At 63.8% G+C, this 115,343-nt stretch carries 90 protein-coding genes, 1 other RNA gene, 1 pseudogene and 1 riboswitch; of the genes and pseudogenes, 48 read left to right on the top strand and 44 right to left on the bottom strand.

Translation table 11 applies throughout. The features are described 5' to 3' along the window. Nucleotides 1-223: 223 nt before the first annotated feature. Nucleotides 224-2,881: a hybrid sensor histidine kinase/response regulator gene (locus tag ACREP4_RS11575; RefSeq protein ID WP_431596331.1), complete on the bottom strand. Its 2,658-nt coding sequence runs from the start codon at nucleotides 2,879-2,881 to the stop codon at nucleotides 224-226. 240 nt (nucleotides 2,882-3,121) lie between these two features. On the opposite strand from ACREP4_RS11575, the gene ACREP4_RS11570 reads away from it, so the two are divergent. Beyond that, a complete protein-coding gene (locus ACREP4_RS11570; protein WP_431596330.1) occupies nucleotides 3,122-4,474 on the top strand; it encodes a dicarboxylate/amino acid:cation symporter in 1,353 nt (450 codons plus the stop codon). A gap of 230 nt (nucleotides 4,475-4,704) precedes the next feature. Next, nucleotides 4,705-6,996 (top strand): NADP-dependent malic enzyme, encoded by a 2,292-nt coding sequence (locus ACREP4_RS11565; protein WP_431596329.1) that lies wholly within the window; start codon nucleotides 4,705-4,707, stop codon nucleotides 6,994-6,996. A gap of 322 nt (nucleotides 6,997-7,318) precedes the next feature. Here the strand turns inward: ACREP4_RS11565 and ACREP4_RS11560 are convergent, their stop codons facing one another. Continuing rightward, the gene (locus tag ACREP4_RS11560; protein WP_431596328.1) at nucleotides 7,319-7,681 is read right to left on the bottom strand and encodes a helix-turn-helix transcriptional regulator; all 363 of its coding nucleotides are present in this window, start codon (nucleotides 7,679-7,681) and stop codon (nucleotides 7,319-7,321) included. Nucleotides 7,682-7,966: 285 nt separating this feature from the next. Between ACREP4_RS11560 and ACREP4_RS11555 the strand changes: the two genes are divergently transcribed. The 6 genes from ACREP4_RS11555 to ACREP4_RS11530 all read left to right on the top strand — a co-directional run bounded on the left by ACREP4_RS11555 (nucleotide 7,967) and on the right by ACREP4_RS11530 (nucleotide 17,188). After that, nucleotides 7,967-9,217 carry an HlyD family secretion protein gene (locus tag ACREP4_RS11555; RefSeq protein WP_431596327.1) on the top strand — a complete coding sequence of 417 codons (1,251 nt, stop codon included), beginning with the start codon at nucleotides 7,967-7,969 and terminating at the stop codon, nucleotides 9,215-9,217. 299 nt (nucleotides 9,218-9,516) lie between these two features. Then, entirely contained in the window at nucleotides 9,517-12,270 is a 2,754-nt protein-coding gene (locus ACREP4_RS11550) for a M16 family metallopeptidase (RefSeq protein ID WP_431596326.1), read from the top strand. A gap of 36 nt (nucleotides 12,271-12,306) precedes the next feature. Then, complete coding sequence (locus ACREP4_RS11545; RefSeq protein ID WP_431596325.1) at nucleotides 12,307-14,382, top strand: peptidase domain-containing ABC transporter; 2,076 nt, start codon at nucleotides 12,307-12,309, stop codon at nucleotides 14,380-14,382. A 156-nt stretch (nucleotides 14,383-14,538) separates the two neighbouring features. Beyond that, nucleotides 14,539-14,736 (top strand): zinc-finger domain-containing protein, encoded by a 198-nt coding sequence (locus tag ACREP4_RS11540; RefSeq protein ID WP_431596324.1) that lies wholly within the window; start codon nucleotides 14,539-14,541, stop codon nucleotides 14,734-14,736. A 9-nt stretch (nucleotides 14,737-14,745) separates the two neighbouring features. Next, the gene (locus tag ACREP4_RS11535; protein WP_431596323.1) at nucleotides 14,746-15,861 is read left to right on the top strand and encodes a glycosyltransferase; all 1,116 of its coding nucleotides are present in this window, start codon (nucleotides 14,746-14,748) and stop codon (nucleotides 15,859-15,861) included. Next, nucleotides 15,842-17,188 carry an O-antigen ligase family protein gene (locus ACREP4_RS11530; protein WP_431596322.1) on the top strand — a complete coding sequence of 449 codons (1,347 nt, stop codon included), beginning with the start codon at nucleotides 15,842-15,844 and terminating at the stop codon, nucleotides 17,186-17,188. The genes ACREP4_RS11535 and ACREP4_RS11530 overlap by 20 nt, the downstream gene beginning before the upstream one ends. A gap of 132 nt (nucleotides 17,189-17,320) precedes the next feature. Here ACREP4_RS11530 and ACREP4_RS11525 read toward each other — a convergent pair whose 3' ends face one another. Beyond that, nucleotides 17,321-18,250, bottom strand: coding sequence for an LpxL/LpxP family Kdo(2)-lipid IV(A) lauroyl/palmitoleoyl acyltransferase (locus tag ACREP4_RS11525; RefSeq protein ID WP_431596321.1), 930 nt, complete (start codon nucleotides 18,248-18,250; stop codon nucleotides 17,321-17,323). A gap of 313 nt (nucleotides 18,251-18,563) precedes the next feature. Here ACREP4_RS11525 and waaA point away from each other — a divergent pair, with 313 nt between their 5' ends. Next, nucleotides 18,564-19,859: a lipid IV(A) 3-deoxy-D-manno-octulosonic acid transferase gene (waaA, locus tag ACREP4_RS11520; RefSeq protein ID WP_431596320.1), complete on the top strand. Its 1,296-nt coding sequence runs from the start codon at nucleotides 18,564-18,566 to the stop codon at nucleotides 19,857-19,859. A gap of 203 nt (nucleotides 19,860-20,062) precedes the next feature. On the opposite strand, the gene ACREP4_RS11515 is transcribed toward waaA, so the two are convergent. The 3 genes from ACREP4_RS11515 to ACREP4_RS11505 all read right to left on the bottom strand — a co-directional run bounded on the left by ACREP4_RS11515 (nucleotide 20,063) and on the right by ACREP4_RS11505 (nucleotide 22,898). Further along, on the bottom strand, nucleotides 20,063-21,421 hold the full coding sequence (locus tag ACREP4_RS11515) for a TolC family outer membrane protein (RefSeq protein WP_431596319.1): 1,359 nt from the start codon (nucleotides 21,419-21,421) through the stop codon (nucleotides 20,063-20,065). Nucleotides 21,422-21,440: 19 nt separating this feature from the next. Further along, complete coding sequence (locus ACREP4_RS11510) at nucleotides 21,441-22,088, bottom strand: protein-L-isoaspartate O-methyltransferase family protein (protein ID WP_431596318.1); 648 nt, start codon at nucleotides 22,086-22,088, stop codon at nucleotides 21,441-21,443. Between the two features lie 147 nt (nucleotides 22,089-22,235). Continuing rightward, entirely contained in the window at nucleotides 22,236-22,898 is a 663-nt protein-coding gene (locus tag ACREP4_RS11505) for a TetR/AcrR family transcriptional regulator (RefSeq protein ID WP_431596317.1), read from the bottom strand. Between the two features lie 108 nt (nucleotides 22,899-23,006). On the opposite strand from ACREP4_RS11505, the gene ACREP4_RS11500 reads away from it, so the two are divergent. The 3 genes from ACREP4_RS11500 (at nucleotide 23,007) to ACREP4_RS11490 (ending at nucleotide 30,346) form a co-directional block, all read left to right on the top strand. Next, entirely contained in the window at nucleotides 23,007-24,131 is a 1,125-nt protein-coding gene (locus ACREP4_RS11500) for an efflux RND transporter periplasmic adaptor subunit (protein ID WP_431596316.1), read from the top strand. Between the two features lie 3 nt (nucleotides 24,132-24,134). Beyond that, nucleotides 24,135-27,296 carry an efflux RND transporter permease subunit gene (locus ACREP4_RS11495; RefSeq protein ID WP_431596315.1) on the top strand — a complete coding sequence of 1,054 codons (3,162 nt, stop codon included), beginning with the start codon at nucleotides 24,135-24,137 and terminating at the stop codon, nucleotides 27,294-27,296. Between the two features lie 167 nt (nucleotides 27,297-27,463). Then, complete coding sequence (locus tag ACREP4_RS11490) at nucleotides 27,464-30,346, top strand: diguanylate cyclase (protein ID WP_431596471.1); 2,883 nt, start codon at nucleotides 27,464-27,466, stop codon at nucleotides 30,344-30,346. A gap of 63 nt (nucleotides 30,347-30,409) precedes the next feature. On the opposite strand, the gene gdhA is transcribed toward ACREP4_RS11490, so the two are convergent. The 9 genes from gdhA to ilvC all read right to left on the bottom strand — a co-directional run bounded on the left by gdhA (nucleotide 30,410) and on the right by ilvC (nucleotide 41,218). After that, complete coding sequence (gdhA, locus tag ACREP4_RS11485) at nucleotides 30,410-31,759, bottom strand: NADP-specific glutamate dehydrogenase (protein WP_431596314.1); 1,350 nt, start codon at nucleotides 31,757-31,759, stop codon at nucleotides 30,410-30,412. A 157-nt stretch (nucleotides 31,760-31,916) separates the two neighbouring features. Next, on the bottom strand, nucleotides 31,917-32,978 hold the full coding sequence (gene leuB / locus ACREP4_RS11480; RefSeq protein ID WP_431596313.1) for a 3-isopropylmalate dehydrogenase: 1,062 nt from the start codon (nucleotides 32,976-32,978) through the stop codon (nucleotides 31,917-31,919). Between the two features lie 238 nt (nucleotides 32,979-33,216). After that, nucleotides 33,217-33,795, bottom strand: a complete 579-nt coding sequence (gene leuD / locus ACREP4_RS11475) for a 3-isopropylmalate dehydratase small subunit (protein ID WP_431596312.1) — start codon at nucleotides 33,793-33,795, stop codon at nucleotides 33,217-33,219. Beyond that, a complete protein-coding gene (leuC, locus tag ACREP4_RS11470) occupies nucleotides 33,795-35,213 on the bottom strand; it encodes a 3-isopropylmalate dehydratase large subunit (protein WP_431596311.1) in 1,419 nt (472 codons plus the stop codon). The genes leuD and leuC overlap by 1 nt, the downstream gene beginning before the upstream one ends. A gap of 29 nt (nucleotides 35,214-35,242) precedes the next feature. After that, nucleotides 35,243-36,796, bottom strand: a complete 1,554-nt coding sequence (locus tag ACREP4_RS11465) for a 2-isopropylmalate synthase (protein WP_431596310.1) — start codon at nucleotides 36,794-36,796, stop codon at nucleotides 35,243-35,245. After that, nucleotides 36,793-37,890: a threonine dehydratase gene (locus ACREP4_RS11460; protein ID WP_431596470.1), complete on the bottom strand. Its 1,098-nt coding sequence runs from the start codon at nucleotides 37,888-37,890 to the stop codon at nucleotides 36,793-36,795. Before ACREP4_RS11460 ends, ACREP4_RS11465 begins: the two co-directional genes overlap by 4 nt. A gap of 255 nt (nucleotides 37,891-38,145) precedes the next feature. Continuing rightward, the gene (locus ACREP4_RS11455; protein ID WP_431596309.1) at nucleotides 38,146-38,400 is read right to left on the bottom strand and encodes an ACT domain-containing protein; all 255 of its coding nucleotides are present in this window, start codon (nucleotides 38,398-38,400) and stop codon (nucleotides 38,146-38,148) included. Then, nucleotides 38,384-40,111, bottom strand: a complete 1,728-nt coding sequence (gene ilvG / locus ACREP4_RS11450; RefSeq protein ID WP_431596308.1) for an acetolactate synthase 2 catalytic subunit — start codon at nucleotides 40,109-40,111, stop codon at nucleotides 38,384-38,386. The genes ACREP4_RS11455 and ilvG overlap by 17 nt, the downstream gene beginning before the upstream one ends. A 132-nt stretch (nucleotides 40,112-40,243) precedes the next feature. Then, nucleotides 40,244-41,218, bottom strand: coding sequence for a ketol-acid reductoisomerase (gene ilvC, locus ACREP4_RS11445; RefSeq protein WP_431596307.1), 975 nt, complete (start codon nucleotides 41,216-41,218; stop codon nucleotides 40,244-40,246). A gap of 634 nt (nucleotides 41,219-41,852) precedes the next feature. Here ilvC and ACREP4_RS11440 point away from each other — a divergent pair. Then, a complete protein-coding gene (locus ACREP4_RS11440; protein WP_431596306.1) occupies nucleotides 41,853-42,653 on the top strand; it encodes an AfsR/SARP family transcriptional regulator in 801 nt (266 codons plus the stop codon). Nucleotides 42,654-42,805: 152 nt separating this feature from the next. Continuing rightward, the gene (gene ggt / locus ACREP4_RS11435) at nucleotides 42,806-44,515 is read left to right on the top strand and encodes a gamma-glutamyltransferase (protein WP_431596305.1); all 1,710 of its coding nucleotides are present in this window, start codon (nucleotides 42,806-42,808) and stop codon (nucleotides 44,513-44,515) included. Nucleotides 44,516-44,764: 249 nt separating this feature from the next. On the opposite strand, the gene ACREP4_RS11430 is transcribed toward ggt, so the two are convergent. Next, nucleotides 44,765-46,345 (bottom strand): BCCT family transporter, encoded by a 1,581-nt coding sequence (locus tag ACREP4_RS11430; RefSeq protein ID WP_431596304.1) that lies wholly within the window; start codon nucleotides 46,343-46,345, stop codon nucleotides 44,765-44,767. 232 nt (nucleotides 46,346-46,577) lie between these two features. After that, nucleotides 46,578-46,679: riboswitch (TPP riboswitch) on the top strand. A 111-nt stretch (nucleotides 46,680-46,790) separates the two neighbouring features. Between ACREP4_RS11430 and thiC the strand changes: the two genes are divergently transcribed. From thiC to ACREP4_RS11400, 6 genes are all read left to right on the top strand, one after another. Further along, the gene (thiC, locus tag ACREP4_RS11425) at nucleotides 46,791-48,665 is read left to right on the top strand and encodes a phosphomethylpyrimidine synthase ThiC (protein WP_431596303.1); all 1,875 of its coding nucleotides are present in this window, start codon (nucleotides 46,791-46,793) and stop codon (nucleotides 48,663-48,665) included. A gap of 109 nt (nucleotides 48,666-48,774) precedes the next feature. After that, nucleotides 48,775-49,356 carry a DUF4136 domain-containing protein gene (locus ACREP4_RS11420; RefSeq protein ID WP_431596302.1) on the top strand — a complete coding sequence of 194 codons (582 nt, stop codon included), beginning with the start codon at nucleotides 48,775-48,777 and terminating at the stop codon, nucleotides 49,354-49,356. A 66-nt stretch (nucleotides 49,357-49,422) separates the two neighbouring features. Next, nucleotides 49,423-50,094, top strand: a complete 672-nt coding sequence (locus ACREP4_RS11415) for an ion channel (RefSeq protein ID WP_431596301.1) — start codon at nucleotides 49,423-49,425, stop codon at nucleotides 50,092-50,094. 247 nt (nucleotides 50,095-50,341) lie between these two features. After that, entirely contained in the window at nucleotides 50,342-52,648 is a 2,307-nt protein-coding gene (locus tag ACREP4_RS11410) for a winged helix-turn-helix domain-containing protein (RefSeq protein WP_431596300.1), read from the top strand. Between the two features lie 115 nt (nucleotides 52,649-52,763). Beyond that, nucleotides 52,764-53,657: a helix-turn-helix transcriptional regulator gene (locus ACREP4_RS11405; RefSeq protein ID WP_431596299.1), complete on the top strand. Its 894-nt coding sequence runs from the start codon at nucleotides 52,764-52,766 to the stop codon at nucleotides 53,655-53,657. 51 nt (nucleotides 53,658-53,708) lie between these two features. Further along, nucleotides 53,709-56,573, top strand: coding sequence for a TonB-dependent receptor plug domain-containing protein (locus ACREP4_RS11400; protein ID WP_431596298.1), 2,865 nt, complete (start codon nucleotides 53,709-53,711; stop codon nucleotides 56,571-56,573). Nucleotides 56,574-56,859: 286 nt separating this feature from the next. On the opposite strand, the gene ACREP4_RS11395 is transcribed toward ACREP4_RS11400, so the two are convergent. Together ACREP4_RS11395 and ppa are read right to left on the bottom strand one after the other, a co-directional pair. Further along, the gene (locus tag ACREP4_RS11395) at nucleotides 56,860-57,975 is read right to left on the bottom strand and encodes an HDOD domain-containing protein (RefSeq protein WP_431596297.1); all 1,116 of its coding nucleotides are present in this window, start codon (nucleotides 57,973-57,975) and stop codon (nucleotides 56,860-56,862) included. Nucleotides 57,976-58,136: 161 nt separating this feature from the next. Then, nucleotides 58,137-58,679 carry an inorganic diphosphatase gene (gene ppa / locus ACREP4_RS11390; RefSeq protein WP_431596296.1) on the bottom strand — a complete coding sequence of 181 codons (543 nt, stop codon included), beginning with the start codon at nucleotides 58,677-58,679 and terminating at the stop codon, nucleotides 58,137-58,139. A 478-nt stretch (nucleotides 58,680-59,157) separates the two neighbouring features. Here ppa and ACREP4_RS11385 point away from each other — a divergent pair, with 478 nt between their 5' ends. Then, nucleotides 59,158-60,378: a helix-turn-helix domain-containing protein gene (locus ACREP4_RS11385; protein WP_431596295.1), complete on the top strand. Its 1,221-nt coding sequence runs from the start codon at nucleotides 59,158-59,160 to the stop codon at nucleotides 60,376-60,378. 47 nt (nucleotides 60,379-60,425) lie between these two features. Then, a complete protein-coding gene (locus tag ACREP4_RS11380) occupies nucleotides 60,426-61,100 on the top strand; it encodes a Vgb family protein (protein ID WP_431596294.1) in 675 nt (224 codons plus the stop codon). Between the two features lie 456 nt (nucleotides 61,101-61,556). Here ACREP4_RS11380 and ACREP4_RS11375 read toward each other — a convergent pair whose 3' ends face one another. Further along, complete coding sequence (locus ACREP4_RS11375) at nucleotides 61,557-63,584, bottom strand: sodium-translocating pyrophosphatase (protein ID WP_431596293.1); 2,028 nt, start codon at nucleotides 63,582-63,584, stop codon at nucleotides 61,557-61,559. Nucleotides 63,585-63,828: 244 nt separating this feature from the next. On the opposite strand from ACREP4_RS11375, the gene ACREP4_RS11370 reads away from it, so the two are divergent. Beyond that, on the top strand, nucleotides 63,829-64,338 hold the full coding sequence (locus tag ACREP4_RS11370) for a hypothetical protein (RefSeq protein ID WP_431596292.1): 510 nt from the start codon (nucleotides 63,829-63,831) through the stop codon (nucleotides 64,336-64,338). 315 nt (nucleotides 64,339-64,653) lie between these two features. Here ACREP4_RS11370 and ACREP4_RS11365 read toward each other — a convergent pair whose 3' ends face one another. Beyond that, on the bottom strand, nucleotides 64,654-65,910 hold the full coding sequence (locus ACREP4_RS11365) for a 6-phosphofructokinase (protein WP_431596291.1): 1,257 nt from the start codon (nucleotides 65,908-65,910) through the stop codon (nucleotides 64,654-64,656). Nucleotides 65,911-66,052: 142 nt separating this feature from the next. Between ACREP4_RS11365 and ACREP4_RS11360 the strand changes: the two genes are divergently transcribed. Both ACREP4_RS11360 and mpl read left to right on the top strand, forming a co-directional pair. Then, nucleotides 66,053-66,616 (top strand): adenylate kinase, encoded by a 564-nt coding sequence (locus ACREP4_RS11360; protein WP_431596290.1) that lies wholly within the window; start codon nucleotides 66,053-66,055, stop codon nucleotides 66,614-66,616. 317 nt (nucleotides 66,617-66,933) lie between these two features. Further along, the gene (gene mpl / locus ACREP4_RS11355; protein WP_431596289.1) at nucleotides 66,934-68,319 is read left to right on the top strand and encodes a UDP-N-acetylmuramate:L-alanyl-gamma-D-glutamyl-meso-diaminopimelate ligase; all 1,386 of its coding nucleotides are present in this window, start codon (nucleotides 66,934-66,936) and stop codon (nucleotides 68,317-68,319) included. A gap of 137 nt (nucleotides 68,320-68,456) precedes the next feature. Here mpl and ACREP4_RS11350 read toward each other — a convergent pair whose 3' ends face one another. Next, complete coding sequence (locus ACREP4_RS11350; protein ID WP_431596288.1) at nucleotides 68,457-69,299, bottom strand: IclR family transcriptional regulator; 843 nt, start codon at nucleotides 69,297-69,299, stop codon at nucleotides 68,457-68,459. 62 nt (nucleotides 69,300-69,361) lie between these two features. Next, nucleotides 69,362-70,030, bottom strand: coding sequence for a hypothetical protein (locus ACREP4_RS11345; RefSeq protein WP_431596287.1), 669 nt, complete (start codon nucleotides 70,028-70,030; stop codon nucleotides 69,362-69,364). A 149-nt stretch (nucleotides 70,031-70,179) separates the two neighbouring features. Here ACREP4_RS11345 and ACREP4_RS11340 point away from each other — a divergent pair, with 149 nt between their 5' ends. The 8 genes and pseudogenes from ACREP4_RS11340 (at nucleotide 70,180) to ACREP4_RS11305 (ending at nucleotide 77,614) form a co-directional block, all read left to right on the top strand. Next, nucleotides 70,180-71,442 carry an MFS transporter gene (locus ACREP4_RS11340; protein ID WP_431596286.1) on the top strand — a complete coding sequence of 421 codons (1,263 nt, stop codon included), beginning with the start codon at nucleotides 70,180-70,182 and terminating at the stop codon, nucleotides 71,440-71,442. A gap of 19 nt (nucleotides 71,443-71,461) precedes the next feature. Then, nucleotides 71,462-71,665 (top strand): annotated as a pseudogene (locus tag ACREP4_RS11335) (tautomerase family protein); the annotation flags it as partial. Then, complete coding sequence (locus tag ACREP4_RS11330; protein ID WP_431596285.1) at nucleotides 71,662-72,459, top strand: fumarylacetoacetate hydrolase family protein; 798 nt, start codon at nucleotides 71,662-71,664, stop codon at nucleotides 72,457-72,459. The pseudogene ACREP4_RS11335 and the gene ACREP4_RS11330, both read left to right, overlap by 4 nt. 40 nt (nucleotides 72,460-72,499) lie before the next feature. Continuing rightward, nucleotides 72,500-73,438, top strand: coding sequence for an acetaldehyde dehydrogenase (acetylating) (locus ACREP4_RS11325; protein ID WP_431596284.1), 939 nt, complete (start codon nucleotides 72,500-72,502; stop codon nucleotides 73,436-73,438). Between the two features lie 10 nt (nucleotides 73,439-73,448). Next, complete coding sequence (gene dmpG, locus ACREP4_RS11320; protein ID WP_431596283.1) at nucleotides 73,449-74,489, top strand: 4-hydroxy-2-oxovalerate aldolase; 1,041 nt, start codon at nucleotides 73,449-73,451, stop codon at nucleotides 74,487-74,489. Further along, entirely contained in the window at nucleotides 74,486-75,274 is a 789-nt protein-coding gene (dmpH, locus tag ACREP4_RS11315; protein WP_431596282.1) for a 2-oxo-3-hexenedioate decarboxylase, read from the top strand. The genes dmpG and dmpH overlap by 4 nt, the downstream gene beginning before the upstream one ends. A 273-nt stretch (nucleotides 75,275-75,547) precedes the next feature. After that, complete coding sequence (locus ACREP4_RS11310) at nucleotides 75,548-76,915, top strand: DcaP family trimeric outer membrane transporter (RefSeq protein ID WP_431596281.1); 1,368 nt, start codon at nucleotides 75,548-75,550, stop codon at nucleotides 76,913-76,915. Nucleotides 76,916-77,005: 90 nt separating this feature from the next. After that, nucleotides 77,006-77,614, top strand: coding sequence for an LON peptidase substrate-binding domain-containing protein (locus tag ACREP4_RS11305; RefSeq protein ID WP_431596280.1), 609 nt, complete (start codon nucleotides 77,006-77,008; stop codon nucleotides 77,612-77,614). A 92-nt stretch (nucleotides 77,615-77,706) separates the two neighbouring features. On the opposite strand, the gene ACREP4_RS11300 is transcribed toward ACREP4_RS11305, so the two are convergent. Continuing rightward, complete coding sequence (locus tag ACREP4_RS11300; protein ID WP_431596279.1) at nucleotides 77,707-79,713, bottom strand: bifunctional DedA family/phosphatase PAP2 family protein; 2,007 nt, start codon at nucleotides 79,711-79,713, stop codon at nucleotides 77,707-77,709. Between the two features lie 136 nt (nucleotides 79,714-79,849). Here ACREP4_RS11300 and ACREP4_RS11295 point away from each other — a divergent pair, with 136 nt between their 5' ends. Continuing rightward, nucleotides 79,850-80,515 carry a serine/threonine protein kinase gene (locus tag ACREP4_RS11295; RefSeq protein ID WP_431596278.1) on the top strand — a complete coding sequence of 222 codons (666 nt, stop codon included), beginning with the start codon at nucleotides 79,850-79,852 and terminating at the stop codon, nucleotides 80,513-80,515. Between the two features lie 66 nt (nucleotides 80,516-80,581). On the opposite strand, the gene ACREP4_RS11290 is transcribed toward ACREP4_RS11295, so the two are convergent. Then, the gene (locus ACREP4_RS11290) at nucleotides 80,582-81,259 is read right to left on the bottom strand and encodes a hypothetical protein (RefSeq protein WP_431596277.1); all 678 of its coding nucleotides are present in this window, start codon (nucleotides 81,257-81,259) and stop codon (nucleotides 80,582-80,584) included. Nucleotides 81,260-81,399: 140 nt separating this feature from the next. Between ACREP4_RS11290 and ACREP4_RS11285 the strand changes: the two genes are divergently transcribed. After that, on the top strand, nucleotides 81,400-82,218 hold the full coding sequence (locus tag ACREP4_RS11285; protein WP_431596276.1) for an SDR family oxidoreductase: 819 nt from the start codon (nucleotides 81,400-81,402) through the stop codon (nucleotides 82,216-82,218). Between the two features lie 198 nt (nucleotides 82,219-82,416). On the opposite strand, the gene ACREP4_RS11280 is transcribed toward ACREP4_RS11285, so the two are convergent. Continuing rightward, nucleotides 82,417-83,280, bottom strand: coding sequence for an ion transporter (locus ACREP4_RS11280; RefSeq protein WP_431596275.1), 864 nt, complete (start codon nucleotides 83,278-83,280; stop codon nucleotides 82,417-82,419). Between the two features lie 71 nt (nucleotides 83,281-83,351). Here ACREP4_RS11280 and ACREP4_RS11275 point away from each other — a divergent pair, with 71 nt between their 5' ends. Continuing rightward, nucleotides 83,352-84,581: an acetylornithine transaminase gene (locus ACREP4_RS11275; protein WP_431596274.1), complete on the top strand. Its 1,230-nt coding sequence runs from the start codon at nucleotides 83,352-83,354 to the stop codon at nucleotides 84,579-84,581. Nucleotides 84,582-84,911: 330 nt separating this feature from the next. Here ACREP4_RS11275 and ACREP4_RS11270 read toward each other — a convergent pair whose 3' ends face one another. After that, a complete protein-coding gene (locus tag ACREP4_RS11270) occupies nucleotides 84,912-85,574 on the bottom strand; it encodes an HAD-IA family hydrolase (RefSeq protein WP_431596273.1) in 663 nt (220 codons plus the stop codon). A gap of 126 nt (nucleotides 85,575-85,700) precedes the next feature. Between ACREP4_RS11270 and azu the strand changes: the two genes are divergently transcribed. After that, nucleotides 85,701-86,093: an azurin gene (gene azu / locus ACREP4_RS11265; RefSeq protein ID WP_431596469.1), complete on the top strand. Its 393-nt coding sequence runs from the start codon at nucleotides 85,701-85,703 to the stop codon at nucleotides 86,091-86,093. Between the two features lie 224 nt (nucleotides 86,094-86,317). On the opposite strand, the gene hemL is transcribed toward azu, so the two are convergent. Then, nucleotides 86,318-87,610 carry a glutamate-1-semialdehyde 2,1-aminomutase gene (hemL, locus tag ACREP4_RS11260; protein WP_431596272.1) on the bottom strand — a complete coding sequence of 431 codons (1,293 nt, stop codon included), beginning with the start codon at nucleotides 87,608-87,610 and terminating at the stop codon, nucleotides 86,318-86,320. A 199-nt stretch (nucleotides 87,611-87,809) separates the two neighbouring features. Next, nucleotides 87,810-88,439, bottom strand: coding sequence for a thiamine phosphate synthase (gene thiE, locus ACREP4_RS11255; RefSeq protein ID WP_431596271.1), 630 nt, complete (start codon nucleotides 88,437-88,439; stop codon nucleotides 87,810-87,812). A gap of 69 nt (nucleotides 88,440-88,508) precedes the next feature. Here thiE and ACREP4_RS11250 point away from each other — a divergent pair, with 69 nt between their 5' ends. Continuing rightward, the gene (locus ACREP4_RS11250; protein ID WP_431596270.1) at nucleotides 88,509-88,700 is read left to right on the top strand and encodes a rubredoxin; all 192 of its coding nucleotides are present in this window, start codon (nucleotides 88,509-88,511) and stop codon (nucleotides 88,698-88,700) included. Between the two features lie 204 nt (nucleotides 88,701-88,904). Here ACREP4_RS11250 and ACREP4_RS11245 read toward each other — a convergent pair whose 3' ends face one another. From ACREP4_RS11245 to ACREP4_RS11210, 8 genes are all read right to left on the bottom strand, one after another. Then, on the bottom strand, nucleotides 88,905-89,753 hold the full coding sequence (locus tag ACREP4_RS11245) for a SirB1 family protein (RefSeq protein ID WP_431596269.1): 849 nt from the start codon (nucleotides 89,751-89,753) through the stop codon (nucleotides 88,905-88,907). A 66-nt stretch (nucleotides 89,754-89,819) separates the two neighbouring features. Beyond that, nucleotides 89,820-90,278 (bottom strand): DUF192 domain-containing protein, encoded by a 459-nt coding sequence (locus ACREP4_RS11240; RefSeq protein ID WP_431596268.1) that lies wholly within the window; start codon nucleotides 90,276-90,278, stop codon nucleotides 89,820-89,822. 135 nt (nucleotides 90,279-90,413) lie between these two features. Next, nucleotides 90,414-91,061 (bottom strand): ribose-5-phosphate isomerase RpiA, encoded by a 648-nt coding sequence (gene rpiA / locus ACREP4_RS11235; RefSeq protein WP_431596267.1) that lies wholly within the window; start codon nucleotides 91,059-91,061, stop codon nucleotides 90,414-90,416. Nucleotides 91,062-91,215: 154 nt separating this feature from the next. Beyond that, nucleotides 91,216-91,698 carry an EVE domain-containing protein gene (locus ACREP4_RS11230; RefSeq protein WP_431596266.1) on the bottom strand — a complete coding sequence of 161 codons (483 nt, stop codon included), beginning with the start codon at nucleotides 91,696-91,698 and terminating at the stop codon, nucleotides 91,216-91,218. Next, nucleotides 91,695-92,285 carry a 5-formyltetrahydrofolate cyclo-ligase gene (locus tag ACREP4_RS11225; protein ID WP_431596265.1) on the bottom strand — a complete coding sequence of 197 codons (591 nt, stop codon included), beginning with the start codon at nucleotides 92,283-92,285 and terminating at the stop codon, nucleotides 91,695-91,697. The genes ACREP4_RS11230 and ACREP4_RS11225 overlap by 4 nt, the downstream gene beginning before the upstream one ends. Before the next feature lie 202 nt (nucleotides 92,286-92,487). After that, nucleotides 92,488-92,672, bottom strand: a non-coding RNA gene (gene ssrS / locus ACREP4_RS11220) — 6S RNA. A gap of 84 nt (nucleotides 92,673-92,756) precedes the next feature. Further along, nucleotides 92,757-93,056 carry a cell division protein ZapA gene (locus tag ACREP4_RS11215; RefSeq protein WP_431596264.1) on the bottom strand — a complete coding sequence of 100 codons (300 nt, stop codon included), beginning with the start codon at nucleotides 93,054-93,056 and terminating at the stop codon, nucleotides 92,757-92,759. After that, nucleotides 93,053-93,274, bottom strand: a complete 222-nt coding sequence (locus ACREP4_RS11210; protein ID WP_431596263.1) for a TIGR02449 family protein — start codon at nucleotides 93,272-93,274, stop codon at nucleotides 93,053-93,055. The genes ACREP4_RS11215 and ACREP4_RS11210 overlap by 4 nt, the downstream gene beginning before the upstream one ends. Before the next feature lie 126 nt (nucleotides 93,275-93,400). Between ACREP4_RS11210 and ACREP4_RS11205 the strand changes: the two genes are divergently transcribed. Together ACREP4_RS11205 and pepP are read left to right on the top strand one after the other, a co-directional pair. Beyond that, the gene (locus tag ACREP4_RS11205; RefSeq protein ID WP_431596262.1) at nucleotides 93,401-93,946 is read left to right on the top strand and encodes a YecA family protein; all 546 of its coding nucleotides are present in this window, start codon (nucleotides 93,401-93,403) and stop codon (nucleotides 93,944-93,946) included. Between the two features lie 8 nt (nucleotides 93,947-93,954). Next, nucleotides 93,955-95,280, top strand: a complete 1,326-nt coding sequence (pepP, locus tag ACREP4_RS11200; protein WP_431596261.1) for a Xaa-Pro aminopeptidase — start codon at nucleotides 93,955-93,957, stop codon at nucleotides 95,278-95,280. A 1,070-nt stretch (nucleotides 95,281-96,350) separates the two neighbouring features. Here pepP and pepQ read toward each other — a convergent pair. From pepQ to rph, 7 genes are all read right to left on the bottom strand, one after another. Beyond that, complete coding sequence (pepQ, locus tag ACREP4_RS11195) at nucleotides 96,351-97,679, bottom strand: Xaa-Pro dipeptidase (protein ID WP_431596260.1); 1,329 nt, start codon at nucleotides 97,677-97,679, stop codon at nucleotides 96,351-96,353. A gap of 84 nt (nucleotides 97,680-97,763) precedes the next feature. Next, nucleotides 97,764-98,111 carry a PilZ domain-containing protein gene (locus ACREP4_RS11190; protein ID WP_431596259.1) on the bottom strand — a complete coding sequence of 116 codons (348 nt, stop codon included), beginning with the start codon at nucleotides 98,109-98,111 and terminating at the stop codon, nucleotides 97,764-97,766. Then, a complete protein-coding gene (locus ACREP4_RS11185) occupies nucleotides 98,108-100,615 on the bottom strand; it encodes a DUF1631 domain-containing protein (RefSeq protein ID WP_431596258.1) in 2,508 nt (835 codons plus the stop codon). The genes ACREP4_RS11190 and ACREP4_RS11185 overlap by 4 nt, the downstream gene beginning before the upstream one ends. Nucleotides 100,616-100,686: 71 nt before the next feature. Next, nucleotides 100,687-101,898 (bottom strand): radical SAM family heme chaperone HemW, encoded by a 1,212-nt coding sequence (gene hemW, locus ACREP4_RS11180; RefSeq protein WP_431596257.1) that lies wholly within the window; start codon nucleotides 101,896-101,898, stop codon nucleotides 100,687-100,689. A gap of 10 nt (nucleotides 101,899-101,908) precedes the next feature. After that, a complete protein-coding gene (gene rdgB / locus ACREP4_RS11175; protein ID WP_431596256.1) occupies nucleotides 101,909-102,508 on the bottom strand; it encodes an RdgB/HAM1 family non-canonical purine NTP pyrophosphatase in 600 nt (199 codons plus the stop codon). After that, nucleotides 102,505-102,894, bottom strand: a complete 390-nt coding sequence (locus tag ACREP4_RS11170; RefSeq protein ID WP_431596255.1) for a VOC family protein — start codon at nucleotides 102,892-102,894, stop codon at nucleotides 102,505-102,507. The genes rdgB and ACREP4_RS11170 overlap by 4 nt, the downstream gene beginning before the upstream one ends. Further along, nucleotides 102,891-103,619, bottom strand: a complete 729-nt coding sequence (gene rph, locus ACREP4_RS11165; RefSeq protein WP_431596254.1) for a ribonuclease PH — start codon at nucleotides 103,617-103,619, stop codon at nucleotides 102,891-102,893. Before rph ends, ACREP4_RS11170 begins: the two co-directional genes overlap by 4 nt. Before the next feature lie 109 nt (nucleotides 103,620-103,728). Between rph and ACREP4_RS11160 the strand changes: the two genes are divergently transcribed. The 5 genes from ACREP4_RS11160 to ACREP4_RS11140 all read left to right on the top strand — a co-directional run bounded on the left by ACREP4_RS11160 (nucleotide 103,729) and on the right by ACREP4_RS11140 (nucleotide 109,048). Next, nucleotides 103,729-104,589 carry a YicC/YloC family endoribonuclease gene (locus tag ACREP4_RS11160; protein WP_431596253.1) on the top strand — a complete coding sequence of 287 codons (861 nt, stop codon included), beginning with the start codon at nucleotides 103,729-103,731 and terminating at the stop codon, nucleotides 104,587-104,589. A gap of 403 nt (nucleotides 104,590-104,992) precedes the next feature. Continuing rightward, nucleotides 104,993-105,625: a guanylate kinase gene (gene gmk, locus ACREP4_RS11155; RefSeq protein WP_431596252.1), complete on the top strand. Its 633-nt coding sequence runs from the start codon at nucleotides 104,993-104,995 to the stop codon at nucleotides 105,623-105,625. A gap of 111 nt (nucleotides 105,626-105,736) precedes the next feature. Next, nucleotides 105,737-106,036: a DNA-directed RNA polymerase subunit omega gene (gene rpoZ / locus ACREP4_RS11150; RefSeq protein WP_269792051.1), complete on the top strand. Its 300-nt coding sequence runs from the start codon at nucleotides 105,737-105,739 to the stop codon at nucleotides 106,034-106,036. A gap of 107 nt (nucleotides 106,037-106,143) precedes the next feature. Next, nucleotides 106,144-108,306 carry a RelA/SpoT family protein gene (locus ACREP4_RS11145; RefSeq protein ID WP_431596251.1) on the top strand — a complete coding sequence of 721 codons (2,163 nt, stop codon included), beginning with the start codon at nucleotides 106,144-106,146 and terminating at the stop codon, nucleotides 108,304-108,306. Nucleotides 108,307-108,664: 358 nt separating this feature from the next. After that, complete coding sequence (locus tag ACREP4_RS11140; RefSeq protein WP_431596250.1) at nucleotides 108,665-109,048, top strand: RidA family protein; 384 nt, start codon at nucleotides 108,665-108,667, stop codon at nucleotides 109,046-109,048. 4 nt (nucleotides 109,049-109,052) lie between these two features. Here ACREP4_RS11140 and ACREP4_RS11135 read toward each other — a convergent pair whose 3' ends face one another. Beyond that, entirely contained in the window at nucleotides 109,053-110,093 is a 1,041-nt protein-coding gene (locus tag ACREP4_RS11135) for an AraC family transcriptional regulator (protein WP_431596249.1), read from the bottom strand. A gap of 121 nt (nucleotides 110,094-110,214) precedes the next feature. On the opposite strand from ACREP4_RS11135, the gene ACREP4_RS11130 reads away from it, so the two are divergent. The 3 genes from ACREP4_RS11130 to ACREP4_RS11120 are packed head-to-tail and all read left to right on the top strand — an operon-like array spanning nucleotide 110,215 to nucleotide 115,128. Then, nucleotides 110,215-111,447: a parallel beta-helix domain-containing protein gene (locus ACREP4_RS11130; RefSeq protein WP_431596248.1), complete on the top strand. Its 1,233-nt coding sequence runs from the start codon at nucleotides 110,215-110,217 to the stop codon at nucleotides 111,445-111,447. 9 nt (nucleotides 111,448-111,456) lie between these two features. Beyond that, a complete protein-coding gene (locus tag ACREP4_RS11125) occupies nucleotides 111,457-112,644 on the top strand; it encodes an SO2930 family diheme c-type cytochrome (protein WP_431596247.1) in 1,188 nt (395 codons plus the stop codon). 33 nt (nucleotides 112,645-112,677) lie between these two features. Then, the gene (locus tag ACREP4_RS11120; RefSeq protein ID WP_431596246.1) at nucleotides 112,678-115,128 is read left to right on the top strand and encodes a TonB-dependent receptor; all 2,451 of its coding nucleotides are present in this window, start codon (nucleotides 112,678-112,680) and stop codon (nucleotides 115,126-115,128) included. Nucleotides 115,129-115,343 lie beyond the last annotated feature (215 nt).

The following is a 115,343-nucleotide window of genomic DNA, read 5'->3' as shown; positions in this document are numbered from 1 at the left end:
CCGCCGGGCGGGAGAGGGGCTTCAAGCAGCAGCCCAAGCAGACCTGAACCCCTCCCGCTCGGCGGGAGAGGGCTTCAAGCAGCAGCCCAAGCAGACCTGAACCCCTCCCGCCCGGCGGGAGAGGGCTTCAAGCAGCAGCCCAAGCAGACCTGAGCCCCTCTCCCGCGCGGCGGGAGAGGGGTTGGGGTGAGGGCAGCTTTTAGCCAGAAAAAACGACCCGCAATCACCGTGATCGCTGATAAAGATGCGTCATCAATGAGCGCAATGCGGACGTACGCGCCTGCTTGGACAAAAAGCCCCAGCCGCGTTCGCGTGCCAGTGCACGCAGTGCTTCATCCTGCTCGGCAGTGAACAGAATCACCACCGGTTCCTGGCCCCAGCGCTGTGCCAACAGCGGAAACAACTCCGGCCCGGTAGTCGCGCCCAGACGCACATCCAACAGCAGCAGATCCGGCGCATTGCCGAGCGTTGCCGCCGCCAACGCCTGCTCCGCATCGTCGGCAATTTCCACGCGACAACCCCAGCGCTCCAGCAGCAAGTGCGTGGCCTGGCTGATGCGGGGATCATCGTCGATGCACCACACGCGGCAACCGGCCAACAGTGAATCGGCCTGCGGTTCTTCGGTTGCCGACTTAGGCTTGTCCGGGCTGTTAAGCACCAACGCGTTGCCACGCGGCACACGCACCGAGAACACGCTGCCGTGCTCCTGCCGCGAACGCAGGCCGATCTGGTGGCCAAGCAAACGCGCGATGCGTTCGACAATCGCCAAACCCAGCCCGGTGCCGCGCTCTTGGCCGCTGCCGCCATCCAGCCGGCGGAATTCCTCGAAGATTTCCTTCTGCCGTGCGCGTGGAATGCCCGGGCCGGTGTCGTGGATTTCAATGCGGATATGCGCGCCATCGCGGCGACAGCCCAGTACGATGCGGCCGCGTCGCGTGTAACGCACGGCGTTGGACAGGAAGTTCTGCAGAATTCGCCGCAACAGGGCTTCGTCGCTGTGTACTACGGCCGACGTTGCCACCCGCTCCAGTGACAACCCGCGTGAGGTGGCCAGAATGCCGAACTCACGCGCCAACGCTTCCAACAGCGGGTCGAGCGCGAAGTCACGAATGCGGGTTTCCAGCGCACCGGATTCCAGTCGTGAGATATCCAGCAGGCTGTTGAGAATGCTGTCCTGCGCGGCCAGCGCGCTGTCGATGTTGTCGGCGATATCGCGCGTCGCCGCATCGGTGTCCGGCAGCCGCCCGCGCAGTACCGACAGGAACATCCGCGCCGCATTCAACGGTTGCAACAGGTCGTGCACGGCGGCGGCGACAAAGCGTGTCTTGGAGCGGTTGGCGTCCTCGGCTTCACGCTTGGCGTCAGCCAGATCACGGGTGCGGTCGTCGATCCGATTGCTGAGTGTGTCGGCCAGCGAACGCAGATCGCGCGCGGCATTCTTGTAGGCGGTGATATCGGCATAGCTGGTCACGAAACCGCCGTCAGGCAGCGGATTGCCGCGTATTTCGATCACGCTGCCATCGCCGCGCTCGCGTTCGTGCATATGCGGCTTTCCCGAACGCAGATGCGTGAGCCGACGTTCGATGGCTTCCTCGATTGGCCCCGGGCCGAGCAGGCCGCGTTTGGCGTTGTACTGGAAGACATCGGCAATCGGCCGGCCCACCTGGATGAAGCCGGGCGGGAAGCGGAACAGTTCGACATAGCGGCGGTTCCAGGCCACCAGATTCAGCTGCGCATCCACCACGCAGACGCCCTGCGGCAGATGCTGCAGGCTGTGGCTTTCACCGTAATCGGCGGTATGCGCGGCGTGCACCAGGCCGTCCTGCGCGGTGCGCAACTCCTGCGCGTGGTGCTTGACCAGGCGCTCAAGTTCGACCCGGCTGCGCTCGCGCAACTGCGCCAATCGCCGGCGCTGGCGCAGCACGAATCCCAGCAGCGCAAGCACCAGCAGGCCGGCGGCGATGGCGCCGGCCTTGGTACGGGCGGCGACGATGCTGTCGCGGGTAGGGCGCAGCAGGTTCAGCGTCCAGCCTTCCGGCGACAACGGGCGCGACACCCAGATCACATCGCCCACGTCGGGCATGCGCACGCGTCGCACGCCGTCGCCAAGGTCTTCGATCAACCGGTACTTCAGCACCTGGCGCGGCACTTGCCCGTACTGACGCGTGGTGGTCAGGCGGCGGCGGGTGACATCGTCGAGCGCGTGCAGCACGTGGTAACGCCAGCCGGTCTGGCTGGATAGAAAGATCACGCCGTTGCCATCGCTGGCAAAGACATTGCCCGGCGCTTCGGCCCACAAGACTTCCTGCGGGCGCAGGACCACTTTCACCACCACCACGCCGATGGCATTGCCGGCGTCATCGCGCACTGCCTGCGACAGAAAGTAACCGGGCACCGCCGTGGTGACGCCTTCGGCGTAGAAAGTGGCGCTGCCATCGCGCATGGCACGCTGGAAATAGGGGCGGAAATTGTAGGAATTGCCCACATTGCTGGTGCTGACGGCCTGCCAGTTGCTGGCGGCCAGTGCCAATCCGTCGCGGTTGAGCAGGGTGAGCGTGGAGGTGGCAGCGGCGCCATTGACGCGCTCCAGCTTGCGGCTGATGCGTTCGGCATCGGCCGGGCGGATGTCGGCCTGCGCCAGCACCGCGCGTATTTCCGGGTCCAGCGCCAGTACTGCAGGCAGCACGCGATGGCGTTCGATCAGGGCTTGCAGTGCATCGCCATGCAGCCGCAGTTGCTCGCGTGCCTGTTCGGCATCATCGAGCAGGCTGCGCCGTTCCAGATGGCGCATCACCACCAGGCTCAGCAACGCGATGACCGTGGCTGCAATGCACAGCAGCATCAGGCCGGAGCGGCGGCGGGAGGTGGGGAGAAAGGGCATGGCGGCGATGGTCACGCAGATGCGGCGGATTCTCCACTGCGGGCCGTGACCGGCTGGGTCACGTCGCGTTGTGCGGGATTGCGCTGGCAGTCAATGGCGGCGCGGCTTGCCGGTTGCGGCACCCGGTCAAACTTCGGAAACGTCCTAATACCAATGGATTAGCTAGTACCAATGCGTTATCGGCGGCACGACGGCGGGCGCGTACAACACGGCCAAAGCGAACCGCCGTCGAGGTACTTCATGCACATTTCCACCGATGCCGTCGCGGCATCCCCCGTCCGCCTGCCGTTCTACCGGCAGCTGTACTTCCAGGTGTTGTTCGCCATCACCCTGGGTGTGCTGCTCGGTCATTTCGAGCCGGCCTTCGCCGAAACGCTCAAGCCACTGGGTGACGCTTTCATCAAACTGGTGAAGATGATCATCGCGCCGGTGATCTTCCTGACCATCGTCACCGGCATCGCCGGCATGACCCACCTGCGCACGGTGGGCCGCGTCTTCACCAAGGCGATGGTCTACTTCATGTTCTTCTCCACGCTGGCACTGGTGGTGGGCCTGGTGGTGGCGAACGTGGTGCAGCCGGGCGCCGGCATGAACATCGACCCGGCCGGTCTCGACCAGACCGCCGTCAACGGCTACGTGCAGAAGTCGCACGAGTTGACCCTGGTGGGTTTCGCGATGGACATCATTCCCAAGACGTTGGTGAGCCCGTTCGTGGGCGACAACATCCTGCAGGTGCTGTTCGTGGCGGTGCTGTTCGGCATCGCGCTGGCCTCGGTGGGCGAGAAGGGCAAGCCCATCCTCAACTTCCTTGAGTCCCTGACCACGCCGGTGTTCAAGCTGGTGCACATGCTGATGAAGGCGGCCCCGATCGGCGCCTTTGGTGCCATCGCCTTCACCATCGGCAAGTACGGGTTGGGTTCGCTGGTCAACCTGGCCTGGCTGGTCGGCTCGTTCTACCTGACCGCGCTGCTGTTCGTGGTGGTGATTCTGGGCGGCGTGGCGCGCCTGTGCGGCTTCTCGGTGCTCAAGCTGGCGCGTTACCTGAAAGCCGAGCTGCTGCTGGTGCTGGGCACCTCCTCGTCCGAGTCGGCGCTGCCGTCGTTGATGGAAAAGATGGAAAAGGCCGGCTGCAGCAAGTCGGTGGTCGGGCTGGTGGTGCCCACCGGCTACTCGTTCAACCTGGACGGCACCAACATCTACATGACCCTGGCGGCACTGTTCATCGCCCAGGCCACCAATACGGATCTTTCCCTGGGCCACCAGATCGCGCTGTTGTTGGTGGCGATGCTCAGCTCCAAGGGTGCTGCAGGCGTCACCGGCGCAGGCTTCATCACCTTGGCCGCCACGCTGGCGGTGGTGCCGGAAGTGCCGGTCGCCGGCATGGCGCTGATCCTCGGCGTGGACCGCTTCATGAGCGAATGCCGCTCACTGACCAACTTCATCGGCAACGCCGTAGCCACCGTGGTGGTGTCGCGCTGGGAAGGCGCACTGGACCACGAGCGCCTGACCCAGGTGTTGAATGGCCGCGATGCAGAGGCCCTCGACGTGCGTGAGCAGACCGTCGATTCGACGGTGGTGGTTGTCGAAAGCTGACCGAGTGTGTGTGTCCGCGGGGCCTGTCATCGTGATGGCGCGGCTCCGCGGATTTTTAGCAGCAAGGCACATGGTGGTCATATGCGTGCTGGATACTGCGCAAAGCCCCGCGACATACACCGCAGAATTGTGCGGTTGCAGCATCACTGCGATAGCGTAGCGACAGGTTCAAGCTGCCCATCGGCGTTATCATCCCAAGTCCTCTCGCCCATTCAGCCCTTTAAAAATCGATGTCCAACGAAGATTTCAAACAGGCCGCCCTCGATTACCACCGGATTTCGCCGCCGGGAAAGATCAAGGTCACCGCGACCAAGCCGATGTTGACCCAACGCGATCTGTCGTTGGCCTACTCGCCGGGCGTGGCGTATGCCTGTGAAGCCATCGTGGCCGACCCGGCCCAGGCCAGCGAGCTGACCGCACGCGGCAACCTGGTCGCCGTGATCACCAACGGCACCGCCGTGCTGGGCCTGGGCAATATCGGCCCGCTGGCCAGCAAGCCGGTGATGGAAGGCAAGGGCGTGCTGTTCCAGAAGTTCGCCGGTATCGATGTGTTCGACATCGAAATCAATGAGAACGACCCGGACAAGCTGGTCGACATCATCGCCTCGCTGGAGCCGACCTTCGGCGGCATCAACCTGGAAGACATCAAGGCACCGGAATGCTTCATCGTCGAGCGCAAGCTGCGCGAGCGGATGAACATCCCGGTGTTCCATGACGACCAGCACGGTACCGCGATCATCGTCGGTGCGGCCGTGCTCAACGCCATGGTCATCACCGGCAAGAAGATCGAAGAGGTCAAGCTGGCCACCACCGGCATGGGCGCGGCGGGTATTTCCTGCGTCAACATGCTGGTGCAGCTGGGCCTGAAGCCGGAAAACATCCTGGCCTACGACCGCGACGGCGTGATCCACAGCGGCCGCACCGATCTGGACCCGGAAAAGGCGCGTTACGCGCGCGATACCGACAAGCGCACGCTGGCGGAGATCGTTGACGGCGCTGATATCTTCCTGGGCCTGTCGGCCGGCGGCATTCTGAAGCCGGAGATGGTTGCCACCATGGCGCCGAACCCGGTGATCTTCGCACTGGCCAACCCGTACCCGGAAATCCTGCCGGAAGACGCCAAGTCGGTGCGCCCGGACGCGATTCTCGGCACCGGCCGTTCGGATTACCCGAACCAGGTCAACAACGCCCTGTGCTTCCCGTACCTGTTCCGTGGCGCGCTGGACGTGGGTGCCACCGGCATCAACGAAGCCATGAAGATCGCCTGCGTGCGCGCCATCGCCGCGCTGGCCCGCAAGGAAGCGTCCGATCTGGGCACCGCATACGGCGGCGAAACCCCGAGCTTCGGCCGTGATTATCTGATCCCGCGTCCGTTCGACCGTCGCCTGCTGGTCGAGCTGTCGGTCGCCGTGGCACAGGCGGCAATGGATTCGGGCGTGGCGACGCGCCCGATCGAAGACATGGCCGCCTACCGGGAGAAGCTGGCCCAGTTCGTCTATCGCACCAGCCTGTTCATGAAGCCGGTCTACGACCGTGCCCGTGCCGACAAGCAGCGCGTGGTGTACGCCGAAGGCGAAGAAGAAGTCGTGTTGCGTGCGGTGCAGAACGTGATCGATGAAGGCGTTGCCTTCCCGGTCCTGATCGGCCGCCCGGACGTCATCGAAGCCCGCATCGAACGCCTGAGCCTGCGTATGAAGGCCGGCGTGGACTTCGAGATCACCAACATCAATGACGATCCGCGCTTCAACGACTATTGGCAGTACTACCACGACATGACCGGCCGCAAGGGCGTCACCGTGTCCGCTGCCAAGAACCTGATGCGCTCGCGCCCGACGCTGATCGCGGCGGTGATGGTCGCCCGCGGCGAAGCCGATGCCATGTTGTCCGGCGTGGTCGGCCGCTTCCACAAGAAGCTCGGCTACGTGCGCAGCGTGATTCCGCTGGAGTCCAAGGTCAGCTCGACCTCGGCGATGACCGGCGTGATCAACAACCAGGGCGTGTTCTTCTTCGTCGATACGCACGTGCAGGAAGATCCCAGCGTCGAGCAGATCGTTGAATCCACGCTGCAGGCGGCTTACCGCATGAAGCTGTTCGGCATCGAGCCGAAGATCGCGTTGCTGTCGCATTCCAACTTCGGCAGCCACGATTCCAAGGACGCGCTGAAAATGCGCCAGGTGCGTGAGCAGCTGCTCAAGCGCAACCCGCGCTTGAACGTGGACGGCGAAATGCAGGGCGACACCGCATGGGACGAAGCACTGCGTGCCAAGCTGCTGCCCAACAGCACGCTCAAGGGCCGTGCCAACCTGTTCGTGCTGCCGAACCTGGAAGCGGCCAACATCGCCTACAACCTGGTGCGCGTGTTCACCGACGGCGTGGCGATTGGCCCGATCCTGATGGGCATGACCAAGCCGGTGCACATCCTCACCAGCAGCGCCAGCTCGCGCCGCGTGTTGAACATGACCGCCATCGCGGCCGTGGACGCACAGATCCGCAAGCAGATGGAAGCCGAACGCGCAGGTTGATCTGCTTTCCATGAGCTAGAAACAACAAAAGCCGGCGAATCGCCGGCTTTTGTTTTGTCGCTGCTAACGCAGAAGTCGCTGTTGTAGAAGGCAGCCATGCAGCGCTGAGGCTTTGCAATGCTCGGCACTTATCGCTTCTGTAGAGCACAGCCATGCAGCGCTGAGGCTTTCCCGATGAAATGCCTTCCGAGCGCGGCTCGGCACAACAGGCTGCCGCTGTTACAGCGCGGAGCGGTGCTCCGCGCTGCATCTGGCAGGCAGCGCCACTGCATTGCGAAAGATCAGGAATCAGCGCATTCCAACGAAGTTGGCCTTGTGCTTTTCAGACCTGTGCCAGTCGCTGACCTTCGACGATCTGCAACACCAGCTTGCGGGTAGCAGCGCGACAGGTGCGGTAGGCCAGCAGCAGGCGGCGTTCCTGCGGGTCGTCCACGATCTCAACGCCACTTTGCGGCGGCGCCGGAATGACCTCCAGGCTGTTGCGACCGGTGGCAAGCCACTCGAACGAAACGTCGGTGACCATCGGGATGGTAATCATGCGGGTAGTGCACGGCATGATCCCGGTCGGGCTCTCCCAATTGCCAACGGCGCTGCGGCTCACTTTGAGCTGGCTGGCCAGTTCGGCCTGTGTCATTCCCTTTTTACGACGGGCCCTGCGAATACGGTTGGCCAGATGATTGGGCATCGTGTCTCCTCCCTGAGGTATTGCGAAAAGTGGTTGAGCCGGTAGTCGTGAATTGTGCGTGAGTAACTGAGATTATTGGAGAGTATTTGGCCTGAATCGGGAGCTGTGTCACCGAAACTGACCTTTTTGGTCAGGATTACTGACGAAAAATGCATGGGCAGCGTTCTCGCTTGACTGACTGGCTGCATGCCATTGGATGTGTTCATCCCAAGCCATTGAGCCCTTGCCAGGCATCGGCCACATTCCCTGCACACGCTGATCCAGGGGGCAGAAGTGCCGCAGTCGTTGTTTCGAGAAGAGGTGCTGCACGCCAAGCGCAGCCACTGGTTGGGGCCGGTTTCGCTGTTGCAGCCGCTGCGCTGGCGGCTGCTTACCCTTGCCGCCATTGCGGCGGCCGGTATCGCGGTGCTGTTCATCAGCCTGACCAGTTACACGCGTCGTTCCACGGTCAGCGGGCAACTGGTGCCGGTACAAGGCTTGATCACGGTGCTGGCCCCGGCCACGGGATTGGTGTCCTGGCTGGACGCGCAGGAGGGTGAGCGGGTGACGGCCGGAGGGGATCTGGCATTGGTCAGCATGCCGCGGGCGACTTTGCGGGAAGGCAGCACGGGTGAGGCAATCGAGCGCCGCATTCAGCAGCGACAAGATGCGCTGCGTGCATCACGACACGCGGCCGAAGCGCAGTTGCAGGCGCAGTTCGAGGGGCTTGAGGGACAGCTGGCAATGGCCCGCCGCGAGCTGCGGCAGATTGAGTCAGAAGTGGCGACCCGGCAGCAGCAACGCCGTATCGCCGGTGAAACCCTGCAGCGTCTCCAGCGGGTGGAGCAGGGCCAGTACGTCAGTGTGTTGCAGATCAATCAGCAGGAAGCGTCGGTACTGGAACACACCGGGCAGATGCAGGCCTTGCAGCGCCAAGCCACGGCAACGCAGCGGCTTGTCACACAGTTGGAGCAAGCACAAAGGGAACTGCCAGGCCGGCGTCTGGCCGGTGATGCCAGTCATCAACAGGAACTGGCGCAACTTGAGCAGGAGCGGGTTCGCACCAAGGCCGATGACGCCTTGCTGGTCAAAGCGCCGGTCAGTGGTGTGGTGACGTCGCAAACGGTCAAACCCGGGCAGGCGGTGCAGCAGGGGCAGGCATTGCTGAGCCTGTTGCCGGGTGATGGTCGGTTGGAGGCCGAACTACTCGTGCCCAGCAGTGCCATCGGTTTCATTGCGCCAGGTGATCGGGTGCGGCTGCGCTACGAGGCGTTTCCGTATCAGAAGTTCGGCCATCAGGAAGGCCGTGTTTCGCGGATCAGCCGCAGCGCGTTAAGCGCGGCTGAGTTGGCGGGGAAAGGGCGGCAGGAAGGCGAAGCGTTGTACCGCATCAGCGTGGTATTGGCGCGGCAACACGTGACGGCCTACGGCAAGCCGGAGCCGTTGAAACCCGGAATGCTGCTGGTCGCCGATGTGATGGGTGAGCGTCGGCAATTGATCGAATGGATATTCGAGCCGCTGTACACGCTGAAGGGAAGGCTGGATGGCAGCGAGTGAGGTGGTCACGCGGTGCGGCGAATCGTCTGCCATGTGGAACGACGATTCTGCCGTGGCGCGTGGTTCAATCTGTCGCTGCATGGGAAGTATGCGTTCGCTGGATTTTTCGGTTTCCTGGGAATCTTTCAGGGGAAAGTGACCTGGCCGTCCGCGCAGTGCGACTGGGTTCATTCGGCGGCGAGCTGAAAGCGGGAAAGCTGGCGCTCTCGAAGAGTCTGCTGTGACGGGCTTGCCCGGAAGCGGACTTGCGGCTACATCCAATCATTCAATCATCACGTCAAGAAGCTGGAGGGATAGGGATGCTCAAGTTGTCGTACTGCGCGCTGGCAGTGGCGCTTTCGCTCGCGCTCGCCGTTGGTTCGCCAGTGAATGCCAAGGAGACGCGCGCCGCAGTGCCGAGCGCGATGGTGGCGGGCCCTTGTGTGGAAGGTATCTGCGAGTACCGGCTGCAGAATGGAATGCGGGTGTTGCTGTTCCCGGATGCCAGCAAGCCGACCGTCACGGTCAACCTGGTTTATGGCGTGGGTTCGATGCATGAGAACTACGGCGAAACCGGCATGGCGCATCTGCTCGAGCACTTGCTGTTCAAGGGCACCCCGACGTACCCGGATATCCCCGGCGAGCTGCAGAAGCGCGGTGTTAGCACGAACGCGACCACCTCGTTGGATCGCACCAACTATTTCGGCTCTTTCCCGGCCAATGACGAAACCCTGGATTGGTTGTTGGCGCTGGAAGCGGATCGCATGGTCAATTCGAAAATCGCCAAGACGGACCTGGCCAGTGAAATGACCGTTGTCCGCAACGAGATGGAGGCCGGTGACAACAATCCAGCCGGCGTGCTGATGAAACGGATGCGTTCGGTGGCGTTTGATTGGCACAACTACGCCAATATGCCGATTGGCGCGCGCTCTGACGTGGAGAACGTGCCGATCACCAATCTGCAGGCGTTCTACCGCACCTGGTATCAGCCTGACAATGCGGTGTTGATCGTTGCCGGCCGCATCGACAGCGCGTTCGCGCTGCAGCGTATCGCCACGCATTTTGGTCCGTTGAAGAAGCCTGCACGCACGCTGCCCGCCTTGCATACGGTGGAGCCGGCACAAGACGGCGAACGCGAGGTAACGGTGCGTCGCGGCAGCGACTTGGCGATGGTTGCCGCCAGCTATCACGTGCCCGCTTTGGCGCAGGCGGACAGTGCTGCATTGGCTGTGCTGGCCGATGTGCTCGGCGATAATCCGAACGGCCGCTTGTACAAGGCGCTGATGGAGCCCAAGTTGGCGGCGTTTTCGATGGCGGCCAGAGAGAGCCTGCGCGACCCCGGGTTGTTCACCGTGCTCGGCGTTCTACCCAAGGAGGGCGATGCAGGCAAGGCAGAAGCCGAGTTGCTCAAACAGGCCGAGTCCATCGCCGCGCGGCCGATCACCGATGCCGAAGTGGCTGCGGCCAAGCAGCGCATCGGCAATGGGCTGGAAAAGCTGAGCAGCGACGTCAACGCGGTCGCGATGGCGTTGTCCGAATACCAAGCGGCCGGCGACTGGCGCTTGCTGTTCGTGCAGCGTGATGCCATTGCCAAGGTGAGCGCTGCCGACGTCAATCGCGTTGCTGCGGCGTACCTGAAATCAAGCAATCGCACCTTGGGTCGCTTCGTTCCCACTGCTGCGCCGGATCGTGCGGTGATCCCGACGGCACCGTCGGTCGCCAGTCTGGTGGATGGTTATGTCGGCAGAGCGGTGGCTGATTCGGGCGAGGCGTTCGAGGCGACGTTGGAGAACATCGCCGCCCGCACCGAGACGTTCACCCTGGGCGATGGCCTGAAGGTCTCGCTGCTGCCGAAGAAGAATCGGGGACAGACGGTCAGGTTGTCGGCGACGTTCCGCTTCGGTGACGAGAAGTCGATCGTCGATCGCAGTACGGCGGCTGCATCGGTCGGGCCGATGCTGATGATGGGCAGCACGACATTGAGTCGCGCGCAGATCGCTGCCCGCTTTGACGCATTGGGAACGCAGGCGCTGGTCAGCGGTGGTCCGCAAAGTGCGGTCATCCAGCTGGATGGCAAGCGCAGTACTCTGGCCGACGCCTTGGCACTGGCCGCTGATGTTTTGCGCAATCCTGCTTTCCCGCAGGAGCAGTTCGAGCAATTGCGCCTGCAGGCGGTGACGGGCGTGGACTTCCAACGCAAGGAGCCGGGCGCGTTGGCATCGATGGCGTTGGCGCAGTACTTCGACCCGTGGCCGAAGGGGCATCCGCTGCATGTGGATTCGTTTGACGAATCGCTGGCGAAAATGCAGGCGTTGAGCATCGAGGATCTTCGTCGCTTCCACCATGATTTCTACGGAACCGCCGAAGGGGAGGTCGTGGTTGTCGGCGACTTCGATCCGGTTGCGCTCAAGCTGCAGCTGCAGACACTTTTTTTGGACTGGAGATCACCGGCCGCGTATGCGCCGATTGCCACGCAGTACCGCAGCCTTGCGGCGCACCGTGAAAGCATCGCCACGCCGGACAAGCCCAATGCCGTGCTGCTGGCTCGGCAGAACCTGTCGCTCAATCTGGCCGATGCCGATTTCCCGGCTCTGAGTATCGGGGTGGGTATCCTCGGCGGCGACCCGCTCAAAGCACGGCTGGCGAATCGCATTCGACAGAAGGAAGGCTTGAGCTACAACGTCGGCGCCGGCCTGCAGGCCGATGAAAGTCGCGTCGGGCGAGACGACAGCGGCAGCATCAGCATCCAGGCGATTGCCGCGCCGGAGAATGTGGGGAAAGTGGAGGCGGCGGTTCGCGAAGAACTGACGCGTTTGCTGGCAGACGGCGTGACCGAGCAGGAGCTGCGCGACACGGTTTCAGCACGGCTGGTTGCACGCGAGCAGTCGCGCGCCAATGACGGTGCGGTGTCGGGCCTGCTCAGCAATCAGTTGTATTACGGACGCAGCATGCAGTTCGAGGCGGCGCGTGACGCCGCTTATCGCGCATTGACGGTGGAGCAGGTCAACGCGGCCATCCGCAAGCATCTGAAGCCCGAGCAGTTGAGTGTGTTCGTGGCGGGTGATTTCAAGTAAGGGAGAAACAGGGGCAGCCAATGGCCGCCCCTTGTCATGAAGACGATCATTCAATCCGAGGCGGCCGAATGCGCCCTGGCTTCACTGGCGATGGTGGCCGATGCACATGGATTGCACATCGGTTTGCCGGAACTTCGGCGGCGCTTTCCGCTGTCGTTGAAAGGCGCAAAGCTCAATCATCTGATCGGCATTGCACAGCAACTGGGGTTTTCCACCCGGCCGTTGCGACTGGACATGGATGACGTTTCCAAGTTGGCGCTGCCCTGCATTCTGCATTGGGATCTGAACCACTTCGTTGTACTGAAGAAGGTGAGCAAGGCGAAGGTCGTGCTGCTGGATCCGGCCATCGGCGAGCGGAAGTTGTCGGTGGCCGAGGTGTCTGATCACTTCACTGGCGTGGCGCTGGAGCTGGCACCGACCGCGGATTTCACGCCGCGCAAAGCCAGCCCGTCGGTTAGCGTGCGGCAGCTGACCGGGCCGGTTGGCGGCTTGTGGCAAGCGCTGGGGCAGATTGTTGTGTTGTCGCTGGCGCTGCAGGTGTTTGTGGTGCTGGCGCCGTTCCTGATGCAGTGGGTGGTCGACCAGGTGTTGGTATCGGCGGACCGCGATCTGTTGACCGTGCTTGGTTTGGGGTTTGGCTTGGCATTGCTGTTACAGGTGGGGATCAGTCTGCTTCGTGGTGCGGCCGTGGTTCATCTGTCTTCGCGGCTTGGCCTGCAGTGGATGGGCAACGTGTTTGCGCACCTGCTCAGGCTGCCGCTGGATTTCTTCGAGAAGCGCAACCTCGGCGACATCACCTCGCGGCTGTCATCCGTCCAAGCCATTCAGCGGACTTTGACCACCAGTTTCGTCGAAGCCATGATCGATGGCTTGATGGCGGTGGTGACGTTGGCGCTGATGCTGGTTTACAGCTGGAAATTGGCATTGGTGACGGTGCTGGCCGTGCTGTTGTACGCCGGTATCCGGGCATTCGCGTGGCGCCCATTGCGCGATGGCACTGAGCAACACTTGGTAACGGCGGCAAAGCAGCAGACGCATCTGCTGGAATCGTTGCGCGGCATGCAGAGTTTGAAGGTGGCCGGTGAAGAATCACGTCGGCGCAGTACCTACGACAACTTGATGGTGGACACGGTCAATCGCGAGGTGCGGCTGGCGCATCTGGGTTTGGGTTTCAATGGCGCCAGCCAATTGTTGTTCGGCGTGGAGCGCGTTGCAGTGATCTGGATTGGTGCGACGTTGGCGCTGGACAATGTGTTCTCGGTGGGCATGTTGATCGCCTATCTCGCGTACAAGGACCAGTTCGCCGGGCGCACGAGTGCATTGATCGACAAGTGGCTGGAATTCCGCATGCTGCGCCTGCACGGCGAGCGCCTGGCCGACATCGTGCTGACCGCACCGGAGGATGACGCTGGCAGCATCGAAGGCTTGCCGCCCGACGATGCACGTATCGAGGTCGAGAACCTGTGCTTCCGGTATGGCGATGGCGAGCCGTGGGTGCTGCAGGATTGCAGCTTCACCATCACGCCGGGTGAGTCGGTGGCGGTGATTGGCGCGTCGGGTTGCGGCAAGACGACGCTGGTCAAACTGCTGCTCGGTCTGCTGCGGCCGACCACTGGCAGCATTCGCATTGGCGGACAGGAACTGCGCCGATTGGGTGCACGCAATGTGCGCGCGATCGTCGGTGCGGTGATGCAGGACGACCAGCTGTTTGCGGGCAGCATCGCCGACAATATCGGCTTCTTCGATCCGGAGTTTGATCTGGCCCGGGTTGAGGTCGCCGCGCGCTTGTCGGCGGTGCATGAGGACATCATGGCGATGCCGATGGGTTATCACGGTTTGATCGGCGACATGGGCAGCTCGCTGTCCGGCGGGCAGAAGCAGCGGATCATTCTGGCCCGCGCGCTGTATCGGCAACCCAAGCTGTTGTTCCTGGATGAGGCAACCAGCCACTTGGATGTGATGAGCGAGCGCTTGGTCAATGACGCTGTGCGCAGCCTGCGGCTGACCCGGGTGATCATCGCCCATCGCCCCGAGACCATCGCCAGCGCGGATCGGGTGCTGGTGATGGAGCAGGGACGGATCGTGCAGGAGCGTCGCCCGCAGGCCGGATAGGTCGATGCGCCGGCCGAGCCTGAACCAGGAGGCGCACCGCTGCCGGCACAAAAGCCGGCGGAGTTGGACCAAGGCCCGGCGCTCGTATCGCCAAACGGCCAGCACCGGCCCGCCGCTGCTAGAATTGCGCGTCCTGGTTTTTCCGTGAATGACGCCATGAGCCATACCGCCACCGCACCGGCCAACGCCGAGAAGCGCTACAACGTCCACCGCGCCGACCTGCCGCTGAGCTGCCCGACGCCGGAAATGGCGCTGTGGAACTCGCATCCGCGCGTTTACCTGCCCATCGAGAACGAGCCCAATGGCGAGGCTGCGTGCCCGTATTGCGGTTCCGTGTTCGTGCTGATCGACTGACGCCGACCGATGCGCCGTCTGACGGTGGTGCAGTTGCTGCCGGCGCTGCACGCCGGCGGTGTCGAACGCTCGACCCTGGAGATCGCCCGTGCGCTGGTGGCCGCAGGCCACCGCGCCATCGTGGTGTCGGCGGGCGGGCGGCTGGTGCAGCCGCTGCTGGACAGTGGCGCCGAGCACCTCACCCTTGATATTGGCCACAAGTCGCTGCTGACGTTGCGGCACGTCGCGTCGCTGCGCCGTTTATTCACCGAGACCGGCGCGGACATCGTGCATGCGCGCTCGCGTCTGCCGGCGTGGCTGGGGTGGTACGCACTCAAGGGCATGCCTGCGGCCAGCCGGCCGCGTTGGGTGACCACCATGCACGGGCTCAATTCGCCGGGCCGCTACAGCGGCATCATGACCAGTGGCGAACGGGTGATCTGCGTGTCGCAGACCGTGCGTGACTACCTGCTCGCCAACTACCCGAACACCGATCCCGACACGCTGCGGGTGATCCCGCGCGGGGTGGATGTCACTCAGTTTCCGCGCGTTGCACGCACCGACCGTCGCCCGCGTCTGGAAGTCGCCCGCCAGCATCCGCAGTTGGCCGGCGACGGCCCGCTATTGCTGCTGCCCGGGCGCGGCACCCGTTTGAAAGGACATGCGCACGCCATTCAACTGCTCGCTTCACTGCAGCAACACGGTGAGCGCAACGCAGTGCTGTGGATGCCCGGCGCACGCGAGCCGGGGCGTGAAGCGTACATCCGCGAACTCGAACAGCTGGCGCAGCGCCTGGGCGTCGCTGAACGCGTGGCGTTGACCGAAGCGACCAGTCGCATCGCGCAGGCGTATGCCGCCAGTGACCTGGTGCTGCAGGTTTCCGACAAACCGGAAGCGTTTGGGCGCACCGTGGTCGAGGCGTTGTCGGTGGGCCGGCCCGTGCTGGGCTGGAATCATGGCGGTGTCGGCGAATTGCTGACGCAGCTGCAGCCGAGCGGCGCGGTTGCGTTGGGCGATGCCGCCGGGTTGGTTGAAACCGCCTTGATCTTGCTGCGGCATCCGCCAGCGTTGCCGTCACGCATCCCCTTCACTTTGCAGGCAATGCAACGCGCCACACTGGACGTCTATGGCGAACTCATCGGTTGATCTGACAGCACCAGCGGTGCAACGTCTCCCGGGACGTTGGGCGCCGGCGTGGGTAATTGCGTTCGTCGCGTTGTGGCCGGCACCCGGCATTGCCGAAGCCGTGCTGGGATTGGGCGCGCTGTTCACCGTGGTGCGTCTGCTGCAGCTGCACTTCAACGGCGGCATCCGGCCGTTGCTGAGCATCCCGGCCTGGGCGTTGACCGGCGTGTTGTTCATGGCCTACTGGTTGCCACAGGCGCTGTCTGCTGTGGATGCGGTCGACCCGGGCAAGAGTTGGACAAAAGTAGCCGCTGCGCTGCGCTATCTGCCCTTCATGTGGCTGGTGGCCATTGCGGTTGCGACCTCTCAGCGGCGGCGCACGACCTTCACCGGATTGGCGGTGATCGCCGGTGTTTGGACGCTGGACGCATTGGCACAAGCGCTGATCGGTACCAGCCCACTGTTCTGGTCGATGGACCAGCTCAAGTGGCTGATCAACGGCCACGGTTTGTGCAGCGCTGAAGAGGTTGCTGCGGCGGATCGGCTGTCTGCGGTGTTCGGGCCCTGCAACCTCAAGTTCGGCCAGGTGCTGGCGACGATGTCGCCGTTTCTGTTGTTCTTCGTCGGCACCCGTTGGGGGCGTTGGAGCTGGCTGTTGGTGGCGATGCTGATCGGTGTGGTGCTGGTGTTGGCCGGCTCGCGTGCGTCGTGGATCACCTATGCGTTGATCGTGCTGTTCTCCGGCTGGCGACTGCTGGGCGCGAAGTGGATGGCGCTGGTGTTGTTGGCGGGCGTGGTCGGCTTGGCAGCGCTGGGCATGGGCGCGTCGCAGGTGCGCGAGCGCTTCTCGCGAACGGCGATGGCGCTCAGTGGTGATGCCAGCGGCGTCAACGAAGCCTTGTCCGGGCGCAGCCAGATATGGGGCGCGGCGCTGTGCATGGTGCGCGAGCATCCGATCAATGGCGTAGGCGTGCGTGACTTCCGTCTGGCGTATTCCGGCTGCGATCCGATGCCGGAACGCACTGCGGTATGGGGCGCCAGTCCAGCCTTGCATGCACACCAGATCGTGTTGGAAATCCTTGCCGAAACCGGGGTCCTCGGCTTGCTGCTGTGGCTGGCCGGTGCAGCGATGGCGATCCGTGCGTGGATGTATGCGGGCAAGCCGGCGCGCGAACGTGCGCGGCCTGCGGCCTTGGCGTTGGCGGCTACCGTATTCCCGTTGAACACCCATCTGGCGTTCTATTCCACGTTCTGGGGCGGAGTGACGGTGTTGCTGGCGGCACTGTTTGCCGGCGCGCTGTTGGCGGAAGAGCAAGACGTCAGCAAGCCAGGCGTGAGTAGCAAGTAAGCCGCCTGCGGAAGCGGAGGCTCGATCACTGCAGGATCGGCCTTCTTCCTTGCGTGCAATGCAGGGGAGGATTGAGGAGGGCTGCCTTCGTGCGTGTCCCGCAGTTCGCTCAATTCGTGCCGACGTACCCGCTCACTTCTGCTTGGAGTAGAAGTTGCTGAGCCCTTCGGGCTGACGTTTGAAGCGGCGGTGGATCCACAGATACTGCGCGGGGGCTTCGCGCACCATCGCTTCGATGGCGGCATTCACCCGCGCGGTATCGGCCACGACATCGTCCGAAGGAAAGTCGGGAAGCGGCGGCGCAATCTTGAGCACGTACTGGCTGCCGACACGGCGATGGAAGAACGGCACCACCGCACAGCCGGTCATGCGTGCGAACTGGTGGGTGGCGGTGATGGTCGAGGCAGGCATGCCGAAGAACGGTACGAACACCGAATCCTTGCCGCGCATGTCCTGGTCCGGCGCGTACCAGAGCAGGCCGCCTTTTTTCAGGTGACGCACCGTCGCGCGGATGTCTTCATTGGCATACATCGCGCTGGCATAGCGCAGGCGGCCGCTCTTCACCGCCCACTCCATCACTGGGTTGCGGTACTTGCGGTACATGCCGGCAAGCGGCACGTGGTCGCACAACAGGCGGCCGCACATTTCCAGGGTCATGAAATGGCCGGAGATCAACAACACACCACGGCCTTCAGCCTGCAGCGCTTTGAGTTGTTCCAGCCCTTCAATCTGCACCTGCGGACGGATGGCGTCGATGCTGCCCCACCAGGCGCGTGCGAACTCGAAAATACCGATGCCCAAGGCATCGAAGCTGTCACGCAGCAGGCGCTGGCGCCAAGCCTCGTCCTGCTCGGGGAAACACAGCCTGAGGTTCACTTCGGTTGCATGACGTCGGCTGCTCGCCAGATGCAGGGCCAACCAGCCGACGCCACGGCCCAATGCGCGCTGCAGCGTCCACGGCAAGCGTGCGGCCAGCATGGCAACGCCCAGCAAGGCAAAGGTCGGCCAGTGCCGGGGCTTCAAGAAGGAAGGGCGAGTGGCGGTGGAGGGCGAATCGGACATGCGTCGATTCTAAGCCACGGGGCCGAGGGCGGGAGTGAGCAGGAGCAGGGGGCGATGCGAGAGCGGGAGCGAAAGCCGAAGCCGAAGCCGAAGCCGAAGCACCCCTCCTCAATCCTCCCCTGCGCTGTGCGCAAGGGAGGAGGCGGGTTCTGCAGTGATCAGGCTTTCTCAGTCGTTGGAGCTCGCCTTCGCGATTGTTCCGGCGATTATCGCTACGCATTCCCCGCGTCCGGTCATGCTCTACGGGTGATCGGCCTTGCCCGTGGCGTGCGGCTCTTCACTCACTCTTGCGGTTCTCCCGTATCCTTCGCCGATGCGTAAGGATCCCGTCGAACTATTGCTGCGCGGCCTGTATTCGGTCTTGCTCTATCTGTTGTTGCCGATCACCGTTTATCACCTGGTGTGGCGTGGTTTCCGTGTGCGCGAATACTTCAAGCGCTGGGACGAACGCTACGCGTCCTATCCGGCGAGCGGTGGCCAGCCGCGGGTGTGGTTGCATGCGGTGTCGGTGGGCGAGGTCAATGCCGCTGCACCGGTAGTCAATGCCTTGCGTGAGCTGCGACCGGATATCCGCTGGATCATCACCACCATCACGCCGACCGGCTCGCAGCGCGTGCGTGCGCTGTGGGGCGAGGCGGTGGATCACGTCTACCTGCCGTACGACGTGCCGGGGAGCGTCAATCGTTTTCTTGGCCATTTCCGGCCGAGTCTCGCGCTGATTCTGGAAACCGAGTTGTGGCCGAACATGCTGTTCGGCTGCCGTGATCGGGATATCCCGGTCTACATCCTCAACGCGCGTCTGTCAGCGCGTTCGTTGAAGGGTTATCGCCTGCTGAAAGCGCTTGTCGGTCGCGCGCTGCGCACGGTCACCTGCGTGGCGGCGCAGTCGCAGGACGATGCGCTGCGCTTCGTCGAGTTGGGTGCGCGTCCGGAACAGGTGCAGGCACTGGGCAACCTGAAATTTGATATCCGCCCCCCGGATCCGACCGCCGTGCTGGAGGCCTTTCGCCAGCATGTGCCGGCCACGCGGCCGGTATGGATCGCGGCCAGTACGCATGAAGGTGAAGAACAGGCCGTGGTGGATATCCACGCCCGACTGCTGAAGCAGCATCCAGATGCATTGCTGCTGTGGGCGCCGCGTCATCCCGAGCGCTTCGGCCGGGCCGAGACGTTGGCGCGCGACAAAGGCTGGCGGGTTGCCACCCGCCGCGCCCAGCAGTGGCCCGAAGCCGCCAGCCAGGTATTTGTGGTGGACACGCTGGGCGAGTTGATGGCGTTCTTTGCGTGCGCGCAGGTGGCCTTTGTCGGCGGCAGTCTGCAGGCCATCGGCGGCCACAATCTGCTGGAGCCGGCAGCCATGGGTACCGCAACCGTGACCGGCCCGCATCTGCATAACTTTGCTGAGATTTCGCGGCGAATGGACGAGGCTGGCGCACTGCGCATTTGCGCCGATGCGGCGGCCGTTGGTGCGGCAGTGGAAGCATTGCTTGACGACGTCAACGAGCGCGAGCGCATGGTGCAGGCCGGGCGCGCGTTGGTAGCCAACGGACGTGGCGCCTTGCAGCGCACGCTGGAATTGATCGCGCCGCAGTTGCCGCCGGCCCTGTAGTGCACAGCCACGCTGCGTTGAGGCCATGCCGGTGAAACACTGCCGAGCATGGCTCGGGACTACGCGTTCTACGCCGCTCCATGGTGTGCAGCCGCGTTGTGTTGGAGTTGGCAGTGCGGCCCATTGCCGCTTGTCCCCCGGGTTTGAAAACAAAAAAAAGAGCGGGCCGAAGCCCGCTCTTTTCTGCTTTCTAGTGCAGTTGCTTACTGTGCGCTGGACGACTGCAGCTTGGCGCTGGCGTCCTGGGTCAGCAGGCGGTTGATGTCCTGCACCTCGGAAATTTCCAAGTCACCCACGGCCTGGCTCAACTGCAGCCGGGCCAGCAGGAAGTTGTAACGCGACTGGGCGTAATCCAGCTGCGCCTGGAACAGCGTGCGCTGGTTCTGCACCACGTCCAGCACGGTGCGGGTGCCGACTTCCAGACCAACCTGCGAAGCGTCATACGCGCTCTGTGCCGAAACCACGGCCAGACGACGGGCTTCCACCTCGCTGATGCCGGCGACCAGGTTCTGGTAGGCATTGCGGGTGTTGCGGTCCAGTGCGCGCTTCTGCTGCTCGAAGGTGTCCTGCGCGATATCACGCTGGGCCAGTGCCTGACGAACCTGCGACTGCGTGGCGCCACCGGCGAAGATCGGCACGTTCAAGGTCAGGCCGATCGCGTTGGTGGTGCTGTCCGGCGTACTGCCGGTGCCGCCGACGCTGTCGCCCCAGCGGGCGCTCTTGCCCCAGCTGCCGCCCAGCGACAGGGTGGGGTAATGGCCGCCACGTGCTGCGGAAACGCTCGATTCGGCGGCGCTGACCTGCAACTCCTGGGCCTTCAGGTCCGGGTTGCCGGAAATCGCGGCGGTAACCAGCTGGTCGACGTTGGCACGGTTGGTCGGCAGCGCCGGGCGGAAGTCTTCCGGCAGGCCGCGCACGTCACGTACCGGCTGCCCGGTCAGTTCGGTCAGGGCCTGGTAGGCATCTTCCAGCGCGTTCTGGGCAAGGATGGTGTTGGCGCGCGCCTGGTCGTACTGAGCGCGGGCTTCATGCACGTCGGTGATCGGTGCCAGGCCTACTTCCAGGCGCTTGTCGGCATAGTCGAACTGCTTCTTGGCCGCCGCTTCGTTGGTCTGCGCGGCGGTCAGCGATTCGATGGCCACCAGCACGTTGAAATAGGTGGTCGAGGTGCGGACGATCAGGTTGTCGTTGGCCGAATCCAGCGTGAAGTCAGCGGCCTTGCTGATGTCGCGCTGCGCACGCAGGTTGGCGAACTGGCTCCAGTTGAACAGGGTCTGGCCGCCGGTCACGCGATAGGTGCGGTCCTTACTGGTCGCGGTGCCGCTGATACCGTCGTACTCCACGCGCGAACGGTTCAGTGATGCCTCACCGTTGACTTGCGGCAGCAGCGCGGCGCGCGCCTGCACCTGGCCTTCCTTGGTGTAGAGCCGGTTGGACTCGGCGGCGGAGAGCTGCGGGTCACCATTGCGGGCCATTTCGTAGACCTGCAGCAGGTCGGCGGCGTGAGTCGTCAGCGGGGCCAGTGCGATTGCCAGCGCAAGGGTGAGGGATCGGCGGATCATTGCGGCTTCCTTGGACTTTTTAGAGTTGGAATTGCGGTGCGGGGGCGGCGCCCTGCAGGTAGTCGATATCGGTTTCAAACAGCGACTTGATGCTGCCGTCGGCATTGACCAGGATGGCTTCCATCACCGGCGAAGTGCCCTGGATGACGAACAGACGGCCACCCGGGCGCAGCATCTTGAGGAACTGGCTTGGGACGATTTCTACCGCACCGGTGATGCAGATGGCGTCGAAGTGACGCTGGGTCTGCCAGTTCAGGGCATCGGCCACTTCAATGCGAACATTGCTGCCGAGCTTGGCGGCATCCAGGTTCTGGCGCGCGCGCTCGGCAAGTTCCGGCTGGATTTCGAGGCTGAGCACTTCGCGGGCGAGCTGGCCCATGCAGGCGCTGAGGAAACCGCTGCCGGTACCGATTTCCAGCACTTCGTCACCCGGCTGCAGATCCAGTGCCTGCAGCGTGCGGCCTTCAATGACCGGCTTCATCATCTTCTGACCATGCCCCAGCGGCAGCTCGACATCGGTGTAAGCCAGCGCACGATGCGACTCGGCGACAAAGGCTTCACGCGGCAGGCGGGCCAACACGTCCAGCACACGGATGTCCAGCACGTCCCAGGGACGAATCTGCTGTTCAACCATCATTTCGCGGACGTGGGAGTAATTGATCGTCATGGGAAGCTCGTCATTCCAGCGCAGTGGGCTGGCCATTTTAGCGGTTAGTACGCGGCAGGTGCGGGCAAGCATCGCCGTGCGGTGTTGAGGCCCGCAGTGCCGGAAGTCATCCGGACCACCGGTTCATTCAGCTTGGTGGGCCGGGCCTCAGCGGGGTTCATAGGCCCGCAGGAAGAAATCGACGCTGGCGGTGATATGGACGGCTGCATCCAGGTGTCCCGGAGCAGCACACAGCCCGCACATCATGTGGGTGTGCACTTCGCCCTTGATAAGGCAGAAGAACTGGCGCGCTGCCAGGTGCGGGTCGTCGATGGCCAGCTCACCGCGCGCGACGCGGGTGCCGAGGAAGTCGGACAGCGCGGTTTCGGTACGGGCTGGGCCGGCCTGCCAGAACATCTGGCGGATCCGGTCGTCGGTGTCCGGGGTCATCATCATGCGCTGGGTGGCGATGGCGGCATCGCTGCTGATCAGCGTGAAGAACGCATGGCCAATGCCCAGCAGCTGGTCACGCAGCGGGCCTTCGCTGTCGGTGACAAACAGCTCGTCGGGCATCATCTCCACGCATTTGGCCTGGATTGCCTCGGTAAACAATGCTTCCTTGTCACCAAAGTGGCTGTAAACGGTCAGTTTTGATACGCCGGCACGGGCGGCAATACCATCCATGCTCACGCCGTTGAAACCCTGTTCGACGAACATCTCCTTGGCGGCGTTCAAAATAGCCGCGCGCTTGCTCAGGTCTTTCGGGCGGCCCGGGCCAGAATTGCGTGCGGCCGGCTTGGCGGCGTCAGGGGAGAGTGGTTTCGCAGACATTGTTCAATACTAGACCAGCTGGTTCGATATTTATACTATACCGCGTCGTTCAGTAATGGCACCCAAAGCCTGGTTGCCTCCTTCCCCTTGCGTTCGCGACCCTAACTCATGAACAACCTCCGATGGATTGGCAGCGGCTTGTTGTTGGCCTTGCTTGCCGCTTGTGGCAAACCCGAAACCGCGCCGGTGCCGGCGCTCCCTGTGTTTGTGGTTCACCCCGATGGCAGTGAGGGCATGGCGCTGGCGGCGTATCCGGGCGAGGTGCGTGCGCGTGAAGAGACGGTGCTGTCATTCCGGGTTGGCGGCAATCTGCTGCGCCGTGAGGTGGACGTCGGCCAACGCGTGAGCAAGGGCCAGTTGCTGGCCGAGCTGGACGTGGCCGATTACGCGCTGCAGGCACGTGCGTCGCAGGCGCAGTACGCCGCAGCCGAGGCTGACTTGGTGCGTGCGCGCGACGAGCACAAACGGTATGCCGCGCTGGCCGAGCAGCAACTGGTCAGCCGCTCGGCACTGGATGCGCAGACGGCGGCATTGAAGGCCGCGCAGGGTCAGGCCGATGCGGCCCGCGCCAATCTCGATGTCAGTCGCAACCAGGCCGGTTACGCGCAGTTGCGTGCGCCGGAGGCCGGCATGATCGCCAGCCGTGAGGCCGAAGCCGGGCAGGTGGTTGCCGCTGGTCAGACCATCTATACCTTGGCCGCCGATGGCGCACGCGAAGTCGCCATTGCCCTGCCGGAAAGCGCGATCCGCGATTTCAGTGTCGGCCAGACGGTTCAAGTCGAACTGTGGAACCAGCCCGGTATGTACCTGCCGGGCAGCATTCGCGAGATTGCCGCCGCCGCCGATGCGCAGACCCGCACTTACGCGGCGCGCGTGAGCTTGGCGCCGGAGGCATTGAAAGAAGTGGAGCTGGGCCAGAGCGCGCGAGTCTTCATCAACCACGGCAAGGGCGGCGCGTTGAGCGTGCCATTGGCGGCAGTGCAGCCGGGCAAGCAGCCGCAGCAGGCCAGTGTCTGGGTGGTGAACCCGAGCAACGGCACGCTGCAGTCCCGCGCGGTGACACTGGGCACGTATGGCCCCGAACAGGTGCCGGTGCTGCAGGGTTTGAAGGGTGATGAGTGGGTGGTTGCGGCCGGTGGCCATCTGCTGCGCGAAGGCCAGCAGGTGACGGCAGTGGATCGCAACAACCGTCCGGTACTGACGACGGCTCCGGCCGCCAAAAAAGGGGAGTGAGGCGTGCGCCGCTTCAATCTTTCCGAATGGGCGTTGAGCAATCGCCCGCTGGTGCTGTTCATGATGATCGCCATGGCGGTCATCGGTGCCTGGTCGTACAAGCATCTGGGGCAGTCTGAAGATCCACCGTTCACCTTCAAGGCAATGGTGGTGCAGACGATGTGGCCCGGCGCGACCGCCGAACAGGTGTCCAAGCAGGTCACCGAGCCGATTGAAAAAGCGCTGATGAACACCGGCGAGTTCGAGTTCATCCAGTCGTACTCGCGACCGGGCGAATCGCAGGTGATCTTCATGGCGCGCGATTCGATGCGCTCCAAGGATGTGCCGGAGCTGTTCTACCAGGTGCGCAAAAAGGTGGGTGACATCCACTCGCAGCTGCCGGCTGAAGTGATCGGCCCGTTCTTCAATGACGAATTCGGCGACACGTTTGGCAACATTTACGCGCTGACCGGCAAAGGTTTTGACTATGCCTTGATGCGCGACTACGCCGACCGTATCCAGCTGCAGCTGCAGCGGGTGGACGACGTCGGCAAGGTCGATCTGCTTGGCCTGCAGGACGAGAAGGTGTGGATTGAGTTGTCCAACACCAAACTGGCCACGCTGGGTGTGTCGATGCAGCAGGTGCAGCAGGCCTTGTCGCAGCAGAACGCAATCGCCCCGGCCAGCTGGTTTGAAACGCCGACTGACCGCGTGCAGCTGCGCATCACCGGGCAGTTCACCTCGGTGCAGGACATCGCTGATTTCCCGATCCGTGCAGGCGACCGCACCGTGCGCCTGGGCGACATTGCGCAGGTCAAGCGCGGCTTCGCCGATCCGGCGTCCGCGAAGATGCGTTTCATGGGCGAAGACGCCATCGGCATCGCGGTGGCGATGAAGAGCGGCGGTGACATTCTCAAACTGGGCAAGACCCTGGATGCGCAGTTCGCGCAGCTGCAGAAGACGCTGCCGACCGGCATGGAACTGCGCAAGGTGTCCGACCAGCCGCATGCGGTGAAGGACTCGGTGGGCGAGTTCATCAAGGTGCTGACCGAGGCGGTGGTGATCGTGCTGCTGGTGAGCTTCTTCTCGCTGGGCTGGCGCACCGGTCTGGTGGTCGCGGTGTCGATCCCGTTGGTGCTGGCGATGACGTTCTTCGTCATGTACCTGTTCGACATCGGCCTGCACAAGATTTCCCTCGGCGCGTTGGTGTTGGCGCTGGGCCTGATGGTGGACGACGCGATCATCGCGGTGGAGATGATGGCCACCAAGATGGAGCAGGGTTACGACCGCTTGCGCGCGGCCAGTTTTGCCTGGACATCCACCGCCTTCCCGATGTTGACCGGCACGCTGATCACCGCCGCCGGCTTTCTGCCGATTGCCACCGCCGCATCGAGCACGGGCGAGTACACGCGCTCGCTGTTCCAGGTGGTGACGATTGCGCTGGTGGTGTCGTGGATTGCGGCGGTGCTGTTCATTCCGTACCTCGGCGACAAGATGCTGCCGGACCTGCACAACCCGCAGCCGCCGAAGCCGGGCAGTCTTGCCGCGCGCTGGCGTGCGTTGCGCCTGCGTTGGGCCGACCGCAATCCGGCGCTGGATAATCTGGTCCGGCCCAAGGAGCTGTCGCACGATCATGACCCGTACAAGAGCGCGTTCTACCAGCGCTTCCGGGTGTTCCTGGATGCGTGTCTGCGGCGCCGGTGGTTGGTGATTTTCGCCACCATTGGGTTGTTCGTGTTCTCGCTGGTGATGTTCCGTTTCGTACCGCAGCAGTTCTTCCCGGATTCGACCCGACCGGAATTGATGGTCGATATCGAACTGGCCGAAGGTGCCTCGCTGACCGCGACCCAGGCGCAGGCGAACAAGTTCGAGGCGCTGCTGAAGCAGCGCAAGGGCATCGCCAATTACGTGGGTTATGTGGGCAATGGTTCGCCGCGTTTCTATCTGCCGCTGGATCAACAACTGCCGGCCACCAACTTTGCCCAGTACGTGGTGCTGGCCGATGACATCCATGCGCGCGAAGAAGTGCGTGAGTGGTTGTTGAAGGAAGTGGTGCCGAAGTTCAGCGATGTGCAGCTGCGCGTGACCCGTCTGGAGAACGGCCCGCCAGTGGGCTACCCGGTGCAGTTCCGCGTATCCGGTGAGCATGCCGAACGCGTGCAGGCCATCGCCCGGCAGGTGGCGGACAAGGTGCGCGGCAATCCGCACACCACCAACGTCAACCTCAACTGGAGCGAGCCAAGCAAGGTAGTGCGGCTGGTCGTGGACCAGGACCGTGCGCGCGTGCTGGGCGTGAGCAGCGCGCAGTTGGCGCAGTTCCTGAGCAGCTCGCTGACCGGTACCAGCGTCAGCACTTATCGCGAAGGCAATCGCCAGATCGGCATGTTGCTGCGCGGCCCGGCTGATGAACGTGCGCGCCTGGACATGTTGGGCAGCCTGGCCATTCCAACCGAAAGCGGCAAGGCGGTGTCGTTGTCGCAGGTCGCGCGGCTGGAGCATGTGTTCGAGGACGGCATCATCTGGCACCGCGACCGTTTGCCGACGGTCACCGTGCGTGCCGATATCGGCGACGGCATGTTGCCGGTGGGCGTGGTCGAGCAGATCCTGCCGACGCTGGAGGACATCCGCGCGCAGTTGCCAAGTGGCTACCTGCTGGAAACCGGCGGCACGGTTGAGGATTCGGCGCGCGGCCAGGACTCGATCAAGGCGGGCTTGCCGTTGTTCCTGATTGTGGTGGCGACGCTGTTGATGTTGCAGCTGCGCAGCTTCTCGCGGGCGGCGATGGTGTTTGTCACCGCGCCGCTGGGCATCATCGGCGCGACCTTGTTCCTGCTGATCTTCCGCGTGCCGTTCGGCTTCGTGGCGATGCTGGGCACCATCGCGCTGGCGGGCATGATCATGCGCAACTCGGTGATCCTGATCGACCAGATCCAACAGGACATCGATGCCGGCCACGACCGCTGGCACGCGATCATCGATGCGACCGTGCGCCGCTTCCGGCCGATCGTGTTGACCGCGCTGGCGGCGGTGCTGGCGATGATCCCGCTGTCGCGCAGTGCGTTCTACGGCTCGATGGCGATTTCGATCATGGGTGGCCTGATCGTGGGCACCGTGTTGACCCTGGTATTCCTGCCGGCGCTGTACGCGGCCTGGTTCCGGGTGCGCCCGGACGAGGCTTCCCACTGAGGGCGGCGAAGGCCTGATTCACCCCGGCGAAGGGGTGAATCTCACGGCTGGATGCTAAATTGTACCGGCCGGCCGGTTGGGGCCGGCATGGCCTTGGGGAGGTCGGCTTGTCGCAGCGCCCGTCTGACAATCACGCTCGTCGTCCCCATGCCGGTTGGTTGGCGTGGATGCTGGGGTGTTGTCTGCTGCTGCTCGCTGGCGCTTGGCCGGCAGCGGCGGCCAGCCGCCACACCGTGGCCGGCTGGGGCATGGAACAGGGCTTGCCGCACAACCTGGTGCAGTCGGTTGCGCAGGGCAGTGATGGCTTCATCTGGCTGGGTACCTGGGAAGGCGCGGTGCGCTTCAACGGCCGCAGCTTCACCGTGTTCGACCGCCAGAACACGCCCGACGTCGAGCTGTCCGGGGTGCAGAGCATCCTGGCCGAGGCCGATGGCGCCATGTTGTTCGGCACCATGTCCGACGGCATTTACCGTTACCACCGTGGCCGCTGGGAAGCGGTGGGCGGGGAGGCAACCCGCCACCTGCCGGTCAGCGCGATGCTGCGCGATCCATCCGGGGCGCTGTGGATTGCTTCGGGCGAGCGCCTGCTGCGGCTGATGACGTCGGGGCAATTGATTGATGCCGGCGCCGAGCTGGGGCTGGCACGGGTGCCGATCACCATGCTGCGCAGCGACCGCGACGGCGCGCTGCTGGTGGCGACCGAGCACGGCGTGCAGCGCTTGTGGAAAGGCCAGCTGGCGCCGTGGAAGGCGACGGCCGGTTGGGTAGTTCGCGATCTGGTGGATGACACGCGCGGAGGCTGGATCGTCGCGGCCGACGACGGCATCCATTGGCTGCACGGCGATGGCCGGCAGGAACATTTGATGGTGGGCGAGCGGGTGGACGCGGTGCGGCGTGATGCCAATGGCGCGCTGTGGATGAGTTTGTCCGCCGGGCGCCTGGAGCGGTACGCCGATGGCCGCAGCGAACGCATTGCCATCGCCGGGCAGGTCAGTCCGGCGCTGATGATCGACCGCGAGGGGCTGGTCTGGGCCGGCAGTACCGATGGCCTGTTCCGGGTGGACGAAGGCGCGGCGCGCGGCCTGACCAGTGCCGACGGGCTGGGCTCGGATTACGTGCGTGCGGTGATCCAGTCCGACAACGGCGTGGTCTGGGTTGGGCATTCGGAGGGACTGGATCGCCTGCAGGGCGAGCGGGCGGTGCGGGTGCGACTGGTGCCGGGCAGCGGCCGTGATGCCTCGGTGCTGGCGCTGGCGACGCGTGGTGACGAGGTGTGGGCCGGCACCTACAACCGCGGCGTCTACCGTTTGGACGGCAACGGCCGGGTGCGCCAGCAGATCAATCTACCCGGCATGCTGCAGCCCTTGGTGCGCGCGCTGCGGGTGGATGACGATGGCACCGTGTGGATCGGCAGCAGCGATGGCCTGTATCGCTACCGCGACGGCGGGCTGCGTCATTACGGCGAAGAGGAAGGCTTGCCGGGCTTGTCGGTGCTGTCGCTGTATCGCGACCCCGCCGGCGTGTTGTGGATAGGCAGCAACGGCGGTATGGCGGCGATGGCGGCCGACGGCAGCTTGCAGGCGTGGTCGGCGGACGGTGATTTCCCGGCGCGTTATGTCTTCGACTTTCTCGGTGATGCCAATGGCGATCTGTGGGTAGCTACCGATCACGGCCTGCTGCGCAAACGTGGTTTGGATTTAGCGGTGTTCGACCACCGCAATGGTCTGCCACGCGACAAATTGTTCCGCATCATCGACGACGGCAATGGCCACTTGTGGGTGTCCAGCAACCAAGGCGTGTTCCGGCTGGAGCGTAGTGATCTGGTCGCCGTGGCCGCCGCCGCACGCAGCCACCTTGCGGTGCATGTGGTCGACCACAACGACGGCATGCCCAGCAGCCAGGGCAATGGCGCCTCGTCGCCGGCCGGCTGGATGACCCATCAAGGCCAGTTGCTGTTCCCCACCGCCGGCGGTCTGGCACTGATCGACCCGGCGCGGGCCGATGGCTATGTGCGCCAGCGCAAGGCACCCACGGCGATTGAGAGTGTCGAGGTGGATGGCAGCCCGCAGCCGGTGCGGGTGGCCTATGACCTGCCGGCGGAGGTGGAGCGTATTTCCGTGGCGTATGCGGGCCTGGGATTCCGCGCGCCGGACAAGATGCGTTACCGCTACCGGATGGAAGGCTTCGATGCCGACTGGGTGGATGCCGGCAGTCGTACCGAGGCGGTGTATACCAACCTGCCGCCGGGAAAGTACCGCTTGCGCGTTCAGTCCATCGCATTGCCGCTGGACTGGGACAACCGCGAACGTGTCGGCGAAACCAGCATCACCTTCGACATCGCCGCGCCCTATTGGCAGCGGCCCTGGGTGCTGGTGTTGGCGGCTGCGTCCTTGGTGGGCTTGCTGCTGTTGCTGATCAGTTGGCGCACCGCCAGTTATCGCCGCCGACAGCGCCTGCTCAATACCGAGATCGGTGCCCGCACGCAGGAGCTGCGTGAGAAGAACCAGGCGCTGGAAAACGCGGGCATGGAGCGCGACAGCCTGATGCAGCGGCTCGAATACATGGCCATGCACGACGCGCTGACCGGTTTGCCCAACCGGCGCGCAGGCGATGCGTATCTGCAGCAGGCGCTGAGTAATGCCGTGCAGCGTGGTGCGCCGTTGAATGTGGCGCTGTTGGATATCGACCATTTCAAACACGTCAATGATCGCTTCGGCCACGAGGCTGGCGACCGCGTGTTGCGTGAAGTGGCTGGCCTGCTGCAGTTGCAGGTCGGTGCCGGGCAGTACGTCTCGCGCCACGGCGGTGAAGAATTCCTGATCGTGCTGCGCGACATGTCGCTGGACGAGGCAATGAAGCTGCTGCAGGAACTGCGCATGCGCCTGACGCGTCTGCGCATTGAAGAAGTGGATCCGGACATCGCGATCTCCGCCAGTATCGGCGTGGCCGCGTTGAGCCCGGGCCAGGACACGATGCGCACGCTGTTGGCTGCGGCCGACCGGCATCTGTATCGCGCCAAGCGCGAAGGGCGTAACCGGGTGCTGTCGTAACCGCGCGCGTGGCGTGATGAAAACGCGGGCCGGGATGCTTCTCGACCCGCGCAGACGTATTGCTTAGTACAGCCCCTGCGCCAGCATGGCGTCGGCCACTTTGACGAAGCCGGCGATGTTGGCGCCGTCCACGTAGTTGACGCTGCCATCGGCGCGAATGCCGTGGCGCACGCAGTTGGCGTGGATCTCTTTCATGATCACGTGCAGGCGCTCGTCCACATCGGCGTGACGCCAGGAAAGGCGCAGCGCGTTCTGGCTCATTTCCAAGCCCGATGTCGCCACGCCACCGGCGTTACTGGCCTTGCCCGGCGCGTACAGCGTGCCGGCTTGCAGGAACACATCCACTGCTTCCAATGTCGACGGCATGTTGGCGCCCTCGGCCACGCACAACACGCCATTGCTGACCAGCGTGCGGGCGTCGGTTTCGTCCAGCTCATTCTGCGTGGCGCAGGGCAGGGCGATGTCGGCGGGGATATGCCACGGGCGACGATCTGCGAGGTATTCAAAGCGCGCGTCGTTGCCTAGTTCGGCCAAGCGGCCGCGGCGTTCGTTCTTCAGCGTCATCACGTCGTTGATGCCCTGCTCATCGAAACCATTGCGCGCGTACAGCGTGCCGCCGGAGTCGGAGAAGGTGAGCACGCTCGCACCGAGTTCGGCGGCCTTGATCGCGGCGAACTGGGCGACGTTGCCGGAGCCGGACACCAGCACCTTGGCGCCGTTGGTTTCGCGACGTGCGTGGTGCAGCATCTGCTCGACGAAATAGACCGTGCCATAGCCGGTCGCTTCCGGCCGCATCAGGCTGCCGCCGAATGCCAGACCCTTGCCGGTGAACACGCATGCGGCATCGTTGCTGAGTTTTTTCATCATGCCGGCCATGAAGCCGACTTCGCGCGCGCCCACGCCGATATCGCCAGCCGGCACATCGGTATTCGGGCCAAGGTGGCGGTACAACTCCAGCATCAGCGCCTGGCAGAAGCGCATCACTTCGCCGTCACTCTTGCCCTTGGGATCGAAGTCCGAGCCGCCCTTGCCGCCCCCCATCGGCAGCGTGGTCAGTGCGTTTTTGAAAGTCTGCTCGAAGGCCAGAAATTTCAGGATCGACAGATTCACCGACGGATGGAAACGCATGCCGCCCTTGAACGGGCCGATGGCGGAACTGTGCTGCACGCGCCAGGCACGGTTGATATGGGTTTGGCCCTTGTCGTCCGCCCACGCCACGCGGAACTGGATCACCCGTTCCGGCTCGACCAAGCGCTCCAGCAACCCGTGCTGCGTGTACTTGGGATTTTTCTGCAGGAATGGCCACAGACTGATCGTTACCTCTTTCACCGCCTGCAGGAACTCAGGCTGGTTGGGATCGCGCTTGGCCACGTGGGCCAGAAAGTCGTCGGGGCTACGGTAGTTCAAGGGCATTCCTCTCAGGAGGGGGATCTGAAGCAACAGATCCAAAATTGAAGAGCAAAACGGTTTGTCCACACGGCGGAAACGTGCCGCCAATCAATGGCGCGCGGTGCAATCAAGCTGTGCCGGCACAAACAAAGACGCGGCCAATGGCCGCGTCCGGTTACCACTAGGTGAGCTGCGCAAGGACGGCTTGTGCGGCTTGTTGGGTGGAAAGCGCCTGTCCCTGCGCGGCAAGGTCCGCAGTGAACTTGCCGGCGTCGAGCGCGGCGCTGACCGCCGCTTCGATGGCGGCCGCTTCGGCTTCCAATCCCAACGAGTGGCGCAGCAGCATCGCCGCGCTGAGGATGGTGGCATAAGGATTGGCGATGCCCTGGCCAGCAATATCCGGTGCCGAGCCGTGGATGGGCTCGAAGATGCCGACCTTGCCTTGTTCGCCCAGCGATGCCGATGGCAGCAGGCCCAGCGAGCCAGCCAGCATCGACGCTTCGTCGGTGAGGATGTCGCCGAACATGTTTTCAGTGACGATCACGTCGTAGGCGCGCGGCTTGGAAATCAGGTGCATGGCCATTGAATCGACCAGTTGGTGTTCCAGTTCCACGTCCGGGAATTCTTCGCGGCCGATGCGCGTGGCGATGTCACGCCACAGACGTGAGGTTTCCAGCACGTTGGCCTTGTCCACCGAGGTGAGCTTGCCGCGACGCTGCTGCGCCAGGCGGAAGGCGCTGCGCAACACGCGCTCGATTTCGACCGTGGTGTAGCGGCACAGATCGCTGGCACTGTCGGCATCGCGGGTTTTGTCGCCGAAGTAGATGCCGCCAGTCAGCTCGCGCACGACCACAAAATCCACATCGGTGAGCAGCTCCGGCTTGATCGGCGAGGCATGCAGTGCGGCCGGATGCGTGCGCACCGGGCGCAGATTGGCGAACAACCCCAGCGCCTTGCGAATGGCCAGCAGGCCTTGTTCCGGACGCACCTTGGCATTGGGGTCGGACCACTTCGGGCCACCGACCGCGCCAAGCAATACCGCATCGGCCCTGCTGCAGGCGTCCAGCGTGGCGGCCGGCAGCGGCTCACCGTGATTGTCGATGGCGATACCGCCGATATCGTGTTCGCTGAACGTGAAACTGTGGCCGAAGCGCGCGGCGATGGCCTTGAGCACGTCGACGGCGACGACGGTGATTTCAGGGCCGATGCCGTCACCCGGCAGTACGACGATGTTGGCTTGCATGTATGGGTTCCGGTTGCTGTTTTGTTTTTTTAGCCCCTCTCCCTCTGGGAGAGGGGGTGGGGAGAGGGTAGGGCGTCACGCTGTTTTGCTTTGAAGCACCAGGCTCCGCCCTTACCCTCATCCGCCCCTGCGGGGCACCTGCATTCGGCACCTCCATGTGCCTCACCCTACGGGCGGCTGCGCCGTGCAGTCCGGCAATCCTGCCGGACTGTCTCCCAGCGGGAGAAGGGGAGGTTGGTCACGCCGCGCGCGATGCCTCATACCGCTCAATCGCATCCACCTTGCCCAGCAACCAACCCAGCTGGTCCACACCTTCCAGCAAGCAGGTCTGCGAGAAGCCATCCAGCGGGAAGGAATACACCTTGCCACTGGACGTACGCAGCTCGCGGCTTGCCACGTCGATGGTCAGCTCGTCGTCCGGGTTCTGCATCAATTCCTGTACATCGGCTTCGTCCAACACAATCGGCAGCAATCCGTTCTTCAGCGCGTTGTTGCGGAAGATGTCGGCGATTTCGCTGCTGACGATGGCACGCAAGCCCAGATCCGTCAGCGCCCACGGTGCGTGTTCGCGCGAGGAACCGCAACCGAAGTTGCGGCCAGCCAACAGAATCGAACGGCCTTCGTTCTGCGGCTGGTTGAAGGCGAATTCCGGGTTCGGCGAACCGTCGGCCTGCCAACGCCAATCGTTGAAGGCGTTCTTGCCCAGCCCGGCGCGTTCGGTGGTGGATAAGAAACGTGCCGGGATGATCTGGTCGGTGTCGATATTGGTTTGACGCAGCACCACGCTGGTCGAGGTCAGGCTACGGAAACCACTCATCACGCCACCTCCTTGGCAAACAGTTCGCGCGGGTCGGCGACGTGGCCATTCACGGCGGCCCACGCCGCGCTCATCGGCGAGGCCAGCAGTGTGCGCGAGCCCGGGCCCTGACGGCCTTCAAAATTGCGGTTGCTGGTGCTCACTGCCAACTGGCCCGGTGCGACCAGATCGCCGTTCATGGCGATGCACATCGAGCAACCCGGCTCGCGCCATTCGGCACCGGCGGCGCGGACGATCTCGTGGATGCCTTCGGCTTCGGCGTCGCGCTTGACGATCTCCGAACCCGGCACCACCAGCATGCGCACGCCATCGGCCACGCGACGGCCGCGCAGCACCTGCGCTACTTCGCGCATGTCGCTCAGGCGGCCGTTGGTGCAGGAACCGACGAACACCACGTCCACCGGCGTGCCGGCCAACGAGTGACCGGCCTCGAACTTCATGTAATCCAGACCCTTCTGCGCGGCGGCATCGTTGGCGGCCGGGATCGGCGCATCAACGGCAATCGCGGTGCCCGGGTGCGTGCCCCAGGTCAGTGTCGGGCGGATGTCGGCGGCATTGATGTGAACTTCCACATCGAAGCGTGCACCGTCGTCGCTGGTCAGCGTCTTCCAGTAAGCGACCGCCTTGTCGAACGCCGCGCCCTTCGGTCCATTCGGCGTGTTGGCCACCCAATCAAACGTGGCTTGATCCGGTGCCACCATGCCAGCGCGTGCGCCGGCTTCGATGGACATGTTGCACAGGGTCATGCGCTGTTCCATGTCCATCGCGCGGATCGTCGAGCCGCGGTATTCCAGTACGTGGCCGGTGCCGCCGTTGACGCCGATCACGCCGATGATATGCAGCACCACATCCTTGGCACCAACGCCCGGCGTCAGCTCGCCGTCCACGGTGATCGACATGGTTTTGGCTTTGCGCTGCAACAGGCACTGCGTGGCCAGTACATGGCCGACTTCGCTGGTGCCGATGCCGAACGCCAGCGAGCCGAACGCGCCGTGCGTGGAGGTGTGGCTGTCGCCGCAGACGATGGTCATGCCCGGCTGGGTGAAGCCTTGTTCCGGCGCGATGACGTGGACGATGCCGCGACTGGCCGAGGACAGGTCGAACAACTCAATGCCGTATTCGGCGCAGTTGTCGGCGAGCATCTGCACCTGCGCTTCGGATGCCTTGCTCGCATACGGCAGCTTGCCGTCGGCGCCGGCCGGCAATGTCGGCGTGGAGTGATCCATCGTCGCCTTGGTGCGGTCGGTGCGGCGCGGCTTCAAACCGCGCTCGCGCAGCTCGGTGAAGGCCTGCGGCGAGGTGACTTCGTGAATCAGATGCAGGTCCACGTACAGCACGGCCGGCGCGCTGTCGGATTCAGGGACGACGACATGCGCGTCCCACAGTTTGTCGTACAGGGTTTTGGGTGCGGAGTTCATTCTCTATTCCGTTGCCTATGCCATCGCGCTCAAGCGCTGACGGCTTCCTGGGTCGGTACGCTTTCACGCTGGCGCAGCAGGCGGTTGGTGACATCCAACCAGGCCAGTGCGCTGGCTTCGATGATGTCACGGCTGGTGCCGGTGCCTTCCAGGATTTCGCCTTCGTGGCGCACGCTCAGGTTGGCCTCGCCACGCGCATCAGCACCGATGCCGACGCTGTGCACGTGATAGCTGTCCAGTGTCAGTTGCACGCCGGTGGCGGCCGACAACGCCGAGAACAAGGCATCGACCGGGCCGTCGCCCTGTGCGGTTTCAGCCACGCGGTTGCCTTCCGGATCGGACAGTTCAACCAGCGCATTGGCACGGCTGCCGACATCGCTGATGGTCATCGAGGCCAGGCGGTAGCCATCGCTGCTGGAGGTGCCCTGCATCAGCGTCTGCAGATCGGCATCGGTGACGACGCGCTGCTGTTCGCACAGGGCCTTGAACTGCTCGAATATCAGCTTCAGTTCTTCTTCTTCCAGCCAATAGCCCAGCGCACGCAGGCGCGCTTCGACCGCGGCGCGGCCGCTGTGGCGGCCAAGTACCATCTGCGAAGACTCCCAGCCCACGTCTTCCGGACGCATGATTTCGTAGGTGTTGCGGTTGCGCAGCATGCCGTGCTGGTGGATGCCCGATTCATGCGCGAACGCATTGGCACCGACGATGGCCTTGTTGCGCTGTACCGGCATGCCGACCAGGCGCGACAGCAGCTGCGAGGTGGGCACGATGCGCTGGGTGTGGAAGCCGGTGTCGAAGTTGTAGAAGGCGTTGCGTACCTTCAGCACCATCGCGATTTCTTCCAGCGCGCAGTTGCCGGCGCGCTCGCCGATGCCATTGATCGAACCTTCCACCTGACGCGCGCCACCTTCGATGGCGGCCAGCGAGTTGGCCACGGCCAGGCCCAGATCGTTGTGGCAATGCGTGCTGAAGATCACTTTGTCCGCGCCCGCGGCATTGCCGATGACGTGCTGGAACATCGCGCGGATTTCATCCGGCGTGGTGAAGCCGACGGTGTCGGGCAGGTTGATGGTGCGTGCGCCGGCAGCGATGGCGACCTGGGTCACTTCGGTCAGGAAGTCCAGCTCGGTGCGGGTGGCGTCTTCGGCGGAGAACTCGACATCGTCCAGATAGCCGCGTGCCATCGACACATGTTTGTGCACCGACTCCAGCACCTGCTCGCGGCTCATGCGCAGCTTGTGCTCGCGGTGCAGCGGGCTGGTGGACAGGAACAGGTGCAGGCGCGGCTTGGCCGCCGCTTCCAGCGCCTTGACTGAGGTTTCGATATCGGCGGCCAGGCAGCGTGACAGCACGGCCAACACCGGCTCGCGGATATCGCGGCCGATCAGCGCCATCGCTTCACGGTCGGATTGGGAACTTGCCGGGAAGCCGGTTTCGATCACGTCCACGCCCAGCTCGGCCAGGGCGCGTGCCATCACCAGCTTCTGCGGTGGGGTCATGCTGCAGCCCGGGGATTGTTCGCCGTCACGCAGGGTCGTGTCGAAGATGGTAATTCGCGGGGTTGGGTTGGTTGGAGTATTCACCAGAGGGTCTCCTCGACTGCGGTAACGGAAATTTGGGGGGATTCGGATTTGAGTGTGCGTAACGGGGGCGAGGTGGCGCGGCTTCTAAGTCGCTCGCCGTTGCGCCGTCGAGGTTTGCGCGGTGGACGCGGCCGCACTTCGGACAATAGCGTGGCCAGCACCGTGGCATCGATATTGCCGCCGGACACCACGGCACATTTGCGCTTGCCGGCGACGCGGCGGCCAGCGGCCAACGCCAGCGCGCCGGCACCTTCGGCAATGACGTGTTCTTCCAGTGCCAGCCGCACCAGCGTCTCGCGCAGCTCGGCTTCGCGCACGATGACAATATCGTCCAGCAGGCTGGTGCACAGGCGGCGGGTGATGAAGCCGGGAATCTTGACCTTGACGCCATCGGCCAGGGTCGGCACCGGGTCGATTTCGCGCACGTCGCCCTTGATGGCGCGGGCCATGGAATCCACGCCTTCCACCTGCGCACCGATGATGCGTACGCCCTGCGACTTCAATGCCAGCGCCACGCCGGAAGCCAAGCCGCCGCCGCCGATCGGCACGATCACCACGTCCGGTGCGTGCGGCGCCAGTTCGATACCCAGCGTGCCCTGGCCGGCGATCACGTCCGGGTCATCGAACGCGGACAGGAAGCGGTAGCCGTTCTGCTCAGCCAACTCGCGGGCGAAGGCATAGGCTTCGTCGTAGCTGTTGCCGTGCTGGCGCACGGTGGCGCCCCAATGCTGCACACCGGCAATCTTGGTTTCCGGTGCGCCGTGCGGCATCACCGTGATGGCTTGCAGGCCCAGGCGGTGCGACGCCCACGCAACACCTTGTGCGTGGTTGCCGGCCGAGGCGCAGATGACCGTGCGTTCGTCGCCGCGTTCCAGCGCGGCCAGCATTGCATTCAATGCACCGCGCACCTTGTACGAACCGGTGCGCTGCAGGTTTTCCAGTTTCAGCCAGGTGCCGAAGCGCTCGGCGTAATGCAGCGGCGTCGGCGGCAGGAAGCGGCGCAGGCGCGCCTGCGCGGCCAGTACATCGGCCACGCTGACATTCACTTCGGCAGTGATGTCGTTGAACGAGACGGGGCGGCCGTGGTCAGACACTGACGGGCCAGACGCGCGGGCAACAGGGAACAGGGAGCAGGGAATGAAGGCAGGCTGCAAGGCGTTGAAGAAGATGCCTCCGTCGCGCAGTGAGCGGTGACGGCGGTAGGGAAAACGCATTCCCCGTTCTCCGTTGCCGATTCCCGGCGCCACAAAGAAGACCCCTCCGTTGCATGGAGAGCGGCGACGGGCGGCAGGAACGTGCATTCCCTGTTCCCAGATCCCCGCTCCCCTGTCGTACCCCTACGTCACTGCTCATGCGTCTACACCTACGCTGACCGGCACCACGCGTACCGATACACAGTCGTACACTTTTTCCAGCTGATGGCGCAGCGTTTCCGGCGGACGGGTGCCGCTGATGTCCATCTGCAGGTGCCAGCGCCCGGCATCGTCGGCGTTGCGATTGCCGGCAATGTTGCTGGGAGAAAAGCCGCGGCGTTCGACCATGCCGATCACGCGCACCAGCGCGCCTTCGGCAGGCGTCAGCACCAGGTCAAGCCGGTATTGCATTGGAACTCTCCTGCGGTGCCTTGGCGTGTGCGGGATTGCTGTCCAGCATGGTGCTGTTGGCGTTGTTGGGTGGCACCAGCGGCCACACGTTGGCACGCGCGTCGATGGATACATGCAGGAACGCCGGGCCCGGCGTGTCCAGCAGCGCGGCCAGTGCATCTTCAACCTGCGCACGCTGGGTGATGCGCGTGGCGGGGATGCCGAACACCTGCACCAGCGCGGCGAAATCCGGGTTGTCGGACAGATCGATCTCGCTGTAACGCTCGGCGAAGAACAACTCCTGCCACTGGCGGACCATGCCCAGCGAGGAATTGTCCAACAGCACGATCTTCACTGGCAGGCGACAGCGGGCGATGGTGACCAGCTCCTGCACGTTCATCATGAAACTGCCGTCGCCGGAGACCAGCACCACGGTGCGGTCCGGGCAGGCGAACTGTGCGCCCATCGCGGCCGGCAGGCCAAAGCCCATCGTGCCCAGCGCGCCGGAAGTCAGGTGATTGCGCGGATGGTTGAAGCGGCAATGCTGCGCCACCCACATCTGGTGCTGGCCGACATCACAGGCGATGACGGTGTCCGGCGGTGCCACTTCGCTCAGACGCTTGAGCAGCGCCGGGGCGTAGATGTCCTTGCCCGGTGCGTCGTAGCGCGCGGCGAACTTTTCACGGTTGGCAGCACAGCGGGCGCGCCAGCTGTTGCAGTTGCCACGGATGCGGGTCAGCGCCTGCACGCCGGTCTTCACGTTGCCGGGGATGGACAGGTCGGCACTGCGCAGCTTGGAGATTTCGTAGGCATCGGCATCCAGATGGATGACGCGGGCGAACGGTGCGAATTCGGCCAGCTTGCCGGTGGCGCGGTCGTCGAAACGGGCGCCGACCACGATCAGCAGATCCGACTCCTGCACCGCCATGTTGGCGGCGCGGGTGCCGTGCATGCCCAACATGCCCAGGTATTGCGGATGGCTGGCCGGCAACGCGCCCAAGCCACGCAGCGTCAACACGGTCGGAATGCCGGTGGCTTCGACGAACTGGCGGAACTCGCCGACCGCATCGGCCAGACCAATGCCGCCACCGCCGTAGATGACCGGCTTCTCGGCGGCGGCAATCATTTCCACCGCCTCGGCCAGGCGCTGCGCATCCGGTGCCGGCACCGGGTCAACGGACGCCGGCACGTGATCGGGCAGGTGCGAGGCATCGGCCAACTGCACGTCCTTGGGCAGGTCGATCAACACCGGGCCGGGCCGCCCTTCGCGGGCGACACGGAACGCTTCGGCAACCACCTGCGGCAGCTCATCCACGCTGCGCACCAGCCAGCTGTGTTTGACGATCGGCATGGTCATGCCAAACACATCCAGCTCCTGGAACGCATCGGTGCCGAGCAACGGCGTGCCGACCTGACCGGTCAGGCACACCATCGGTACCGAGTCGAGCATCGCATCGGCGATGCCGGTGACCAGGTTGGACGCACCCGGGCCGGAGGTGGCTACGCATACGCCGACCTTGCCGCTTGCGCGGGCATAGCCATTGGCAGCCAACGCCGCGCCTTGTTCGTGGCGCACCAGGATGTGCTTGAGGCTGGAATCCACCAATGCGTCATAGAACGGCATGATGGTGCCGCCTGGATAGCCGAACAGCGTTTGCACGCCTTCGGCTTCCAGGGCCTGCGTCAGCCAGCGTGCACCGTTGCGGGGTGCAGCTTGGGTGGAAGTGTTCATGCAGCGACCTTTGCCTGTTGCGGGTGGGGGACCGCGGGAGGGAACCTGTCTGCGATCCTGTTGCGCTTGCCCTGTGACCCGCGAGTAACGCGGGCCACGGCATGTTGCGCGGGACGGTTCGCAAACACGTTCTTACGCCGTCTGGCCTTGCAGCCAAACCATCTTGGCGCGCAGTTCCTTGCCCACCTTCTCGATCGGATGTTCCATGTCGGCCTGCTGGAACTTCTTGTAGTTCGGCAGACCGGCGTCGTACTCGGCTTCCCAGTTCTTGGTGAAGGTGCCGTTCTGGATGTCGGTCAGCACGTCCTTCATGCGGGCCTTCACCGAGGCGTCGATCACGCGCGGGCCGCTGACGAAATCGCCGTACTGCGCGGTTTCGGAGATGAACTCCAGCATGCGGGTGATGCCGCCTTCGTAGAACAGGTCCACGATCAGCTTCAGTTCGTGCAGCACTTCGTAGTAGGCGATTTCCGGCTGGTAACCGGCTTCCACCAGCGTTTCAAAACCGGCCTGCACCAGCGAGGACGCACCGCCGCACAGCACTGCCTGCTCGCCGAACAGATCGGTTTCGGTCTCTTCCTTGAAGGTGGTCTTGATGATGTTGGCGCGGGCGCCGCCCAGGCCAGCCGCATAGGCCAGCGCGAACTGCTCGGCCTTGCCGCTGATGTCCTGGTAGACCGCGTAGATGCACGGCACGCCGCGGCCGATTTCGTATTCGCGACGCACCAGGGCGCCCGGGCCCTTCGGCGCAACCAGCACCACGTCCAGATCGGCGCGCGGCTCGATCATGCCGAAATGCACGTTCAGGCCGTGCGCGAACAGCAGGCAGGCGCCCTGCTTCATGTTCGGGGCCAGCACCTCGTTGTAGAGCTTCTTCTGCACCATGTCCGGGGTCAGCACGGCGACCAGATCGGCGTCCTTGACCGCTTCGGCGGGCGTTTTGACGGTGAAGCCATCGGCCTGTGCCTTGACCTCGGTGGGGCCGCCGGCGCGCAGGCCGACAATCACGTCGAAGCCGGATTCACGCAGGTTCATTGCATGGGCGCGGCCCTGGCTGCCGTAACCGACGACGGCGATTTTGATCTGGGGCAGTTCGTTGGTGCTCATGGTGCTTGGTTTCCTTGCGATGAAGAGAGTCGTGCAGTGAAAAAAAAGGCCGTCGCGTCAGGACGCAGCGGCCGGGAAGGGCTGACGGTTCGCCATGCACGCCGAAGCGGTGCGCGGGGCGGCGCATGCGGTGTACTCAGGTTTGGCGGTATCAGTCGGGAACATGGTTTCAAGTGAAATAGAGGCTGGAAACGAAAAACCCCGCACCGGGGTCGGCGCGGGGTCTTTTATCGAATCTGGCTTTTTCGTGTTACGCGCCAGTTCGCCCCGCACCTGTTGGCTCGGTAATAAGTACGAGTACGAGCAGCGACGCCGCGGCGGAGGCCGGGGTCGAAGTCAGGCGGGCGGTGGTGTTGTGGCGTTGCAACATGAGGTCGAGATAACCACCTGTGCGATGGGCATGTCAACGCTTGCAGGTGTGATTGTCAGGAAATTTCCCGTAAGCCGCATCACAGCAGCTTGGTTGCGGCTGAAACCTACTGCCTGAGCCACCTCGCGCGGCAGAAGCTGCGCGGAAATCGGGCTGAAACACGGCCAATTGCAGCGTTGTCGCCGGTTGATGATTGGGTTTGGCTGCTTTTGCCGGTTTATCAGATAGAGGCCGGCGTGGGCGGGCTCTGTACCGGGGATTTTTATGGCGCACTTGGCAGAATTGGAAGCAGTACGGGCGGAGGATGCCCGTTGCGGGGTGGTGGAACAGGAGCGGGGCCATGAACTGGTGCGGCTGCTCGGCGATGCCAATGGCTTGCCGGTGCCGCTGATCTATCGCAAGGCCTGGGGACTGTTGGGCTTTCTGGCCGTGGAATCGGACCGGCGGCATTCGCGCAGCATGCTTGCCGGATTGTTCTGGCCTGGGCTGGGGGAGACCAGCGCGCTGACCAACCTGCGCCAGGTGCTGAGCAACCTCAACCGCTATTGCATGAAGGCGCTGGGACCGGATGTGCTGCGTATCGAACGCGGTGCAGTGGGCTTGATGCGGGGCGAGCGGTTGCTGTTCGACATCGACCTGCTGTGGCGGGCGCCGTGCCGGGCGATGGAGTTGCTGACGGAGCAGCAGCGCTTTCTGGAAGGATTGGATGATCTGGGGGGCGCGGATTTCCACGGCTGGCTGGAAACCACCCGGCAGAATCTGGATATCCAGCTGGTGGGGGCGGCGCAGCGGTGCTGTGATGAATTGCTGGAGGCGCAGGACTGGGAACAAGCGGTGGAAGTCGCCCGCACCTTGACCTTGCGCGATCCGTGGAATGAGGCGCATGCGCGGCGGATGATGCGTGCCCACGCCGGTGGCGGCAAGCGCGCGGCTGCGCTGAATGTCTATCAGCGTTTCGAGACGATGCTGCGGGTGGAACTGGGGCTGGAACCCGGCCAGGAAACCCTGCAGCTGCTGGCACAGATCAACGCCGCATCGCTGTCTCCGAGCTCAGCCCACAATTGAGCGATGCCAGCACCGGCCTTTGAGACAGGCCGGCAGCCGGCGGGAGTGGCTCAGGGCGCCGGGAACGTATGTGTACTGGCGTGGTACGTACGGCCAGGACTGCCCAGCAGGCATAGGCTATGGTTCGGGGCAGTCCTCACCAGGTTGGCTCGATGCTCCGTACGACGACGCTCCTCCTCACATTGGCCGGCATTCCCCTGCTGCCCGTGCATGCCGCCGACCGGATCACCGGTCACGAATTCGCTACCCGCTCCGAAGTCATCGCGCCGCATGCGATGGCGGCCACTTCGCAGCCGCTGGCCACGCAGATCGCGCTGGATGTGATGAAAGCCGGTGGTTCTGCGGTGGATGCGGCCATCGCTGCCAATGCCGCGTTGGGTTTGATGGAACCCACCGGCAATGGCGTCGGTGGCGATCTGTTCGCCATCGTCTGGGACCCGAAAACGCAGAAGCTGCATGGCTACAACGGCTCGGGCCGCTCGCCGCGTTCGCTGACCTTGGCCGAGTTCCAGCGGCGCGGATTGAAGGAGATTCCGGCCACCGGGCCGTTGCCGGTGTCGGTGCCCGGTGCGGTGGATGGCTGGTTTGCGCTGCATGAGCGTTTTGGTCGCGTACCGATGGCAAATAACCTGGCGCCAGCGATTCGCTATGCGCGCGAAGGCCATCCGGTCGCCGAGGTGATTGCCTATTACTGGGATCGCTCGGTGCCGAAGCTGTCGCCGCAGCCCGGTTTCAAGGAGCAGTTCACCATCGACGGCCGCGCGCCGCGCAAGGGCGAGATGTGGCGCAACCCGAACCTCGCCGACACGCTGCAGAAAATCGCCGACGGCGGTCGCGATGCGTTCTACAACGGGGAGATCGCCCACACCATTGGCGACTTCTTCAAAGCCAATGGCGGTTACCTGAGCTACGAGGACATGGCCGCGCATCACGGCGAGTGGGTGGAGCCGGTCAGCAGCAATTACCGTGGCTATGACGTGTGGGAGTTGCCCCCGAACAGCCAGGGCATTGCCGCGCTGCAGATCCTCAATATTCTGGAAGGCTACGACTTCGCGAAGATTCCGTTCGGCTCGGCCGAGCACGTACACCTGTTTGTCGAAGCCAAGAAGCTCGCCTTCGCCGACCGCGCACGCTTCTATGCCGACCCGGCGTTCTCACCGGCACCGGTGCAGCGTTTGATCTCCAAGGACTACGCCGCGCAGCGTCGCGCGTTGATCTCGATGGACAAGGCCTTGAAGGAGGCACAGCCCGGCACGCCGAAACAGCTGGAGCAGGGCGACACCATCTACATGACCGTGGCCGATGCCGACGGGATGATGGTGTCGCTGATCCAGTCCAACTATCGCGGCATGGGCAGCGGCATGGCGCCGCCGGGGTTGGGCTTCATCCTGCAGGACCGTGGCGAGATGTTCGTGCTGCAGAAGGATCATCCCAATGGCTACGCGCCGGGCAAGCGGCCGTTCCAGACGATCATTCCGTCGTTCATCACCAAGGACGGCAAGCCGTTTGCCAGCTTCGGCGTGATGGGCGGCGCGATGCAGCCGCAGGGGCATGCGCAGATCGTGATGAACCTGGTGGACTTCGGCATGAACCTGCAGGAAGCCGGCGACGCACCGCGTATCCAGCATGAAGGCTCCACCGAGCCGACCGGGCAGGCGACGGCGATGCGCGACGGCGGCGAAGTCAACCTGGAAACCGGCTTCCCGTATGAAACGGTCCGCAGCCTGATGCGCAAGGGACACCGCGTGGTGTTCGCCGATGGCCCGTACGGCGGCTATCAGGCGATCCAGCGCGACCCGGACACCGGCGTGTATTACGGCGCCTCGGAAAGCCGCAAGGATGGGCAAGCGGCGGGATATTAAGCGGCGGCTGCGTAGGCTGGGATCAAATCCCGGCGCCGTGGTGATGGGGCTGCTGGCGCTGGCTAGTAGCAACAGCACCCTCCCCAACCCTCACCTGCGCGGTGCGCAAGGGAGGGGACAGAAGCCAGCGCGTGCAGGTGAGGGAGCACACGTTTTCCCCTTCCCTTTGCCGCAGGCAAGGGGAGGGCCGGGGAGGGGCGCTTGGGCTTATCGGTTCAACGCAAGCGCCACCCGGTCCTCCCAATCAGCTTATTGGCTGCTGTTGCCCACCCGCTCGGCCTCCACCCGCGCCTCTTCCTGCGCCGCCTGCTCTCGTTCGATCCACGCTTCAAGAATGTGTCGCGCGCGCTGTGCCAGACGTCGCTGGCGGTTGTACTCGGCATCCAGCACCCGGTATAGCGACACCATCACCAGCACCATCAGCAATGCGAAGGGCAGGGCGGCGATGGTGATCATGCCCTGCAGCGCTTCCAGGCCGCCGGCCAGCAACAGCACCGCCGCGATGAGTGCAACCGCCACGCCCCACACCAGCTTGCGTGACAGTGGCGGATCGCCGGCTTCGTCGGTGGACATGCTGGCCAGCACCAGCACTGCCGAATCGGCCGAGGTCACGAAGAAGATCACCAACAGCACCAGCGCCAGGACCGACAGCAGCAACGGTGCGGGCAGGCTGTCGAACATGGTGAACAGCACCGTCTCGTAGCCATTGCCCAGCGCCTGCACCAGATCGGCTTGGCCGAACAGCTGCAGCCACAGCGCGGTGCCGCCGAACACCGAGAACCACAGGAAGCCGAGCACGGTAGGTGCCAGCACCACGCCGATCACAAACTCGCGCACGCTGCGGCCGCGTGACACCCGCGCGATGAACGCACCCACGAACGGTGCCCAGGCAATCCACCACGCCCAATAGAAGATGGTCCAGTCCGCCACCCAGGTGCTGCCGGAGAACGGCGACATGCGCAGGCTCATCGTCACCAGTTGATTGAGATACGAGCCCAGCGTGGTGGTGAACGTGTCGAAGATGAAGCCGGTGGGGCCAAGCACCAGCACCGCGGCCAGCAGCAAGGCCGCCAACGCCAGATTGAAGTTGGACAACCACTTGATGCCGCGATCCACGCCGCTGGTGGTGGAGATCATGTACAACACGAACGCGACCACGATGACGGTCATCTGCAGGGGAATGCCCGCCGTAACACCGAACACGCGCTGCAAACCCGCCGAAATCTGGATGGTGCCGAAGCCCAAGGTGGTCGCCACACCGATGGCCGTTGCGACCACGGCGGCGATGTTCACCAACTTGCCAAACCAGCCCCGGTGATGGTGGCCGATGATCGGCTGCAGCATGTCGCTGATCAATCCACGGCCGTTGCGGTTGTATTGAAACCACGCCATCGCCAAACCGATCAACGCGTAGATCGACCACGGATGCAGGCCCCAATGGAAGAACGCATAGCGCATCGAAACGCGGGCGGCGTCCATGCTTTGTGGGGGCAGGCCTTCCGGTGGTGTGACGAAATGCGAGATCGGCTCGGCCGCGCCCCAGAACACCAAGCCAATGCCCATGCCAGCGGCGAACAGCATGGACAGCCAACTGGCGCGCGAGAAGTCCGGCTCGGCATCTTCGCCGCCGATACGCAGGCTGCCGAAGCGGCCAAATGCCAGATACAGCAGGAAGGTGAGGGTCAGGAACACGATCAGCAGGTACATCCAGCCGGCGCCACGCACGACATGGACCAGCGCGGTCTGCACCACGTCGTTGAACGGCAGCGGCGCGATGCCGGCAATCAGTACCAGCAGCGCAACCAGCGCAATGGAGACACGAAACACCATGGAGGAGCTTCTCCAGTCAAAAAGGGTTTGAGGGGAGCGAGCCTGGGCTTGCAGGACAACGGCGGTAAGACAGCCGGCGGGCACGAAGCGGGCCGGGAAAGGGAGGCGGATACGCACCGTGGGGCAGCAGACGACGGTGCTGCACCGGGTCAGGAGTTTACTGAACGGCATGTCATGGTTCTGTTAGCGCAATGCGCGGTGCTGCTGGCATAAGCGTTGTGTGGTCTAATTCCGCCCGAAGCGGGGGTACCGCGGCCAACGGGCCACGGTTGAGACATACCCTTCGAACCTGATCCGGCTCATACCGGCGTAGGGAAGCTTCGTATACCGCCAGCGGACGTGCCCGAAATGGGCCGGTGCTGTGCGGCGTGCGCCTTCGCTTCGTTCCGCCATGCCACCGCGCATGGCCTTCGCACCCCGTGTGGATTGCCCAGGACGAATGCCGATGAACGCACAGCCCAGCCTGCAGCAGCAGGCCCAACAACTTTCCGAATCCGTGACACGGCCGATTCCCGGTTCGCGGAAAATTTTCGTGCCCGGCTCGCGCGCCGACCTGCAGGTGCCGATGCGTGAGATCGCACAGACGCGCACGCCGACCTTGTTTGGTGGCGAAGATAATCCGCCGATCACCGTCTACGACACCTCCGGCCCGTACACCGACCCGCAGGCCAACATCGACCTTGCCGCCGGTCTTGCGCCGCTGCGTGCGCGCTGGATTGAAGAACGCGGCGACACCGAGCAACTGACCGGTTTGAGTTCGGCGTTCGGCCGCTCCCGCGAGCACAACGCGCGTTTGGACGCGGTGCGTTTCCCCAGCCGCCTGCTGCCGCGTCGGGCATCGGGCGGCGCCAACGTGACGCAGATGCATTACGCGCGGCGCGGCATCATCACGCCGGAAATGGAATACGTCGCCATCCGCGAGAACCAGCGGCTGGACGCGGTGCGCGACGCCGGTTTGCTGGCACAGCATCCGGGGCAGAGTTTCGGCGCCAACATCCAGTCGATCATCACCCCGGAATTCGTGCGCGATGAAATCGCGCGTGGCCGTGCGGTACTGCCCAACAACATCAATCACCCGGAAAGCGAGCCGATGATCATCGGCCGCAACTTCCTCACCAAGATCAACGCCAACATCGGCAACAGCGCGGTGTCGTCAGGCATTGCCGAAGAAGTGGAAAAGCTGGTGTGGTCAATCCGCTGGGGCGGCGACACGGTGATGGATCTGTCCACCGGCAAGCACATCCATGAAACCCGCGAGTGGATCATCCGCAACTCGCCGGTGCCGATTGGCACGGTGCCGATCTACCAGGCGTTGGAAAAGGTGGATGGCCGCGCCGAAGAACTGAACTGGGAGATCTTCCGCGACACGCTGATCGAGCAGGCCGAGCAGGGCGTGGACTACTTCACCATCCATGCCGGCGTGCTGCTGCGGCATGTGCCACTCACGGCCAAGCGCGTGACCGGCATTGTGTCGCGCGGTGGTTCCATCATGGCCAAGTGGTGCCTGGCGCATCACAAGGAAAATTTCCTCTACACGCACTTTGAAGACATCTGCGAGATCATGAAGGCCTACGACGTGTCCTTCAGTCTCGGCGATGGCCTGCGCCCGGGTTGCATTGCCGATGCCAATGACGCGGCGCAGTTCGGCGAACTGGAAGCGCTGGGCGAACTGACCAAGATCGCGTGGAAGCACGACGTGCAGACGATCATTGAAGGGCCCGGTCATGTGCCGATGCACTTGATCAAACAGAACATGGACAAGCAGCTGGAAGAATGCGGCGAAGCGCCGTTCTACACGCTGGGGCCGCTGACCACCGACATCGCGCCGGGTTACGACCACATCACCAGCGCCATTGGTGCGGCGATGATCGGTTGGTACGGCACCGCGATGCTCTGCTACGTGACGCCGAAGGAACACCTAGGCCTGCCCAACCGACAGGACGTACGCGACGGCATCATGGCCTACAAGATCGCGGCGCACGCCGCCGACCTGGCCAAGGGCCACCCGGGCGCGCAGGTGCGCGACAACGCCTTGAGCAAGGCGCGCTTCGAGTTCCGTTGGGAAGACCAATTCCATCTTGGGCTGGACCCGGAGAAGGCCAAGGAATTCCATGACGAAACCCTGCCCAAGGACGCGCACAAGCTGGCGCACTTCTGTTCGATGTGCGGCCCGCATTTCTGCTCGATGAAGATCACCCAGGACGTGCGCGACTATGCCGCCGAGCAGGGCATGGAAGCGGCGGGCGCACTGGAAGCGGGCATGGCCGAGAAGTCGGCGCAGTTCCGCGAGCAGGGCGCCGAGGTGTATCGCGTGGAATGACCGGCGCCCGCCGCAGGCTTCCCCTCCGGGCGGCCTGTGGCGGGCGCTTGACGCACGACAACGGCAGGGCGTGTTAGCGTTCTGCCGTCCACAACTGGGGGTCGTTGTCATGAAGCTTCAAACTGTATTCCGGCTGGTCGCGTTGTCCTTGGTGCTGGGCCTGGCCGGGTGCGCCAGTACGCCGCGTGTCAGCAGCCAAGCGGATCCGACCGGCGAGTTCTCGCGTTACCGCAGTTTTTCGTTCTTCACGCCGCTGGCGCTGGAGCAGAACGGTTACACCACCATTACCAGCAACCGCATCCGCGAGGCCGTACGCACGCAGATGCAGGCGCGCGGCTATGTGTATGACGAGGCCAATCCGGATCTGTGGATAAACCTCAATGCCTATCTGCAGGACAAGACCAGCGTCACCACGATGCCGGAAGTGGATTACGACTATTACTACAGCTACCGCGCACGCAGCTATGTGGCGGTGCCGTACTGGCGTGATCGCACCGACGTGCGTCAGTACACCGAAGGCACGCTCAACGTGGATGTCGTGGATGCCCGCCAGAAGCGTCTGGTCTGGGAAGGTGTGGCGGTGGGAACCGTAGGACGTGCCACGCCGGAGAAGCGGAGCGCCCAGATTGACGCAGCGGTCGCCGCCATCTTCGAGCAATACCCGTATCGTGCGGCTGGGCTTGCGCGCTAAGCACAGTCGTTGCATGCAGACACCGCCCAATCCACGCACACCGCATCAGCACAGGGACGCGCCGTCATGGCATCACGCTTGAGGTGGATTGCGCTGGCGCGGCGGCATCCGTCGGCCTGGTTGCTGGCGGTGCAGTTGTTGGGGGTGTTGTTGTACCCGGCGATGGAACACACCCCGGCCGGACGCGCGCTGTTTGGCGCGTTCGGCATGGCGGTGCTGGGTTTGGCGGTGTGGGTGGTGCGGCGCAGCCCGTTGACGATCTGGCTGGCCTTGCTGCTCGCCGTCCCCGCCGTGATCTTTTCGGTTGCCGGCGCGCTGTTCGATCAGCCGTCATTGATGACGACGGCACAGGTGTTCGAGTGCCTGCTGTACTTCTATACCGCGTGCAGCCTGACCGCCTACATGCTGCAGGACCATAAAGTCACCCGCGATGAGTTGTTCGCAGCGGGTGCCACGTTCACGTTGTTGGCGTGGGCATTCGCGTTTGCGTATTCAGTCTGCCAGCAGTGGTATCCGGGTAGTTTTGTGGCGAGCAGCGACGGTGATTTCAGAAGCTGGATGGAGTTGCTTTATCTCAGCTTCAGTTTGTTATCAGGCGTAGGACTGAGTGACGTCGTGCCGGTGCATCCGCAAGCACGTGCATTGGTCATGCTGGAGCAGTTTTCAGGCGTTATGTACGTGGCATTGGTGGTGTCGCGACTGGTGGGTTTAACCATCCACAAAGCGTCAAAAGACTGAACGCCAGATAAAAAAATCGCGCCCGGAGGCGCGAATATTCCAACAATTATGTGAATTCCGTCGGCGAGAGAGAGCCTGATGTCTTCCGGTGCGATCACACCGGCTACTCCCTTAGAGTAATATCCGTTCCAGTTGGAACATTTGCTCTTTGCGTCGATGGCTTTTGCTGATTCTGGCGATTGGCGCTGTATTTTTTCGCAGGTTGGACACCGGAGTTGTGTCTGGTTTGCGTTCTTTCCCGATCGTAATGCAGACAGTCGAAAATCCGAAGCCGGAAGTTGACCGGCTCACCATCGGCGCATGTGTGGTACTGCTTTCCTCCCGTGAGGTGCATGGCCCCGGCGCACGCAACGTGCGACGGCTGACACCCAAAAGTGTGGGCGTGTTGCTGGCGCTTGCGCGTCGTGCCGGCCAAGTGGTGACGCGCGATGAATTGTTTGCCGACGTCTGGCCGGACACCATGCCGACCAATGACGTGCTGACCCAGGCGGTCACTCAGTTGCGCAAGGTATTCGCGGCAGCTGATGGCGGTGACAGCAACACGCCTTATATAGAAACCATCGCCAAGACCGGCTATCGGTTGTTGGCGCCGGTGGTGTGGGATGACGCGGACAACACCAGTGCCGCTGCTGAAGAAGGCGAGATGGACGCTGCGATAGCGTCAGGCAATGACGTGGCATCTGTCGACGTGACCAAGCCCGCACGCGAACAGCGTCGCAAGTTGCGGCGTCAGGTGCTGCTGGCGATTGGCGTGGTGTTGTTGGTCAGCACGGTGGTGATGGCATGGCTGTTGTGGGGCCGCGCATCGCCGGATGCAGCGACCGATGAAGTGGACGCCAGTGGAACCCGCGTGGTCGGTAGCCCCGAGCGCCCGTATCGGTTGATCACGTCCAACGCGGCGTTTGAAACGAACCCTACGTTGTCACCCGATGGCTCGTTGGTGGTATTTGCCAGGGAGACGGAAGGCAGTTCAACCCTGTGGATACAAAGCACCGGCAGCACCCCGCCGGTTGCGCTGGTGGCCACGCCGGCCGATGCCTTTGATCGTTTCCCACTGTGGTCGCCGGACGGGCGTCAAATCGCATTCGCACGCTTCGGGCCGCACGGCAGCTGCGAAGTGTTGCTGGTGTCGGCCACCGGCGGTGATGCGCGCCGCGCAACGCGGTGCGATGGCACCGACATGCTGACGTTCAGCTGGTCGCCCGATGGCCGTAGTCTGCTGTTCGGCTCGATGACCGGTGCGTACGCCAGCCGCGGTATCCGCACGCTGGAGCTGTCTTCCGGGCGGTGGTCGTCGCTGTCGTATGCGATGGGGAGCGATGATTTCGATTACGCGCCGCAGTACTCGCCCGATGGCAGCAAGATTGGTTTTGTTCGCAATCCACAGGTCGGTGACTTGTGGGTGATGGACGCCAACGGTGGCAACGCCGAGCGCTTGACCAACGATGCGGCCGAGATCCGCGGCTGGAGTTGGCTGTATTCGGATGAAATTGTGTTTGGCCGGCGCGTGGATAGCGAATCGCGTCTGTATCGTCTGGATGTCGCCACGCGCACCTTGCGCGACATGGGCATTGACGATGCACGCAACCCGACGGTGTCACGCCACGGCGGCAACCTGGCATTCATGCGTGATCGACCGCAGTACGGGCTGTTCCGCGTTCCCTTGACCGAAGCCGGTGGCAAACGCGAGCGCCTGTTTGCCTCTTCGGGCCGCGATTCACAGCCGATGGTGTCGCCGGACGGCGCGCAGCTTGCGTTCACCTCTAATCGATCCGGCACCTACGCGTTGTGGTGGGGCCGTTTGACCGAGCCTGATTCGTTGCGCGTCGTGGACGGGCTGCGCCCCGAAGCGCGGCAGCCGATGGATTGGTCCGAGGACGCTCGCAGCCTGTTGGTCAGTGGCCGTGATGCCGATGGATTGCCTGGTATCTATGAAGTGGTGCCGGAAGATGGGCGCTGGAAAAAACTGGACGTGCCGGTGCGCGAGACCTTGCAGGCGATTTACGGCATGACGCCGGGAACGGTACTGGTGGTGGAGCGTGGCGATGATGAACGGATGTCGCTGGTCCTGTTCGATCGCACGCAGACGCCGTGGAAACGCCTGTCTTCATTGGAAGGCGTTTCGCAGGCGCGGTTAGACCGCGCCGGTAAGCGGGTACTGTTCACCAGGCTGGCCAGTGGTGGTTTGTGGCAGGTTGGGCCGGATCTGGCGCCGGACAGCATTCAGTCGTTGAACGCTGAGGTGCCGACGCGCTGGCGTTATCGCACCTGGGCGGTCGCCGGCAATGGCCTGATTGGCTACATGAACATCGGCAGCGGCTGCGCCACGCAGTTCAATGTGATTGCCGGCGAAGGCGGCAGTCGCTGCCTGGATGCAGACCAGTTCAGTTCCGGCAACGGCATGAGTCTGGCGCCTGACGGCAGCGCCGCATTCATCGCCTTGGGCGTTGCCGAGGGTGCCGATATCGGTGTGATGCGGGTGCCCAAGCGTGCGCCGCGACGAATGCTTGGTGTCGCCAAGTGGTTGCCGTGGTTGGAAAAACCGCTTTCGTAGTTCTTTCGGAAGCGGCCTCCGGAATCTTTCGGAGCGATCTCGCCGGTTCTTCCTGACGCTGCAAGCCAAACTTGGCAAAACCATCGCCCATTGAAGGCAAAGAAGATGGTGCAGCATGCGGCAGGTTTCCTGGGTAGATCGTGGACAGTCGGTTTCGTTCGAGAAGGCAGAGGACGGCCCGCGTCCGTGTTGCGTAGGCGTTGCACGCTTGGGCAGCCTGCAGACTTCCGGCACGGTGTTCACGGTGTGGCTGCAGCTGCGCGGCACTACCTGGGTGGAATCGAAAGAAGGCAAGTTCCGCTTGCGTCAGCGCGAGTGGATTGCCTTTGAGAAGGAATCGCGCCCGTTGATCCAGGCCGGTCGCGATGGCATCTGCATTGGCGTCAGCCTCGATGCAGAGGCTTTGCGCATGCTCGGCACCTTGGCCGACTGCAGCGTCTACACCGGCCGTGGCCGCATGAGTCTGGGCGAAGCGCGCATGGCATTGCGTTTGTGGCGCGAAGCACAGAACCCGGCAAGCAACATCCATCAGCTGCGCCCCTTGTTGCTGCATCTGGCATCGCTGCAGCGTGAGCTGTCCGGCACCGTGCAGCGTTGCCCGGGACGTTCGCGCATGCGCAAGCGTCAGGTGTTCGGCCGCATGCAGCGTGCGCGCATGTACCTGGAAGGCAACAGCCACCGTGTGGTGCGCATCGGCGAGCTGGCTGAGCTGACCAACTTCTCCAGTTGGTATTTGTCAAAGACCTTCCAGAGCCTGTATGAAGAAAGCCCGCAGTCGTTGTCGGCGCGTTTGCGACTGGAGCGTGCAGCCATGCTGTTGCGCGATACCGACATGATGATTGGCGAAGTGGCCTCGGCCAGCGGCTTTGATAACTGCTGCAGTTTTGCGCGCGCATTCCGCGCCCGTTTCGGCACTTCGGCAACGCGTTACCGCGACATGCCCGAAATGTTGAAGCCAGATTCGGCAAAGTTTAAGAGCGGTTCGCGCAAAACAATCGGGGCTGCGTGAACGTAACGTTCAGGGGTGTTTAACGCACCACTAACGTAATCGGAGAGATTCATGAATTTTCGTACTCCCGCTGTGCGGCTGGGCTTGCTCCCGGCTGGCATCGCTCTGGCACTGACGCCGGCATTTGCTTCGGCGCAGGACGCCGCTGCTGGCGCCACCACCCTTGATCGCCTGGAAGTCACCGGCTCGCGCATTCGTGGCGCGAACATGGAAACCCAGCAGCCGATCCTGACCCTGAGCCGTGAGAACCTGGAAAAGCAGGGCTTCACCTCGGTCGCCGACGTGCTGCAGAACATGACCTCGGCCGGTTCCCCGGCCATCTCGCGTTCGGAGTCGCTGGCTTCGGGCGAGAACGTGGGTGGTTACTACATTGATATCCGTAACCTGGGCGCCAACCGCACCCTGGTGCTGATGAACGGCAAGCGCCTGGGCGCTACCTCGGGCGGCTACCAGGATCTGAGCCAGATCCCGATGTCGGCCATCGAGCGCATTGAAGTCCTGAAGGACGGCGCCTCGGCCATCTACGGTTCCGACGCCATTGCCGGTGTGGTCAACGTGATCACCCGCAAGAACTTCGACGGTGCTGAAGCCAACGTCCATATCGGCCAGTACGGCGAAGGCGACGGTGAGCTGGAGCAGTACTCCTTCACCATGGGCGCCACCGGCGAGCGTGGCAGCCTGACCCTGTCGGCTGAATACTCCAAGCAGGATCCGGTGATGGCCGGTGACCGTTGGTACTCGCGTGATGGCGGCCGTGGCCCGAACTCGACCTCGGCTGACTGGAGCGCGCTGACCAACAAGGGCAGCTGGCTTGGCCCGTGTGGCCCGGGCGGTGCAGACGCATGGTGCACCCTGAATGAAGGCGGCAATCCGAAGAATGTTGCTGATTACCATCCGATTACCCAGGATGAGTTCACCAACGCCAACCCGGAAATGAGCCTGCTGACCGGTATCGAGCGTAAGTCGGTATACGTCAACGGCACGTATGACTTCACCGACAACATCTCGTTCAATGCAGACATCCTGTACAACGAGCGCAACACGGACCAGCAGATCGCTGGTTACCCGTACCAGTCGCAGTCGGCGGCAATCAACACCCCGATGTCCGCTGATTCGGTGTTCAACCCGCTCGGCAAGTCGGCGGCCGACCCGGTCGGCCAGGAAATCCACTTCCGTCGTCGTCTTTCGGAAGTGCCGCGTACCACCGACAGCCAGCTGAAGACCCTGCGCTTCGCGCCGTCGGTCAGTGGCTTCTTTGATTTCGCTGGCAAGTCGTTCGACTGGAACGTCGGCGCGCTGTTCAACCGTAACGAATCGGTCAAGAGCAATTACGGTGACATGAGCCTGATCGCTGCACGTCAGGCATTGGGCCAGTCGTTCATCGACGCTGATGGCGTTGCCCGTTGCGGCACTGCTGCCAAGCCGATCGCAGGCTGCCTGGCATGGAACCCGCTGCTGCCGATCGGCGTTGCAGGCCCGGGTTCGCTGGACAACAAGGAACTGCAGGAGTTCCTGTTCCCGACCTACACCACCACCGGTGTCTCCAAGACCACCGCGTTCACCGCTGACCTGGCGGGTTCGATCATGACCCTGCCGGCTGGTGAGCTGGGCTTCGCTTTCGGTGTCGAACACCGCGAAGAACAAGCGCGTTACGTGCCGGATGCGTTCATGCAGTCGGGCCAGTACACCGGTCTGGCGCAGAGCACCACCAACGGTAAGTATGATCTGGACGAGGTCTACCTCGAACTGAACATCCCGGTGCTGGCCGACATGGCTTACGCCAAGGAACTGACCATCAACGTTGCCGGTCGTTACTCGGACTACAGCAACTTCGGCGACACCGTGAACGGCAAGTTCGGCGTGACCTGGCGTCCGCTGGACGAACTGCTGGTTCGTGGTACCTACGCTGAAGGCTTCCGCGCGCCGTCGATCGACAACATGTACGGCGGCGTTGGTGCCAGCTTCGAGCGTTACATCGATCCTTGCTCGGTAGGCGTGGCTGGCAGCGTTGCCGGCAATGCCGCTTGCACCGCTGCAGGCGTGGCCCCGGATTACGTGCAGCTGGGCCAGGGCTATGTGCCCTGCACCACCTCGCCGTGTGCCACCCCGGACCAGTTCATGTCGGGTTCCAACCCGAACCTGAAGCCGGAAACCTCCAAGAGCAAGACCATGGGTCTGGTGTGGAGCCCGCGCTGGGTGCAGGGTCTGGACATCTCGCTTGACTGGTTCAACTACCAGATCAGCGACATGATCATCTCCGATAGCGTCAGCCGCATCCTGCGTGACTGCTATGTGCTGGGTGACAGCAGCCGTTGCGCCGGTATCGTGCGTGCGGCCGATGGCCATATTAGCGAGATGTTCTACGGCCTGGCCAACCTGGGCCAGATGGAAACCGAAGGCTACGACCTGGGCGTGAAGTACCGTCTGCCGGAGATGTCGTTCGGCCAGATCTCCATCGACTCGCAGACCAGCTATACCGTCAAGTACGACGAAGCCGGCCAGAACAAGGCGGGTGACAAGATCACCATCGGCAACGTCGGTGCACCGGGTATCTTCCGCGTGCGCTCGAACCTGGGCGTGAACTGGGAGTACGGCGATTTCGGTGTCAACTACACCGCGCGTTACTACTCGGGCATGAAGGAAAGCTGCATCTCGACCGCCGAGGGCTGGTGTGACCTGCCGAACCGTTACGAAAACGGTGAGAAGGCTCCGCTGCGTACCACGGGCTCGAACACGTTCCATGACCTGCAGGTCAGCTACAAGGCACCGTGGGATGCCACCATCGCAGTGGGCGCGAACAACCTGTTCAACCACCGCGGTGCGTTGCAGTACTCGGCACCGAACAGCGCCTTCGCGTACTACGGCGGTTTCGACATCGGTCGCTTCCTGTACCTGAAGTACACCCAGAAGTTCTGATCCATCGAAGTTCTGTGCAACACGACAAAGGGTGGGCCTTCAGGCCCACCCTTTTTCTTTGGCTGGTGTTCTGAGGTACGTCGCCGCGTGATCAGGCGATCAAGCCGTAGTGCCGTTGTAGTGCCGAGCGATGCTCGGCAGCTGTATTCCCCAAGAAGCCTCAGTGCAGCATGGCTGCGCGCTACCCAAACGTAGCCAGGCGATCTAACGCCGCTAATCGGTCTTCGCGCACAAAAAAAACGGCCGCACAAGGCGACCGTCTTATCTGCATCGATTTCGTCGTGGCTTAGGCGTCGACGCTGATGCCCATCAGGTTGTCGGCCATTTCGCGCCACTGCTCCAGCTTGGGCAGTACGCCCACGCGCGCCAGGTACTCTTCGTTGACTTCGTGCCCGGCGGCCAGTGCGCAGGCGACGTGCACGGCACCGGCGACCCAGAAGCTGCGCACGTTGGAGCGCTGGGGCTGCAGGTGGAAGGCGACGGCTTCGATGATCGGCATCGGCAGGCCCCACAAGCCGAGCAGGTAGGCACCGGCTTCGGCATGGCCCGGACGCTCATCGCCGGCTTCCAGCGGCAGACGTTCGTCGCGCACGCCGGCCAGCAGCAGGCCGATGTCGGCGAGCAGTGCGGCGGTGGCGCCCAGCTCCGCGCTGGAGGCGGGCAGCATCTTGGCGGCCAGTTGCGAGGCCATCAATGCCCGCGACTGCAGTGCATTGCGCTCGCTGCCGGACATGCCGGGCAGGGCGAACACTTCGCTGGCAAGCACCAGGTCGCGCAACGTGGAAAGCCCGAGTCGGGTCACCGCGCCACGCAGGTCGGAGATCGCACGGCCGTTGTTGAAGAAGGCCGAGTTGGACAGTTGCAGCACCTTGGCGGCAATGGCCGGGTCGGTGGAAACCAGCTTGGCGATGTCGGCCGCGTTGCTGTCTTCGTCTGCTTCCAGCGCGTGCATCAGGCTCAGATACAGGTGTGGCGGCGAAGGCAGCTTCTCGATGCGGCCGATGGCCGCACGCAGGCGTGCGCCGTCCAGCAGCTCGCGCAGCTCTTCCAGGCTGGTGAGCGCTTCCAGCAGCACTTCCGGTGCCAGCGGCAGCGGCAGGAAGCGGTGGGCGACGCCGATGATGCGCGCCGACGGCACCCGCTGGCTGCTGTCGCTGTCGATCAGTGCGATGCGGATGGTTTCCGGGCGCAGGGTGCGGATCTGGCCGAGCAGCGTGACCGGTGACAGGTCGGGCAGGGTTGGCGCGGCAATCACCGCATCAATCGTGGCCGAGGCCACCGCCACGATGGCAGCGCTGCCATCGGGCACCGACTGTACTTCCCACTCGTCGCCCAGATCATCGACGTAGTCGAGAAGCTCGGCGGGCAGGCAGGCTTCGCCGCCGACTAACAGGATTCGCAAAACTCATTCCCCTTGGAGATACACACGGCCACATACAGAAACAGGCCGGATAACCGGCCTGTAAATGTAGCGAATCACTGGCTGTTGGTCATGCTCCGCGCGGGCGAAACGTGATCGCTGTCGCTGCGGGCGTGCCTGTTACGGCCGCCGGCAGCCGGTGATCAGCCTTCCTGCTCCTGGGCGAGGAACGCCTGGTGGGCATCGCTCAGGATCTTCTTGGCTTCGGCGGCGTCGCCCCAGCCTTCGATCTTGACCCACTTGCCCTTTTCCAGGTCCTTGTAGTGCTCGAAGAAGTGGCCAATGCGCTCCAGCCAGTGGCTGGACACCTGGGCGATGTCTTCGACATGGGCGTAGCCGCTGAAGATCTTGGCGACCGGCACGGCGAGGATCTTCTCGTCGCTACCAGCTTCGTCGCTCATCTTCAGCACGCCGACCGGACGGCAACGCACCACCGAGCCCGGGACCAGCGGCAACGGCAGCACCACCAGCACGTCGGCCGGATCGCCGTCGCCGCACAGGGTCTGCGGCACGAAGCCGTAGTTGCACGGGTAGCGCATCGGCGTGGAGAGGATGCGATCGACGAACATCGCGCCGCTTTCCTTGTCCATTTCGTACTTCACCGGCTCGGAATCCTTCGGGATCTCGACGATGACGTTGATTTCTTCCGGCGGGTTTTTGCCCGGCGAGACAAGCTTCAGGCTCATTGCGCTGACTCCGAGTCGTGATTGGTTGAAAAAGAGGGCCATTCTACGCGCACGGCTATTGCGACGCACCAAAGCGCGGCATTACGGGCGTGCGCCGCGCCATCAGCCGTTGGAGCGCAGCGGTCTCGGTGGTTGGTGAGAATTGCTGTCATCCTCCGGGGGGGCGTTGTCCGCCCCGGCCAGGCTTGTGCAGCGGATTTGCCTTGCCTTATGTCCAGCGACGCCCGTGCCCGCCTGAACGCCTTGCTGGAAAAGTGTGGCCTGCGCGCTTCGGCAGTGCCGCAGGCCAACATCAACCCCAACGCCGCAGCTGTGAAAGCCCCTCTCTCATCGCGGGGCGACGGAGCGCTGCTTGCGAATCACTGATTCGCTGCTCCCATGGCGCCTTCACGTCCAGCGAAGGCCGGGGCGTGAAGCGGAGGTGGGGAGAGGTCTGCCCGCAAGTGCAGCGACACGCACAGGCAAGTAGCCTGTCGCCATGGACTCCCTGATCGCCGCTGCCGCACGCGCCCTTGCCGCAGGCGATGTCCTGGCGGCGCTCAAGCACGTCGCCCTGCGCGACGATCCCTCGGCGCTGGCCCTGCGCGGCATCGCCATGGCCCAGTTGGGCGAGCTGTCGCGCGCACGCGAGTTGCTGCGACGTGCCCGGGGCGGGTTTGGCACGCATGAAGTGCTGGCCCGTGCACGCTGCGCGGTTGCCGAAGCGGAGGTGTCGCTGGCGATGCGCGAACTCGGCGGCTCGTCGCGTCCCGTGTTGACCACGGCCACCCTTCTGGAAGCGCGCGGCGATCATGCCAATGCGCTGCAGGCGTGGTTGATCCTTGCACGCCGACTGTTGCTGCTCGGCAAACTGCAGGAAGCCGCTGCCGCGCTGGCCAAACTCGACGGACAGCGGCTGCCGCCGGCGCTGGCGGCGATGGCCGGACTGACGTCGGCCGCACTGGCGTTGCGCTCGATGCAGATCACCGCCGCGCGTACAGCGCTTGCGCGCGCACGCGAGGCCGCCAGCAATGCAGGCATCCCGGCACTGCAGGCCGAGGTCGATGCGGCTTGCGAACAACTGGATCAACCCGCCGCGCGCTGCGTCGGTGCCGGCAGCAATCACCCGTTGCGCATCGAACAAGTACAGGCATTGCTGAACTCCGGCGCGTTGATCGTGGACGCCTGCCGTCGCGGTGTACGCGTGGGCGACAGCTGGCTATCGCTGGCACGACGACCGGTGCTGTTCGCCTTGGCGCGCGCGCTGGCTGAAGCCTGGCCGGCGGCGGTTGAGCGCGATGCATTGATCATGCAGACGTTCGGTCTGCGCCATTACGACGAAACACTGCGCGCACGGCTGCGGGTGGAGATTGGCCGCCTGCGGACATTGATCGCCGCGCAGGCCCGCATCGAAGCCACGGCGGAGGGCTTCCGCCTGATACCGAATGTCGCATGCCAGGTGTGGGTGCTGGCGCCGCCGATCGAAAGTGAACAAGCGGCCGTGTTCGCATTGCTGGCCGATGACGCGGCGTGGTCCACCTCGGCGCTGGCCTTGGCGCTGGGCACCAGTCAGCGTAGCGTGCAGCGGGCCTTGGTCGAGCTGGAAGCGGCTGCGCGGGTGCGTTCGAGCGGGCGCGGTCGCGCACAGCGTTGGCGGTCGGTGCCGCTGGCCGGATTCACGACGATCTTGTTACTCCCTGCTGCGCTGCCGATTGACTAGTGTCGTTGGCAGGCACTCAATCCCTGACGTGCCAGGAGATTGCAGCGATGAACAGTCAAATCCTCACCCCCACAAAGGCCGTGGCGAACGTGCACCCGGCCGACGTGGTGCGCGACTACGGCCCATTTGCCGGCTCGCACTGCATCCACGGCGTCAGCTTCGACGGCGAAAACGTATGGGCGGCCACCGGCGCCGCACTGGTGGCGTTCGATCCACACAGCGGTGAAGCGGTACGCACGCTGGCATTGCCGTGTGATGCTGGCACCGCCTTCGATGGCACGCATCTCTATCAGATCGCCGAAGCGCGCATCGACAAGATCGACCCGCACAGCGGGCAGGTGTTGTCATCGATTCCCGCGCCCGGTGCCGGCACCGATTCGGGCATGGCCTGGGCCGAAGGCAGCTTGTGGGTCGGGCAGTATCGGCAGCGGAAAATCCATCAGATTGATCCGTCCAACGGCGCCATTCTGCGCACGATTGAATCGGATCGCTTCGTCACCGGCGTGACGTGGGTGGATGGCGATCTCTGGCATGCCACCGGCGAAGGCGAGCAGAGCGACATCCGCCGTATCAACCCCGAAACAGGCGCAGTACTGGAGCGCCTGCAGATGCCTGACGGCATCAGCGTCAGCGGCCTCGAAGCGGATGGTGGTGAGCTGTTCTATTGCGGTGGTGGTCTGGACGGCAAGGTGCACGCCGTGAAGCGGCCGCGTTCGCGTTGAGCGGCACATCCGGCGAGTGCTGGCTCGCAATCGCTGGCCCTCGCGCAGCATTTGATGTGAGCCAATCATCGAGAAAGCGCTACAGGTCAAAGCTGTCCAAGTAATTGCAGTCATCAAAGCCCCTCTCCCCTTGCGGGAGAGGGGTTGGGGTGAGGGGACGTAGAAATCAGACCAAGTGAATAAGTCGCAGACTTGCCCGAAACAGGTACCTAAGTTCTAGCAGCGGCAAAAAGCACCCTCATCCGCCCCTACGGGGCACCTTCTCCCGTGTACGGGAGAAGGGATAGCTTCGAGTTCTTCAGGCTCGTTTGCAGCTATGGCGCAGTGAATCGATGCCAGCTCACGCTGGCAACAACGCCGTTCAAAACAATGCAGGCAACTGCAGCAACTCAAAAGCCCCTCTCCCGCGTGCGGGAGAGGGGTTGGGGAGAGGGCGCTTCTCGCAGTCGGCTTCGATCAGAGCAACGGCACCAACAGCAACGCAACGATGTTGATGATTTTGATCAATGGATTGATCGCCGGCCCCGCCGTGTCCTTGTACGGATCACCCACGGTATCGCCGGTCACCGCGGCCTTGTGTGCCTCGCTGCCCTTGCCGCCGAAGTGACCATCTTCGATGTACTTCTTGGCGTTGTCCCAGGCGCCGCCGCCGGTGGTCATCGAGATCGCCACGAACAACCCAGTGACAATGGTGCCGATCAGCAGGCCACCCAGCGCCTTGGGCCCGAGCAGCAGGCCAACCACCACCGGCACGGCGACCGGCAACAATGACGGCACGATCATTTCCTTGATCGCCGAACGCGTCAGCATGTCCACGGCCTTGTGATACTGCGGCTTGGCGGTGCCTTGCATGATGCCGGGGATTTCGCGGAACTGGCGGCGTACTTCTTCCACCACCGCACCGGCTGCACGGCCGACCGCTTCCATCGCCATCGCGCCGAACAGATACGGAATCAGACCGCCGATCAACAGGCCGATGATCACCGTGTGGTCGGACAGATCGAACGCGAACACCTCGCCCGGGTGCGCCATCTGCAGGTTGTGCGTGTAGTCGGCAAACAGCACCAGCGCCGCCAGTGCTGCCGAGCCAATTGCATAACCCTTGGTCACCGCCTTGGTGGTATTGCCCACCGCATCCAGCGGATCGGTGATGTTGCGGATTTCCGGCGGCAGATCGGCCATTTCGGCGATGCCGCCGGCGTTGTCGGTGATCGGCCCGTAGGCGTCGAGTGCGACGATCATCCCGGCCATCGACAGCATCGCGGTGGCAGCGATGGCAATGCCGTACAGCCCGCCAAAGTGGAACGCACTCCAGATTGCCGCACACACTGCGATCACCGGCAGCGCGGTGGACTTCATCGACACACCGAGGCCGGCGATGATGTTGGTGCCATGCCCAGTGGTCGATGCCTGCGCCACGTGCTGCACCGGCTTGTACTGCGTACCGGTGTAGTACTCGGTGATCCACACGATCAGGCCGGTCAGCACCAAACCGATCAACGCACACACATAGAGATTGGTCGCCCCGTGAGCGGTGTCGGCCATCAGCTGCGTGGTCACCGGCCAGAACGCGATGGCCGCCAGCACGCCGGAGACAATCACGCCCTTGTACAGCGCGCCCATGATCGAGCCGCCTGCTTTTACCTTGACGAAGAACGCGCCGATGATCGACGCGATGATCGACACACCGCCCAACACCAGCGGGTACAGCACCGCGTTGCGGCCGACCTCATCCATCATCATGCCGCCGAGCAGCATGGTGGCGATCACGGTCACCGCGTAGGTCTCGAACAAGTCTGCTGCCATGCCAGCGCAGTCACCAACGTTGTCACCGACGTTGTCAGCAATCACCGCCGGATTGCGCGGATCATCTTCGGGAATGCCAGCTTCCACCTTGCCGACCAGGTCCGCGCCCACGTCCGCACCCTTGGTGAAGATGCCGCCACCCAGTCGCGCGAAGATTGAAATCAACGAGCTGCCGAATGCCAATCCGACCAGTGCATGCAGGTTGTCGGCCTGGCTCAGCCCGAGCCGCTGCAGCAGCATGTAATAGCCCGCCACACCGAGCAGGCCCAGGCCCACCACCAACATGCCGGTGATCGCGCCGCCACGGAATGCCACATCCATCGCCGCGCTCATGCCGTTGCGTGCGGCCTCGGCAGTACGCACGTTGGCGCGTACCGACACGTTCATGCCGATGTAACCGGCTGCACCCGACAGCACCGCACCAATGGCGAAGCCAATGGCCGTGTACCAACTGAGGAAGAAACCGACCAGCACAAACAACACCACGCCGACGAGGGCGATGGTCAGGTATTGGCGGTTGAGATAGGCCCGCGCGCCTTCCTGGATGGCGGAGGCGATTTCCTGCATGCGGGCGTTGCCGGCAGGTTGCCGTAGGACCCATTGGGCCGAGATGATGCCGTAGACGATGGCGACAGCGGCGCAGACAAGCGAAAGCACAAGACCGTACTGTTCGAGCATGACCCCTCCAGCGTTGGTGGATGCCATACAGCGGTGGATGAAGCGGGGACACGCCGGGTAGATCGAAGCACTGGAACCGACCCGGGCCGCACGCGGCTGTGGTACGTGTCGCTGTGTTCAAACACTCTGAGGCGGGCCGAGTATGACTGGCAGCTGTCTCCGCCGCCAGCCGCCATCGGCCTTGCCCGACGGTTCAGCGGCAGGCTGGCAACGTCGGCAGCCTGCTGATACGGAACCGCCGATGATGAAAGCCGCACTCCCCCTGATCCTGCTGGCCGCGCTGCCGTTGCCACTGCTTGCCGCCAACGCCAACGCCAAGCCCGAGATCGAGCGCGCCGCCGCCAGCGCACAGGCCAATGCTGCGTTGCACACGGTGCGACAGATTCCCGAAGCCTGTACCCGCATCGAAGGCCGCTTCACCGGTGACAGCGCCGCGCCGTACGACATGCAACTGGTGCGCACCAGCGAACAGTGTCAACCGCGTGCGGTGTTCCTGGACTTCACCAAGGTCAATCCCAGCGAAGCCAATGGCTGGAAACTCAACGAAGTCGTGCACATTCCTTCAGCGGCCTGCAGCACGCAACAGGCGTTGGTCGAGGTATGGCGCAAACCCGCCGGCCAGCAATTGGCGTTGGACGGACAGGGCCAGAATCGCGTCTATCTCGAAGACGCCAAGGCTCAAGCCGCCGCAGGTCGGTTGGCCGCATTGCCGGCGTACTCGGCGAAGTTGAGCGTGCAGGGTTCCTGCCGTTGAGTGCGGTGCCGCCGTTGGTTCAATGACGCGGCGCCGCGCTCTCGCTGTTGTCCTTATGTGCCAGGTGTTGACCGAGGTGATAGCCGGCAGCGGCCAAACCGCAGGCGATGAGGAAGCCGAACGAACGGATAGCAAATGTAGAGGGCGCCGGGTTTGTCTTTGTCGCGTCAGCGTTGTTGCTAAGCGCGTACTCAACCCGTAGCCCGGGTAGGCGCAGCGCACCCGGGGTCAGCACAGATCAAGCAAATTTTTGATTCGTCATTCCCGCCTGCACGGGAATGACGAGCCGGAACAAAGCCGAGACGCCAAGCGCTCTCAGCCTTCCCAGTCCGGCAGTTTCTTGGCAACGACCACGTTCTTCAGCGTCACGTACTTCGGCAGGCCATCGCGACCGTAAGGCAATGGCGCTTCGCCGCGAATCAGCGGCTGCAGATAGCGGCGCGCCTTTTCGGTAATGCCAAACCCATCCCTGCGGATGAAGCCGGCCGGCATCTTCTTCTCGTGATTGGCGACCTTGGACAGCGGTGCGGCTTCGATCTTCCAGCGATACGGCACGTCGGAGCTGCGTACGATCACCGGCATCACCGAGTTCTGCCCCTTCAGCGCGAACTGCACTGCCGCCTTGCCAACGGCCTGCGCCTGTTCCCAGTCGGTTTTGGAGGCAATGTGACGCGCGGAGCGCTGCAGGTAATCGGGCAGGGTCCAGTGCACCTTGAAGCCCAACTCGGCCTTGACCCGGCCAGCCAGGTACGACGCCACGCCGCCCAGTTGGGTATGGCCGAACGAATCCTTGCCACCGCCGGCATCGGCAACGAACTGACCGTCAGCGGTGTGGATGCCCTCGCTGGCGACCACCACGCAGAAGCCGACCTTGGCCACCACCTGCTTCACCTTGGCGAGGAAGGCGGCTTCGTCATAGGCGCGCTCGGGCAGCAGAATGATCTGCGGCGCATCGTCAGGGTTCTCGCCAGCCAGACCGGCAGCAGCGGCCAGCCAGCCCGCGTGGCGGCCCATCGCTTCGTAGATGAAGACGCGGGTGGAGGTCTCGGCCATCGCCGCCACGTCCAGTGCCGCTTCGCGCACCGACACGGCGGTGTACTTGGCGGCTGAGCCGAAGCCCGGGCAGGTGTCGGTGACGGCCAGGTCGTTGTCGATGGTCTTGGGCACGCCGACGCAGGTCAGCGGGTAGCCATACTCCTTGGCCAGCTGTGAGACTTTCAGCGCGGTATCGGCCGAATCATTGCCACCGTTGTAGAGGAACCAACGCACGTCATGGGCCTTGAACACCTCCAGCAGGCGCTCGTATTTGGCCCGATCCGCGTCCAATGACTTGAGCTTGTAGCGACACGAGCCGAAGGCACCGCCAGGCGTATGGGCCAGTGCGGCGATGTTGGCGGCGGACTCTTTGGAGGTGTCGATCAGCTCCTCGCGCAATGCGCCCAGGATGCCGTTTCGGGCGGCCAACACCTTGATTTTCTTGGATCTTGCCTCGGCGATAACGGCGGAGGCAGTGGCGTTGATGACGGTAGTGACGCCACCGGACTGGGCGTAAAGCAAGGTGCCTTGGGACATGTTGAATACTCTCCGGGCGGGGGACATTTCCGGGACATTGGCCGGATGCGGTAAGCTGCGCATATTGCGGTGCAGCGTGAATCGGCCCATGAGTCTAACGCCGCTGTCCGTCCCGTTTACTCAAAACATATGGGAGTCAGGAATGCGATTGGTTCTGTTGGGACCGCCCGGTTCGGGCAAGGGCACGCAGGCAACCCGCCTGAAGGAAGAACTTCAGATTCCGCACATTTCCACCGGTGACCTGCTGCGCGCCGAAGTGGCCGCTGGTACGGAGCTGGGCAAGCAGGCCAAGGCCGTGATGGATTCGGGCAACCTGGTGTCCGACGACATCCTGCTGGGCATGTTGGAATCGCGTCTGTCACAGGCCGACGTCGCCACCGGCTTCATCCTTGACGGTTATCCGCGCAACGTGGCCCAAGCCAATGCGCTGGGCGAACTGCTGACCAAGCTCAACCAGCCGCTGGACGCCATCGTGCAGTTGGACGTGCCGACCGAACTGCTGGTCGAGCGCATTGCTGGTCGCGCGCAGGAACAGGGCCGCGCCGATGACAATCCGGAATCGGTGCGTCATCGCCTGCAGGTCTACAACGATTCCACCGCGCCGGTCATCGACTTCTACGCGGCCAAAGGCACCCTGGCCCGCGTGGACGGCGTTGGCGAGTTGTCCGACGTGTTGGCCCGCATCCTGGCGGCGATCAAGCGTTGATGGAACCAGGCTGCGGCGGACAACCGTCGCGGCCTGCGCCTTGCGCTGATAACGCAGGCCCAAACACAAACGCCCGGCTTCAATGCATGAAGCCGGGCGTTTGTGTTTGTAAGCGCCAGCAAGTGGGCTTGCTCAGAGCCCCGCAGCATGAGCTCCCTGGGGATGGCCTCTTGGGGAGTAGGACCTGAGGGTGCTGCGGCTGGCGATGGTCATTTTGGGCAGGAAGTGATCGCAAGGGTATCGGGGATAACCTTACATACGCATGGGTTTTTCCTACATGGATACCGGTCTGTGTTTGCATCGGCGACAATCAGGCCATGAGCAAGATCCATATTCTCGGCATTGCCGGCACTTTCATGGGCGGCGTGGCCGCTTTGGCCCGCGAACTCGGTCATCAGGTTGAAGGCAGTGACCAGGCGGTGTATCCACCGATGTCCACGCAGCTGGAAACGCTGGGCATCACGCTGTCGCAAGGGTATCTGCCCGGCAATATTGCCGATGACTGTGACGAGATCGTAGTCGGTAATGCGCTTTCGCGCGGCAACCCGGCAGTGGAGGCGGTGCTGGACGACGGCCGGCGTTACATCTCCGGTGCGCAGTGGTTGTCCGAGCAGGTGCTGCCCGGCCGCGACACGTTGGCGGTGGCTGGCACACATGGCAAAACCACAACGACGACGATTTTGTCGTTCCTGCTGCAGGCCGCCGGGCGTGAGCCGGGTTTTCTGATTGGCGGTGTGGCGGAGGATTTCGGGGTGTCGGCGCGGTTGGGGCGTGCGCTGGCCAGCCCTTCGGATCGACCGCTTTTTGTAGTGGAAGCCGACGAATACGACACCGCGTTCTTCGACAAGCGCAGCAAGTTCGTTCACTACCGGCCGCTGGTGGCGATCCTCAACAATCTTGAATTCGACCACGCCGATATCTTCCCGGACGTGGCTGCGATCCAGCGCCAGTTCCATCATCTGATCCGCACCGTGCCGGGCCGTGGTCGCCTGATCGTCAACGGCGAGGACAAGCACCTGGCCGAAGTGCTGGCGATGGGCTGCTGGACGCCGGTGGAGCGGTTTGGTTTTGATCCGTCCCTGGAGTGGAGCGCGCGCCTGATCAACCAGGACGGCAGCGCATTCGCGGTGCTGCATCGTGGCGCGGAAGTGGCAACGGTGGAGTGGGCACTGCTGGGCCGCCACAACGTGCTCAATGGATTGGCGGCATTGGCGGCGGCCCATGCGGTAGGCGTGGAAGTGGCCAGCGTGGCGCCGGCATTGGCCCGTTTCCAGAGCGTCAAGCGCCGCATGGAAGTGATCGGCCAGGCGCAGGGCGTGACCATCTACGACGACTTCGCCCATCACCCGACCGCGATCCATACGACGCTGGAAGGCCTGCGCGCGAAGGTGGCTGATGCACGCATCGTGGTGGCGATGGAGCCGCGCAGCAATTCGATGCGTCTGGGCGCACATTCCGATGCACTGGCGCCGTCGCTGGATATCGCCGACGCCGTGGTGTTTCTCGCACGCCCGGAGTTGCCGTGGGATGCCGCCAAAGTGATTGCAGCAGTGCGCGGTGATGCGCAGGCAGTGGCCGATACCGATGCATTGCTGGCGCAGTTGGGCGCGGTGGTGCGCGATGGCGACCACGTGGTGTTCATGTCCAACGGCGGTTTCGACGGTGCGCCGCGCCGGTTCCTGGCGCAGTTGCAGAACAGCTGACACCCCGGGCCTTCCCGTAGGGGAGGCTTCAGTCGCGAAGCCTGAGTCGGTGGGCTGGCAATCCCGGAATTGCAGTTGGTGCTGTTGTCTGGGCATTGCCAGCTTCGCGGCCAAGGCCGCGCCTGCGAGGAGCGGCTTCAGCGCGAGGCCTTGCCGCTGTATCCCATCGCTGCCGAAATCTGCGTGGCGGCTTCCAGCAATGCCTGCACGTGCGCCGGGTCCGGCGTGCTGGGCAAGTAGTGGATGGAGCCGACGATGGCCAACGTGCCGAACAACTCGCCATTGGCCTGCAGCAGTGGCGCGGCCAGCGCGTTGATGCCGATGTACAGCTCTTCCGGCGCGTCGGCCCAGCCGCGCTTGCGCACCAGTTCGATTTCCGCGGCCAGACGATCCGGGTCAACGATGGTGCGCGGCGTGCAGGCCGGGAGTGGTTGGGTGAGATAGGCGCGGCGCAGCTTCTCCGCACCGAAGGCCAGCGCGATCTTTCCCTGCGCCACGCTGTTGTGATGAAAACGCGTGCCCGGGCGCAGGCTGATTTCCACCGGCGCAGTGCCACGCAGCAGATCGATCACCACCACTTCGTTGTCGGAGAAGGTGGAGATCACGATGGTCTGGCCGACCTGATCGCGCAGTTGCTCCACGATCGGTTTAGCCAAGCTCATGACGTCGAAACGGCTGGTGCAGGCGCGCCCCAGCAGAAACATCTGCCAGCCCACGCGGTACTGGTTGTTGTCCGGATCCTGATCGACATAGCCATGCTCGCGCAGCACGCTCAGGTGCCGGTGGACGCGGGCCTTGGGCATGCCCAAAACCTGTGCCAGGCGGGTGACACCCAGTCCGCTGGGGGCTGACGCCAGCGCCTCGATGACTTTCAGCGAGACGATGGCCGTGGGCAAGCCGTGATCGGCGGTGTCGTCCTGTGCGTCCACACCAGTGGCGGCGGTCAAATCCTTTTTTTCGGTCACGGTCTGGCGGGGCATCGGCTACCTGTGTGCGGTTACTGGGGGCTAGCGCCGCCGGCCTGGCCGCGCATCCGTGCCGATTATGGCAGGTCGATGTATCGCTCTGCGAAAACCTTGTACCGCTGAGTCTTTTGCAGTGTGGCGTCCTCGGGACGCACGTAGCGAATGGAACTGCGTCCTTTGAGCTGGCGCGGCAGCAGGAAACAGCGGATGAAACGGGTTTCCTCGTCCTCGGTGGTCGGTGCCAGCACGGGGGCGTGGCCGAGTTCGAACCACGCATGGCCGGCCGGATGGTCCTGACGTTGTCCCAAGGTCTCGATGCTGATCCGACCGTAGTCGCAGATGCGGATGCCTGGGCCCTGATGTACGTGGGTGAGGGCAACACCGCCCTTTGGGAAATCCACGCGATCACAGCGCATCAGCCACTCAAACCGCCTGTCCAGCGTGATCGGTGCTTCCAGTTTGAGTTCGCTGCGGGTGGCTGGCGCCGATGGCAGTGAGCCGGCCGGCCGGTTGGCATCGGTCAGATCCCAGCGCCACAACACGGTGTCCTGATCGCCATTGAGCAGGGTCAATGGTTCCTGGCTGACGCGTGCCTGGGCAGGATCCAGCGACTGGGCATCCTGTGATGATTCGACCGTGAGGCCGCCTTCGCGCACATACAGGGCCCGCGGACCGGCGGGGAGGTAGACCGGCGGGCAGCCCGCAGGCAGGTGGTCTTCATGGAGACGGAGGATCAGCTCGGACATCGGAATCTCGCGGTTGTTACGACTCTTGTATCGTATATCGATACGAAAACGTTTGTCATGTTCCATTTTTGAGAAAAGTCGTATATTTTGTCTCCGCAGTATCGTTCACCGATACTTTCGTATCAGCCAAGATTCCGGAGGGGAAGGCAATGGCGCAGCGTGGTTCAACAATCCAAGCGGTAACGGGCGGCAGCGGTCGCTGGTGGCAAGGCGCCAGCAAACAGCAGTGGGGCACATTCCGTTCGGCCTATCTGGGCTGGATGTTGGATGTCATGGATTTGATGTTGTTCGCGATGGTGCTCAAGCACGTCAGCGCGGACCTGGGCTTCGACAAGTCGCAGGCGGGCATGGTGATGTCGGCCACGTTGCTGGCCACTGCGTTCGGCGGCTTGGTGTTCGGTTACCTGGCTGACCGGATGGGCCGTGCCAAGTCGATGATGCTCAGCATCATCTGTTACTCGATTGGCACTGCGTTGTGCGGCCTGTCGGATTCGCTGGGGCAGCTGATGTTGTTCCGGATCATCGTTGGCCTGGGGGTTGGCGGTGAGTGGTCCGCGGGTTCGGCACTGGTGAGCGAAAGCTGGCCGGCGCAGCACCGCGGCAAGATCCTGGCGTGGATCCAGAGTGCGTTTGCGTCGGGCTATGCCGCTGCGGCCATCATCGCCGCGCTGGTGGTGCCGACGTTGGGTTGGCGCTGGGTATTTGCGGTGGGCCTGCTGCCTGCGCTGTTGGCGTTCTATGTGCGCCGCCACGTCAAGGAGCCGGAAATCTGGGTCAACCAGAAAGAACGCCTGAGCTTCGGCCAGACCATGCGCCAGTTGTTCGGGACGCATGCACGCAACACCATCGTCGGCCTGGCCTTTGTTACTGCGGCCATGTGTGGCTATTGGGGCTTGTTCACCTGGATCCCGACCTACCTGGCCACGCCGGTTGCCGACGGCGGCCCGGGCCTGAACATGGTCAAGTCCACGATCTGGATTGTGGTCATGCAGGTCGGCGCCGCATTCGGCTTCGTCACTTTCGGCTACATCGCGGACTGGGTGGGGCGGAAGAAGGCCTTCATGATTTTCTTCGTGTGCTCGGCGCTGACCGTGCCGGTGTTCGTGATGATCAAGTCGCCGATGCTGCTGATGGGCTTCGGCGTTGTCGTGGCGTACTTCGGAACCGGCTTCTACAGCGGCTTCGCGCCGACCTTTGCCGAAATGTTCCCAACCACCGTGCGCGCCACCGCGCAGGGCTTTGTCTACAACGGCGGCCGCGCCATCGCCGCCATCGCGCCGGCGCTGATCGGATTCCTGGCCAACAGCTACGGCGTGGCCAGCGGGCTGATGGCGACCGCCGGTTTCTTCGGGCTGGCTGCGCTGATCGTGCTGCTGTTCCTGCCCGAGACCAAGGGTGTCGAGCTGACCTGATTGCAACCCCAGGAGTAAACCCATGCCGATCATCCAGGTGACCCTGGTGCAGGGCCGTGATGAAGAGAAAGTGCAGCGTTTCATCCGCGCAGTCGCGCGGGTGGCGCATGCCGAGCTGGATGCGCCGATGAGCGCGATCCGGGTAATGGTCAATGAAGTGCCGCCGCAGCGTTTTGCGGTGGGTGATGTGCTCAAGAGTGATGCGAAGGAAGTGAAGGCATGAGTGCTGTTTCCCTGGGGGCCGAGGCCATCGCGCGGCACGGTGCCGAACTGTATGCGGCATTGCGCAGCGGTGCAGCCATCGAGCCGCTGAGCGAACGCATCCCCGGCCTGGCGCTGGCCGATGCCTATGCGATCTCCAACGATCTGCTCGCACGACGCCTTGCCGATGGCGAGCGCGTGGTTGGCAAGAAGATTGGTGCCACCTCGGTGGCGGTGCAGCGCATGTTGAAAGTCGATCAACCAGACTTTGGCTTTCTCACCGATCGCATGCAGGTAGCCAACGGCGGTGTGCTGTCGGTGGCCGGCATGATCGCGCCGCGTGCGGAAGGTGAAATCGCCTTCCACCTCAAGCGCGACCTGGTCGGCCCCGGCATTACCCATCACGACGTGCTGGCCGCGACGGAATCCTTGTCGGTGTGTTTTGAAATTGTCGATTCGCGTATCCGTGACTGGCGCATTGGCATCACCGACACCGTTGCCGACAACGCCTCGGCGGCCGCCTATGTATTGGGTGAATTGCGCGTACCGCCGAAGAACCTGGACCTGGGCACGCTGGGCATGGTCGTCGAGAAAAACGGCGAGCTGGTGGCGACCGGTGCTGGCGCCGCTGCACTGGGCTCACCGGTCAACTGTGTTGCTTGGCTGGCCAATACGCTCGGCCGTCTGGGTACGCCGCTCAAGGCTGGTGAAGTGATTCTTTCCGGCGCACTGGTGCCGCTGATTCCCGTGGCGGCAGGCGACCACATGCGTGTGCGTGTCGGTGCATTGGGCCGTGCCGAGATCACGTTCGCATGACACCTGCTTCCTCCCCCACATTGAATGACAGGAGTTCTACATGACCCTGAAAGCAGCCATCATCGGTCCCGGCAATATCGGCACCGATCTGATGATCAAGATCCTGCGCCACGGCAAGCACGTGCAGATGGCCGCGCTGGTCGGCATTGATCCAGCCTCCGACGGCTTGGCGCGCGCTGCACGCATGGGCGTGCCGACCATTTCTAGCGGCGTCGCCGGGTTGATTGAGTCCGACCTGTTCGCCGACATCGACATCGTGTTCGATGCCACCTCAGCCTCTGCACACATTGCCAACGACGCGCTGTTGCGTGCCGCCAAGCCGGGTATCCGCGTGGTTGACCTGACCCCGGCCGCCATCGGGCCGTACTGTGTTCCGACGGTGAATCTGGAAGACAACATCGACGCGGCCAACGTCAATATGGTCACCTGCGGTGGCCAGGCCACCATCCCAATGGTGGCGGCAGTGGCCTCGGTGGCCAAGGTCAAATACGCCGAAATCGTGGCCAGTATTTCCAGCAAGAGTGCCGGCCCCGGCACCCGCGCCAACATCGACGAATTCACCGAGACCACTTCGCGTGCGATCGAGAGTGTGGGCGGTGCCCAGGTGGGCAAGGCGATCATCGTGCTCAACCCGGCCGAGCCGCCGTTGCTGATGCGCGACACCGTCTATGTGCTCAGCGAGCTGGCCGACACTGCGGCCATCGAAGCGGCGGTCAACGACATGGCCACTCGCGTCGCTGGCTATGTGCCTGGCTATCGGCTCAAACAGCAGGTGCAGTTCGAGGTGCTGGACGAACCGGTCAACGTACCGGGCGTGGGCCTGACCACCGGATTGAAGACCTCGATCTTCCTGGAAGTGGAAGGCGCTGCGCACTACCTGCCGGCTTACGCCGGAAACCTGGACATCATGACGTCGGCCGCGCTGGCCACCGGGGAGCGCATGGCCGCCTCGGTGCTGGCTGCGCGCGCTGCAGCGTGAGGACAACACCATGACTGCCAACAAGCTCTATATCTCCGACGTTACCCTGCGCGATGGCTCCCATGCCGTGCGCCACCGTTACAGCGTGGCGCAGGTGCGGGCGATTGCAGCCGCACTGGACAAGGCGCGGGTGGACTCCATCGAAGTCGCCCACGGCGATGGCCTGCAGGGTTCTTCGTTCAACTATGGCTTCGGCGCGCACAGCGATGTGGAATGGATTGAAGCGGCGGCCGAGTCGGTATCGCATGCCAAGATCGCCACGTTGTTGTTGCCGGGTATCGGCACCGTGCATGACCTGAAGAATGCCTATGCCGCAGGTGCGCGCATTGTCCGCGTTGCCACGCATTGCACCGAAGCCGACATCTCACGCCAGCACATCGAAGCGGCCAACGCACTGGGCATGGATACAGTGGGCTTTCTGATGATGAGCCACATGACCGCGCCGTCGGCGCTGGCCGTGGAGGCGAAGAAGATGGAAAGCTACGGCGCGTCCTGCGTGTACGTGGTCGATTCCGGCGGTGCGTTGAACATGAATGATGTGCGCGAACGCGTCAGTGCATTGCGTGACGCGCTGCAGCCTCAAACGCAGATCGGCATCCACGCCCACCACAATCTTTCACTGGGCGTAGCCAACTCCATCGCAGCGGTTGAGGCCGGCGCGATCCGCATCGATGCCAGCCTGGCCGGCATGGGGGCGGGGGCAGGCAATGCGCCGTTGGAAGTGTTCATTGCCGCTGCTGAACGCATCGGCTGGAACCACGGCTGCGATCTCTACACGCTGATGGATGCCGCCGATGACATCGTGCGGCCATTGCAGGACCGCCCGGTGCGGGTGGATCGCGAAACGCTGGCGCTGGGCTATGCCGGCGTCTATTCCAGCTTCCTGCGCCATGCCGAAGCCGCCTCGAAGCGCTTCGGGATCAACACCGTCGACATCCTCGTTGAACTGGGCAAACGCCGCATGGTCGGCGGGCAGGAAGACATGATCGTGGACGTCGCGTTGGACGTGCTGCGTGCGCGTGGCGAACAGGTACAGGAGACACAAGCATGACGCTGGACCGTTCCATCATCGAGAACTGCGCATTGCAGTTGCTCGCCGCCGAGCAGGAAGTCCGGGAGGTGACCAAAATCACCGATGCACATCCGCAGATGGATGTTGCTTCCGCTTACGACATCCAGGAGTGCCTGCGCAGCATGAAGCAGGCGGCAGGCGTGCGCATCGTTGGCATGAAGATGGGCCTGACCTCAAGGCCGAAGATGCAGCAGATGGGCGTGGATACGCCGATCTATGGCTTTCTGGGCGATGACAATGCGGTTGATGACGGTGCGGTGGTTGATACCGCGCGGCTGATCCACCCCAAGGTGGAAGCGGAAATCGCCTTTGTCATGCGCGATGAGCTGGCTGGTCCGGATTGCGATATCGCCAAGGTGCTGGCCGCTACCGATTACGTGGTGCCGGCCATCGAGCTGATCGACTCGCGCTACGAGAATTTCCGCTTCGACCTGCCCAGCGTGATCGCCGACAACACGTCGGCTGCCCGTTACGTGCTGGGCTCGCGCCCGACGACGGTGGGCGGGCTGGATCTGGAAACACTGGGTCTGGTCATGGAGAAGAACGGTCAGGTTGTCGAAGTCGGCGCGGGTGCGGCTGTACTCGGCAACCCAGCTGAAGCGGTGGCGATGCTGGTGAACATGCTGGCTGCGCGCGGGCAGGTGTTGCCGGCCGGCAGCGTGGTGTTGTCCGGCGCGATCACCGCGGCTATCGCAGTGGTGGCAGGCGACAACGTGCTGGTGCGCGGTGATGGCATCGGTACGACGTCGATGCGGTTTGTTTGATTCAGTGCGGCCTGGTGTCAGGTAGACGGCAATGTCGAAGCCATCTGCGTGATCGTCATTTCCGAGCGGGCGGGAATTGCAGGTTGCCTTCGCTTCCAACGCGAAGGCAACGGCTGCACAAAGCAATTTCGGCCCACGCCGGAATGACGATCTCAAGGTTGACCGCCACGTCCTGAAATCTCGTCGCTGGGCGGTCAAGAAAATCGAATTCGAAGAGCCGGCACTCCGCCCGAGCGCCGGAACGGTGTTCTGTTGCCCTGGGAGGGGAAAACGATGATCGGTAACAAGAAGTTGGCCGCACTGGCGGCCACCGCGGCGCTCGCCGCAATGCCGCTGAGCGCATTGGCGCAGGCCGTCGATGCGAAAGCCATGGAAGCGCGCATGGCGCAGTTGGAGCAGGAAATGCAGCAGATGCGTGAGGTGCTGCAGGCCTACCAACAGCGGGAAGCAGCCAGCACTGCAGCAAACGCCACACCAAGCGCCACTGCACTGGATGGTGCCCGGGTGACTGCCGCGCCTGCAGCGCCTGCGACCGTCATGCCCAATGCCATGCCGGGCACGAAGTTCTCCTTCGGCGGTTTCATCAAGCTGGATTCGATGTACACCCGAACCAGTGACGGTGCGATTGCCGACGGCTCGGCCGGTCGCCTGTTCTATTTCCCGGGTGCAACCCCGGTGGCGGTGGATGGCAATGGTCACAGCGCCAGTTACACCGACGTACACGCGCAGTTCTCGCGGTTCTGGTTGGGTGCCGATACCACGACCGACAACGGCGACAAGCTCAAGGCCTATATCGAGGCCGACATGTACGGCGGCGGCAGCAACGCCTTTGCCGGCAATGAAGTCATCACCAACACCTACGCCGTCACGCTGCGGCAGGCCTATGTGAGCTGGAACAACTGGCTGGCTGGCCAGACTTGGTCCAACTTCCAGGATGTGGCCGCGCTGCCGGATACGGTGGACTTCACCGGCCCTTCGGAAGGCACCATTTTCTCGCGACAGGCGCAGCTGCGTTACAGCAAGGGCGCCTGGTCGTTCTCGGCCGAAAACCCGCAGACCACCATCACGCCATTCGCTGGCAGAGGTGCGCGGATCAACAGCGGTGATGACGTCATGCCCGACCTGACCGCCCGCTGGCTCAGGCGCGGGGACTGGGGTCACTTCACGGTCTCAGCGTTGCTGCGCAACTTCCGATACGACGGTCATAACGATACTGGCGGCGCATTGAGCGTCTCCGGCAAGTTCAACCTCGGCGCGAATGATGATCTGCGTTACATGGTCAGCGGCGGCGCGGGCGTGGGGCGCTACCTCGGCTTTGCGCTGGGTAGCGACACGGTGCTGGATGCGGAAGGTCGTCTGCATGCGATGGACGGCTACGGCGGCTTTGCCGCATGGCGTCATGCCTTCTCGCCGAAGCTACGCGGCAATCTGGTGTACTCGGTAGCGGTGCTGGACAACGATGCCGCGCTCACCGGTTATGAGGTCACGGAGAAGGCGCAGTCGGTGCGGGCCAACCTGATCTATTCGCCATTTCCCAAGCTGGACCTGGGTATGGAGTTGAGCCATGCGCTGCGCCGCCTTGAAAACGGACAGGAAGGCGACATGAATCGCATCCACACGCATGTGAAATACAACTTCTGATGTGAGTATCACGACGGCCATGTGCCGTTGTCAGAATGCATACGGTGGGCTGGGGTAACATCAACCCCGGTCCACCCGTTTGTGTATCTGATGACTTCATCGCAAAGCCTGCCGTTGTTTCCGTTGCGTTCGGCGCTGCTGCCCGGCGCTTCCCTGGGCCTGCGCGTATTCGAGACGCGCTATCTGGATCTGGTGCGCGAGTGCGGCCGCAATGGCAGTACGTTCGGTGTGTGTTCGATTCTGGAAGGCGATGAGGTCGGCGCGCCGGCGACCCCCGCAGCGTGGGGCGTGGAAGCGTTGATCGAGGATTTCGACGTCGGCGCCGATGGCGTGCTGGTGTTGCGCCTGCGCGGTGCCCGGCGTTTCCATGTCGTGGAAACACAGGTGCGCGACAGCGGCTTGGTCGTTGCCGACGTGGAATGGTGCGAGCGCGACAGCGACGATGAATTGCAGCCCGAACATGCGCTGCTGGGCACCTTGCTCGAACGCATTCTTGAACACGCCGGTGGCGAGTACGCTTCTGCGGGTCCGGCGCAGTTGGATCAAGCTGCGTGGGTCGGTTGGCGGCTTGCGGAGCTGCTGCCGCTGCAGGAAAGACAGCGACTGGAACTACTGCAGGAAGCGGAGCCGATGCGCCGCCTGGATCTCCTGCTGGAGTGGATTCCGGAACTTGATGTGCCACAGGAAGAAGACCTGTAACTGCGCTTCGCTCCCTCCCTTTGCCGTAGGCAAGGGGAGGGTTGGGGAGGGGGGCTCTTAGAACGTGTTGTGCGAAATGCACCGCAGCCCTATCACTGCGCGGGGCTTTGCCCGCTGCGGATCATCAACAACGGCAAGCCGGTTTCCGGCTGCGTGCGTTGCTGGCTTTGCATGCCGTCCACCGATTGCTTGACCGCATCCAGCGCCGGATCAACGCCGCGCAGCGGACGCCACATGCCGAACAACTTGAGGTGACGCTGGTAGCGCAGGGTCTGCGCGCTACCCAGCCACACCGGCTCCTGGCCGGGCTGCAGGCGTACCGCCGATGGCCACAGCCGCAGCGCATACATTTCATCCGGACGCGCGCCGGGACGCAGCAACAGCATCGCTTCGACATTGCTGTCCAGCGTCGCCGGCAACACCGGCACTTCCTGCGGTTTGGCTTTCTGGTCGAGCATCACCAATGCCTGCTGCCAGCCGGCCTGCGGTTGCACGGTCCAGCCGTTGCGCTCCAGCTGTTGTTGCAGCGGGGCCAGCGGGCCGGCCACCTGCACGTCCAGCGGCCAGCGCTGGTCGTCATCGAATTCATTACGGCGCGCGGGCAACTCGTTCCAGCCTTCCTGCCACCACTGTTCGGCATTCATCTGCCGGCTTGTCTCGGCCACCGGCTCGAACTTGGCCAGCTTGGCCGGCACGTTGCGCGGTGCGTACCAAAGCGCAGCCAGTGCGAACACGCCATAGAACAACCACGCGACCGGCTTCACCCAGAACGAGCGATTGAAGCGGCGGCGGTAGGCCACGCCCAGCAACAGCAGCCAGAAGATGCCGAACAACATGCCGCCGATGACATCGCTGAGCCAGTGCGCGCCGAGGTAGATGCGGGCAAAACCAATCACCGTGACGACCACGCCGGACAGCAGGTACGGCCACACGCGGGTGCGGCCGGGCAGCTCGCGGCTGATCAGCACGGCAAAGAAACCAAAGGTGATGGTGGCCATGGTCACCGCCACCGACGGGAAGCCGAAGCCGCTGCTGGCCGACGGCGGCCGCACCACATCCACAGTGGTGCCGAGCAGCTTGGTCAGGGCCAGACCGAAAGCCAGCGCCGCCAGCCAATGCAGCACCGCCATCCAGCGCCGACGCCAGGCCAGGTACCCCATGCCGGCAGCAATGGCCGGCAACAACACCTGCCAATCACCGAGCGAGGCCAGCGCCGCCATCGGGTAGTCGGCCAGCGGGTTGCGCAGGGCCAGCATCAGCTGATGCACGGCCAGATCCAGCGCCAGCGGCTCGCCGTGGCCAACCACCACCATCAGCAGCACAAACCAGCCCCAACCCAACAGCAACAGCATCAGTGCCAGCATCGCCAGCGGCACCGATTCGCGCCGCTTCGGGTCGAACAGATCGCTCAATGCGCGGCCCAGCGGCCGCGGATGGCGTTGCGACCAGCGCAGCACGCGGGCAAGCCAACCGTCCATGCGTGCCGCCGACCAGCGGTAGCTGTACAGCACGATGGCCCAGACCAAGCCCAGGATCGCGCCGAGCAGGGCCACCACCAGGAACAGGTGGCCGGCGACGGCGGCCACCGCGTCATAGGCCTGGCCCAGCGCCCAGCCCGGCAGCAGGAACAGCACCGCCCATGACAGGCAGGCGATGCCGCTGGCCTTGAGATAGGTGACGAAGGGCATGTTCGCCATGCCGGCGATGGCCGGCACGAATGGACGGATGGCGCCGACATAACGGGCCAGCAGGATGCTCTTGAAGGCATTGCGGCGGAACAACAGTTCACCCCGGTCCAGCAACTGGGGGTAGCGGCTGAACGGCCACACGCCGCGGAGGCGATCACCCCAGCGCCGGCCCACCCAATAACTCACGCCGTCGCCAGCAAAGGCGCCAACCGTGGCGCAGGCCACCGCATACGGGCCGGACAACTCGCCCATGCCGATGAGCACGCCCACGGCGATCATCAGCGGCAATGCCGGCACGATGGCGCCCAGAATGATGACGGCATCGCAGAAGGCAATAGCGAAGATCGCGACACCGGCCAGGATGGGATGGGCTGCAATCCACGTCAGCGTGGTGTCGATCCAGGAATTCATCGGCCGATTATAAAGGCAGGGTTCCGTCAGACCGGCAGATACGCTGCAGGTTCATTGCCCTGTGGAATCGCCTTGTTCACCTGCCGGGGCGCTGCATGAAGACCGTGAAATCGGCGACACCGCCTAGAATACGGCGATGGCAAAACCCACTCCCGAGACACCGTTCACCGCGCTGAAGGCAGACAGCTTCGGCCGCATCTTGTTGGTTGAAGGCGCGCAGGGCCGCTTCGTGCGCCGCGACCTGGGTGCGACCCCGCTATGGCTGCGTCTGCCGGCGTGGTGGCTGGCCCGGCGTGAAGCGCGGGCGTTGGCCAAGCTCGACGGCATGGAGGCGACCCCAACGCTGTTGGCCTGGGATGGTCATTGGCTGGACCGCAGTTACATGGAAGGCGCAGCCATGTACCAACGTCCGCCGCATGGCGACCTGGCCTATTTCCGTGCTGCGCGCCGGCTGCTGCAGCGTGTGCATCGCCACGGCATCGCCCACAACGATCTGGCCAAGGAAGCCAACTGGCTGGTGCGTGAGGACGGCTCACCGGCGTTGATCGATTTCCAGCTGGCGGTCTGCGGCAACCCGCGTTCGCGCTGGATGCGGTTGCTGGCGCGCGAGGACCTGCGACACCTGCTCAAGCACAAGCGCATGTATTGCCGGCAGTCATTGACGCCGGTGGAACTGCGCCTGCTCAAGCGCCGTTCCTGGGTGCGCGAGTTGTGGTTCGCCACCGGCAAGCCGGTTTACCGCTTTGTCACCCGCCGCATCCTGCATTGGGAAGACAACGAAGGGCAGGGGCCCAAGCCGTGAGTGGCAGTGCCGAACCCTGCTCGGCAGGGCTTCACCAGGAAAGCTTCAACCGAGCATGTCGCCGTTTTACCGCAGCTCCACCAACTGCTTGCCCTTGAAGCTGCGCTTGCTGTCGAAGTAATACGCGAGCGTGACGTGGCCTTCGTCGGCGCAGGCGTGGCAACTGCGCAGCGGCGTGGTGTAACGCAGGCGCACGCCGCCGTCGGGCAGGGCATCGCTGCCGCTGGCTTCGGCCGGGGCGAACGGGCTGGCATCGGGATGCGCGTCGATGAAGGCCTTGTACTCGGGCAGGTCGCGCACGTTTTCATCGAGTACGAGCTCATCCACGTCCACGGTCTTGCCGGTGGCATCCACCAGCCAGGTGCCTTCATTGGTATTGGCGCGGAACGGGAACTCCAGCGTGGCCACACCCACGCCTTCAACCGATTGCCATGCGCTGACGTAGCCGGGCTTGCCTTGCGCGGCCAGCGTGCGTGCGGCATTTACCGCAGCCGGTGATGCGCCATTACTGCGCAGGGTGTTGATCAAACAGACATCGGCCGCGGCGGTGGCATCGCGGCAGGCGTCCAGCGAACCCTGCCACACGGCGCGTGCGTCGATCTTGGCCGCGGTCTCGCCCAGACCGGTGGTCTGCGCGGTCACATCCTTGCTGATAGGGGAGGATTCCGCCGCGATGTGGGGCTTCTGGCAAGCGCCAAGCGACAGGGCCAGAAGCAGCGGGGCGGTGTAAAGCAGGGGTTTCATTGCCAAATCCTGAAGAGAGCGCCCCCAGTATCGGCGCGGCGCATGAACAGAAAATGTCGCGGGGGCAATCCCATTGCAGACCGCCAAACTCCGCTGGCATCGGCATAATGCGAGCTGATTTCCACGTGGTTGGAGTAGGCATGAGCAGCTTGCAGGGCAAGACCCTTTTCATCACCGGTGCCTCGCGTGGCATTGGCTTGGCCATTGCCCTGCGCGCTGCGCGCGATGGCGCCAACGTGGCCATCGCCGCCAAATCATCGGTGCCCAACCCCAAGTTGCCGGGCACCATTCACAGCGCTGCTGAAGCGGTGAATGCGGCGGGCGGTCAAGGGCTGGCGCTGAAGTGCGACATCCGTGAGGAAGACCAGGTCAATGCCGCCGTTGCAGCGACGGTGGATACGTTTGGTGGCATCGACATCCTGGTCAACAACGCTTCTGCGATCTGGCTGCGCGGTGCGCTGGACACGCCGATGAAGCGTTTCGACCTGATGCAGCAGGTGAATTCACGCGGTAGTTTTCTGTGCGCGCAGGCCTGCCTGCCGTATCTGTTGCAGGCGCCGAACCCGCACATCCTGACGCTGGCGCCGCCGCCGAGCCTGGACCCGAAGTGGTGGGCGCCGCATACCGGTTACACGCTGGCCAAGATGGGCATGAGTTTCGTCACCTTGGGCTTGGCCGCGGAGTTTGGCCCGCAAGGTGTGGCAGTGAACGCACTGTGGCCACGCACGGTGATCGCCACCGATGCGATCAACATGATTCCCGGTGTGGATGTTTCCGGTTGCCGGAAGCCGGAGATCATGGCCGACGCCGCGCATGCGGTGCTGACGCGCCGGGCCGAGGGCTTCAGCGGCCAGTTCCTGCTGGATGACGAAGTGCTGGCCGAAGCGGGCATCACGGATCTGTCCGGTTATGCAATGGATCCATCGCGGCCGCTGATGCCGGACTTGTTTCTGGACTGAGGCCGAGCGACTGGTGCTGTAGGAGCGGCTTAAGCCGCGAAGCAAGCTGCGTTTCCGGACAAAACGGTACGGGACAGTCACGTAGGCTGGGATGGAATCCCAGCTTGCGCCTGAAATCCGTGACCGCTTGAATGCTGGGATTGCGCTGTCGCTCCATCCCAGCCTACGAGGAATCAAACAAGCGCGAAGGCGGAGGGATCAGGGATCGATGTGTTCCGGCAGCTCATGCCCGCAACGGTTGCAGTAACGCGCTTTGATTTCATGGCCTTCGTGGCCGCAGACCGTGCAACCGCGGTTGTCGTGACGACGCTCGCGCAACATGTTGCCGGCCAGCTCGGCGGTGTAGATGCCGGTGGGTACCGCCAGAATGCTGTAGCCGATCAGGATCAACGCCGAGGTGATGAAGCGGCCCAGTGTGGTGTGCGGGACGATGTCACCAAAGCCCACCGTCGCCATCGTCACCACCGCCCAATACATGCTGGCGGGAATGTTGCTGAAGCCATATTGCGGGCCCTCGACGACGTACATCAGCGCGCCGGCAATGATGGCGATGGTCACGACCATCGACAGGAACAACAGGATCTTGCGCCGGCTGCGCCACAGCGCCTGCATCAATACGCCGCTTTCCTCGATGTAGCGGGTGAGCTTGAGGATGCGGAACACCCGCAGCAGCCGCAGCACGCGCACCACCAACAGGCTCTGCGTGCCGGGAATGAAGAAGGAGATGTACGACGGCAGGATGGCCAGCAGGTCAATGATGCCCCACACGCTGAACGCATAACGCAGCGGTCGCCGCACCACCAGCAGGCGCAGCACGTACTCGGCGGTGAACAGCAGGGTGAAGCCCCATTCGATCACATAAAAGCCGGTCGCCCATGACGCGTGGATGCGTTGCACGCTGTCGACCATGACCACCAGCACGCTGGCGAGGATGGCCCAGACCAGCAGCAGGTCGAAACGCCGCGAGGGCGGCGTGTCGGTGCGATGGATGATGTCGAACCAGCGGCGGCGCCAGCCGGTTTCGCTGGCGGGATTCAATTGGGGCGTGGTGAACAGGCGCATGCGCGCATTGTGCCGCAGCCGGTGGAATGGAGGACAATGCGGCCTTCATTCCCACCCAAAACCGGAACGCCATGACCGCTGTCGCCGAACCGTTGCTGTCCCTTTCCAACTACTACCTGCCGGTGTACCGCCCGCGCCAGCTGGTGCTGGAGCGCGGCCAGGGCGCGCGCTTGTGGGACACGCAGGGACGCGAGTTCATCGACCTGGCGGCCGGCATTGCGGTGTGCAGCCTGGGCCACAACAACCCGGACTTGAAGGCGGCGTTGTTCGAGCAGGCCGACAAGCTGTGGCACACCAGCAACATGTTCTACAGCGAGCCGCCGCTGCACCTGGCGCAGGAGCTGGTGGACGCCTCGCGTTTCGCCAAGCGCGTGTTCCTGTGCAACTCCGGTGCCGAGGCCAACGAAGTGGCCATCAAGCTGGTGCGCAAGTGGGCCAGCGCGCAGGGCCGCGCAGCGGAGAAGCGTTTCATCGTCACCTTCCGCGGCAGCTTCCACGGCCGCACCCTGGCCACCGTCACCGCCACTGCGCAGCCGAAATACCAGGAAGGCTACGAGCCGTTGCCCGGCGGCTTCCGCTATGTCGATTTCAATGACGTGGCCCAGCTCGAAGCGGCGATGGCCGGTGGCGATGTGGCGGCGGTGATGTTCGAGCCGGTGCAGGGCGAGGGCGGCGTGATGCCGGCCAGCGCCGAGTTCATGCGCCGTGCCCGCGAGCTGTGCGACCAGCACGACGCGCTGCTGGTGCTGGATGAAATCCAGGTCGGCATGGGCCGCACCGGTGAGTTGTTTGCGCATTGGAACTGGGGCGTGACCCCGGACATCGTCACCCTTGCCAAGGCGCTGGGTGGCGGCTTCCCGGTTGGCGCGATGCTGGCCGGGCCGAAGGTCGCCGAGGTGATGGGCGTCGGCGCGCACGGCAGCACTTTCGGCGGCAACCCGCTGGCCGCTGCGGTGGCACGCGTGGCGCTGCGCAAGCTGGCGTCCGATGAGATCAAGGCCAACGTGGCCCGCCAGTCGGCCGCATTGAAGGCCGGACTGGAAGCCATCGGCGAAGCGTTCGGCGTGTTCGAGCAGGTGCGCGGCATGGGTCTGATGATCGGCGCGGTGCTCAAGCCCGATTACGTGGCTGATATTGGTGTGTTGCTGGACCTGGCCGCTGAAAAGCAGGTGCTGATCCTGCAGGCCGGCACCAGCGTGCTGCGCTTCGTGCCGGCGTTGAACATTACCGATGAAGAATTGGCGGAAGGTTTGAAGCGCGTGCGTGAGGCGATTGCTGCTTACGTTGCTGCGCGGGGGTAAGTCTTTACAGATCAGAAGCTACCCCTCTCCCCAACCCCTCTCCCGCAAGGGGAGAGGGGCTTTGAAGCTGCAATTGCAGATATCGCTCCAACTTGCGATGCAGCGAGCCCCTCTCCCCTCGCGGGGTGAAAAGGGGTGTTTACGAACCACTGGTTCGTACCCCATTTGAACGCCCTTGCGCCAGCGCAAGGGCCGGGGCGCGGAGCGGGGGGAGAGGCCAGCAGTCACACCCTCAACCCAAACAAACCCAAAAACCAACAATGCCCTCGACGTATTCCCAATCAGCGGACTACATCGAGGGCATTGTCGTTCTGCACACGGCAATTGCAGTCAGCCCAGCAGATGAAATCGCCGCAACAGCCGCCGCAACGACTGCGCGTGATACGCCGTGTCGGCGTGCAGGCCGGCCGTTCGTGCGCCCTGCACATTGCGGAACAGATGATCGACAAACAGCGCGCGCGCGGGCTCGCATCCCAATGCGTTGCAGGCGGCGAGGTAAGCGTCGGGATCGGGCTTGCGGATACCCAGCGTTGCACTGCCCAGGACGCGTTGTCTGGGCAGAAATTGCTGGATCACCGGCAATGCGAGCGCGCCGTTGTTGGTCAGGATGGCGACGGATACTTCCGGGTGGACACGCTCCAACAGCGCCACACAATCGCGACGCGGCACGGTTGCGGCCGCGCGTGCATGTTGCCAGTCGTTTGCCTGCAGGTTGCAGTCCAGGTGGTCATTCAATGCGCGTAGCAGTTGATCACCATCCAGCTCGCCGCGTGCATGTGCCAGCTCCAGGCTTTCGCTGCGCAGCACGGTGTCCAGTTGCGGCACTGTGCAGGCAGCGGCTTCGGCCAGGTGCTGCAGAAAGCGGCGGTGATCGTAGTCGGCAAGCAGACCATCGAAATCGAGTAGCAGGGCGTTCAACGCGGGCATAAGACGGGTGGCGGTGATGATGGGGAAGTATCGGTGCTGCGGGGTGTTGACGCATCCCTGCGACATCCCGTCGCACACGCCGCTGCGGAGCATTGCCTAGAATCAGCACAATCCACTGATGTTGCGGAGTTCCAAGTGAAGCGTTCCAGCCTGTTGTTGGCCCTTGTCGTCCTGTTGCCTGCGGCCCCGGCCATGGCCCGTACCTGTGCGGTGACCATCGAGAGCAACGACCGCATGCAGTTCTCGGTGCCGCAGATCAATGTGGCGGCTGATTGCACGCAGGTTGATGTCACGCTCAAGCACACCGGGCGCATGCCGGCCACGGCGATGGGCCACAACTGGGTGCTGACGCGCACGCCGGATTTCCAGCCGGTCGCCACCGCGGGCATGCGCTCGACGTTGGCTGACAGTTACCTGCCGAAGAACGACGCACGGGTGATCGCCTTCACGCCGATGATCGGCGGTGGCCAGACCACGCAGGTGCGTTTTGCCACCAGCAAGCTCACGCGCGGCGGTGACTACACGTTCTTCTGCTCGTTCCCGGGCCACTGGGGAATGATGAAGGGAAAGCTGATTTTCGGTTGAGAAAAAGCTCCCCTCATCCGCCCTGCGGGCACCTTCTCCCGTACACGGGAGAAGGGAATGGTTCAACGCAATCTGCAGAGTTGCTGCATCTCCGCAGATCGCTGTAATGCAAACCCTTCTCCCGCCAGCGGGAGAAGGTGCCCGAAGGGCGGATGAGGGGAAGCGCTTCGCGAAAAAAAGGCCGGCATAAAGCCGGCCTTTCCATGTGCGTAAAACCCAGCAGATCAACCCGCAGCAACCACCTTGAACGCCTCACGTGCGGCTGCCAGCGTGGCGTCGATCACGGCATCGTCGTGCGCGCTGGACAGGAAGCCGGCTTCATACGCCGACGGTGCGAGGGACACACCGCGCTCCAGCATCGCGTGGAAGAAACGATTGAATGCCGGGATGTCGCATGCCGTGGCCTGTGCGTAGGTCTCCACCTTTTCATTGGTGAAGAACAGGCCGAACATCGCGCCAACCTGCGTCGTGGTTACCGCGACGCCGGCTTCCGCCGCCGCCGCTTCCAGACCCGCGCACAGGCGCGCGCTGGCCGCGCTCAGGCGCTCGTGGAAACCGGGCGCCTGGATCAGCTCCAGCATCGCCAGGCCGGCGGCCATCGCCACCGGATTGCCGCTGAGCGTGCCGGCCTGATAGATCGGGCCGGCGGGCGCGATCTGCGACATCAGTTCACGACGACCGCCGTACGCACCCACCGGCATGCCTCCGCCGATGATCTTGCCGAAGGTGGTCAGATCCGGGGTGATGCCGTAGTGCGCCTGTGCACCACCGAGGGCCACGCGGAAGCCGGTCATCACTTCGTCGAAGATCAGCAGCGTGCCGTATTGCGTGCACAGCGCACGCAGATGCTGCAGGTAACCGTCGCGCGGCGGAATGCAGTTGGCGTTGCCGACCACCGGCTCGATGATCAGGCCGGCAATTTCTGCACCCTGCTGCTCGAACAACGCCGTGGCTGCGTCGAAATCGTTGTACGGCAGGGTGAGGGTGAGTTCGCTCAAACCGGCGGGAACGCCCGGCGAGGTTGGTACGCCCAGGGTCAGCATGCCGCTGCCGGCCTTCACCAGGAACGAATCACCGTGGCCGTGATAGCAACCTTCAAACTTGACGATCTTGTTGCGGCCGGTGGCGCCGCGCGCCAAGCGGATGGCCGACAACGTGGCCTCGGTGCCGGAGTTGACCATGCGCACCATTTCGCACGACGGCACCAAGCGGGTGATGGTTTCGGCCATGGTCACTTCGGCCGCGCACGGCGCACCAAACGACAGGCCGTTGCCGATGGCTTGCTGCACGGCCTCACGCACCGCCGGATGGTTGTGGCCGACGATCATCGGGCCCCACGAACCGACGTAATCGATGTAGGCGTTGCCGTCGACGTCATGCAGATAGGCGCCATCAGCGCGCTGCACGAAGAACGGCTCGCCACCGACCGACTTGAACGCGCGCACCGGCGAATTGACGCCGCCGGGCAGCAGCTTCTGGGCGCGCTCGAACAGGGCGTGGGATTGGGCGTGGTTCATGGATCAGCTCCTTTGTGGGGGTTCAGCAGCGTTGAAGGGGTCGGTGAACAAGCCCCTCTCCCGCCTGCGGGAGAGGGGTTGGGGTGAGGGCAGCTCCTGGCGAGTAAACGTCAAAGGCTCCCCCCATCCGCCCCTTCGGGGCACCTTCCCCCGCTCGCGGGAGAAGGGAAATGCACTGCTTTTCAGCAATCGGGTGAAATCAAAAAGTCGGGAAACAACGTCGATAAGCCTGCAATGCAGCGACCGGATCCGCCTCGCTGAACACACCGCTGATCACCGCGATCAAGTCCGCGCCGGCGTCCACTACAGGCCGGCTATTGTCCGGCGTCAGTCCACCAATCGCCACCCGCGGCACCCCAAGTGCGGCGCTTTGTCGCAGCAGGTCGAGCGATGCCCGGCGTGGCGTCACTTTGCTGCGGCTGGGGAAAAACGCGCCGAAGGCGACGTAACTGGCGCCAGCTGCAACCGCGCGCTGTGCAAGCGCGAGTTCGTCATAGCAGGAGGCGCCAACAATCGCCTGCGGGCCGAGCAGCGAACGGGCGGCAGCGATATCGCCATCGTCTTCGCCCAGATGCACACCAGCTGCGCCGACAGCATGGGCCAGCGCGGCGTCGTCGTTGATGATCAGCGGCACATCGGCTTCGGCGCACAGTGCTTGCAGCGCCTGTGCCTGGGCCAACCGGGTCGGCGCGTCCACCGCCTTGTTGCGGTATTGCAGCCAGGTGGTGCCGGCCAGCAACGGTGCAACGCGCTGCAGCAGGCGCTCGCTGTCGGTCTCGTCCGGGGTGATCAGGTAAATGCCGCGCGGGGCGGTGGAAATAGGGGGCATGGATGGCTACCGGTACGGCGGCGGGAGTGTGACAATCAACGCCGTTTCTTTGTCCGGCGATTATCCCCGATGTCCGATGCCTCGGCCTCCACCTTCCGCAACTGGATGTGCGTTGTCTGCGGTTTCATCTATCGCGAGGCCGACGGCTTGCCGGAAGAAGGCATCCCGCCAGGCACGCGCTGGGAAGACGTGCCCGACACCTGGACCTGCCCCGACTGCGGCGTGACCAAGGACGATTTCGAGATGATCGAGCTGGAGTGAGGCCAGCTGGAGTGACGCCAAGGGCGTAGGAGCGGCCTCGGCCGCGAGCAGCTTTGCCCCCGCCGTCGGCGCACAACCGTTCGTATCCGAAGAAGTAGTGAAGTTGCCGGCATGGCCGGCGATTCCTTGGTGAAGACGGCTTTTTTCACCGGTTCCGGGCGCAGCAGTGACTTCGCGGCCGAGGCCGCTCCTACGCAGATAGCCTCAGTGCAGCCTTGGCCGCTCGCCGCCCAGTTCGATCAGGCGGTCGCGGATACTGCTGGCGTCGGCGGCTTCCGGTTCCATCTTCAGATACGTGGCCAAGTCGGCGCGCGCGCCGGCCAGATGTTCCAGCTTCAGATACGCCAAGCCACGGTCGCGCACGGCGTCGGCCTGCTTGGGGACCAGTTTGAGAATGCGGTCGGCGCTGCGTGCGGCGCGGTCCCACTCGCCACGTTCGACATACACACCGTGAAGGTTGCGCAGCATGCGCATCAGAATCGCGCGGTGCGGCGCCGGGTCGAGAATCTGTGCCAGCACGCTGTCATCGGGTGTTTCGCCGCCCAGGTTGCTGCGGGCGCGCTCGCGCAGTTCGTCCACGCTCAGGGGGCGGCCGCCATTGAACGGATCCATGATCAGCACGCCGTCTTCCACCGGCAGCCGCACCAGGAAATGGCCGGGGAAGGAAATACCTTCCAGCGGCAGGCCGAGCCGGCGCGCGACTTCAATCTGCACCAGCGCCAGTGAAATGGGGTTGCCCAGCCGGCGCTCGAACACCTCGTTGAGGTAGCTGTTGCGCGGGTCGTAATACTCGTCGTTGTTGCCGCTGTAGCCCAACTCGTTGAACAGGTGATGGTTGATCGCGGCGATTTTCAGCGGCCATTCGCCAGTGGCGTCCACTTCAACGCGCAGGTGGTCGGCATGGGCCTGCAGCGTGCGGTCGTAGGCGGCCGGGTCCAGCTCGGGGTACTCGTCGCGGGCGATCAGCAGCGCGGTCGGCAACAGGGGCAGCGCGTCGTCGGACAGGCTGGCCAGTTCATCCCAGATCGGCAGGGTGAGGCGTGTATCGGACATGGGCTCAAGACTGCGGGCAAAGCGGCGCCGGTTCAAGGCCGGCGCGGTGCGGCATGTGGTGCAGGTTCAATCGGCCTTGGGAATGCCCGGGCCGAAAACCAGCTCGGTGCCGTCCTGCAGATTGAGTTTTGCGGCCTGGCCTGCGTTGAGTTCCAGCACATAACGCGCCGGTTTGAAGCTGGGGTAGGGCGGGCACATATCACCGGCCGAACACGGCGGCACGTCGCGTTGCTGGCTGACCAGGCGGCGCTCGGTATCGAAGTACAGGATGTCCAGCGGCAGCTTGGTGTTCTTCATCCAGTACGCCTGCGGTTCCTGACGGTCGTGGATGAACAGCATGCCGTGGTCGATATCCATTTCCTCGCGGAACATCAGGCCGCGGGCGCGGGTGTCGTCGTCCTGTGCCAATTCCACCTGATAGCGGCTGCCGGCCAGTTCTACCCAATGTTTGCCATCGGCGCTGGCGCAACCGGCAAGGGTGAGCAGGGACAGGGCGAAGAGTGCGCGCAGAAGGATGTTGGGCATGGATTGGGACCTGGTTCCAAGGGGAGGCCTTCAGGCGGAACCGGTAGAAGTTAGAAGCTTCCCCTCATCCGCCCTTCGGGCACCTTCTCCCGTGGACGGGAGAAGGGACAAGCAACAAGCAACAAGCAACTGCAGTTACAGCACCTGCGGCGGCTCACCGCCGACAATCACCACGTCGGCCGGGCGGCGGGCGAACAAGCCCACGCAGACGACGCCGGGGATCTGGTTGAGTTCCAGTTCCAGCTTCACCGGATCGGTGATGGCCAGGTTGTGGATGTCCAGGATGACGTTGCCGTTGTCGGTGACCACGCCATCGCGCCACACCGGCTGGCCGCCGGTGCGGGCCAGGATTTCGCGGGCGACCAGGCTGCGCGCCATCGGGATCACTTCCACCGGCAGCGGGAACTTGCCCAGCACCTTGACCTGCTTGCTGGGGTCGACGATGCAGACGAACTTCTTGCTGGCCTCGGCGATGATCTTCTCGCGGGTCAGTGCGGCACCGCCGCCCTTGATCAGGTTCTTGTTGCCGTCGCACTCGTCGGCACCATCCACGTACAGCGACAGCGTGCCGGCGTGGTTCAGATCCATCACCTCGATGCCGTGGCCCTTGAGCAGCGCGGTGCTCTGGTCGGAGCTGGATACCGCACCTTCAATCTGGTCCTTGATGCGGGCCAGTGCCTCGATGAAATAGGCAACGGTGGAGCCGGTGCCGACACCGACAATCATTCCCTTCTCGACGTACTCAATGGCTTTTTCGGCGGCCAGGCGCTTGGCTTCAGACATGGTGGGGCTCGATGGGTTGGAGGAATACGTTTGACGGTAGGAGCGGCCTTGGCCGCGAAGCTGATAGAGACAACGCCGCTACAGAATTGGCGATTGCAGACATCGCTGCTGCGGGGCGATCACCTGCTTCGCGGCCAAGGCCGCTCCTGCGGATTCAGCTCGATTTCTTTTCCAGCGACAGCAGCAGCTTCCACTGCGCGGCGGTGACCGGGAACACCGACAGCCGGTTGCCCTTGGCGGTCAGCGGAAACCCTTCGCCCAGTGCCTCGGCATGTCGCTTGATTTCATCCAGCGCGATCACCTGCGCCAGCTTGCGCTCAAAACCCACGTCCACCAGCATCCAGCGCGGTTCCTCGCGCGTGCTCTTGGGGTCGAAGTAATCCGATTCGGGGTCGAACTGGGTGTCATCGGGATAGGCTTCGCTGGCCACCGTTGCAACACCGACGATGCCCGGCACCTTGGTATTGGAGTGGTAGAACAGAATGCCGTCGCCAACCTTCATGCCATCGCGCATGAAATTGCGCGCCTGGTAGTTGCGCACGCCGTTCCACGGCTCAGTGCCTACGCGCTGCAGGTCATCAATGGAAAAGGCGTCCGGTTCGGACTTCATCAGCCAGTAGCGCTTGCGGGCGGTCATGCGTTCAACGGTTCCGGGTAGAGAGTGGCCTGCTCGGTACAGATCACATCGACCGCCACGTCCCAGTCCTCGACCGGCAGTGACGGCACCTGCTGGGTGGAAAAACCCACTCCCACCAGCCACGGCGGCGCGGCCTGGCGCTGCCGGAATGCGAAGCTGCGATCATACCAGCCGCCCCCCATGCCCAGCCGCCGCCCCAGCGGGTCAAAGCCGACCAGCGGCGCGATGACCAAGGCCATTTCTTCCGGCCGCAGGGCCTGCGTCGGGTCCACATCCGGCTCGGGAATCCCATAGCGATTGCTGACCAGCGGCTGCCCCGGCCGCCACGGCGCAAAGCGCAGCAGCTTGCCGTGCAACACCGGCAGGCAATAGACCTGCTGCGGCGGCAACTGCATCTGCCAGCGGTGCAGCGCGATCTCACCATCCATCGCCCAATAGCCGGCAACGTGGCCGCTGATGCTGGCGAAAGGCAGGGAAAGCAGGCGCGTGGCCAGGGTTTCGGCGGCGGCGATGCGCTCGGCGGCGGGAATATCGCGGCGGCGTTGGCGCAGTTGCTGGCGGAGGGTCTGGCGGTGGTCGGCAGTCATCGGCACTGGGTAGCGGAGTCAGGTTTGAAAGCCCCTCTCCCGCCCGCGGGAGAGGGGTTGGGGTGAGGGTAAGGGCGAAGCTCTCGTGCCGCCAAACTTCAAGGCGCTTTGCGCCAACCCTCATCCGCCCCTTTCGGGGCACCTTCTCCCGCAGGGAGCAGGAAAAAAAGAACGGCGCCGTTAGGCGCCGTTCTGGAATATTGCATTCTCCGCGGTGACGATGCGTGCGAAACGACCTTGAACCCGGGGTTCAAGTGGGAACGCTGGGGGGCCATTGGGCTTCCCGCTACAAGGCGGACTTGCACACCCGGCTCCGTCGCGCCCCCGTGGTCGTAATTAAGGGACAAGGCGAATGTTTGCACACGCCGTCGTTCACAGCAGAGAACGCGGGGCAAGTATAGCCGGTTGCATCGGCGTGGGCAGCTTTTTCAGGCGTGTGTCCAATTCACTTGCCTGAGCCGCTCAGCTGGATCAACGCGCGTTGTCGATGGCGATATCCAGGCGCTGATTGAGGTCATTCAATGCCGCCTGGAAGCGCCGCTGCTGTGCGGCCTGTTCATCGCGGACCTGCTGCAGCTCGTGGGCAAGATTGAGTGCCGCCAGCACGGCCACCCGGTCCACGGCGGCCATGCGGTTGCTGCCGCGGATCTCGCGCATCTTGATGTCGAGCATGCGTGCGGCGGCGTTGAGGCTGTCGCGCTCGGCGGTTTCGACACCCACCGTGTACTCGCGGTCGAGGATGCGGACGCTGACCGGTTCGTTGTGGCTCACGTGTGCTGCTCCAACGATTTGAGACGGGTGATCATCGCTTCCACACGCGAGCGGGCCTGTTCGTTCTTGGCCAGCAGTTGCGAGCGTTCGGTCATCAGGTGTTCCTGCTGCTGGCGCAGGCTCCGGTTCTCATCGGCCAGCCGCTGGTTGCGCTCAAGCAGCAGCTCGAGGCGCGAAACAAGGGCAAGCAGTTGGCCGGCGGGGTCGAAGGCATCCATGGGCGGCACGATAGGCATGGCGGGGAGGGGCGGTCAAGGTGGAGGACACAGTCCGATTGCTACACTGTGCGGCCGTCACCATGTTGGCTGTGGTCACGACCCTTTTCGGCTTTACAGAACCATCACATGAGCGAACTTCCTGTCATCAACGACATTGTCCAGGCCAGCCAGTCGCTGGGCCTGGGTGCTTCCCCGGCCGAACTTCATGGTGGCCTGACTGGCTGGCTGGCGGGTGGCGGTGCCGATCTGCAGGCCTGGCCTGCAAAAGTGCTGGCCGACGACAACATGCAGGTCCCGGAGCCGGGCAGCGCATTGGATCGCCTGCGCGTGGCGACCGTGGCGCAGCTGGAAGACCGCGACTTCGCCTTCGAGCTGGTGCTGGCCGATGCGTCGGAGCCGCTGCAGGCGCGTACCGACGCGCTGTTTGAGTGGTGCCGCGCCTTTCTCGGCGGCTTCGGTCTGGCCTCGGGCAAGCGCCCGTCGCTGAGCGAAGAAGGCGAGGAGGCGTTGCAGGATCTGGCACGTTTGGCCCAGGCCTCCAGCGACCAGTTCGACAGCGCCGATGAAGATGAAGACGCCTTGGCCGAGATCGAAGAATTCGTCCGCGTTGCCGCGCTGTTGCTGCACGGCGACTGCGTGATGGGCTCGCGTCACCGCCAGAGCCTCAACTGAGGGATTGCATGAAGCGACTTTCCGGGATCCCCCCCGCCGAGTACGCACGTCGTCGCCGGCAGTTGATGGAAGCGGCCGGCGATGACGCCATTCTGGTGTTGCCGGCCGCGCCCGAACGCGTGCGCAGCCACGACACGTTCCATCCGTACCGACAGGATTCGGATTTCTGGTACCTGAGCGGCTTCCAGGAGCCGGAAGCGGTGCTGGTACTGATTCCGGGCCGACGCCACGGTGAGGCGATCCTGTTCTGTCGCGAGCGCGACCCCGACCGTGAAGCCTGGGACGGTCCGCGCGAAGGTCAGGATGGCGCGGTTGCCAACTACGGCATGGACGACGCCTATCCCATCGAGGATCTGGATGAAATTCTGCCGGGCCTGCTGGAAGGGCGCTCGCGTGTCTATTACCACTTCGGCCGCGATGCGGATTTCGACCTCAAGCTGATCGGCTGGGTGAACCGCGTGCGTTCGCAGGTGCGCCACGGCGCGCAGCCGCCGCACGAATTCCTGGAGCTGGGCCACTTGCTGCACGAGCAGCGGTTGTACAAGTCAGCCGACGAAATCGCGTTGATGCAGACCGCTGCCGACATCAGTGTGCGTGCGCACCAGGCCGCGATGCGTGCCGCACATGCAGGCATCCACGAGTACGAACTGCAGGCCGAACTGGAGCGTGAGTTTCGCCGGCATGACGCGTGCCCGGCGTACAACAGCATCATCGGTGCCGGCGCCAATGGCTGCGTGCTGCATTACCGCGACAATCGCAGCGGTAGCCGCGATGGCGATCTGGTGTTGATCGATGCCGGTGCCGAATATCTCGGCTATGCCAGCGACATCACCCGCACATTCCCGGTCAACGGCCGCTTCACTGCCGAGCAACGCGCGCTGCACGATCTGGTTTTGGCCGCACAGATGGCCGCGCTGGAACAGGCGCAGCCGGGCATCGCTTATGAAGAAGGGCATCTGGCAGCGGTTGAGGTCCTGACCGAAGGCTTGTTGCAGTTGGGCCTGCTGAAAGGCGATCTGGAAGAAAACATCCTCGAGCGCCATTACCAGCGTTTCTATCGGCACAAGACCGGGCATTGGCTGGGCCTGGACGTGCACGACGTAGGCGATTACCGCGTGGCTGGCGAGTCGCGTTTGCTGGAGCCGGGCATGGTGTTCACGATCGAGCCGGGGCTGTACATCTCGCCGGATGACCGCAGTGTCGAAGCGCGTTGGCGCGGGATCGGCATCCGCATCGAGGACGATGTGCTGATCACTGAAGACGGCCACCGTGTGTTGACCGGTGCACTTGCGCGCAGCGCCGACGAGATTGAAGCGTTCATGGCTGAGCGCTGATGGTGGTTTGATTTTTGGATTGAGGTGCATGCAGAGATATGGCTGCATGCAGAAACATGGCCCCGAGTGAGCGAAAGCTCACTCGGGGTTTTTTGTGGGCGAGAGCAGTGCGAGTGTGGTGCGGGCGTAGTGAGAGCGCAGTGCGGGCGTAGGGAGCGCGCGGGTTCTGTGGTCGCTCGGCGTTTCCCCCTCCCTTGTGCCGCAGGCACAGGGGAGGGCCGGGGAGGGGTAGCTTTTTGCTTTTGCCTTTGACGTACCGGGTTCCCTTCCGCAGCGACGGAGCTGGCAGACAAGACCCCGAATGGGGCGACGTGCAGGACGCACGTCGTTTTTCGACGATACAGGGATGTATCGTCGAAAAATCCCGGCGGCGGAGTGGACCTGTAGCGCGCAGCGCGGAAGGCGCGGAGGCAGGGTGTGCTTGACCAGCCTTCGGCTGTTGAGGAGCGCTTCTTTGGGCCACGTTTCTTTGCACAAGCAAAGAAAGGTGCGCTCGCGCGCTGAAGGCGGGCGAAAGCTTTTGCTTATTTTTTAGCTTTAGCGTTAACCGCAACCGCAACCGCAACCAAGATCAGGAGCTTTCACTCCCCTTCGGGGAGCGAGTTACTTTTCTTTGCTTGTGCAAAGAAAAGCTAACCAAAAGAAAGCACACCCTGCCTCCGCGCCTTCCGCGCTGCGCGCTACAGGTTCACTCCGCTGGCAGGATTTTTCGACGAGACATCCCTGTCTCGTCGAAAAACGACGCACATCCTTGTGCGTCGCCCCATTCGGGGTCTTGTCTGCCAGCTCCGTCGCTGCGGAAGGGGCCCGGACGTCAAAAGATCGGAGCAACGGCAACGGCAAGTGCAAGTGCAAAGCAACGGCACCCCTCCCTGGCCCTACGCTGCGCGTAAGGGAGGGGAAACAGCCACAACCACAGCCATAGCTCGATTGGTTCTGCTTCTTTTGGGGGACGGGCGAAGGGTTTGTGCGATAGCGAAAACGGCCACCAATACATCCGCCGTATCGCTCATCCCGGGCGCGTTGCGCGCCCGGGGTTCAATTGCTGGGCGACGGATGTCGCCCGTACATCAGGCCTGCGCAGCAAATGCCGGGCGGGTGAGGTTGTCTGCTTCGCCGTCGGTGCACAGCACTTCGTCTTCGATGCGAACGCCGCCGTAGGGCCGGAAGAAATCCACGCGGTCCCAGTTCACGCTGGCCGCGTTGCCGGCCGCTTTGACTTCATCCAGCAGCATGTCGATGAAATACAGGCCCGGTTCGATGGTCACCACCATGCCCGGCTCCAACACGCGGGTCAGGCGCAGGTAGGGGTGGCCGGCCGGGCGCTCGACGCGGCCGCCGTCTTCGCTGGCGGCAAAGCCTGCCACGTCGTGCACCTGGGCGCCGATCAGGTGACCGATGCCGTGCGGGAAGAACGCGGCGCTGACGCCGGTCGCCAGGGCGGCTTCCGGGGAGACGTTGATCACCCCGAAGTCCTTGAGGATGCCCATCAGCGACAGGTGCGCATCGACATGCAGCTGCTTGTAGTCAAAGCCCGCGCGCACGGCTTGGCACATCTTGATCTGCGCGGCGTCCACCGCGTCGATCAGCGCCTGGAACTCGTCGTGGCCGGCGCTGGCGTAGGTGCGGGTGATGTCGCTGGCGTAGCCATAGGCAGAGGCGCCGGCGTCGATCAGGAAGCTGCGCAGCGGTTGCGGTGCGCGCTTGCCCAAGTCGGTGTAATGCAGCACGGCGGCGTGTTCGTTGAGGCCGATGATGTTGCCGTAGGGCAGCTCATTGGCGTCCTGACCCACGGCGCTGCAATACGCCATGTGGATGTCGAACTCGCTGGCGCCCGCACGGAACGCCGCTTCGGCGGCGCGGTGGCCGCGTACCGCGTGCACCTGCGCCTGGCGCATCAATGCGATTTCGTAAGGTGTTTTGTAGCCACGATGCCAGTCCAGGTAATGGATGACGGCATCGGGATTGTTCGGTGCATAAGCGCCCAGTGCGCTCTGTGCTTCGCCGAGGATCGCGCAGCGGCTGGGATCTTTGGGCAGTAGCGCCAGCGCATCTTCCGGCTTGCGGATGATGTGGATGTCGAAATGTTCCACCCACCAGCCGCTGGGGGCATCCGGCACCACGTGCCAGTAGTCGAACGGCTGGTAGAACACCAAGGTCGGGCGCTTGCCGGGGGTGTGGATCAGCCAGCTGTAAGGCAGTTTGGTCAGCGGCAGCCAGGTCTTGAACTGCGGGTTGACCGCGTACGGATAGTCGCGGTCGTCAAACACCTGGTAGTGCTGGGTGCCACTGGGAATGACCAGATGGTCGAAACCGGCGCGCGCCAGTGCCTTGTCGGCGCGGTCGGTGAGCACGCCCAGGTGCTGGGAATACAGGGTGCCGGGATCTTGCTGGTTCATCGCAGTGGCTCGCTTGCAGGTGCGTGATGCGGAGCCTGTGATTCTGCCGCAAACGCCTCATTGCCGCTGTGCCGTTTTCGGCACTCAGGCCGGCGGAAGGCGATCCTCGATCCAACGCTGCAGCTGTTCGCGGTGGCCGCTGTCCAGGGTCAGGAAGCGGAACCCGGCCCAGGATTGTTCCGGCGCATGGGTGGGTTCGCACCACAATAGATGCACGCCGACGTCGATCTGCAGCTGCCCGCCACGGCCGTCGGCGATGGGGAACTGCAGCTGATAGAGGGCGTCGTCCTGCAGCGCCACGGAGGCGATCAACAGCATGCCGGTTTCGGATATGTTGCCGAGCCGGCCGATCTGCTGGCCGGTCATCTGGTCGCGCACCGGCACCATTTCAGGCACCTGCAACCGGGGGGCGCGGCGAGTGTTGGTGATCATGCGGATTCCCCGGTGTTGGAGGATTGGCCGGCGATTGAGCGCAACGCGCGCACGGTGGCCTGCCAGGCACGGTCGATCAGGCGGCCACGGTCTTCGGTGACGATGCGCAGCTGGCCCTTGGCCATCAACCGGGCCAGCGAGTCGAGCGAATGCTCGGAGATCTTCTGGCCGCGCTGGTTGACGAACAGGGCGTTGTCGGTGATCAGGCTGTACCAGGACAGGCGCTGGCGACGGTTGTCGCCCTGCTGGTTGACGATGAATTCAAACCAGGTGCCGAACGGCAGCGTGCGCAGCTGGCGGTGATGCGCTTCTTCTTCTTCACTGCGTGCCGGCTGGGCTTTCTTGCGGCGGTCTTCTTCTTCGTCAGGCGCTCCGGCTTCGCCCAGGCGCGCGCGGGCTTTGAGCTTGGCCGCCAGTTCGGTGCGGGAGGTGATGGCGTCTTCGCCGCCGGGCGTGGACAGCCGCCGCGAGATCGCCGCTGCTTCGTCCTGGTGGTAGCCGACCTGCAACAGCGATTGTTCGATTTCCTCGCCGAAGGCCACATCGGCTGGACCGCCCGGCGCCATGCCGGTGATCTCGCTGATGCGCTGGGTAGCGTGCTCGCGCTGCAGCCATTCCTCCGAGCCTTCGCCCTGGCGCAGCAGGGTAAGGGTGAGCACGTCGGCCCATGCCTTGCGCAGCAGGGTCTGCACGAACTTCGGCGGTTCGGCGTTGTGGCACAGCTCGTCGATGGTGTGGTTGGCCAATTGCTTGGCCGCTTCCAGGCGCTCCTTGCCACGCGCCGCTTCCACCTGCCGGCGTTCGGCCATTTCGGCGCGGCGTGCCGCGGCGCGCAGATGCCCCTGGATGTGGTCGTTGGCTTCGACAAAAACGGCTTCGTCGCCCTGGTAGTCGGTGACCACCTTGTTGACCGCGTCCTTGAGCTTGAGCAGCAGCAGCGGATCGCTGTCTTCGTCGCTGAGCCAGACCGCGCCCGATTCGGCCACTGCGTTGAGCAGTTCGCGTGCTGGGTGCTGGTCACGCAGGAAGAATTCCTGATCGCTGATGGCGGCGCGCGCCAACGGCACCTGTAGGCGCTGCAACAGATCAGCGGCTGGACCTTCGCTGCGCACTTCGCGCTGCAGCTGGGAATACAACATACCCAGCAGGTCCATGGTGTCGGCGTCCTGCACCGACAGCGTCGCGGCCGGGCCGTGTTCGGTCTTGACCTGCGACAGCAGCGCGTCGCGGATGTCGGCAATGCTGTGACGGCTGCCGGACGACGATGCGGGTGCCTGCAGCTTGCCCAAGACGTTCATCGCGACCTGGCTGGACACTGGCATTGCGGGCGCGCCGGTGTTGCCTGCCGGCGCGTAGCCGCCGCCCGATTGCGCGGGTTGGGCGCCAAAGTGCGGCATCGAACCGCCTGACGCAGCGGCGCCCATCATGCCCGCCGAGCCAGCGGCCAGATTCATTGCGGCGCCAGCAGGCATCGTGCCGCCTGCTGCTTGGCCACCGGCGCTGCTGCCACCGGCTATCGCCAGCGCGTGGCGTGCGGCGTCCAGCAGGGTGTGCAGGCTTTCCATGTTGGTCGGATGCGCGCTGCTGCGCGCGGTGGCTTGTTGTGGTGCAGCCGGTGCGGCGCTGTGCGATCCGCCGCCGGGTTGGGTGGCGCCCGGCAGCTCATTGGAAATGCTGGACCACGATGCCGCCGGGGCTTGGCCCTGCCAACTGGTCAGCGGTGTCTGGCTGGCCGCACGGGCGCCATTGGCGTCGACGGGACCGCCGGCAGCGCCTGCGCCACGCGGTGCGGACGGGCGGGGCAGGTGCGGGCGATAAACCAGGCCCGGCAGCACGCCTTCGCGCTCCAGCAGAATGTTCAAGCGATCGATCAGCTCGGCATGCCGCGCCATGACCAAGCGATCAAACACCTGGTACAGCACAAGCTGAGCGTCGAGGTTCAGCTGCATGTGCTCGCCGCAGTCGCGCAGGGCGCGGCACAGTGCGTACGGGCCCAGCGGCAGGCGTTCGGGATCAAACGCCGGTTGTGCAGCCAGCACTGCGAAGCGCTGCCCCAGCAACAACAATGGGCTGGTGACGCGGAAGGCTTCGCGGCGCGCCATTTCGTGCAGCACGATGTCACGGTCGATATCGGTGTCTTCGACCAGCGTCATTGATTTGAAGGCCGCCGAATGCGCCTCGGCGCTGGGCTTGGGGGGCTCTTTGAAGGCCGCCAGCTGCCCGGACAATGCATCCAGGAAGATATCGGGCATCTGCTCAGCGTGGTCGCGCAGCACCCGCAGCTGCGCGTAGACATCGGATTGGATCTGGCTGTTGTGGGCCATCTCCGCGCGCTTGAACAAGGCGCGCTCAAAGTCGATGACGGTCAGCTGCAACGGCGTGCGCAAGACCTCGTCGGCGACTTGAAAGCTACTTTCCAACAGCTGACGTACGCGGGCAGGAGCCGGCGTAGCCGCGACCCGAGCCAATGCGTGGCCGGATGAGCGTGATGCGGTGCCTGACATCCTGGATTCCTTCCCCCTTAATGGGCGAGTTCTATCATTTTTGTGATGCGATCACCACTTCGGCGGTGCGCTCACGCCAAGAATAATTCCACAACGTCATTGGTGAAACGGCGGCCGAGGTCGGTCGGCACCCATAGTCCATTGCGGTTGGCAAGCCAGCCACGGGCGAGGGCGGTGTCCAACGCGGGCTGCAGCACGCTGCGCTGCACGCCGGTGCGGGATTCAAAATCGCGCAGGGAAAAACCTTCGTGCAGGCGCAGCAGATTGAGCATGTACTCGAACGGCAAACGGTCGGCGCTGATCACATCGTCACCACCGATGGACTTGGCCGTGCCGGCCGTGTCCATGAAGGTCTGCGGATGCTTGTGCTTCCAGCGGCGCAGCACGTGCTGCTCGGCGCCGGAACTGATCTTGCCGTGCGCGCCGGCGCCGATGCCCAGGTAGTCGCCGAAACGCCAGTAATTGAGGTTGTGCGCGCACTGGTAACCGTCGCGGGCGTAGGCGCTGACTTCGTAGTGGCCATAGCCGGCCTGCGCAAGCAGCGCCTGGCAGTGCTCCTGCATGTCCCAGGCGTGGTCTTCGTCGGGAATGCCCTGCGGCGGGCGGGCGAAGAACACCGTGTTCGGCTCCAGCGTCAGCTGGTAATGCGAGATGTGCGTCGGGTTGAGCGCAAACGCGCGTTCCAGATCGTGCTCGGCCTGGGCCAGCGTTTGTTCCGGCAGCGCGTACATCAGGTCGATGTTGAAATTGCTGTAGCCGGCGTCCTGCGCCAGCTTCACCGCGCGCTCGGCTTCGTTGCTGTCGTGGATGCGGCCCAGGCGCTTGAGCGCGTCATCGTTGAAGGTCTGGATGCCGAAGCTGATGCGGTTCACGCCGGCCGCGCGGTAGCGGTCGAAGCGACCGTGTTCGGCGGTGCCGGGGTTGGTCTCCAGCGTCACTTCCAGGTGCGGCGCGAAACGCAGCCGTGCGCTGGCGGCCTGCAGGAAGCGATCAATGGCTTCTGGCGGAAACAGGCTGGGCGTGCCGCCACCGAAGAACACGCTGCTGACCACGCGGCCCCAGACCAACGGCAAGTCCTGATCCAGGTCGCGGATCAGCGCGTCGATATAGGCATCGAACGGCAGCTCCCCTTTGCCCGCGTGCGAGTTGAAATCGCAATACGGGCATTTGCGCACGCACCACGGCAGATGCACGTACAGCGACAGCGGCGGCGGAATCAGCTGCACCTCGGTGGGCGCGGCACAGCCACAGGTGTCGTCGTGGAGGTGGGAATGCGTGCTCATCGACGGTGTCTCAGCGTGCCAACTGATGGGACAGCTGCTGCAGCAGCAACTGCAGCGCCTTGGCGCGGTGGCTGCGGCCGTTCTTCTGTTCCGGTTCCATCTGCGCGGCGGTCAGGCCCAGTTCCTCGTCCAGGAACACCGGGTTGTAGCCGAAGCCATTGCTGCCGCGCAGTTCGTCGATGATGCGGCCTTCCCAGCTGCCTTCGCAGATCAGCGGTTGCGGATCGTTGGCATGGCGCAGCAGTACGATCACCGCATGGAAGCGGGCAGTGCGGCGCTCGGCCGGCACGTCACGCAACGCATCGAGCAGTTTGGCGTTGTTGGCGGCATCGTTGGTCGGGCTGCCGGCATAGCGCGCGCTGTACAGGCCGGGCGCGCCGTCCAGTGCATCGACGATCAGGCCGGAATCATCGGCCAAGGCCGGCAGTCCGGTGACTTCGCAGGCATGACGTGCCTTGATCAGCGCGTTCTCGACGAAGGTCAGGCCGGTCTCCGGCACATCGCCCACGCCCAGTTCACCCTGCGCCACGATCTGCAGCGGCAGGTCGGCCAACATGGCCTGCAGTTCTTTCAATTTGCCGGCGTTGCCGCTGGCCAGTACCAGTTTCATTGCTTGGGCTCCAGCAGATCCCAGGTGTTGCCGTACAGGTCGCGGAACACCGCAACGGTGGCGTAGGGCTCTTCGCGTGGGGTTTCGAGAAACACGACGCCGCGTGCGGTCATGGCCGCGTGGTCGCGCCAGAAATCATCGGTATGCAGAAAGAAACCAACGCGGCCGCCGGTCTGATTGCCGATGCGGCTGCGTTGTTCCTCATCACTGGCGCGCGCCAACAACAGCGCCGCAGCGCTGCCGTCGGTCGGGCCGACCACCACCCAGCGTTTGCGGCCCTGGTCGATGTCGTCCAACAACTGGAAGCCGAGCATGCCCGTGTACCAGGCAATGGCTTCGTCGTAGTCGGCCACCACCAGTGTGACCAGGGCAATGCGCCGGCTCATGCCTTGGCCAGTGCCGCCTGCTGTGCGTCGAACAGTTCGCGGATGCCCTTTTCGGCCAGCACCAGCAGCGCGTCCAGTTCATCGCGACGGAAGGCGTGGCCTTCGGCGGTGCCCTGCAGCTCGATGAAACCGCCGCCGTCGTTCATCACGACATTCATGTCGGTATCGCAATCGCTGTCTTCGGCGTAATCCAGATCCAGCACCGGCTCGCCCTTGTACACGCCGACCGACACCGCAGCGACCGCGCCGAAGATCGGGTTGCGCTTGATGTCGCCCCGCTTGAGCAGCACGTTCACTGCGTCCACCAGGGCAACGTAGGCGCCGGTGATGGCGGCGGTGCGGGTGCCGCCATCGGCCTGCAGCACGTCGCAGTCCAGGGTGATGGTGCGTTCGCCCAGTGCGTTGCGGTCGATGCAGGCGCGCAGGGTGCGGCCGATCAGGCGCTGGATTTCCAGAGTGCGACCGCCCTGCTTGCCACGCGCCGCTTCACGGTCCGAGCGGGTGTGGGTGGCGCGCGGCAACATGCCGTATTCGGCGGTTACCCAGCCTTCGCCCTTGCCACGCAGGAAACCCGGCACGCGGTTTTCGATACTGGCGTTGCACAGCACGCGGGTGTCACCGAAGCTCACCAGCACCGAGCCTTCGGCATGGCGGGTGAAGGCGCGTTCGATGGTGACGGTACGCAGCTGATCGGCCGGGCGGCCGCTGGGACGGGAAAAGGTCATGGATAGTCCGGATTGCGAAGGTGTGCAGGGGGCGCCCGGGCGGTCAATTGGCCAGCGTCCGGGGGCGCCTAGGGTACCATTCGCCCTTTGCAACGCACCGGAATTCCACATGATTCGAAGCATGACTGCCTATGCCGGCGGTGAACGTGTCACGCCCTGGGGCACCCTCGGCTGCGAGATGCGCTCGGTCAACCACCGTTTCCTCGAAGTAGGGGTACGGCTGCCGGAAGAACTGCGCGCGCTGGAGCCGCAGCTGCGCGAACGCGTGGCCGGGCGGATCAGTCGCGGCAAGTTGGATCTGGTCATGCGCCTGCGCGTGCCCGAGGCAGCGGCAAGCCTGAACGTCAACGAGGCGCTGGTCGAACAGCTGGGTGACCTGGTCCTGCGCCTGCACTCGCGCTTCCCCGGCATGCGCATCGGTTTTACCGATCTGCTGCAGTACCCGGGCGTGCTGCGTGCCGATTCCACCGACGCGGTTGCCCTGCAGGCCGAGGCGATGGCGCTGCTGGACGAGGTGATCGACGGCTTCGTGCTGTCCCGCGAGCGTGAAGGCGACAAGCTGGCCACGGCCATCAGCGAGCGCGTGGACAGTATCGAACGCATCGCCGCGGACGTGCGCGAGCTGATTCCGGTGATCCGCGACGGCCAGCGCGCCAAGCTGGCCGCCCGCCTGGCCGACCTGCCGCATCCGGTGGACCCCGGCCGTGCCGAGCAGGAGCTGGTGATGTGGCTGCAGAAGCTGGACGTGGACGAGGAACTGGACCGTCTGAGCAGCCACATCGGTGAAATCCGCCGGGTGCTCAAGCAGCGCGAGCCGGTCGGCCGTCGTCTGGATTTCCTGCTGCAGGAGTTCAACCGCGAATCCAACACGCTGGGCTCCAAGTCGGTGGACAGCCGCACCTCCAACGCCTCGGTGGAACTGAAAGTGCTGATCGACCAGATCCGCGAGCAGGTGCAGAACATCGAGTGAGGGCGTGCTGGGCGTTGCTGCCCGCGCGCAGGAATAAAGCCCCTCTCCCGCAAGCGGGAGAGGGGTTGGGGTGAGGGGAAGCTTCTAGCTCCCAAAGCCCAAAAGCCCAAAAGCCCAAAAGCCCAAAGCTTCCCCCATCCGCCCTTCGGGCACCTTCCCCCGCATGCGGGAGAAGGGATGAATGCTCGGGTCTGCTGAAGGGGCTGGCGTCCACCTTTCGGCCGTCGCCGCGCTCACAGCCAGCAGCCAGTAGCCAACAGCCAGCAGCCAGGCAGAGCGGGTCGGGCATGACTGCGCTCCCCAGCTTCCTGCTATGCCCCCGCCACACCCGCTGCCAGTCAAATCAGGCCCATCGCAGCCCCGTGATATCCTTCGCTGCCATTTCAAGTGGCTCAGCGGTTCCATGCGCGGAACTCTTTACATCGTCGCCGCCCCGTCCGGGGCTGGCAAAAGCAGCATCGTCAACGCCACGCTGGCGCGCGATCCGCACATTTCCCTGTCAATTTCCTTCACTTCGCGGGCCATGCGGCCGGGCGAGGAGAACGGCAAGCACTACCACTTCGTCAGCGCCGCAGAGTTCGAGCGGATGATCGAGGCGGGTGACTTCTTCGAGCACGCGCTGGTGCACGGCGACTGGAAGGGCACCGCCCGGCAGTCGGTCGAGCCGCAGCTGGCCTCGGGCAAGGACGTGCTGCTGGAGATCGACTGGCAGGGCGCGCGGCAGGTGCGCGAGAAGGTGGCCGGTGCGGTCAGCGTCTTCATCCTGCCGCCGTCGCGACAGGCGCTGGACGAGCGCATGCGCAAGCGCGGGCAGGACAGTGAGGCCGTGATGGCCCAGCGCCTGGCCGCCGCGCGCGAGGAAATGCTGCATTACGACGAGTTTGACTACGTCATCGTCAACGAGGATTTCGACATCGCCGTGGGCGAAATGTGCTCGATTTTCGCGGCCAGCCGCCTGCGTCTTGCGCCCCAGCAGCAGCGTCATGCGCCGCTGATTGCCTCGCTGTTGAACCCTGAAAGCCAAGCAAGCGATTGATTCACAAGGGGCTGTTCAGGCGTTAACTTGATTTCCGACCGGCCCAGCCCCTACAATCCGTCCCCTTTCCCTCATTCGTTCGAGCGGCCGCACAGGTCGCCGGGAGCCCGCATGGCCCGCATTACCGTAGAAGATTGTCTGGAAGTCGTTAACAACCGTTTCGAGCTGGTCATGATGGCGTCCAAGCGCGCCCGCCAGTTGGCCAATGGTGTCCAGGCGACCATCGACAACAGCGAAACCGAGGACAAGCCGACCGTGTTGGCGCTGCGCGAAATCGCTGCCCGCAAGATCGACAACACCTTGATCGAAGAAGTCGAGAAGGCCGAGCGTGAGCGCGTTGAGCGTGAAGCGCTGGAATGGGCCGCCGCTGAAGTGGTTGCCGACGAAGACATGTCCAAGAACGACGAGTGATCGTTTAGATCAATCGTATCGCTGGACATCTGGAACAGCCCGCCTTGTGCGGGCTGTTCTGCGTTGTAGGGTTTGCCGAAGTACGTCTGCTGGCATAGTCTTCCGGCATGAACCCAGGCCCCACCGCCCAGGTAGCCACGCCAGCGGGCGGGGCGGTACCTGACTATGTACTCCAACTTGAACGTGCAGCCAGCTACCTGCCCGCCGAGCAGCTGCCGTTGCTGCGTCGCGCCTGGGAAGTAGGTGCGTCTGCGCACGCGGGCCAGACCCGCAAGTCCGGCGAGCCCTACATCACCCATCCGGTCGCCGTGGCGCGCATCCTGGCCGAGCTTGGTCTGGACGTGGAAGCGCTGATTGCCGCGATCCTGCATGACACCATCGAAGACACGCCGCTCACCGGCGAGGAACTGGCCGGCGAGTTCGGCCAGGCTGTCGCCGATCTGGTCGACGGCGTCACCAAGCTGGACAAGCTCAAGTTCCGTGACCGCCAGGAAGCGGCGGCCGAAAGCTTCCGCAAGATGCTGTTGGCGATGTCGCGCGACCTGCGCGTGATCATGATCAAGCTGGCCGACCGCCTGCACAACATGCGCACGCTGGGTGCGCAGAGTGCCGAAGCGCGGCGCCGCATCGCGCTGGAAACGCTGGATATCTACGCGCCCATCGCCCAGCGGCTGGGCATGAACCTGATCAAGTCCGAGTTGCAGAACCTGGGCTTCCGCGCGCTGTATCCGTGGCGCCACGCCATTCTCGAAAAACACATCCGCAGCCAGCCGGTGGTGCGGCGTGAATCGATGGCGCAGGTGGAAGTGCAGTTGTCGCAACGGCTGGCGCGCGAAGGGCTGGAACACCGCCTGATCAGCCGCATCAAGACACCCTGGAGCATCTACACCAAGATGCACGAGGAGAACAAAAGCTTCGACCAGGTGATGGATGTCTTCGGCTTCCGCCTGGTCGTGCGCAACGTGCCCAACTGTTATCACGCGCTGGGCGCGGTGCATGCCACGTTCAAGCCGCTGGACGGACGCTTCCGCGACTTCATCGCCATTCCCAAGGCCAACGGTTACCAGTCACTGCACACGGTGCTGTTCGGGCCGTACGGTTCGCCGATTGAAGTGCAGATCCGCACCGAGGAAATGGACCTCATCGCCGAACGCGGCGTGGCCGCGCACTGGACCTACAAGTTCGGCGGCGACACGCCCAACAGCGCGCAGAGCCGCGCGCATGCGTGGATCGTGGACCTGATCGACTCGCAGCGCACCGCGGGCTCGTCGCTGGAGTTCCTGGACAACGTCAAGGTCGATCTGTTCCCGGACGAGGTTTACCTGTTCACGCCGAAGGGCAAGATCCTTGCGTTGCCGCGCAATTCCACCGCGCTGGATTTCGCCTATGCCGTGCATACCGACGTGGGCAACCGCGCCGTGGCGTCGCGCGTGGACAAGAAGCTGGTGCCGCTGCGCACGCGTCTGGTGAGCGGGCAGAGCGTGGAGATCATCACCGCGCGCTCGGCCTCGCCCAAGCCGCAGTGGCTGGAGTTCGTGGTCAGCAGCAAGGCACGCACCGCCATCCGCCACCAGCTCAAACAGCTTGAACACGAAGACGCCGTGCAGCTGGGCCACAGCATGCTCGACCGCGCGCTGGAAGCGATGGACAGCTCCATCGAACGGCTGCCGAAGGGGCGTCTGGATGCGTTCCTCAACGAGCACCGTTATCCGCGCCTGGAAGCCTTCCTGGCCGACGTGGCGCTGGGCAACTGGATGCCGACACAGGCAGCGCAGGCGCTGATGGCCTATGCCGAACTGCGTGGTGGCAACGGCCACACCAGTCGCATGCAGGAGAAGATCCTGATCAACGGCAGCGAGCGCGGCGTGGTCAGCTTCGCGAATTGTTGTCAGCCGATTCCCGGCGACGACATCATGGGATACCACACCGCCGGCAAGGGCATCGTGGTGCACCGGACGGATTGCCCGAACCTGGCCGAGCTGCGCAAGACGCCGGACCGCTGGGTGCCGATTGGGTGGGACACCAGCGTGGTCGGCGACTACGACACCGCGTTGGTGGTGGAAGTGGAGAACGGCACCGGCGTGCTGGCGCAGTTGGCCGCGGCCATCGCGCAGAGCCATTCCAATATCGAACGGGTGGATTACCTGGACCGCGATTTCAACGCCGCGGTGCTGTGCTTCAACATCCAGGTCCGCGACCGTAACCACCTGGCTGAAGTGATGCGCCGCCTGCGCAGGCTGCAGGTGGTGCAGGCGGTACGCCGGCAGTAAGCCGGCGCCGCAACAAAGAAGCGACCGCAGTGTAGGAGCGGCTTCAGCCGCGAGGCCTGCGAGGTGACCGGCTTCGATCAGCCTGCCATTGCGGTTGTGCCTGAGCTTGGAAACCTTGGCCAGCTTCGCGGTTGAAGCCGCCCCTGCAGCGGGAGCGGCTCCGCTGCACGGGTTTTCCACAACCCATGTGCGGTACCACGCGAAGAAGCTGTGGATAAGGCCTGCCGGCCCTTGCGCGGCGCGGCGCTTCAGGTGCTGGTGAAAGTTTGTCCAGGTGCGTGAACGGTGCGATTGGGTGGCGGCCGCTGCCAAGGGCGGGCGTTACAATGGCCGGCCCTTTTTCCCAGTGGAGCTGTCCATGTCCCGTCAGATCATCAACACCGCCAACGCCCCGGCTGCCATCGGCCCGTACTCGCAGGCCGTGCGCGCCGGCAACACCGTGTATTTCTCCGGCCAGATTCCGCTGGACCCGGCCACCGGCGACATCGTCGCCGGCGATGTGGCCGACCAGGCCCGTCGTGCGTTCGACAACCTCAAGGCTGTGGCCGAAGAAGCCGGCGGTTCGCTGGACAAGATCGTGCGCCTGGGCCTGTACCTGACCGACCTGGGCGAGTTCGCCAAGGTCAACGCGGTGATGCAGGAATATTTCCAGGCACCGTTCCCGGCCCGTTCGACGATTGAAGTGTCGGGCCTGCCGAAGGGCGCGGCGTTTGAAGTCGACGCGGTGATGATCCTCGACTGATCGGTCACTGGGCCAGATGACGCCGGGTTTCGCTCGGCGTCTGTCCGGTCCAGCGTTTGTACGCGCGCCTGAACTCGCGCGCGTCGTTGAAACCCAGTTGACTGCCGATGGCCGCAATGGCCACGTCGGGATCTTGCAGCAACTCCAGTGCACGTTCGCTGCGCACGCGGTCATGCACTTCCGTGAAGCTGGTTTCCTCGTCGGCCAACTGCCGGCGCAGGGTGCGTTCGCTCAGGTGCAGGGCCAGCGCCACGTCATTCATCTGCGGGTTGTCGCGCAGCTGCGGACGCAGCAATCGTTCGACGGCGGCGGTGGTTTCGCCACGCGATGACAGCGTCGCCAACTGCGCGCGGCACAGCGACAAGGCCTGTTGCGACGTCACCGGGTTGTAGCTGGCGAACGGCAGGTCCATCCAATGCCGGTCCAGCACCATCGCGTGACGCGGTTGCTCGAAGCGGATGTCACAGCGGAACAAGGCGCGGTACTTCTCTGCATGCGCGGGTGCCGGATAGCCCAGCTCCAGCCGCAATGGGCTGAAGGTGTCGCCGGCCAGTTCACGGCCGAGCATCAGGATGCTGGAGAACATTTCCTCGCACAAAAACGGCAGCAGGTCGTGTGCTTCCTCCGGCGCGGTGGCAACCACGGTCAACGTCTGCTCGTCCTGCTCTTCCAGGCATAGCGTCATCAACGGACCAAGATTGCGCTGGTAGTCCAGGCCGATCCGCACCGCATCGCCAAAGGTGCGTGCGGTTTTCATCGCCAGCCCCAGCAGGCCGAAGTTGCCGCCGTTCTGGTTACCGCCCATCGCCAGGCCGACGCCGTCGATGGGCATGGCGGGCAGGGCGCGGCGGATTACTTCGATGGCTTGCCGGTAGGAAATGCGGGTCAGCGGATCGTTGAGTTGTTCGACGCTCAAGCGTTGCCCCGTCAACCAGCTCTCGCTGTTGACGTTGCACTCGGTGGCGAGCAGCAGCAGCCCGCATAGCATGTTGGTTGGGATGTTGGCGATGGACAGCCTGTCGCCATTCCCTGATTTGCGATGCATCAAAGCTCCCTCCAGCTTGTCCGCTTTACCCCCCCAAGTATGCCGTTCCTGCCCTTCGCGTGAACACTTCCTGAAGCCCAGACTGCATTCCACCATCTGCAGGCGTATGGGGAGAGGATTCATGCAGCGCAGCATTACCTTGGCGGTTGTCGCCACATTGAGCGTGTTGGCGGCCGGTTGCCAGAAGCAGGCCCAGGCCCCGCAGGTCGCCGCGGCGGACGGGGCATTTGCGGCCACGCTGCAGGAACGCCTGCTCGACGCCAAGCCGGGCGACGTGATCGAGATCCCGGCCGGCAAACATCAGTTCGAGCGCAGCCTGAGCCTGCGCGCCGATGGCGTGACCATCCGCGGTGCCGGCATGGACAAGACCGTGCTCAGCTTCAAGGGGCAGAAGGCCGGCGCCGAGGGGCTGCTGGTCAACGGTGACAACTTCACCATCGAGAACCTCACCATCGAGGACTCCAAGGGCGACGGGCTGAAGATCAGCGAGTCCGAGCACATCACCATCCGCGGCATCAAGGTGCAGTGGACCGGCGGCCCCAGCACCAAGAATGGTGCTTACGGCATCTACCCGGTGCTGACCAAGAATGTCTTGATTGAAAACACCATTTCCATCGGTGCCTCCGACGCCGGCATTTATGTGGGCCAGTCTGACGGAGTGATCGTGCGCAACAGTCGCGCCGAGCAGAACGTGGCCGGCATCGAGGTGGAAAATACCCGCAATGCCGATGTCTACGACAACGTGGCCACTGGCAATACCGGCGGCATCCTGGTGTTCAACATGCCGGGTTTGTCGCAGCAAGGCGCCAACATCCGCGTGTTCAACAACAAGGTCATCGCCAACAATCACGCCAATTTCGGCGCCAAGGGCACGCCGGTGGCCAGCGTGCCGGCCGGGTCGGGCATCGTCATCAATTCCAACGATGACATCGAGATCTTCGACAACGAAGTGCGCGACAACGCGACCACCAACATCATCATTTCCAGCGTGTACTCCACCGGCTACAAGGACAGCAGCGCCTCGCCCAATTTCGACCCGTACCCGGAACGCATCTACGTCCACAACAACACCTTGTCCGGTGGCGGTGATTCACCCGATGGCTTTGACCTGAAAGCGCTGAAAGTGGCGATGTACGGCTTGACCGGCAATTTCCCGGACGTGCTGTGGGATGGCTACTTCAACAAGGAGCGCATGGTTGATGGGGCCAAGGTTGGCCCGCAGATCTGCCTGCGCAACATCAGTGGCGTGATCAACGCCGACGGCCCGGGCGGGTACAAGAATCCAAGCAAGGACGCCAAGCCGTTCGATTGCGAGTTGCCGCGTCTGCCGGCCATCGACCTCAAACGTGGTTAAGGGCTGAGCATGCAGAAGGTGATGGTGCGGTTGGGGACATTGGCCGGGCTGCTGTTGGCACTGGCCGGTTGTGGCAAGCCGCAGGTGCATTTCTTCGCCGACGGGCAACCGCCGACGCTGGACGAGTGGCATGTGCTGCGCATCGACGGCGGCAAGCTGCAACTCAACGAAGGCGTGGTGCCGTATGACTTGAACACGCCGCTGTTCAGCGATTACGCGCACAAGCTGCGCACGGTGTGGATGCCGAAGGGTCAGGCGGCCGGTTACCAGCCAGAGCATGCGCTGGATTTCCCGGTCGGCACCATTCTTAGCAAGACCTTCTATTACCCGCTGCCGGCGGGCGGCGCGGCGGATGGGAAGTCGGTCGCGCGCACGCCGCCATCGCACTCGGTGCTGCAGGGCGAAAGCCTTGAGTTGTCGAAGGTGCATCTGATCGAAACCCGGCTGCTGGTCCATCGCAAGGAAGGCTGGGTCGCCCTGCCGTATGTGTGGAACCGGGAGCAGACCGCTGCCACGCTTAAGCGCAGCGGTGAAACGGTGGAGTTGGAACTGGTGGATGACGCCGGCGCGCGCGAAGCGTTCTCGTACCAGGTGCCGGACCAGAACCAATGCGCCGGGTGTCATGTCACCGACAACCGCTCGCGCAAGCTGTTGCCGATCGGGCCGAAGGCGCGCCATCTCAATCGCGAATTTGATTACGCCGATGGCCGCGAAAACCAATTGGCGCATCTGGTGCGGGTGGGCTATCTCACCGGCCTGCCCGCAGCGGCGCAGGTGCCGCACATGGCCGATGCCACGGATCCGAATGCACCGCTGGACGCACGGGCACGCGCGTACCTGGATGTGAACTGCGGGCATTGCCATAGCCGCACCGGCCCGGCGATCACCTCCGGCTTGTGGCTGGATGCGCCGACCAATGACCACCTCAAACTCGGCCTGTGCAAACAGCCGATCGCGGCAGGCAAGGGCACCGGCAATCGTTTGTATGACGTCCTGCCCGGTGACGCCGATGCGTCGATCATTGCCTACCGCATGGACAGCGATGATCCGGCGGTGATGATGCCGGAGGTGGGCAGGGCGGTCGTTCACAAAGAGGGTGTGGCGCTGATCCGGCAATGGATCAATGCGCTGGAAGGAAGTTGCGATACGACGGCCGGCGCGGTGCCGGTCAACAAGACGGGGCCGCCGGCGATCTGAGCCGGTTTCACCCACTGCTTTGGGAGAGAGGCGATGCGAGTGAAACAACGGAGTCTGGTAACAGGGTTGCAGCGGGCGATTGCCGGGCTGATGGTGTTGGGGGCGAGCGGAACCGCAGTGGCGCAGTCGGCCACGGAGGATGCGGCGACCAACCTTGACCGGATCACCGTCACCGCGCAGAGCCGTGAGCAGGAACTCAAGGATGTGCCCATTGCGCTGCAGGTGCTGGACCAGAGCCTGCTCAGTGACGTGGCGGCAGAGAATCTCGGCGATATCGCCGCATTCGTGCCGGGTCTGGAAATCGACGCGACGCAGCCAACGCAGCCTTCCTTCCGCCTGCGCGGCGTGGAGACCAGCGACTTCGGCATCGGCACCGATCCGGCAGTCGGCATCTTCGTTGACGGCGTCTATGGCGGTCGCGGTGGCGGCGTGCTGTTGCCGTTCGTCGATGTCGAGCGCATCGAAGTGTTGAAGGGCCCGCAGGGCACCTTGTTTGGCCGCAATACCGCAGCGGGTGCGATCTCGCTGGTGACGCGCCGGCCGCAGGCTGAAACCGAAGCGCGCGCCACCGTGCGCGTGGGCAACTACGGCAAGAAGTACGCCGATGCGATGTGGAACATTCCCACCGGCGATCATTCCGCGCTGCGCTTCAACGCCTTGATCAACACCAGCGACGGTTGGTTCCAGGACGGCGCCACCGGCAAGGACCTGGGCGGTGACAACGTGTGGGCCACGCGCGCGGCCTGGCAGGTGACTTTCGGTGACAACACCACCGCGTATGTCAGCTGGGATCACGAAAGCCTCGATCAGAATGGCCGTGTCACCACCGGCATCGTCGCGTTGCCGCCGTACCCGCAACGGCCGACCGTGCCGGCGAACTCGGACGATTTTCTCGATCCGCGCAAGACGCCCACCTTCAGCGATACCGACAGCGCCGAATGGCGCACGTTCGACGGCATCAACCTGATCGTCGATCACGCGCTGAGCTGGGGCAATCTGACCTCGACCACCTCATGGCGCCAGTACGACTCCACCAATCACACTGAGGAAGATGCGACCAACCGCTTCGACCTGTATGTGGATTCGGTCAACACCGAGCGCAACAAGACGCTCTATCAGGAGTTCAAATTCACCGGCAGCAATGAGCATATCGACTGGGTGGGCGGCGTCAGTTACTTCAAGGAAGACGCCGACCAGACCAGCGAGGTCAACACCAATACCGAAGCGGTGGACAACATCATCCGCAACATGGGCGTGGCCTATCAGCTGGGCGTGCCCGATGGCAGCCTGTTCAACTTCACCTCGATGCTGGCGCAGATGAACGGCATTCCGATTTCGCTGGTTGGCGAAAAGTGGAACGAGCGCTTCACCAATACGCTGGCAACCACGTCGTATGCGGCATTCGGCGATGTCATCTGGAAAGCCACCGACCGCCTCAACCTGACGTTCGGCCTGCGTTACACACGCGACGAAAAGGACTTCAGCTGGCTCAACACGCCCCGCAACGCGCCCGGCCTGGAGGCAAAGCTGGGCACGCTGGAAGCGCTGGGCTTCTTCCAGGCGCTGGAAAGCATGGGCATTCCGATCACCCGCGAACTGCTTACCTTCGACATGGCCTTCATCGATCCGCCGGCCATGATCAACAAGGGCCAGAAGGTGCGCGACAAGAAAAGCTGGAGCGACTGGAGCCCGCGCTTCGTCATTGACTACCACTTCAACGACGACACCATGGTGTTCGCCTCGCTGGCCAAGGGCTACAAGGCCGGTGGCTTCAATGCCTTGCAGATCGGCCCGGCGTTCGAGAACGAAGATGTCTGGAACGTGGAAATGGGCATCAAGCAGGCGTTCGATCGCTTTTCGTACAACGCTTCGCTGTTCCATTACCGCTATGACAACCGGCAGTCGATCCGCTTGATCGATCCGGATCCGAACAATCCGGTGGACATCCCGCGTTACGTGTTCGACACCGGTGATCTGGAGGCAACCGGTATCGACTTCGACATGCGTTGGAAAGTCACGGATGCCTTCAGCCTGGACGCGCAGGCGGAGTGGATCGATTCCAAGTTCAAGAACTACGTCACTCCGGAAGGCGTTGATCTGGATGGCGCGCCGACCGGCGAACCGCGCTTCAGTGCCTCGGCAGGCGCGACCTACCAGGTGGAGCTGGGCGACAACGGCGCGCTGCGTCTGTCGGCCCGTCATGCCTATCGCGGACGCACCCGCTGCAACTCCGGCTCCGATCTGCAGGGCGATTGCGGTGTGAGCAAACTGCTGAACATCGGCGAAGCACGCGAACGCACCGACCTGCGCATCAGCTGGACCTCGCCGCAGGGTTTGTGGAACTGGGCGGTGTACGGCAACAACGTGTTCGACAACCAGTACGTGCGCGGCCTCAACACCTACGGCCGCGCCCCGCTGGGCGTCGTCGGCGCCACCATCACCGACCCGCGCACCTACGGTTTGGAAATGACCGTGAAGTTCTAACGCTCAAAGCCTTGAGGCCTTGAAGCCTTGAAGTCTTGAAGTCTTGAGGTCTTGAGGTCTTGAAGCCCCTCTCCCGCATGCGGGAGAGGGGTTGGGGTGAGGGCAGCCGTTGAAGTTTCTGGCGAGGCGCTCAGAGGCGCTTCAGTTCGCAGGACGCGTGCGGCAGCCTGCGAACACTGGTTCGAGTGCGCTGGCGCAAAGGCTGGGGCACAGAG

Source organism: Stenotrophomonas sp. (assembly GCF_050737575.1).
Classification (GTDB): Bacteria; Pseudomonadota; Gammaproteobacteria; order Xanthomonadales; family Xanthomonadaceae; genus Stenotrophomonas.
The sequence above is the reverse complement of the archived record's forward strand: the minus strand, read 5'-3'. Positions and strand labels throughout refer to the sequence as shown.

Bases quoted from the DNA above. Each gene is read 5' to 3' on its own strand.
- ACREP4_RS11575 (WP_431596331.1), bottom strand. From the start codon at position 2,881: ATGCCCTTTCTCCCCACCTCCCGCCGCCGCTCCGGCCTGATGCTGCTG.
- ACREP4_RS11570 (WP_431596330.1), top strand. From the start codon at position 3,122: ATGCACATTTCCACCGATGCCGTCGCGGCATCCCCCGTCCGCCTGCCG.
- ACREP4_RS11565 (WP_431596329.1), top strand. From the start codon at position 4,705: ATGTCCAACGAAGATTTCAAACAGGCCGCCCTCGATTACCACCGGATT.
- ACREP4_RS11560 (WP_431596328.1), bottom strand. From the start codon at position 7,681: ATGCCCAATCATCTGGCCAACCGTATTCGCAGGGCCCGTCGTAAAAAG.
- ACREP4_RS11550 (WP_431596326.1), top strand. From the start codon at position 9,517: ATGCTCAAGTTGTCGTACTGCGCGCTGGCAGTGGCGCTTTCGCTCGCG.
- ACREP4_RS11545 (WP_431596325.1), top strand. From the start codon at position 12,307: ATGAAGACGATCATTCAATCCGAGGCGGCCGAATGCGCCCTGGCTTCA.
- ACREP4_RS11540 (WP_431596324.1), top strand. From the start codon at position 14,539: ATGAGCCATACCGCCACCGCACCGGCCAACGCCGAGAAGCGCTACAAC.
- ACREP4_RS11535 (WP_431596323.1), top strand. From the start codon at position 14,746: ATGCGCCGTCTGACGGTGGTGCAGTTGCTGCCGGCGCTGCACGCCGGC.
- ACREP4_RS11530 (WP_431596322.1), top strand. From the start codon at position 15,842: ATGGCGAACTCATCGGTTGATCTGACAGCACCAGCGGTGCAACGTCTC.
- ACREP4_RS11525 (WP_431596321.1), bottom strand. From the start codon at position 18,250: ATGTCCGATTCGCCCTCCACCGCCACTCGCCCTTCCTTCTTGAAGCCC.
- waaA (WP_431596320.1), top strand. From the start codon at position 18,564: ATGCGTAAGGATCCCGTCGAACTATTGCTGCGCGGCCTGTATTCGGTC.
- ACREP4_RS11515 (WP_431596319.1), bottom strand. From the start codon at position 21,421: ATGATCCGCCGATCCCTCACCCTTGCGCTGGCAATCGCACTGGCCCCG.
- ACREP4_RS11510 (WP_431596318.1), bottom strand. From the start codon at position 22,088: ATGACGATCAATTACTCCCACGTCCGCGAAATGATGGTTGAACAGCAG.
- ACREP4_RS11505 (WP_431596317.1), bottom strand. From the start codon at position 22,898: ATGTCTGCGAAACCACTCTCCCCTGACGCCGCCAAGCCGGCCGCACGC.
- ACREP4_RS11500 (WP_431596316.1), top strand. From the start codon at position 23,007: ATGAACAACCTCCGATGGATTGGCAGCGGCTTGTTGTTGGCCTTGCTT.
- ACREP4_RS11490 (WP_431596471.1), top strand. From the start codon at position 27,464: ATGCTGGGGTGTTGTCTGCTGCTGCTCGCTGGCGCTTGGCCGGCAGCG.
- gdhA (WP_431596314.1), bottom strand. From the start codon at position 31,759: ATGCCCTTGAACTACCGTAGCCCCGACGACTTTCTGGCCCACGTGGCC.
- leuB (WP_431596313.1), bottom strand. From the start codon at position 32,978: ATGCAAGCCAACATCGTCGTACTGCCGGGTGACGGCATCGGCCCTGAA.
- leuD (WP_431596312.1), bottom strand. From the start codon at position 33,795: ATGAGTGGTTTCCGTAGCCTGACCTCGACCAGCGTGGTGCTGCGTCAA.
- leuC (WP_431596311.1), bottom strand. From the start codon at position 35,213: ATGAACTCCGCACCCAAAACCCTGTACGACAAACTGTGGGACGCGCAT.
- ACREP4_RS11455 (WP_431596309.1), bottom strand. From the start codon at position 38,400: ATGCAATACCGGCTTGACCTGGTGCTGACGCCTGCCGAAGGCGCGCTG.
- ilvG (WP_431596308.1), bottom strand. From the start codon at position 40,111: ATGAACACTTCCACCCAAGCTGCACCCCGCAACGGTGCACGCTGGCTG.
- ilvC (WP_431596307.1), bottom strand. From the start codon at position 41,218: ATGAGCACCAACGAACTGCCCCAGATCAAAATCGCCGTCGTCGGTTAC.
- ACREP4_RS11440 (WP_431596306.1), top strand. From the start codon at position 41,853: ATGGCGCACTTGGCAGAATTGGAAGCAGTACGGGCGGAGGATGCCCGT.
- ggt (WP_431596305.1), top strand. From the start codon at position 42,806: ATGCTCCGTACGACGACGCTCCTCCTCACATTGGCCGGCATTCCCCTG.
- ACREP4_RS11430 (WP_431596304.1), bottom strand. From the start codon at position 46,345: ATGGTGTTTCGTGTCTCCATTGCGCTGGTTGCGCTGCTGGTACTGATT.
- thiC (WP_431596303.1), top strand. From the start codon at position 46,791: ATGAACGCACAGCCCAGCCTGCAGCAGCAGGCCCAACAACTTTCCGAA.
- ACREP4_RS11420 (WP_431596302.1), top strand. From the start codon at position 48,775: ATGAAGCTTCAAACTGTATTCCGGCTGGTCGCGTTGTCCTTGGTGCTG.
- ACREP4_RS11415 (WP_431596301.1), top strand. From the start codon at position 49,423: ATGGCATCACGCTTGAGGTGGATTGCGCTGGCGCGGCGGCATCCGTCG.
- ACREP4_RS11410 (WP_431596300.1), top strand. From the start codon at position 50,342: ATGCAGACAGTCGAAAATCCGAAGCCGGAAGTTGACCGGCTCACCATC.
- ACREP4_RS11405 (WP_431596299.1), top strand. From the start codon at position 52,764: ATGCGGCAGGTTTCCTGGGTAGATCGTGGACAGTCGGTTTCGTTCGAG.
- ACREP4_RS11400 (WP_431596298.1), top strand. From the start codon at position 53,709: ATGAATTTTCGTACTCCCGCTGTGCGGCTGGGCTTGCTCCCGGCTGGC.
- ppa (WP_431596296.1), bottom strand. From the start codon at position 58,679: ATGAGCCTGAAGCTTGTCTCGCCGGGCAAAAACCCGCCGGAAGAAATC.
- ACREP4_RS11385 (WP_431596295.1), top strand. From the start codon at position 59,158: ATGGACTCCCTGATCGCCGCTGCCGCACGCGCCCTTGCCGCAGGCGAT.
- ACREP4_RS11380 (WP_431596294.1), top strand. From the start codon at position 60,426: ATGAACAGTCAAATCCTCACCCCCACAAAGGCCGTGGCGAACGTGCAC.
- ACREP4_RS11375 (WP_431596293.1), bottom strand. From the start codon at position 63,584: ATGCTCGAACAGTACGGTCTTGTGCTTTCGCTTGTCTGCGCCGCTGTC.
- ACREP4_RS11370 (WP_431596292.1), top strand. From the start codon at position 63,829: ATGAAAGCCGCACTCCCCCTGATCCTGCTGGCCGCGCTGCCGTTGCCA.
- ACREP4_RS11365 (WP_431596291.1), bottom strand. From the start codon at position 65,910: ATGTCCCAAGGCACCTTGCTTTACGCCCAGTCCGGTGGCGTCACTACC.
- ACREP4_RS11360 (WP_431596290.1), top strand. From the start codon at position 66,053: ATGCGATTGGTTCTGTTGGGACCGCCCGGTTCGGGCAAGGGCACGCAG.
- mpl (WP_431596289.1), top strand. From the start codon at position 66,934: ATGAGCAAGATCCATATTCTCGGCATTGCCGGCACTTTCATGGGCGGC.
- ACREP4_RS11350 (WP_431596288.1), bottom strand. From the start codon at position 69,299: ATGCCCCGCCAGACCGTGACCGAAAAAAAGGATTTGACCGCCGCCACT.
- ACREP4_RS11345 (WP_431596287.1), bottom strand. From the start codon at position 70,030: ATGTCCGAGCTGATCCTCCGTCTCCATGAAGACCACCTGCCTGCGGGC.
- ACREP4_RS11340 (WP_431596286.1), top strand. From the start codon at position 70,180: ATGGCGCAGCGTGGTTCAACAATCCAAGCGGTAACGGGCGGCAGCGGT.
- ACREP4_RS11330 (WP_431596285.1), top strand. From the start codon at position 71,662: ATGAGTGCTGTTTCCCTGGGGGCCGAGGCCATCGCGCGGCACGGTGCC.
- ACREP4_RS11325 (WP_431596284.1), top strand. From the start codon at position 72,500: ATGACCCTGAAAGCAGCCATCATCGGTCCCGGCAATATCGGCACCGAT.
- dmpG (WP_431596283.1), top strand. From the start codon at position 73,449: ATGACTGCCAACAAGCTCTATATCTCCGACGTTACCCTGCGCGATGGC.
- dmpH (WP_431596282.1), top strand. From the start codon at position 74,486: ATGACGCTGGACCGTTCCATCATCGAGAACTGCGCATTGCAGTTGCTC.
- ACREP4_RS11310 (WP_431596281.1), top strand. From the start codon at position 75,548: ATGATCGGTAACAAGAAGTTGGCCGCACTGGCGGCCACCGCGGCGCTC.
- ACREP4_RS11305 (WP_431596280.1), top strand. From the start codon at position 77,006: ATGACTTCATCGCAAAGCCTGCCGTTGTTTCCGTTGCGTTCGGCGCTG.
- ACREP4_RS11300 (WP_431596279.1), bottom strand. From the start codon at position 79,713: ATGAATTCCTGGATCGACACCACGCTGACGTGGATTGCAGCCCATCCC.
- ACREP4_RS11295 (WP_431596278.1), top strand. From the start codon at position 79,850: ATGGCAAAACCCACTCCCGAGACACCGTTCACCGCGCTGAAGGCAGAC.
- ACREP4_RS11290 (WP_431596277.1), bottom strand. From the start codon at position 81,259: ATGAAACCCCTGCTTTACACCGCCCCGCTGCTTCTGGCCCTGTCGCTT.
- ACREP4_RS11285 (WP_431596276.1), top strand. From the start codon at position 81,400: ATGAGCAGCTTGCAGGGCAAGACCCTTTTCATCACCGGTGCCTCGCGT.
- ACREP4_RS11280 (WP_431596275.1), bottom strand. From the start codon at position 83,280: ATGCGCCTGTTCACCACGCCCCAATTGAATCCCGCCAGCGAAACCGGC.
- ACREP4_RS11275 (WP_431596274.1), top strand. From the start codon at position 83,352: ATGACCGCTGTCGCCGAACCGTTGCTGTCCCTTTCCAACTACTACCTG.
- ACREP4_RS11270 (WP_431596273.1), bottom strand. From the start codon at position 85,574: ATGTCGCAGGGATGCGTCAACACCCCGCAGCACCGATACTTCCCCATC.
- azu (WP_431596469.1), top strand. From the start codon at position 85,701: ATGGCCCGTACCTGTGCGGTGACCATCGAGAGCAACGACCGCATGCAG.
- hemL (WP_431596272.1), bottom strand. From the start codon at position 87,610: ATGAACCACGCCCAATCCCACGCCCTGTTCGAGCGCGCCCAGAAGCTG.
- thiE (WP_431596271.1), bottom strand. From the start codon at position 88,439: ATGCCCCCTATTTCCACCGCCCCGCGCGGCATTTACCTGATCACCCCG.
- ACREP4_RS11250 (WP_431596270.1), top strand. From the start codon at position 88,509: ATGTCCGATGCCTCGGCCTCCACCTTCCGCAACTGGATGTGCGTTGTC.
- ACREP4_RS11245 (WP_431596269.1), bottom strand. From the start codon at position 89,753: ATGTCCGATACACGCCTCACCCTGCCGATCTGGGATGAACTGGCCAGC.
- ACREP4_RS11240 (WP_431596268.1), bottom strand. From the start codon at position 90,278: ATGCCCAACATCCTTCTGCGCGCACTCTTCGCCCTGTCCCTGCTCACC.
- rpiA (WP_431596267.1), bottom strand. From the start codon at position 91,061: ATGTCTGAAGCCAAGCGCCTGGCCGCCGAAAAAGCCATTGAGTACGTC.
- ACREP4_RS11230 (WP_431596266.1), bottom strand. From the start codon at position 91,698: ATGACCGCCCGCAAGCGCTACTGGCTGATGAAGTCCGAACCGGACGCC.
- ACREP4_RS11225 (WP_431596265.1), bottom strand. From the start codon at position 92,285: ATGACTGCCGACCACCGCCAGACCCTCCGCCAGCAACTGCGCCAACGC.
- ACREP4_RS11210 (WP_431596263.1), bottom strand. From the start codon at position 93,274: ATGGATGCCTTCGACCCCGCCGGCCAACTGCTTGCCCTTGTTTCGCGC.
- ACREP4_RS11205 (WP_431596262.1), top strand. From the start codon at position 93,401: ATGAGCGAACTTCCTGTCATCAACGACATTGTCCAGGCCAGCCAGTCG.
- pepP (WP_431596261.1), top strand. From the start codon at position 93,955: ATGAAGCGACTTTCCGGGATCCCCCCCGCCGAGTACGCACGTCGTCGC.
- pepQ (WP_431596260.1), bottom strand. From the start codon at position 97,679: ATGAACCAGCAAGATCCCGGCACCCTGTATTCCCAGCACCTGGGCGTG.
- ACREP4_RS11190 (WP_431596259.1), bottom strand. From the start codon at position 98,111: ATGATCACCAACACTCGCCGCGCCCCCCGGTTGCAGGTGCCTGAAATG.
- ACREP4_RS11185 (WP_431596258.1), bottom strand. From the start codon at position 100,615: ATGTCAGGCACCGCATCACGCTCATCCGGCCACGCATTGGCTCGGGTC.
- hemW (WP_431596257.1), bottom strand. From the start codon at position 101,898: ATGAGCACGCATTCCCACCTCCACGACGACACCTGTGGCTGTGCCGCG.
- rdgB (WP_431596256.1), bottom strand. From the start codon at position 102,508: ATGAAACTGGTACTGGCCAGCGGCAACGCCGGCAAATTGAAAGAACTG.
- ACREP4_RS11170 (WP_431596255.1), bottom strand. From the start codon at position 102,894: ATGAGCCGGCGCATTGCCCTGGTCACACTGGTGGTGGCCGACTACGAC.
- rph (WP_431596254.1), bottom strand. From the start codon at position 103,619: ATGACCTTTTCCCGTCCCAGCGGCCGCCCGGCCGATCAGCTGCGTACC.
- ACREP4_RS11160 (WP_431596253.1), top strand. From the start codon at position 103,729: ATGATTCGAAGCATGACTGCCTATGCCGGCGGTGAACGTGTCACGCCC.
- gmk (WP_431596252.1), top strand. From the start codon at position 104,993: ATGCGCGGAACTCTTTACATCGTCGCCGCCCCGTCCGGGGCTGGCAAA.
- rpoZ (WP_269792051.1), top strand. From the start codon at position 105,737: ATGGCCCGCATTACCGTAGAAGATTGTCTGGAAGTCGTTAACAACCGT.
- ACREP4_RS11145 (WP_431596251.1), top strand. From the start codon at position 106,144: ATGAACCCAGGCCCCACCGCCCAGGTAGCCACGCCAGCGGGCGGGGCG.
- ACREP4_RS11140 (WP_431596250.1), top strand. From the start codon at position 108,665: ATGTCCCGTCAGATCATCAACACCGCCAACGCCCCGGCTGCCATCGGC.
- ACREP4_RS11135 (WP_431596249.1), bottom strand. From the start codon at position 110,093: ATGCATCGCAAATCAGGGAATGGCGACAGGCTGTCCATCGCCAACATC.
- ACREP4_RS11130 (WP_431596248.1), top strand. From the start codon at position 110,215: ATGCAGCGCAGCATTACCTTGGCGGTTGTCGCCACATTGAGCGTGTTG.
- ACREP4_RS11125 (WP_431596247.1), top strand. From the start codon at position 111,457: ATGCAGAAGGTGATGGTGCGGTTGGGGACATTGGCCGGGCTGCTGTTG.
- ACREP4_RS11120 (WP_431596246.1), top strand. From the start codon at position 112,678: ATGCGAGTGAAACAACGGAGTCTGGTAACAGGGTTGCAGCGGGCGATT.